Origin of the sequence: Algoriphagus marinus (genome assembly GCF_001936475.1) — a bacterium.
Lineage (GTDB): Bacteria > Bacteroidota > Bacteroidia > Cytophagales > Cyclobacteriaceae > Algoriphagus > Algoriphagus marinus.
On record NZ_MSPQ01000001.1, the window covers coordinates 57672 to 173014 of the forward strand.

Annotated in this window: 92 protein-coding genes and 1 pseudogene (2 of these 93 cut by a window edge); 41 read left to right on the forward strand and 52 right to left on the reverse strand. The window is 40.1% G+C overall.

Annotation, left to right across the window (positions count from 1 at the left end; genetic code table 11):
- Positions 1 to 187, forward strand: partial view of an asparagine synthase (glutamine-hydrolyzing) gene (asnB, locus tag BVC88_RS00235; protein WP_075348638.1) — the final stretch only. It extends 1589 nt beyond the left edge of the window; 187 of the gene's 1776 nt are visible here — the last part of the coding sequence; its start codon lies beyond the left edge, outside the window; its stop codon occupies positions 185 to 187.
- The gene (locus BVC88_RS00240; RefSeq protein WP_075348639.1) at positions 184 to 1407 is read left to right on the forward strand and encodes a glycosyltransferase family 4 protein; all 1224 of its coding nucleotides are present in this window, start codon (positions 184 to 186) and stop codon (positions 1405 to 1407) included. The genes asnB and BVC88_RS00240 overlap by 4 nt, the downstream gene beginning before the upstream one ends.
- Here BVC88_RS00240 and gldB read toward each other — a convergent pair.
- The 7 genes from gldB to BVC88_RS00275 all read right to left on the reverse strand — a co-directional run bounded on the left by gldB (position 1367) and on the right by BVC88_RS00275 (position 9138).
- A complete protein-coding gene (gldB, locus tag BVC88_RS00245) occupies positions 1367 to 2374 on the reverse strand; it encodes a gliding motility lipoprotein GldB (protein WP_075348640.1) in 1008 nt (335 codons plus the stop codon). The two genes, BVC88_RS00240 and gldB, sit on opposite strands and share 41 nt — an antisense overlap.
- Positions 2375 to 2574: 200 nt before the next feature.
- Positions 2575 to 3936, reverse strand: coding sequence for an alkaline phosphatase family protein (locus BVC88_RS00250; protein WP_075348641.1), 1362 nt, complete (start codon positions 3934 to 3936; stop codon positions 2575 to 2577).
- A gap of 1 nt (position 3937) precedes the next feature.
- Positions 3938 to 5149 (reverse strand): metabolite traffic protein EboE, encoded by a 1212-nt coding sequence (gene eboE, locus BVC88_RS00255; RefSeq protein WP_075349403.1) that lies wholly within the window; start codon positions 5147 to 5149, stop codon positions 3938 to 3940.
- A gap of 11 nt (positions 5150 to 5160) precedes the next feature.
- Positions 5161 to 6312: a 3-dehydroquinate synthase gene (locus BVC88_RS00260; protein ID WP_075348642.1), complete on the reverse strand. Its 1152-nt coding sequence runs from the start codon at positions 6310 to 6312 to the stop codon at positions 5161 to 5163.
- A 69-nt stretch (positions 6313 to 6381) separates the two neighbouring features.
- Positions 6382 to 7299: a UbiA-like protein EboC gene (eboC, locus tag BVC88_RS00265; RefSeq protein ID WP_075348643.1), complete on the reverse strand. Its 918-nt coding sequence runs from the start codon at positions 7297 to 7299 to the stop codon at positions 6382 to 6384.
- Positions 7300 to 7302: 3 nt separating this feature from the next.
- Positions 7303 to 8208 carry a TatD family hydrolase gene (locus BVC88_RS00270; RefSeq protein ID WP_175574356.1) on the reverse strand — a complete coding sequence of 302 codons (906 nt, stop codon included), beginning with the start codon at positions 8206 to 8208 and terminating at the stop codon, positions 7303 to 7305.
- A 42-nt stretch (positions 8209 to 8250) separates the two neighbouring features.
- The gene (locus BVC88_RS00275) at positions 8251 to 9138 is read right to left on the reverse strand and encodes an EboA domain-containing protein (RefSeq protein ID WP_075348645.1); all 888 of its coding nucleotides are present in this window, start codon (positions 9136 to 9138) and stop codon (positions 8251 to 8253) included.
- Positions 9139 to 9426: 288 nt separating this feature from the next.
- Between BVC88_RS00275 and BVC88_RS00280 the strand changes: the two genes are divergently transcribed.
- Both BVC88_RS00280 and BVC88_RS00285 read left to right on the forward strand, forming a co-directional pair.
- Positions 9427 to 10320 (forward strand): YitT family protein, encoded by an 894-nt coding sequence (locus tag BVC88_RS00280; protein WP_075348646.1) that lies wholly within the window; start codon positions 9427 to 9429, stop codon positions 10318 to 10320.
- 104 nt (positions 10321 to 10424) lie between these two features.
- Positions 10425 to 11966: a M20/M25/M40 family metallo-hydrolase gene (locus tag BVC88_RS00285; RefSeq protein WP_075348647.1), complete on the forward strand. Its 1542-nt coding sequence runs from the start codon at positions 10425 to 10427 to the stop codon at positions 11964 to 11966.
- A gap of 115 nt (positions 11967 to 12081) precedes the next feature.
- Here the strand turns inward: BVC88_RS00285 and BVC88_RS00290 are convergent, their stop codons facing one another.
- Positions 12082 to 13320: an alkaline phosphatase family protein gene (locus tag BVC88_RS00290; protein WP_075348648.1), complete on the reverse strand. Its 1239-nt coding sequence runs from the start codon at positions 13318 to 13320 to the stop codon at positions 12082 to 12084.
- A 69-nt stretch (positions 13321 to 13389) separates the two neighbouring features.
- Here BVC88_RS00290 and BVC88_RS00295 point away from each other — a divergent pair, with 69 nt between their 5' ends.
- Entirely contained in the window at positions 13390 to 14481 is a 1092-nt protein-coding gene (locus BVC88_RS00295; RefSeq protein ID WP_075348649.1) for a serine hydrolase domain-containing protein, read from the forward strand.
- 24 nt (positions 14482 to 14505) lie between these two features.
- Here BVC88_RS00295 and BVC88_RS00300 read toward each other — a convergent pair whose 3' ends face one another.
- The 6 genes from BVC88_RS00300 to BVC88_RS00325 form a co-directional block, all read right to left on the reverse strand.
- Positions 14506 to 16035, reverse strand: a complete 1530-nt coding sequence (locus BVC88_RS00300) for an arylsulfatase (RefSeq protein WP_075348650.1) — start codon at positions 16033 to 16035, stop codon at positions 14506 to 14508.
- 4 nt (positions 16036 to 16039) lie between these two features.
- On the reverse strand, positions 16040 to 16567 hold the full coding sequence (locus BVC88_RS00305; RefSeq protein ID WP_075348651.1) for an AAA family ATPase: 528 nt from the start codon (positions 16565 to 16567) through the stop codon (positions 16040 to 16042).
- Positions 16557 to 17171: a nicotinamide riboside transporter PnuC gene (gene pnuC, locus BVC88_RS00310; protein WP_075348652.1), complete on the reverse strand. Its 615-nt coding sequence runs from the start codon at positions 17169 to 17171 to the stop codon at positions 16557 to 16559. Before pnuC ends, BVC88_RS00305 begins: the two co-directional genes overlap by 11 nt.
- A gap of 92 nt (positions 17172 to 17263) precedes the next feature.
- The gene (locus BVC88_RS00315) at positions 17264 to 18811 is read right to left on the reverse strand and encodes a hypothetical protein (RefSeq protein WP_139316495.1); all 1548 of its coding nucleotides are present in this window, start codon (positions 18809 to 18811) and stop codon (positions 17264 to 17266) included.
- Positions 18808 to 20622, reverse strand: a complete 1815-nt coding sequence (locus BVC88_RS00320) for a hypothetical protein (protein WP_075348654.1) — start codon at positions 20620 to 20622, stop codon at positions 18808 to 18810. Before BVC88_RS00320 ends, BVC88_RS00315 begins: the two co-directional genes overlap by 4 nt.
- 63 nt (positions 20623 to 20685) lie before the next feature.
- The gene (locus BVC88_RS00325) at positions 20686 to 25797 is read right to left on the reverse strand and encodes an adenylate/guanylate cyclase domain-containing protein (RefSeq protein WP_075348655.1); all 5112 of its coding nucleotides are present in this window, start codon (positions 25795 to 25797) and stop codon (positions 20686 to 20688) included.
- Between the two features lie 246 nt (positions 25798 to 26043).
- Here BVC88_RS00325 and uvrA point away from each other — a divergent pair, with 246 nt between their 5' ends.
- Positions 26044 to 28860 (forward strand): excinuclease ABC subunit UvrA, encoded by a 2817-nt coding sequence (gene uvrA, locus BVC88_RS00330; RefSeq protein WP_075348656.1) that lies wholly within the window; start codon positions 26044 to 26046, stop codon positions 28858 to 28860.
- 548 nt (positions 28861 to 29408) lie between these two features.
- On the forward strand, positions 29409 to 30572 hold the full coding sequence (locus BVC88_RS00340) for a 6-bladed beta-propeller (RefSeq protein ID WP_075348658.1): 1164 nt from the start codon (positions 29409 to 29411) through the stop codon (positions 30570 to 30572).
- A 120-nt stretch (positions 30573 to 30692) separates the two neighbouring features.
- Here BVC88_RS00340 and BVC88_RS00345 read toward each other — a convergent pair whose 3' ends face one another.
- Entirely contained in the window at positions 30693 to 31835 is a 1143-nt protein-coding gene (locus BVC88_RS00345) for an ATP-binding protein (protein ID WP_075348659.1), read from the reverse strand.
- Between the two features lie 495 nt (positions 31836 to 32330).
- Here BVC88_RS00345 and BVC88_RS21100 point away from each other — a divergent pair, with 495 nt between their 5' ends.
- Positions 32331 to 32534, forward strand: coding sequence for a hypothetical protein (locus tag BVC88_RS21100; RefSeq protein ID WP_175574357.1), 204 nt, complete (start codon positions 32331 to 32333; stop codon positions 32532 to 32534).
- A gap of 119 nt (positions 32535 to 32653) precedes the next feature.
- On the opposite strand, the gene BVC88_RS00355 is transcribed toward BVC88_RS21100, so the two are convergent.
- On the reverse strand, positions 32654 to 33655 hold the full coding sequence (locus BVC88_RS00355) for an IS110 family RNA-guided transposase (RefSeq protein WP_075348661.1): 1002 nt from the start codon (positions 33653 to 33655) through the stop codon (positions 32654 to 32656).
- A 334-nt stretch (positions 33656 to 33989) separates the two neighbouring features.
- On the opposite strand from BVC88_RS00355, the gene BVC88_RS00360 reads away from it, so the two are divergent.
- The 4 genes and pseudogenes from BVC88_RS00360 to BVC88_RS00375 all read left to right on the forward strand — a co-directional run bounded on the left by BVC88_RS00360 (position 33990) and on the right by BVC88_RS00375 (position 38136).
- The gene (locus tag BVC88_RS00360; RefSeq protein ID WP_075348662.1) at positions 33990 to 35132 is read left to right on the forward strand and encodes a 6-bladed beta-propeller; all 1143 of its coding nucleotides are present in this window, start codon (positions 33990 to 33992) and stop codon (positions 35130 to 35132) included.
- Between the two features lie 30 nt (positions 35133 to 35162).
- Positions 35163 to 35374: pseudogene (locus tag BVC88_RS21720) on the forward strand (hypothetical protein); the annotation flags it as partial.
- Positions 35375 to 35491: 117 nt separating this feature from the next.
- Positions 35492 to 36688 carry a hypothetical protein gene (locus tag BVC88_RS00370; protein ID WP_075348663.1) on the forward strand — a complete coding sequence of 399 codons (1197 nt, stop codon included), beginning with the start codon at positions 35492 to 35494 and terminating at the stop codon, positions 36686 to 36688.
- On the forward strand, positions 36685 to 38136 hold the full coding sequence (locus BVC88_RS00375) for a hypothetical protein (RefSeq protein ID WP_075348664.1): 1452 nt from the start codon (positions 36685 to 36687) through the stop codon (positions 38134 to 38136). The genes BVC88_RS00370 and BVC88_RS00375 overlap by 4 nt, the downstream gene beginning before the upstream one ends.
- A gap of 73 nt (positions 38137 to 38209) precedes the next feature.
- Here the strand turns inward: BVC88_RS00375 and BVC88_RS00380 are convergent, their stop codons facing one another.
- Genes BVC88_RS00380 through BVC88_RS00390 form a run of 3 tightly spaced genes read right to left on the reverse strand, consistent with a single transcriptional unit; the run spans position 38210 to position 40596 of the window.
- Entirely contained in the window at positions 38210 to 38821 is a 612-nt protein-coding gene (locus tag BVC88_RS00380; RefSeq protein WP_083638968.1) for a class I SAM-dependent methyltransferase, read from the reverse strand.
- Between the two features lie 57 nt (positions 38822 to 38878).
- Positions 38879 to 39190 carry a rhodanese-like domain-containing protein gene (locus BVC88_RS00385; protein WP_075348666.1) on the reverse strand — a complete coding sequence of 104 codons (312 nt, stop codon included), beginning with the start codon at positions 39188 to 39190 and terminating at the stop codon, positions 38879 to 38881.
- Between the two features lie 8 nt (positions 39191 to 39198).
- A complete protein-coding gene (locus BVC88_RS00390; protein WP_075348667.1) occupies positions 39199 to 40596 on the reverse strand; it encodes an MBL fold metallo-hydrolase in 1398 nt (465 codons plus the stop codon).
- A 197-nt stretch (positions 40597 to 40793) separates the two neighbouring features.
- Here BVC88_RS00390 and BVC88_RS00395 point away from each other — a divergent pair, with 197 nt between their 5' ends.
- From BVC88_RS00395 to BVC88_RS00440, 10 genes are all read left to right on the forward strand, one after another.
- Positions 40794 to 43325, forward strand: coding sequence for a M14 family metallopeptidase (locus BVC88_RS00395; RefSeq protein WP_075348668.1), 2532 nt, complete (start codon positions 40794 to 40796; stop codon positions 43323 to 43325).
- Positions 43326 to 43569: 244 nt separating this feature from the next.
- Positions 43570 to 45231 carry a carboxylesterase/lipase family protein gene (locus BVC88_RS00400; RefSeq protein WP_075349404.1) on the forward strand — a complete coding sequence of 554 codons (1662 nt, stop codon included), beginning with the start codon at positions 43570 to 43572 and terminating at the stop codon, positions 45229 to 45231.
- Positions 45232 to 45339: 108 nt separating this feature from the next.
- Positions 45340 to 45762 (forward strand): cupin domain-containing protein, encoded by a 423-nt coding sequence (locus tag BVC88_RS00405; RefSeq protein ID WP_075348669.1) that lies wholly within the window; start codon positions 45340 to 45342, stop codon positions 45760 to 45762.
- On the forward strand, positions 45759 to 46451 hold the full coding sequence (locus BVC88_RS00410) for an SH3 domain-containing protein (RefSeq protein ID WP_075348670.1): 693 nt from the start codon (positions 45759 to 45761) through the stop codon (positions 46449 to 46451). The genes BVC88_RS00405 and BVC88_RS00410 overlap by 4 nt, the downstream gene beginning before the upstream one ends.
- A 52-nt stretch (positions 46452 to 46503) precedes the next feature.
- Positions 46504 to 48102, forward strand: a complete 1599-nt coding sequence (locus BVC88_RS00415) for a GMC family oxidoreductase (protein WP_075348671.1) — start codon at positions 46504 to 46506, stop codon at positions 48100 to 48102.
- Between the two features lie 72 nt (positions 48103 to 48174).
- The gene (locus BVC88_RS00420; RefSeq protein WP_089153056.1) at positions 48175 to 49509 is read left to right on the forward strand and encodes a glucuronyl esterase domain-containing protein; all 1335 of its coding nucleotides are present in this window, start codon (positions 48175 to 48177) and stop codon (positions 49507 to 49509) included.
- Positions 49510 to 49529: 20 nt separating this feature from the next.
- Positions 49530 to 50906: a sulfatase gene (locus tag BVC88_RS00425; protein ID WP_075348673.1), complete on the forward strand. Its 1377-nt coding sequence runs from the start codon at positions 49530 to 49532 to the stop codon at positions 50904 to 50906.
- A gap of 183 nt (positions 50907 to 51089) precedes the next feature.
- Positions 51090 to 52748 (forward strand): alpha-glucan family phosphorylase, encoded by a 1659-nt coding sequence (glgP, locus tag BVC88_RS00430; protein ID WP_075348674.1) that lies wholly within the window; start codon positions 51090 to 51092, stop codon positions 52746 to 52748.
- Between the two features lie 87 nt (positions 52749 to 52835).
- Positions 52836 to 53534, forward strand: coding sequence for a DUF1003 domain-containing protein (locus BVC88_RS00435; protein ID WP_075348675.1), 699 nt, complete (start codon positions 52836 to 52838; stop codon positions 53532 to 53534).
- 51 nt (positions 53535 to 53585) lie between these two features.
- Positions 53586 to 55385: a M14 family metallopeptidase gene (locus BVC88_RS00440; RefSeq protein ID WP_075348676.1), complete on the forward strand. Its 1800-nt coding sequence runs from the start codon at positions 53586 to 53588 to the stop codon at positions 55383 to 55385.
- 47 nt (positions 55386 to 55432) lie between these two features.
- Here the strand turns inward: BVC88_RS00440 and BVC88_RS00445 are convergent, their stop codons facing one another.
- The 3 genes from BVC88_RS00445 to BVC88_RS00455 are packed head-to-tail and all read right to left on the reverse strand — an operon-like array spanning position 55433 to position 61135.
- A complete protein-coding gene (locus BVC88_RS00445; protein WP_075348677.1) occupies positions 55433 to 56827 on the reverse strand; it encodes an efflux transporter outer membrane subunit in 1395 nt (464 codons plus the stop codon).
- Positions 56824 to 59991, reverse strand: coding sequence for an efflux RND transporter permease subunit (locus BVC88_RS00450; protein ID WP_075348678.1), 3168 nt, complete (start codon positions 59989 to 59991; stop codon positions 56824 to 56826). Before BVC88_RS00450 ends, BVC88_RS00445 begins: the two co-directional genes overlap by 4 nt.
- Before the next feature lie 4 nt (positions 59992 to 59995).
- The gene (locus BVC88_RS00455; protein ID WP_075348679.1) at positions 59996 to 61135 is read right to left on the reverse strand and encodes an efflux RND transporter periplasmic adaptor subunit; all 1140 of its coding nucleotides are present in this window, start codon (positions 61133 to 61135) and stop codon (positions 59996 to 59998) included.
- A gap of 226 nt (positions 61136 to 61361) precedes the next feature.
- Between BVC88_RS00455 and BVC88_RS00460 the strand changes: the two genes are divergently transcribed.
- The 5 genes from BVC88_RS00460 to BVC88_RS00480 all read left to right on the forward strand — a co-directional run bounded on the left by BVC88_RS00460 (position 61362) and on the right by BVC88_RS00480 (position 67347).
- Positions 61362 to 63521 (forward strand): TonB-dependent receptor, encoded by a 2160-nt coding sequence (locus BVC88_RS00460; protein ID WP_075349405.1) that lies wholly within the window; start codon positions 61362 to 61364, stop codon positions 63519 to 63521.
- A gap of 11 nt (positions 63522 to 63532) precedes the next feature.
- Complete coding sequence (locus BVC88_RS00465) at positions 63533 to 64177, forward strand: hypothetical protein (protein WP_075348680.1); 645 nt, start codon at positions 63533 to 63535, stop codon at positions 64175 to 64177.
- A 95-nt stretch (positions 64178 to 64272) separates the two neighbouring features.
- Positions 64273 to 65349, forward strand: a complete 1077-nt coding sequence (locus BVC88_RS00470) for a sensor histidine kinase (protein ID WP_075349406.1) — start codon at positions 64273 to 64275, stop codon at positions 65347 to 65349.
- On the forward strand, positions 65346 to 66098 hold the full coding sequence (locus BVC88_RS00475) for a LytR/AlgR family response regulator transcription factor (protein WP_075348681.1): 753 nt from the start codon (positions 65346 to 65348) through the stop codon (positions 66096 to 66098). The genes BVC88_RS00470 and BVC88_RS00475 overlap by 4 nt, the downstream gene beginning before the upstream one ends.
- Positions 66099 to 66234: 136 nt before the next feature.
- Positions 66235 to 67347 (forward strand): DUF4221 family protein, encoded by a 1113-nt coding sequence (locus BVC88_RS00480; RefSeq protein ID WP_075348682.1) that lies wholly within the window; start codon positions 66235 to 66237, stop codon positions 67345 to 67347.
- A 116-nt stretch (positions 67348 to 67463) separates the two neighbouring features.
- On the opposite strand, the gene BVC88_RS00485 is transcribed toward BVC88_RS00480, so the two are convergent.
- From BVC88_RS00485 to BVC88_RS00495, 3 genes are all read right to left on the reverse strand, one after another.
- Positions 67464 to 69035 (reverse strand): Rne/Rng family ribonuclease, encoded by a 1572-nt coding sequence (locus BVC88_RS00485; RefSeq protein ID WP_075348683.1) that lies wholly within the window; start codon positions 69033 to 69035, stop codon positions 67464 to 67466.
- 179 nt (positions 69036 to 69214) lie between these two features.
- Positions 69215 to 70042: a tetratricopeptide repeat protein gene (locus tag BVC88_RS00490; protein WP_075348684.1), complete on the reverse strand. Its 828-nt coding sequence runs from the start codon at positions 70040 to 70042 to the stop codon at positions 69215 to 69217.
- Positions 70043 to 70059: 17 nt separating this feature from the next.
- Positions 70060 to 70368, reverse strand: coding sequence for an HU family DNA-binding protein (locus tag BVC88_RS00495; RefSeq protein WP_075348685.1), 309 nt, complete (start codon positions 70366 to 70368; stop codon positions 70060 to 70062).
- A 144-nt stretch (positions 70369 to 70512) separates the two neighbouring features.
- Here BVC88_RS00495 and mutY point away from each other — a divergent pair, with 144 nt between their 5' ends.
- The 5 genes from mutY (at position 70513) to BVC88_RS00520 (ending at position 79866) form a co-directional block, all read left to right on the forward strand.
- Positions 70513 to 71580: an A/G-specific adenine glycosylase gene (mutY, locus tag BVC88_RS00500; RefSeq protein WP_075348686.1), complete on the forward strand. Its 1068-nt coding sequence runs from the start codon at positions 70513 to 70515 to the stop codon at positions 71578 to 71580.
- A 46-nt stretch (positions 71581 to 71626) separates the two neighbouring features.
- Positions 71627 to 72094 (forward strand): single-stranded DNA-binding protein, encoded by a 468-nt coding sequence (locus BVC88_RS00505; RefSeq protein ID WP_075348687.1) that lies wholly within the window; start codon positions 71627 to 71629, stop codon positions 72092 to 72094.
- Between the two features lie 68 nt (positions 72095 to 72162).
- Entirely contained in the window at positions 72163 to 73512 is a 1350-nt protein-coding gene (gene gldE, locus BVC88_RS00510; RefSeq protein ID WP_075348688.1) for a gliding motility-associated protein GldE, read from the forward strand.
- A 383-nt stretch (positions 73513 to 73895) separates the two neighbouring features.
- Positions 73896 to 78386 carry a glutamate synthase large subunit gene (gltB, locus tag BVC88_RS00515; protein ID WP_075348689.1) on the forward strand — a complete coding sequence of 1497 codons (4491 nt, stop codon included), beginning with the start codon at positions 73896 to 73898 and terminating at the stop codon, positions 78384 to 78386.
- A 1-nt stretch (position 78387) separates the two neighbouring features.
- The gene (locus BVC88_RS00520) at positions 78388 to 79866 is read left to right on the forward strand and encodes a glutamate synthase subunit beta (RefSeq protein ID WP_075348690.1); all 1479 of its coding nucleotides are present in this window, start codon (positions 78388 to 78390) and stop codon (positions 79864 to 79866) included.
- A gap of 82 nt (positions 79867 to 79948) precedes the next feature.
- On the opposite strand, the gene BVC88_RS00525 is transcribed toward BVC88_RS00520, so the two are convergent.
- Both BVC88_RS00525 and BVC88_RS00530 read right to left on the reverse strand, forming a co-directional pair.
- Complete coding sequence (locus tag BVC88_RS00525) at positions 79949 to 80377, reverse strand: DUF4890 domain-containing protein (RefSeq protein WP_075348691.1); 429 nt, start codon at positions 80375 to 80377, stop codon at positions 79949 to 79951.
- Positions 80378 to 80536: 159 nt separating this feature from the next.
- Complete coding sequence (locus BVC88_RS00530; protein ID WP_075348692.1) at positions 80537 to 81868, reverse strand: NAD(P)/FAD-dependent oxidoreductase; 1332 nt, start codon at positions 81866 to 81868, stop codon at positions 80537 to 80539.
- A gap of 198 nt (positions 81869 to 82066) precedes the next feature.
- Between BVC88_RS00530 and BVC88_RS00535 the strand changes: the two genes are divergently transcribed.
- Positions 82067 to 82774, forward strand: coding sequence for a YebC/PmpR family DNA-binding transcriptional regulator (locus BVC88_RS00535; RefSeq protein WP_075348693.1), 708 nt, complete (start codon positions 82067 to 82069; stop codon positions 82772 to 82774).
- A 21-nt stretch (positions 82775 to 82795) separates the two neighbouring features.
- Positions 82796 to 83362 carry an inosine/xanthosine triphosphatase gene (gene yjjX / locus BVC88_RS00540; protein WP_075348694.1) on the forward strand — a complete coding sequence of 189 codons (567 nt, stop codon included), beginning with the start codon at positions 82796 to 82798 and terminating at the stop codon, positions 83360 to 83362.
- A gap of 194 nt (positions 83363 to 83556) precedes the next feature.
- On the opposite strand, the gene BVC88_RS00545 is transcribed toward yjjX, so the two are convergent.
- A complete protein-coding gene (locus BVC88_RS00545; protein WP_075348695.1) occupies positions 83557 to 84543 on the reverse strand; it encodes an NTPase in 987 nt (328 codons plus the stop codon).
- Between the two features lie 69 nt (positions 84544 to 84612).
- Between BVC88_RS00545 and BVC88_RS00550 the strand changes: the two genes are divergently transcribed.
- Positions 84613 to 85542 carry a M28 family peptidase gene (locus BVC88_RS00550; RefSeq protein ID WP_075348696.1) on the forward strand — a complete coding sequence of 310 codons (930 nt, stop codon included), beginning with the start codon at positions 84613 to 84615 and terminating at the stop codon, positions 85540 to 85542.
- A 121-nt stretch (positions 85543 to 85663) separates the two neighbouring features.
- A complete protein-coding gene (locus BVC88_RS00555) occupies positions 85664 to 87391 on the forward strand; it encodes a chloride channel protein (protein ID WP_245803565.1) in 1728 nt (575 codons plus the stop codon).
- Positions 87392 to 87834: 443 nt separating this feature from the next.
- On the opposite strand, the gene mtgA is transcribed toward BVC88_RS00555, so the two are convergent.
- The 4 genes from mtgA to BVC88_RS00575 form a co-directional block, all read right to left on the reverse strand.
- A complete protein-coding gene (mtgA, locus tag BVC88_RS00560) occupies positions 87835 to 88530 on the reverse strand; it encodes a monofunctional biosynthetic peptidoglycan transglycosylase (RefSeq protein WP_075348698.1) in 696 nt (231 codons plus the stop codon).
- 9 nt (positions 88531 to 88539) lie between these two features.
- The gene (locus BVC88_RS00565; RefSeq protein WP_075348699.1) at positions 88540 to 89337 is read right to left on the reverse strand and encodes a class I SAM-dependent methyltransferase; all 798 of its coding nucleotides are present in this window, start codon (positions 89335 to 89337) and stop codon (positions 88540 to 88542) included.
- A 160-nt stretch (positions 89338 to 89497) separates the two neighbouring features.
- On the reverse strand, positions 89498 to 91417 hold the full coding sequence (locus BVC88_RS00570) for a DUF3857 domain-containing protein (RefSeq protein WP_075348700.1): 1920 nt from the start codon (positions 91415 to 91417) through the stop codon (positions 89498 to 89500).
- Positions 91410 to 93272: a DUF3857 domain-containing protein gene (locus tag BVC88_RS00575; protein WP_075348701.1), complete on the reverse strand. Its 1863-nt coding sequence runs from the start codon at positions 93270 to 93272 to the stop codon at positions 91410 to 91412. Before BVC88_RS00575 ends, BVC88_RS00570 begins: the two co-directional genes overlap by 8 nt.
- A 190-nt stretch (positions 93273 to 93462) precedes the next feature.
- Between BVC88_RS00575 and BVC88_RS00580 the strand changes: the two genes are divergently transcribed.
- Positions 93463 to 93930 carry a MaoC family dehydratase gene (locus tag BVC88_RS00580; protein ID WP_075348702.1) on the forward strand — a complete coding sequence of 156 codons (468 nt, stop codon included), beginning with the start codon at positions 93463 to 93465 and terminating at the stop codon, positions 93928 to 93930.
- Between the two features lie 65 nt (positions 93931 to 93995).
- Here BVC88_RS00580 and BVC88_RS00585 read toward each other — a convergent pair whose 3' ends face one another.
- The 4 genes from BVC88_RS00585 to BVC88_RS00605 form a co-directional block, all read right to left on the reverse strand.
- Entirely contained in the window at positions 93996 to 96428 is a 2433-nt protein-coding gene (locus BVC88_RS00585) for a TonB-dependent receptor domain-containing protein (RefSeq protein ID WP_075349407.1), read from the reverse strand.
- 205 nt (positions 96429 to 96633) lie between these two features.
- A complete protein-coding gene (locus BVC88_RS00595) occupies positions 96634 to 97239 on the reverse strand; it encodes a superoxide dismutase (protein WP_075348704.1) in 606 nt (201 codons plus the stop codon).
- Between the two features lie 102 nt (positions 97240 to 97341).
- The gene (locus BVC88_RS00600) at positions 97342 to 97758 is read right to left on the reverse strand and encodes a nucleoside deaminase (RefSeq protein WP_245803566.1); all 417 of its coding nucleotides are present in this window, start codon (positions 97756 to 97758) and stop codon (positions 97342 to 97344) included.
- Between the two features lie 30 nt (positions 97759 to 97788).
- Complete coding sequence (locus BVC88_RS00605) at positions 97789 to 98925, reverse strand: hypothetical protein (protein ID WP_075348706.1); 1137 nt, start codon at positions 98923 to 98925, stop codon at positions 97789 to 97791.
- A gap of 244 nt (positions 98926 to 99169) precedes the next feature.
- Here BVC88_RS00605 and BVC88_RS00610 point away from each other — a divergent pair, with 244 nt between their 5' ends.
- On the forward strand, positions 99170 to 100279 hold the full coding sequence (locus tag BVC88_RS00610; RefSeq protein WP_075348707.1) for a Na/Pi symporter: 1110 nt from the start codon (positions 99170 to 99172) through the stop codon (positions 100277 to 100279).
- A 6-nt stretch (positions 100280 to 100285) separates the two neighbouring features.
- On the opposite strand, the gene BVC88_RS00615 is transcribed toward BVC88_RS00610, so the two are convergent.
- The gene (locus tag BVC88_RS00615; RefSeq protein WP_075348708.1) at positions 100286 to 101500 is read right to left on the reverse strand and encodes an NAD(P)-dependent oxidoreductase; all 1215 of its coding nucleotides are present in this window, start codon (positions 101498 to 101500) and stop codon (positions 100286 to 100288) included.
- Positions 101501 to 101532: 32 nt separating this feature from the next.
- On the opposite strand from BVC88_RS00615, the gene BVC88_RS00620 reads away from it, so the two are divergent.
- Positions 101533 to 102108: a methyltransferase family protein gene (locus tag BVC88_RS00620; protein WP_075348709.1), complete on the forward strand. Its 576-nt coding sequence runs from the start codon at positions 101533 to 101535 to the stop codon at positions 102106 to 102108.
- Between the two features lie 25 nt (positions 102109 to 102133).
- Here BVC88_RS00620 and BVC88_RS00625 read toward each other — a convergent pair whose 3' ends face one another.
- The 4 genes from BVC88_RS00625 to BVC88_RS00640 are packed head-to-tail and all read right to left on the reverse strand — an operon-like array spanning position 102134 to position 105284.
- Complete coding sequence (locus BVC88_RS00625) at positions 102134 to 102691, reverse strand: FKBP-type peptidyl-prolyl cis-trans isomerase (protein ID WP_317044955.1); 558 nt, start codon at positions 102689 to 102691, stop codon at positions 102134 to 102136.
- Positions 102688 to 103254: an FKBP-type peptidyl-prolyl cis-trans isomerase gene (locus BVC88_RS00630; protein WP_075348710.1), complete on the reverse strand. Its 567-nt coding sequence runs from the start codon at positions 103252 to 103254 to the stop codon at positions 102688 to 102690. The genes BVC88_RS00625 and BVC88_RS00630 overlap by 4 nt, the downstream gene beginning before the upstream one ends.
- Before the next feature lie 27 nt (positions 103255 to 103281).
- Entirely contained in the window at positions 103282 to 104208 is a 927-nt protein-coding gene (locus tag BVC88_RS00635; RefSeq protein ID WP_075348711.1) for an FKBP-type peptidyl-prolyl cis-trans isomerase, read from the reverse strand.
- A 41-nt stretch (positions 104209 to 104249) separates the two neighbouring features.
- Positions 104250 to 105284: a DHH family phosphoesterase gene (locus BVC88_RS00640; protein ID WP_075348712.1), complete on the reverse strand. Its 1035-nt coding sequence runs from the start codon at positions 105282 to 105284 to the stop codon at positions 104250 to 104252.
- 183 nt (positions 105285 to 105467) lie between these two features.
- Here BVC88_RS00640 and BVC88_RS00645 point away from each other — a divergent pair, with 183 nt between their 5' ends.
- On the forward strand, positions 105468 to 105890 hold the full coding sequence (locus BVC88_RS00645; RefSeq protein ID WP_075348713.1) for a nucleoside-diphosphate kinase: 423 nt from the start codon (positions 105468 to 105470) through the stop codon (positions 105888 to 105890).
- 77 nt (positions 105891 to 105967) lie between these two features.
- Here BVC88_RS00645 and moaA read toward each other — a convergent pair whose 3' ends face one another.
- The 10 genes from moaA to BVC88_RS00695 all read right to left on the reverse strand — a co-directional run bounded on the left by moaA (position 105968) and on the right by BVC88_RS00695 (position 114347).
- Complete coding sequence (moaA, locus tag BVC88_RS00650) at positions 105968 to 106975, reverse strand: GTP 3',8-cyclase MoaA (protein WP_075348714.1); 1008 nt, start codon at positions 106973 to 106975, stop codon at positions 105968 to 105970.
- Positions 106968 to 107885: a bifunctional molybdenum cofactor biosynthesis protein MoaC/MoaB gene (moaCB, locus tag BVC88_RS00655; RefSeq protein WP_075348715.1), complete on the reverse strand. Its 918-nt coding sequence runs from the start codon at positions 107883 to 107885 to the stop codon at positions 106968 to 106970. Before moaCB ends, moaA begins: the two co-directional genes overlap by 8 nt.
- A 3-nt stretch (positions 107886 to 107888) precedes the next feature.
- Positions 107889 to 108317, reverse strand: a complete 429-nt coding sequence (locus BVC88_RS00660) for a molybdenum cofactor biosynthesis protein MoaE (RefSeq protein WP_075348716.1) — start codon at positions 108315 to 108317, stop codon at positions 107889 to 107891.
- A gap of 91 nt (positions 108318 to 108408) precedes the next feature.
- Positions 108409 to 109416: a HesA/MoeB/ThiF family protein gene (locus tag BVC88_RS00665; protein ID WP_075348717.1), complete on the reverse strand. Its 1008-nt coding sequence runs from the start codon at positions 109414 to 109416 to the stop codon at positions 108409 to 108411.
- Between the two features lie 3 nt (positions 109417 to 109419).
- Positions 109420 to 109656: a MoaD/ThiS family protein gene (locus BVC88_RS00670; RefSeq protein ID WP_075348718.1), complete on the reverse strand. Its 237-nt coding sequence runs from the start codon at positions 109654 to 109656 to the stop codon at positions 109420 to 109422.
- Between the two features lie 195 nt (positions 109657 to 109851).
- Positions 109852 to 111024, reverse strand: a complete 1173-nt coding sequence (locus BVC88_RS00675; RefSeq protein ID WP_075348719.1) for a molybdopterin molybdotransferase MoeA — start codon at positions 111022 to 111024, stop codon at positions 109852 to 109854.
- A gap of 125 nt (positions 111025 to 111149) precedes the next feature.
- Positions 111150 to 111968 (reverse strand): TPM domain-containing protein, encoded by an 819-nt coding sequence (locus BVC88_RS00680; RefSeq protein ID WP_075348720.1) that lies wholly within the window; start codon positions 111966 to 111968, stop codon positions 111150 to 111152.
- On the reverse strand, positions 111949 to 112383 hold the full coding sequence (locus tag BVC88_RS00685) for a TPM domain-containing protein (protein ID WP_075348721.1): 435 nt from the start codon (positions 112381 to 112383) through the stop codon (positions 111949 to 111951). Before BVC88_RS00685 ends, BVC88_RS00680 begins: the two co-directional genes overlap by 20 nt.
- Positions 112384 to 112394: 11 nt before the next feature.
- Entirely contained in the window at positions 112395 to 112985 is a 591-nt protein-coding gene (locus tag BVC88_RS00690) for a LemA family protein (protein ID WP_075348722.1), read from the reverse strand.
- Positions 112986 to 113093: 108 nt separating this feature from the next.
- Positions 113094 to 114347 carry a retropepsin-like aspartic protease gene (locus BVC88_RS00695; RefSeq protein ID WP_075348723.1) on the reverse strand — a complete coding sequence of 418 codons (1254 nt, stop codon included), beginning with the start codon at positions 114345 to 114347 and terminating at the stop codon, positions 113094 to 113096.
- A gap of 213 nt (positions 114348 to 114560) precedes the next feature.
- On the opposite strand from BVC88_RS00695, the gene BVC88_RS00700 reads away from it, so the two are divergent.
- Positions 114561 to 115031 carry a Fur family transcriptional regulator gene (locus BVC88_RS00700; RefSeq protein ID WP_075348724.1) on the forward strand — a complete coding sequence of 157 codons (471 nt, stop codon included), beginning with the start codon at positions 114561 to 114563 and terminating at the stop codon, positions 115029 to 115031.
- On the opposite strand, the gene BVC88_RS00705 is transcribed toward BVC88_RS00700, so the two are convergent.
- A protein-coding gene (locus BVC88_RS00705) for an SRPBCC family protein (protein ID WP_075348725.1) crosses the window boundary here: on the reverse strand, positions 115028 to 115343 show its 3' portion. Its footprint extends 119 nt past the window's final position; the window shows 316 of its 435 coding nt (coding positions 120-435); its start codon lies beyond the right edge, outside the window; its stop codon occupies positions 115028 to 115030. The two genes, BVC88_RS00700 and BVC88_RS00705, sit on opposite strands and share 4 nt — an antisense overlap.

Consider the following 115343-nt stretch of genomic DNA (forward strand, 5'->3'; position numbering starts at 1 on the left):
TGAGGATGGCCCCTTTTCCCAACGTGCATTTCAAAGCATCAAGGCTTTTGAGAAAACACAAGGCCAGGATTTTCCAAAGGAAATGAGAGATCTAGCAAGGAACCCCGAATCGGGAGTAAAAAACCACTTTTTGATTTTATATAATCTGTTTTTACTTGCAGACTGGTTGAAATTACAAGAATCATGAAGCTGATCTACGTCCACCAGTATTTCAAAACCCCAGAGGAAGGTGGAGCTGTACGCTCATTTCATCTTGCCAAGGGTTTGGTGGAAGCAGGTATCCAAGTAGAATTAATCACTTCAGGAAATCAAAAATCCTACGATCAGCGCTGGATCTCAGGGATCAAAGTCCATTATCTACCAGTAGCTTACGATCAGAAATTTGGTTTTTTCAAAAGAATCAAGGCCTTTTTAAGCTTTGTGAATCAGGCCAAAAAACTAATCCTAAAACTGGAGCGACCGGATTTACTTTACATCACCTCTACTCCGCTCACGACCGGCCTTCTTGGCCTTTGGGCAAAAAAGAGGCTTGCAATTCCCTATATTTTTGAGGTTAGAGATCTTTGGCCAAAAGCCCCAATCGAAGTAGGAGCAATCAAAAATCCACTTTTGATTCAATGGTTGAAAAAATTGGAAAAGCGGATCTACGATCAGGCAATGAGTTTGGTCGCACTTTCTCCAGGGATTGGAAGTTACTTAAGAGATGTCGCGCCTAGTCAAAAAATAGCGCTAATCCCCAATTTTTCTGATTTGGATCGTTTTTACCCCCAGAGAAAAAGGGAAGAAACTCTTCAAAAATATAAAATTCAAAATGAGTTGACTATAGCCTATACTGGGGCTTTGGGAAAAGTGAATGCTGTGGAGGAATTGTTGGATTTAGCAAAACTGGCTCAAACTCGTTCTAAGCGCTGGCAGTTTCTCATCATGGGTGAAGGCAGTCACCGGGAAATACTTCTTAAAAAAGCCGAGCAATTGAAACTTTCAAATGTCATTTTTATCCCCTTTGGAAATAAGGATAAGGTAAATGAAGTTCTATCAATCTCCGATTTTGCTTGGATCTCTTTTGCACATCTACCAGTATTGAAGACGAATAGTCCTAATAAATTTTTCGATGCGATTGCGTCAGGCAAGGCAATCTTGGTGAACCACAAGGGCTGGGTTTATGATTTGGTCAAAGAAAATAAATTAGGGATTTCATGCCTTCCCCAAAAACTTGAATCCGCTTTTGTCGAACTCGAAATTCTCGAGAATCATCCAGAAAAGATTGTCCAAATGAGCAGAAACAGCAGACAATTGGCAGAAAAATACTTTTCGAAAGAGATTGCGGTTGCCAGATTAAACCAAGTGATCCAACCTTCTGACAGTCCTACTCAGCTGGGGGACGAGGTCTATATCCTGATTGCCTGAAGATCTTTTCAGCATCGGCTTCTTCCATTAATTGAGCCAAACTAACATCATTATTAATAACGTAATCATCAACAATATTCCAACCTAACCAGCGTCCCAATCTTCCCGGAGCTTTAGTGCTGATTGCGTCCGTAAAGGGAGCTTCACCAACATATTTTCGAAGCTCGAACGGGTTGGTCTCATAGAGCAATTCATTTTCCACAAAATGAGCCCAGATGTATTCCTCGTTGTCAAAAGATTCTGCAATCTGCTCAGGAGTGTAACCGATAATGTATTGATCCGAAGTGCAGGGTAAAATCGCCTTAGTGAAATGATAGGATTTCCCATAATAAATCATCTCAGCAAGCAGAGTATTATCCGAAGGGTCAGTTTTGTTGAATCGAGAAGAAATAACGGTGACCAGCATAGGCACGATGTAAGGAGCTTCATATCGATCGGCCAAATAGCGAGGCTGATCTGGCTGGAAGGTATGGGTTGCCGGTAAAAAGTAATCCAAGCCGATTACAATTAGCTCTTCCGTGACAATCAAATCGGAATTAAAGCCCGAAACAAAGGTGTAAACTTTTGGAATCTGGAATTCAGGAAAGTTGTATTTGATAGCTTTAAAGGCATTTTCAAGATCCTTTTCGATTTTGCTAAAGTCCTGAAATTCCAACTTCACTGAATCATACAATACCCGCATGGTCGAATCCTGATGGACATTCAATAGCTCAGAAATCAATGAGTCTTGATTTGGGTAAAGATCCAACTGCAGGTATTCCTTGACAAATTCGGGATGCTTCTCCATCAAAAATTTGAAGTCCTCCGCAGTCTTTGCTCCAAAGAATTCATCCTCCAACCGGGTAATTTGGAGATTGATGTCCTGGTTTAAAATAGCATCGTCCAATTTACATTCCTCCTCTTTTTTGCCACAAGCGAAAGCCAGTAGCGAAATCAAGAAAAAAAATAGCGGCTTGAAATTTCTCATGGATTGTTTTTTGCAAAAATAAGGAATGGTTTTCATCTCCCGCAGTGGTAGGGCCTTTTCTCTCGCAGCGACGCGGCGGCGCAGTGTTAAAGGCAATTCGAAATGTGTTTTAGGTACTTTGAGTCTATACAATATCTCCGAATCTCAGTGTTCTCGTTAATTAAATTGCTGCGCCGTTGCGCCGTCGCGAGCAATGAAATTTACCGAATCACCTTCAAAATCTCTCCAAAAACCGCTGTGGGTTCAATTGTTGACCCAGAGGATTTTGAGCTTACAAAAATGGGTTTGTCCAGATCGCTTTCCGGAATTCTACCATGGGCTCCTTTTACTAATTTGGCATCCAAGGGAATCACATCCATCAAGTAGCGGAACCCAAGTTTTTTCTTCAGAACCTTCGCTCCGACTGTCAGCAATGGGATCTTGATCGCAGGGTCAAGGATTAATTCCACAGGATCATATCCTGGCTTGCGATGGATATCCACACATCGGGCATAGTCGGGAGCCTTTGCATCATCCAGCCAGAAATAATAGGTAAACCAAGAATCCGAATCTGCCACCGCCACTAGCTCCCCAGCTCGCTCATGAGCTAGACCGTGATCAGTTTTCCCCTGTTCATCCAATACCAATTGAATGCCTGAAGTTGATTCCAAAAGTGCCTTCACTTCGGCAAACAAACTCGAATCATTTACATGAATATGTGCTACCTGATGATCTGCGATGGCAAAAACCCTGGAAGTGCCAGCATCTAAGGTTTCCTTTCCCAATTCATCTTTTACCTGAATCCAGCCCTTTTCTCTAAAAATCCGATTGAGATGGATAGGGTGGTTCACATTGGTAATTCCATATTCAGAAAGCAAAATTACTTCTGTTCCTTGTGCCTCAAAATAGCCGATCAGATCCTCGCACACCGAATCAATCTCTTTCAATAAGGGCCCGATCTTTTCAAAATCTATCCCATATTTCTGCAATCCATAGTCGAGATGAGGGAGGTAAATCAAGTTGAGTGTTGGATTATACCACTCATCGACTTTCTTTGAAGCATTCGCAATCCATCTTGTGGATTCAATATTTGCTTTTGGACCCCAAAAAGAAAAGAGTGGAAAAGTGCCGAGTTCCTTTTGAAGACGATCTCGAAGTTCCATAGGCTGGGAATGACAATCTGGCATTTTCCGTCCATCCTGAAGATATAGCGGTCTTGGAGTCACTGCAAAATCCACAGAAGAATACATGTTGTACCACCAGAACATATTGGCAACAGTAAAGCTCGGATCTTCTTTTCGAAGCAAATCCCAAATTTTCTCAGCCTGTACCAGATGGTTGGATTGCCGCCAAAATTTAATTTCGCACTCATCCCTAAAATACCAGCCATTTCCTACTACTCCAGTTTCGGAAGGCATTTTCCCTGTGAGATAAGTGGATTGAGCAGAGCAAGTTACTGCAGGAAGTACCGGTTCGACAATGGATTTTTTACCCTTTTCTATCCATTTTTTTAAAAATGGAGTATGCTCCCCAATCACTCGGGAAGAAAGCGCAACCACATTTATTACTACCGTTTTCTTCATGCTAGGACATATTTTCGATCACCCAGGCCAATTCTCTACTTATGGATTCCCCCAAGGTCAGTTTCGTATCTTCTGGTAAAACTTCCCAGGTGTAGGTTTCCACTTCTAAGTGATTGGTGATATGTGAATTTTCTAAAATTTGATTGAGTACAACCTTAATTGAAGATTGAGTAGAAGCTAATGCTCCATAATCTTCAAGAAAAATGGGCACATGAAAATGAATTCTCCATTCTTCATCTTTCGTTTCAGGCAGCTTTTCAATTGCTTCTGGCAAATCTGAATAGGAAGTCAATGCTTGATTTTGGTCTCTTCCTACCACTTGATGAAGGTAGGTGGACTCAGCAAAAGGTTGGAGTTTTTGAATGATTTCCAGCTTAGCTTCCAAGCTTTCTGGTATCAAAACCTTCAAAGCCGCTGAAATCTGGATTTTTCCAACTTGAATTCCAACAGTATGAAACTTAGAAAAGGTCTCTTCCGGATCTTCATACACAATCGCAAAATGGCAGACATCATAGCAGACTTGAATATGACGCTTGATCATTTCCTCAGCTGCCATCACAGAGATTCCAAATCGATCACAAAGAAAAGGAATACCCCTAGGAATCAACCAATCAGTAAAAAGCCAGATCATTTCATCTGAATTTTCAAGAATTCCATCTGGCTCTGGCTCAATATCTAAATGCAATAGCTTTCCCTTTTCTTTCTCAAGAGTGGCAAGTTCAACGACTACGTCCAATAGATTTTGGGTAGCAGTTTCCATGGCCTGCTCTAACTCTTTTTGAGTTTTGAACCAATGCCGATAGGAAATTGGAGATGTAGAAATGCCCCCATCGATATCTTCGGGGAGCAACTCAGCAAGAATCTGAAAAGATCGAATGGTATAATCTTTACGATCATCAGTAGTCCAATCCGGAAAATGGACCTTTTCCTTGACAACTTGCCGATGAAAATCTCCATAAGGAAAACCATTCAATGTGAAGACGTAGGCATTTTCGGAATTCAGCCAAGCTTTAAACTCTTTCAGTTTCTCTGGCTCCTTCAAAATTAAACTAGCTTCATTTGAAAGTCTTAGTCCGATTCCAAAAGCTTCAGTGACCTTAAGTCGTTTGCGAACTTCGGGAATATAGGTTTTGAGATTTTTAAAGGTAGCGTCCCAACTTTCACCAGGGTGGATATTACTGCAATAGCTTAAATGGAAGTTATTTAACTTCATTTTCAATTCTTTTAGTTACCAGACTGTTGCTGATGGTGAAATTCTGAAAGGATGTCGACTGCTTGATGTATCAGTTGCTCGTCCATTTCATGAACTTCAATGCCTTTACCTAGAGCCTCCAAAAGCATGATCGTTAATTGTCCTCCAAGGTGTTCTTGAAATTCTTTTAAGCCTTTTACCAGATTGGCACCTTCTAATTCCGGAGCAAAAAGCTGGAAGCCCAAGGTATGCATCAATTGGAAAATACGGTCTAAATCAGATTTTGAAATTCTTTCCTGAAGAAAAGAATATGCTGAATCCAATGCTATTCCAATGGCCACAGCTTCTCCGTGACGAATTCTAAAATCACTTAAATGCTCCAATTTATGAGCCGCCCAATGTCCAAAATCAAGTGGTCTGGAAGAGCCAAACTCAAAAGGATCTTTCCCTGCAATGTGATCCAAATGCATCTGAGCCGATCGGATGATTTGAGTTTTCATTGGCTCCATCTCCCTTCTGGCCATGGCTTCTGCATTTTCTTCTAGCCAAGTGAAAAAACTTAAATCTTTGATCAAAGCCACTTTTATAGCCTCCGCAACCCCAGCTCTCCAATCACGATCATCCAAGGTTTTGAGAAAATTGAAATCATTTAATACAGCCACCGGCGGAGTAAATGTCCCGAGGTAATTCTTTTTCCCAAATGCATTAATACTATTCTTGACACCAACTGCTGAATCGTTTTGAGAAAGTACTGTAGTGGGAATTCGAATAAGACGGATGCCACGATGGGATATTGCGGCTGCAAAACCTGCCATATCCAAAACCGCTCCCCCACCAATCACAGCGATGTAAGAATGTCGATCTATGCCATATAAATGAGTCGCTTCTACAACTTTTTGATAGATCGAAGGGTCGTTTTTACATTCCTCGCCTCCCGGAACAATCAATGGCTCAGCTGCTAGAATAAAGTTACCAGAATAGTTATTTGAATAGTTCTTAATGGCAGTCACCAAATCAGGATGACTATCCGAAACTCCAGAATCGATTACAAAAAACACTTTAGGTTTCTTGCCCTTTTCAAGAGCCTCTAGGAAAAGGTGATTTTCAATACTGAACAGATTCTCTGTAAAGCAAACTTGGTAGCGAAAGGGTACTGAAAAATTCTGTTCAATGATGGTATTCATTACTAAAATCCGGTCTAATGGGCTTAATAAGGCTAAGACAATTTGTTCACACTTTGGTTTGAAATCAGGTTATGTCACTGCAAATTTCTTTGCCAACCAGAGTGAAACAGGAAGCAACAATAACACAATTACCCCAATCTTCCATCCTGAAAATGCAGCAGAAAGGGAAGCATTGAGGATAATCAAGGAAATAACGGCAGCTTTTACCGATTTGCCAATCAATTTAGGGTCCTGCGTTCGAATTGCTTTGATCAAAGGAGGAAAGATCATGAAAGCTAAGCCAATGAGGAAAGGAATGGTCTGCCAATAATCTGGACTCCATAAATAACTAGCGGCTAAAATGAACAGAATAATAAAAGAGTACATCGTTCCCCCTAAATAAAGCGCTTTCCGATTTTCACCATGCACTTCACCTCGGCTAATCATGGTGATAGCGGCTACATAAATCAAGGGTATAAAACCAATCAAACTCAGAGGAGAATGGATTAACTCTGGTGCTACACTGATTCCAAGGAGTAAATTACCAGCCCGACACATACCCATATTGACCGGCCCAAAATAAAACTGGTGCTTCCCCCAATAGTCGTAAATGACGGCAAGAATGGCAACGATCAAAGCAAGACCTGCTGCCACAATATTCACTTGACTTGCCGCTAATACTCCTAAAATCAGGAGAATTGTGGACATCCAGGCAGCAGCTCCTTTACTCACTCTCCCACTTGGAATTGGGCGCTCTGGGCGCTCTAGGGCATCTAATTCAGCATCAAAGACATCATTAAAGGCAACACCGCCCGCATACAATCCAATTGTACTCAATGAAAGCCATGCTAATTTTTGCCAAAAAACTCCCGGTCCAAGCGTCCAGTCACTTACCATAAACCACCATCCTCCAGCGATGGCAAATCCTGCCCAAACGTCTGCAATCGCAGTAACTACATTTGCGGGACGTGTGAGCTGTAAGAAGGCAAAAAGCTTAGAATCCTTCATGGATCAATTTTCCACGAAATCTGAGCTTCCCTCAACCCGTGGAATTTGCCCACCACGAAGCACTGAGTTGCCACTCATTTTTTTGGTTTGATCCAAAGGGGGTGCATTTAGCCAATCTTGCTCATCCATCTGTCCACTTTGACCAAAGGCAGTTAACGCATTCTGATAGGTAGTAAGACGGACATGCTCCTCCGGAATCCCTGATTTTCGCATTAGATCGGCAGTTTTTGGTACGGCCAAAGGATCTGAAATTCCCCAATCCGCGGCAGAATTGACAATAATTCGCTCAGGACCATATTGCTTGACGATTTCAACCATCCGCTCGGAGCCCATTTTGGTATGTGGATAAATAGTAAATCCTGCATAGTAACCACGATCCAAAACCTCTTTTACAGTCTCTTCATTATTGTGATCTACGATGACCATTTTAGGGTCTAAGCCATGCTCTTCGGCCACATCCATACTTCGAATTGTCCCCTTTCGCTTGTCCCGATGTGGTGTATGAATCAAAACGGGAAGATCTACTTCCTTTGCCAATTCCAACTGAAGTCTATAAAATCGATCTTCAGCTTCCGTCTGATCATCATATCCAATCTCTCCGATCGCAACAACTCCCTCTTTTCCCACATAAAGAGGCAAAAGTTCCATCACCTGCTCAGCTAAAGGAATATTGTTGGCTTCCTTGGAGTTCAATCCCATGGTACAATAATGTAAAATCCCAAACTGGCTTGCCCGAAACCGCTCCCATCCAACCAAAGTGCTGAAGTAATCTTTGAAACTTCCGACTTCTGTCCGAGGCTGACCCAGCCAAAAAGCAGGTTCGATGATAGCGACGATGCCAGCTTTTCGCATCGCTTCGTAGTCATCAGTAGTCCGGGAGACTACGTGAATATGTGGATCTATATACATGGACAAGTTTTTAAATTTGAGAATTTGAAATTAGCTATTTTTTTAAACTCGAGTACGTTGAAATTCCAAACCGATCGATTCCCATTTAATCTCACCTTTTTGAATTCCTTTGATAATTTCAGGATATTTTTCAAGGAGTATTTTGGACGGGGCAAAATCTGACTCTTGAACTGCTAAAACCGCTGCTTTCACTTGAAGCAGGTCATCGGTGGCAAGTACCTTTTCCAGATCTTTTTGAAAGGATTCATTGACAAAAGGAACAATCAATCTCCAAAGCTCCGGCATCACATCTCTCCCTGCTGCCCAACGCTCATGTGCAAAATCTCTTGCTATATCTGCCAAAGCCAGATTTCTTCGAGATTCAAGTTCTTGAATCTGATAAAGAGGACGCTGCATAAAAATTGCTTTCAAGACCATTTGATTCCAGTTGGCCTCAGGAAAATACTTTGCTGGATACGGGTTATTCAGAGCAATTGCATCAAAAACCAATGAGATATTTGTCCGTAAACCATCGATCGCTCTAGGGATCAATTCTTCCTGAAAAGGCAATACAGGCAACGCCGCAAATAAAGCTTGCTGCTCATATAAATCACCTGTTTCAAAAAGTTGGTTGATCGTTTTAAACCATTTTTCTTTTCCAAAAGGAAGCTTCAAAATCAAATACGTTCGAGCAATTTGAAGAAGGGTCCAATAACTCACTTCAAGATTAGCGTATTGGCTCTGCAGCTTTGCTTGCAAACTAGGAGAAGGTGTGCAGCTTACTTTTTTGAAATAGCGTGATGCTTGGCTAAATGCCAAAAACAAAGCGTTTGGTTCGGTAGAGTTCTCAATTTTCTCAGCTTGAACCTGAATCCATTTAAGTGACTTTTCCTCGCAGGATTCAGCAAGTAGTTGATAGAACATATTTGAATTTTCTATTCCTTTATCCATGATCAATTCTTGATGTGGCGGATCTTATTTATTGTAATTAAGCCCAAAATGTGGAAAAACTCAATCGAAAAGTATGTTTTCCTAAAAATAGAATGTGCAATGGCGAACAGGGATTTTAGGAGGTAATTTCATTTTTCATTCCAAGGTAAAAAATCGAGTTCTTTGGAAGAGTGAATTCTATTTCAGAATAAAATATCTATTTTAACCATTCAAATAATTAGCCTTAGAGTTAATAAGACTTTTATCACGCTTAAATGGCGTTGCCATTTAATTTAAATACTAATCTGAATGAATATTTCTGATGAAAAAATTGACTGGAAACAGATTTTTTCACCTACTCCAATTGTGTATAACCTGATTGGAGTTGCCTTTGCAGCGATTGCGTTAGAAGCTTTCATGCTTCCGAACAAGTTTCTAGATGGAGGAGTAACTGGCATTGCAATCTTGATTAACCTGCAATTTGGCATCAATCTTAATCTGCTCCTTTTCGTTTTAAACATTCCATTTTTATATATCGGGTTCAAAAAAATAGGCAAGACCTTTGCCGTTCAAGCAACCATTTCAGTTTTCTTATTAATTGGCGTTTTGGAAGTGTTGCAGATGGAGCCAGTCACAAATGACAAGGTTCTAATTGCAGTTTTTGGAGGAATGCTAATGGGAACTGGCATAGGATTCATCATTCGTGGCGGTGGATTGATAGATGGTTTTGAAGTAATTACTGATTTCACGCAAAAGAACTCCGCTTTTTCAGGTAGTGAGATTACACTTTTCCTTAATTCCTTGATAATGCTTGCGGCGGCTTTCTTCTTCGGAATCGAACCAGCAATGTATTCTCTACTCACCTATTTTACGGCCATCAAAGTAACTGATTATGTGGTAGAAGGCTTTGAAGAATACACTGCTCTCACTGTAATTTCCAAGGAGCATGAGCTTGTGAAAGAATTGATTGTGAAAAAATTCGGGAAAGCTATTTCTGTATATAAAGGAGAGCGAGGCTATCTACCCGAGACTTTCCATATTCATCATGAATGTGATATTATCATGGCGGTGGTCACTAGACTGGAAGTACACCGGATAAAAAAGGCAATTACTGAGATAGACCCAAAGGCCTTTTTCTACGTGCAGACCATCAAAGAAGTCAAAGGAGGAATAGTAAAGCAAGTTGGTAAAAAACACCTTTAATTGTTTAATTCAATCGCTTCAGATCAATCATTCCCAATCAAATCCACCAACGGTTGAAAAAAGCTGTGGTGAAATCCTATTTTTAGAATCTAAATGAAAATCTTATGAAAAAACGTTACCTCTTAGGCTTCGGGCTATTGCTACTTTTCAATGTAAAAGTGCAAGCGCAGGATCAAGTCATCAATGACATCATCAAAGAAGCCCGTGAAAATTCACAATTAAAGGTTCTTGGTCACGAATTAATGGATGGAATCGGCCCACGATTGGTTGGTTCTCCACAAATGCAAAAAGCACACGACTGGGCAGTTGAAAAGTATAAAGGCTGGGGAATAGAGGCCCGAAACGAACAATGGGGCGAGTGGAGAGGCTGGGAGCGTGGCATTACTCATATCGATATGACTGCTCCTTGGACCAAATCACTTGCAGGAACCCAACTCGCGTGGAGTCCAGCTTCTCCAAAAGGTGGAGCTGCTGGTGAGGTAGTAATTCTTCCAATGCTTGAGGATGCCGCAGCTTTTGAAAAATGGCTTCCATCGGTCAAAGGAAAGTATGTAATGATCTCTGCACCTCAAATCACAGGTCGCCCAGATTACAATTGGGAGGAATTCGCAACAGAGGAATCCTTCGCAAAAATGAAAGAAGATCGCTCTGCAATGAATGATGCTTGGAACGAGCGACTTCGAAATACAGGTCAAGGCAGAAGAGAACTTCCTACTGCTTTGGAAGATGCGGGCGCTTTAGGAATCATCACTTCTTATTGGTCACAGGGTTTCGGAGCAAATAAGATCTTCTCTGCCTCTACCAAAAAAGTCCCAACGGTTGATTTATCGCTGGAAGATTATGGACTACTGTTCAGATTGGCTGAAAGTGGCCAAAAACCGATGATTAACCTAAATGCTCAATCAAAAGAGACTGGTGTTACTCCAACTTTCAACACCATCGCTGAGATCAAGGGTACGGAAAAGCCTGATGAGTATGTCATGCTATCAGCCCACTTTGATTCCTGGGATGGTGGCACCGGCGCTACAGACAACGGTACTGGAACCATCATGATGATGGAAGTGATGCGAGTTTTGAAGGAAATTTATCCTAACCCAAAGCGAACCATCTTGGTGGGACATTGGGGTTCTGAGGAGCAAGGCCTAAATGGATCAAGAGCTTTTGTAGAAGATCATCCTGAGATGATGGGCAAAATTCAAGCACTTTTCAATCAGGATAATGGTACCGGCCGGGTAGCTAATGTTTCAGGACAAGGATTTGTTGACAGCTATGAATACCTAGGTAGATGGATGAGTAAAGTGCCACGTAGCATTACCAGAGATGTGGAAACGACCTTTCCTGGAAACCCAGGTGGTGGCGGATCTGACTATGCTTCTTTTGTAGCAGCTGGCGTTCCGGCATTTTCGCTTAGCTCATTGAACTGGTCTTATTTCAATTATACTTGGCATACCAATTTGGACACTTATGATAAGATTGTTTTTGACGATGTTCAGAACAATGTAATCATGGCTGCGATCATGGTCTATATGGCTAGTGAAGAGCCTGAGATGGTTTCGAGAGAAATCCGAATTCCACTCGACCGAAATGGAAATCCAACCTCATGGCCGGCGGTTCGCTCTCCTACCAGAAAAGGTGGAATGGATTAATATTTAATTCAAAGAATACTTAAAGGCCGGCGAAAGTCGGCTTTTTTGTTTATAGATCTAGAGCCAAAGCATCCAAAGATTTCTTTTTGTTGATAGTCTTGGTCGACTTCAATCTTTATCGAATCAACCAAACCCCAATACCATTACGCTCCCCTTGAATCCAAAACTTCAATTTTCCGGGAGGCAATTCAGCGATCGGAAATCGAAATTCTGCAGCAGAAAGGTCTATTTCGGCAATTTTCGAATAGTTATCCACATTACCAGTTTCCCCAAAATTATCCGTTGAAGCATAGCTAATCGTAACCTTTCCAGATTTTTGAATCGGCACCCAAGTCAACTTTATCTGTTCATTTTCGATTTCTGTATTTGCGTTTACCAAGGAAATATCACCAATCAGTGAGACACCATCTATTTCTTTCAAAGCATTTTCAGGTAAATCAATTTCCAAAAACCTGGCAATTGTGGGTAAAATATCCACCATCGCTGGGATAAAATTTTCAAAATAAGGATTGAGCTCTTTTGCATTTGTGACCATCCATATTTCCCGCTCTCGATCTGATTGGCCTCCATGATCTTTTCCATCCTCAGCTTTACGGCCATGATCAGTGGTAATAAGAATTAGCCATTCCTCTCCAAATTTCTCTTCCCGATAGCGAATCGACTCATAGATTCTACCCACTTGCTCATCAGCTAGCGCTACTGCTTCTGCCAATTCAGGACTGTCCCCAAAGCGATGCCCCATATCATCGGTATATTCCAAATAAACCCATGAAAGATCTGGAGCGATGGTTTTAAGTTGATAAGCTGCTTCATAGGAGACCAGATTATCAATTTTCTGAATGTATTTCTTATCTGAGTCATGTGGATAAGTTAAAGTATCTACTTCAAACCCATCAAAAGAAAAGTCCATTTTAAAAAATCCTGTTTCTGCAAGACCTTCCCCAATCAATTTGGTTCGATTATCCTCCCAAGTAGAATAAATACCAAGTTTAGCAGAAGGACTGGACTTTCTCAGGAATCGAAAAATACTCCAATAGCTATAATTTGGGGCTTTAATGTCATTTCCCCAGACATTATGTTTATTCGCCCAGGTCCCTGTCAATAAAGAATTATAACCAACGGCAGAAATGGTTGGTGTCTCAGAATAACCACCAACTTCACCTCCAGTGTAAGCCCTTGTATAGCCTCCTACTTTAGCAATTTTATCGAGGTTGGGAGTAGGGGTTTTCTCCAAAACATCAGCGGGAATCCCGTCCAAAATGATGAATACCGCTTTCTTTTGAGCAAAAGCCTGATTTGAGAAAAACATCAAACTTACCATTAGGCAAAGAATCAAAGCCGACTTAAATGACATAGTTACAATTTGAAATCTAACCCTCAATTAGCTGTTTTTTTGTATCTTTTTCAACCTAATGACTCAACCATGAAAAACCTATTCAACCTTGTCCTCTACTTTTTGGGATTTTTGATTTTAAATCTTCCCCTTTTTGCTCAGGAGAAAATTTTGGAAGATGCCTTTCTTCGCGCTAGTCAGGAGGGTTTTTCGGGAGTCGTTTTAGTAGCTGAAGATGGGAAAATCCTATTCGAAAAAGCGACGGGATATCGAAGTTTTGAGGATAAAACACCCCTAAAAACTGATGATATTTTTGAGCTTGCCTCAGTCTCCAAGCAATTTACCGCTATGCTGGTGATGATGTGCCAAGAAAAAGGCTTACTGGGTTTTGATGATCCTGTGGATAAGTATTTGGAGATTCCTTATCAGGGAATCACCATTCGAAATCTCCTGACACATACCAGCGGTTTGCCAGACTATCAAGACATCATGGATAAGCACTGGGACAAAAGCAAAGTGGCCGGCAACCCCGAAATCCTGACTTACTTGAGAAAGTATGCGCCGCCAATCCTATTTTCGCCAGGCGAAAAATATGAATACAGCAATACAGGCTATGTTTTGCTGGCAAGTATTGTGGAAAAAGCAAGTGGAAAAGATTTCGTGGCACTAGCCAAAGAATGGATTTTCCAACCGCTGGGAATGAAAAGCACGGCGATTCGCTCCCCTGAAGAGAAATCCAAAGTGAATAACTTTGCCGCCGGTCATCTTCAGGATGAAGCGGGAAACTATGTCAATGCGAATAAATTTCACTCCTCGGATTACACCGTTTGGCTGGGAAATCGGAAAGGGCCAGGAAGGGTCAGCAGCACGGCAGCGGACTTGTTAAAATGGGACCAAGCGCTTTATACAGAAACACTCGTAAGCCAAAAAACAATCGAAGAGGCTTTTACGGCTTTTCGTTTAAATGATGGAATCAGAAGTTATTATGGTTTTGGTTGGGAATTGGAGCCTAAGAGCCCATTCGGAAAGATGGTTTCACATACGGGGGACAACCCCGGATATCGAACTATTATTGTCAGATACATTGAAGAAAATAAAACTATAATCATCCTGAACAATAATGCTCACAAAGACATGATCAAGCTCGTCGAGGCAGCGACCCTTTCCTTATACAAATGGTAATCAATTCAATTGTATCAAATATATTTAATCGCCTAAAGCTGGCATATGGAAGCGTTCTAATTCAGATTTTGAATGCTCTTTTTTGAAAATAGCTTCCATTTTTGAGATAAGATCTGGATTGGTAGCGGCCAGATTTATTTGTTCTTGAGGATCGTTTTCTAAATCATACAATTCGATTTCAAGTGAATTCTCGGCAATTATATTTTGTCGAATCGCTTTCCACTTTCCCATTCGGATTGCCTGTTGCCCACCATATTCTGGATATTCCCAGAAAATGTACTCGTGTGGTTTCTGAGCCTTTCCGTAGATCGCTGCCATGAAACTTTCCCCATCCGTGTCATCTGGAATAGGAATCCCTATCAATTCACAGATCGTAGGTAGCCAATCGTAAAAGATGGAGATATGATCACTTGAGGTACCTGCCTCTACTTTTCCTGGCCAATTCACCAACATTGGAACTCGAATTCCACCTTCATAGACAAAGCCTTTGGTTCGGCCATACCCATTGGTAAAGGGTTTTGAACTTTCAAAAAAATTAAAATCCACCCCACCGGTATAAGTAGGGCCATTATCTGAAGTGATTACAATGATGGTGTTTTCTGCTAAACCCAACTCATCCAATTTCTGTTTGATTTCACCGATTTGTTGATCGAGCTTAGCAATCATCGCCGCATAAGCTGCTCTTGGGTTTTGATTGGGGAAATATCCTTGAGAACCATCATAGGGAATTTCCTCTCCCAAAGCTTTCACATAATCAGCGCGGTCCTTAGCAGGAATTTGCAAAGGAACATGCGGAAGTGGAGAAGCATAATAAAGAAAGAATGGCTTATCCTGATTTGACTCAATAAAATCCAGGGCTTTTTCGTGCATCAGATCAGGTGCATAATCCTCTTGCTCATAACGGGCATAACTTTTCTGATCATTTGGATCGGCAAGCGAGTCTAGCAAGGTTCGCGGAACAACGATTTCATTATTTAATTTGATCTTGGTCTCATTTTCCCAAAGATGAGGCGGATAGAGATTATGGGCTTGCCTTTGGCAGTTGTATCCATAAAAATAATCAAAGCCAAGATTGGTAGGAATGCCTTCACTTAATGGTGCACCCAATCCCCATTTACCCACAATCCCGGTTTTGTAACCTGCAGCTTGAAGCAAATTTGCCAAAGTTTGAGTATCGGCAGGAAGTGGGCGCTGCCCTTCCAGGTTAGGATCTTCAGCGGCTTTTGCATAATCCCAAACTTCACCCCGCTCGCGCCATTCGTCATTGCCTCGGATGTAGGCATGACCTCCATGCTTTCCCGTCAATAGCATACATCGAGCCGGAGCACATACTGGGGCTGCGGTATAATGATTGGTGAAGATTTTTCCTGATGCTGCTAGCGCATCAATATTCGGTGTTTTGATCTTTTCCTGTCCCTGATAACCAACTTCTCCGTAGCCCAAATCATCTGCGAGGATAAAGACGATATTTGGCTTGATGGCCTGTTCTACTTCTTTTTCATCACAAGAAATCAAAGTTATCCACAGGATTGAAAAAAGAAAGATTGATCTCATCCGATTAAATTTTAGTATGAATCTGAACTGCGGAAATTGCTTTTTGAAGCCGCTCTTCACGAGAACCGGAAATAATTTCAAAAGGGAACCCACTTGATTTGGCTAATTCAAGATACTTTTTGAAAAAGTAAAGTCGCATTTCCGGTTCGGGGTGTTCACGCAAAGGATCCGGCTCCCAACCCAAATCAATATCGGTCAACAATATCAAATCATAGATACGAGTTTCGATTTCCTCTAAAATCCAGGAATCAGTTTTTCCAAATCGGTGTGCCGACCAAATGTGGATAACTCTCAAATCGGTATCGCAAAAGAGAATGTCTTTAGCTAGCTTCTCTTCTTTTTCCTCCACCTCCAATTGGCCCTTAGCCATTGTGGATAAGTCTTCAAAATCATAGTCTCGAGTCAAATTTTCAAGATACATTCGAGAGTATTCCGGAACCCAAGGTTCCTCAAAATAATTGGCTAAGTCTTTAGCGAGAGTACTTTTACCAGTTGACTCGGGGCCTAAGATTAAGACTTTTTTAAGCTGCATGGTGTTTGGCGGATTTGATCCAAGCTATCAAACCTAAGGTAGCCAGAATGGTGAAAAAGAGAAATTGAAATGAAGTTAGGATTAAGCCTTTATGAAAATAAAGTGGAACAGAGACCAAATCGGTAATGATCCAGGCTATCCAGTTTTCCACTTTCTTTTTGGCCATCAGCCACATCCCTACGAAAGCAGATGCGGTAGTAAAAGAATCCCAATAAGGAACATCTGAATCTGTAAATCGAGAAAGCACCAGATATAAGATTAAATACGAGATTAGAAATATTCCAATGGAAATAAGCCATCCAGAAGGTTTCAGCCAAGTCACCGGCAATACTTTTTGCCCTTCTTTTGGATGTGTCCAAACATACCAACCGAAAATTGACATGCTGAAGTAATAGGCATTGATCCCCATATCGGCATACAACTTATACTGAAGGCAAATCCAAACGTAAATCAGCGTGGAAACTATTCCTGTCGGGTAAACCCAAATGTGCTCCCGCATTGAATAAAAAACCGATGCAATCCCGAAAACCACAGCCACAGCCTCAAGCCAAGTCATTTGCTGGAGTCCTTCTGTAAAACCATCAATCAAAAACTGGAAATCCATTTCCGAAATAAAGAAATAATACTTGAATAGCCTCAAATAAAAAAAGCGAGATCGAGTCTCGCTTTTTCAAAACTGTTAAAATACTGAGCAGGTCATTGTGTATTAGGATCTGCTTTGATTCCAAAACTGGAAGGAATCGCCCCAGAAGGTGTCTTGGTTACATATACGGCAAATAAGGAATTACTAGCACATGTCCCTTTATTTGGAGTCTCAGGCAGTGGAGCAGCAGCTTCAATCCCTCCAAGAATATATCCAGCCAGAACTTTTTCTCCAGCGGCCAACCCACTCAACTTTAATACACCATTTGCGGTCGCCTTCCCATTACTGATCAAAGCTCTATTCCCTATAAAGGTGATGCTTGCACCTAATAATCTATTATCTTGGATAGGCTTGGCATTAATGTATTCAGAGTATGTACCATCAGCCCCTTCTATGAAAGTACTGATGTCCGCCACGAATGGAATGCCATCATTCCTACCTTGCTTTGTTGCTAAATTATAAATTGCCTTTTGGGTCGAGTCTTGAGAATAATAATAAAGCCCGATTCCACCGAACATGGTAGAATAAATTGATTTATTGGGAGATTCATCATCATAGATAGAGATTACCGGACATTCGTACTGGCTAAATTTTTGATGGATATCTTTCTTAACTACCGGATTTTGGGGTCCCGTGATATAAATAGGATAATCATATCCTCCTATAATTCCTGGAGGGAAAACTCCTCCTAAAGCAGTAATCCGTTCTGTTCCAGTTCCTGGATCAACATCTTCGATAATATTTCCATCCCTCCGATGGAAAGGTCTATCAGGATCTGAACTTGTGCTAGCACCATAGCTCAAAATATCCAAAGAACCAGGTTTTAATGTAAACACTCTGATTTCTTCAGTATATTCTTGAGTAAAATCCGTACCTCCAAAGGCACGATATTGGCCATCGAATCGCTGTCCAAAAACAAGATAAAATCTGCCATTTAGCTTGGCTAGCTCGCCACCTGTGACTGCAAATCGATCGTCTTTCCCATACTCCATCAACCCCTCTATCTCACTAGCGGAGGCTCCATTCTTAATCGCTTGGGTCAGGGCCTCAACTTTAAATCGGATGATGCTCCCGAAGGTTTTCATATCCAAACCATCCGCTTTCCAGCCATAACCACCGACTACATACATTTCATCTGTTTCCAAATCATGGTAGCCCTGCAAATTATTGGACTGTAATTGCTCAGACAGTTCACTCTTCAACCCATTCACATCAAACTTCCAAAAATCCCCAGAACTTGGATCCAAAATATAAAGGAAGTTATTTGCACTGTCAGGAATGAAATTTTTCTCCGGTGCAGGCATAAAAGTGTGTAAACCTTGCCTTCTTCCTCCGACTACGAGGATTTCTCCAGCTTTATTGACTGCGCTCGTATAAGACTGTAAGCCGGGTAATGCAGGCTTATTGGTGAAATTCTGCTCTTCAAACTCAATGGTATATGGCAATACATTTGGTTGAATATTTGGATCTGCAACGGGTTCTTGCATTAACATTTGTACGGAACTATCAGCAGATTCTGAAGTACTTGAACCATTACAAGATGCTAACGCAAAACAAGCCGCTCCAAATAATAAGAAATGATTTAAAATTAGCTTTTTCATGATGATTGCGTGTTTGGTCCAGTGGCTGTGCCATCCTGAAGATTTTTAATAAAGTGCAGAACGGTCATGCTTTTCTCAGGAGACATGTCTCTGGTCACAGGCATATACCGCGTATCATTGAAATCTCTAGTCATAAAAAACCCGATCGCCCCTGACTTAATCCCCAGTGGTCCTGGCTCACTCGTGCCGTACATATGATCCCAAGGCGGATTTTTTGCAAAAACCTCGAATGATTTGAAATCAATCAGGTTAATTTTTTCTGTCATACCTGGAAACAGCTTGACGTATCCTGCAAAAATCTCCTGAATTTCTGGCCAACTTGGATTCTCATTTACAATATAATTAGACCAAACTAGGCAAGAAATCATCGCACTTTGCGAGACACTCACTGGGGCTGTTACTTCTGAATCATAGAGATTTATGAAATATAACTGGCCGTCCAACTGTGGTGTACGATAACCAGGATCTTTTAAAACCACGATTGTGACAGTCGCAAACCCATTCGCATCAGTGGCTGAAACCGAAGCTTCAATTGCTCCAAATGCTTGAGGAGTATTTCCTGGATTACTCGGCGGAACCGTTGCCCCTGGTGTATTTCCATGGACACTGACAATATCCACCTTTAGCTGCTTCCCAACTAAAGGGCTAGCCATTTTGCTCACATAAACCTTAGTAGTGGCAATATTTCCCGGTCTTCCAGTAAGTCGAATCGGTCTCTCCTCCACTTCGATAATTGTTTGCGAGATATCCTCATTGAAGATTTCTACAGGCCCTATATCTGTTCTAGACATTTCTAGGCTAAGTGCAGATGACTTAAGAACATTGATCTGGTCATCTGTCAGGGGAATCTGCACAATATGCGAGTAGGAATTAAAACAGAACTCTGAATAATCCACATTCCCCAGAGAAATTGGAGCGCCATTGGCTGGCTTAATCCAAGCTGTCAAATCTCCAAGCTGTACAGGAGGGCCGCCGGCTGTCTGTCTACAAATCCCATTTGCCAAGTCAATAATTAGGAGCTTTCTTTCCGGATCCACTGTAAATGGACAGGTATTAAACATTGGCCAATTCCATGGGTCGCTTTTATCCTGAGCTCTTCCATTCAGCATTCTCACCCCAGGACTAGAAAGAGGTTCATTTGCATAAACTGGTCCTAATGAACCGGTGATTCTACCAGTTTGATAATTTTTATCCTCAGGTACATTTCTATATCCATCCACTACAAATCGGATGGAAACTAGATAATTCCCATTTTCCTCTAAGGTTTTGCTTTTCAATTCTGCTAAAACCGGAGAAACGTCATCGCTTGGCCAAGAAGCAACCGGTACCCTAATAATGGATTGATAAACTCCAGAGGCATTCATATCGCCACCAAAACTATCCATTTGATAGTCAGAATCCTCCCAACTTCTTGTAGCCAAAACAGCTACCCACCATAATTGGTTGAGCACAGCGGGATCAATCAATCCCGTCAAGCTTACTCCTTCAGAAATAGGAATACTCACTTGCATCCCATAAATAGTGGGCACTCCCTGTTGATAAACGTCTATGTCTGCAATTTTTGCAGCAGAAGGCTTATCTGTAGTGATAAAAGGCTGCCCTACAATTGGGTCTTGCACCTCTCCATCTTTTCCAATAGCGGAAACCACACTGGATTCCTGAAGTTGAAATCGGTGCAAACCTTTGGGGTTCTGCCAAGGTGAAGGAACGGTATTACTTACTTCGTAATGGGTAGGATCATTATTTACTGTAGATGGATCGGTAAAAAAACGTCCGTAAAAATTAATCCTCGGATAGGATAAATAACTCATTTTAAATAGGTTTTAAAGTGAATAAAATAACTATAAATAAAAACTACCATTTAAGGTAGTGGGTTAAATTTCTGAATCTATAAAGTACATTTCTACAAAACCTTTATTCTTGACTTTAATCTTGCCTCTTGGGGTACACTTAAACCTATCTTTGATCAACTCATAGGTTTGCCCACTAATATTGATTTTGCCTGGTTCGCCGGCAGTCTCCATTCTGGATGCGACATTGACAGTATCTCCCCAGATGTCGTAAGCAAACTTTTTAAGACCTACAATTCCCGCAATTACTGGCCCTGTATGAATTCCTATTCGCATACTGATAACAGGCTTTCCCTCAGAAGTTGTTGATTTCATGTGTTCACCTATAAACTCATTGATCTCAAAGGCCGCTAAAACCATATTTGAAGCATCAAATTCTTTAGTCAAATTCAAGCCTCCCGCACACAAATAGCTATCGCCCACTGTTTTTATTTTTTCGATTCCATATTTTTCAACGATACGGTCAAACTCACAGTAGAAATAATTCAATTCGGAAACCAGATCCTCTGCGGATAGAATCTCACATAATCCTGAAAAATTTACAATGTCAGTAAACATTACACTAACATTTTTAAAATGACGGGCTTTAGAAAGTCCGTTATTTTTCAGTTCACTGGCTATCTCAGGAGGTAGAATATTTAAGATTAATTGCTCGGACTTTTCTTTTTCTTCATTCAACTGCCTCGTCCTAAGTCTAATCTTTTCCTCCATATTCTGATACAAAAGCGCATTTTCTAAGGAAATAGCCATTTGGCTTGATAAAATATTTATCAAATTCAAACGCTCAATCGTGAATGCTCCTTCAATCAAATTATTCTCCAGATAAATGATCCCGGTTACCTCGCTTTGTTTCATTAAAGGCACAACCATAATGGACTTCATTTTCTCGCTGAGGATGTAAGGATCTTTTCCAAACCCGGCATCTTGGAAAGCATTTTCCAAAATCACACTTTCCTTGTTTTTTGCTGAAAAGAGGATTACCTCTTTTGCAATCGCATCAAAGCTCTTGAGCGGAAGATTTTCAAATAGATTGGGTTCGATATTTTTGGTACAGGATTCTGACTGAACCAAAAATTCATTATCGCTTTTCAACAAGAGAACCATCCGCTGAGCTCCGGCATTTTCAATGATTATTTTCATCAAAGTTGTGAGCAGGTCTTTCAGCTTGATTTCTTTAGAAATTGCTTCGGATGATTTCATTACTGATTTCAAATCCAAATCTTGATTTGAGAACTTTTGAGAGGCTTTGTTATCATCTGCTCTTTCTACAAACCTGAATTCCATTTGGGAAAAATTGCTCGAGCTACTCTTGGAGACCAATAGCTCGACAATGCCTTTAGCCCCAAGCAAGTCATAGAGATATACTGCATCACTCAAATGAATTGCTGCAATTTTCTTTTTGCCATCTTTCAAATGCAACTCAAATAGCCGTCGATTGACAAGTGCTTGTATTTGGAGGTATTCATATTTCTCCGATGAGTCCAAAGCTGAATAAAATTCCGATTGTGCTTTTTCAAAATCGCCTGAAACCAAGGCTAACTCTGCAGAAAGAAGGAGGTATTTATGCTCGAAATTAGATGGACTGTTTTGGCTGTATTTTTTAAATTTCTTAACTATACTTGATAGTTCTCTTTTCCTTTTCAAATTATTTATCCCACCGCTATTCGGAATCAAAGCGGCCAAAATCATTCCCTTGTAGAAATAATGCTCCGCAGTATGAAGCATCCCTGGAGAATCTTTTAGATAAATATCCGAGGTAATAGAAACCTCAAAAGCTTGATCAAATTCTTCCCAGAGATAGAGGGACTGCATTTTATTGATGTAATAGAAATGCGCAAAATGCCTTGAATTAAAGCTTTCCAGTTTTTTTACAAACACATTTTCGTCAAAACCTTCGTCAGAAAAGGAATCCGATGAATTGGTTTTACCCTGAAGATTTTTAATAGATTGAGTTACTGCACTCATGGTCAGCACTGCTTCTTCAATCTGGAACCTTCGCAAAAAGTCTAAATGGGAATTGCTGGATTCGAGAATCCCTTCAAACTGAACGCCCCGCATGAAATAACTCTGAACAATCGCGCAACTGGCACAACTCGCATGAAAAAGGTCACCAACTTCCAATCCTGACTCATAAGCATTCAACCAATATTCTTCCATGACTTTAGCTGGCTGCCTCCAGGGAATAGCAAAATATCCAGTCACAAAATTTGCTTCAGCCCTGGCTCCATGATTTTGGTACTTTTCTAGTAAGCCTAAAGTAAGTTGTCCTATTTTATAACCCGTTGATCTGTAACCAAGAATTCCACTGTGAAAAACTGGCCCAAAACCAAGAAATCCTATAAATCCCCCATCTGTATTTCCGTGCTTAAGGCATAAGTTTACCATGATGGCGCAAACCAATACACAAAGCTCGGGCTTGATTTGAAAAGCCGATTGACCTGCCGCAGCCATCAAAAGAATCGCTGTTTTGAGCTTTTCATCCGTCATTTCAGGAAGATCAATCAATTCTTCAACGTCCCTTTTACCCATCATGGCTTTATATTTCAAAAACTCAATGGCTAAACTTGGAGGAGAAAAACCCGCTGGAATCTTGACTCCCAACTCGGAGGTTACTTCCCGACAAGCCTTGTATGCTGCTTCAAAATTTCTAATGTTATTATAGTACTGTATTTTTCGAATGGTAACTTTTGCTTTATCAATTACATCTTCTGTGTTTTTTAGAGCCTCGTCAAAAAAGTGAACTACCATACTATTATTTCCGGCAAGATGCTCCAGTTCTGCCCGCTGTAGGTTCAAATTTCGATGGATCTCTTTCGTGACTACCAACTTTTTTTCCTGAACCAATTCCATCGCATTCCTGATATAAATCAGTCCAGACTCATAGGCGTTTGCATGCTTAGCCCTAATACTCGCAGAGATGTTCAGTTCAATTAGTTTTTGCAGAAGGGCTTCATTATCAATTAACCTTTGGGCAAAATTTAAATGGTCTGTCAGAATATAGATTGAGTCAGAATGCTCGATATTGGAAATCTTTGAGATTATACTTTTCCCTATTTCCAGCCGAATCTTCTGCTTCTCAATCTCAGAAAGTAGTCCTAAGGCTGCCTGTTGGATTTTATCATGTTGAAAACCATAATCATCATCACCCGAGCGTTCTTTTGTATTTAGGTTCTCGATGATGCAAAGTTTTTCGGCGAGCTTGAGCTGCATATCCAGCTCTCCCTCAGTTATATCCACCAAGCCACTTAAAACCTCTATAGAAAATGTATTTCCAATGCAAGAAGCGTATTTCAACGTAGTCTGAACTTCTTCAGGAAGTCTGAAAAAAAGCTCCGACATCAGGTCAATGACATTGTCACTGATACTGACACGATGGGCCTTTTCGGCGCTATAGGTCCAATGAAGTGTGTTTTGTGAAAGATGTATTACCCCGCTTTCATAAAGCGTAAGAAGACATTGCCTGATAAAAAATGGATTCCCCAGCGTTTTTCTAAAAACTATTTTTGCCAGTTCCTCTCCACTTTTCTTAGGGATAGAAAGGGAGTCAGCAATGATTTCTTCGACAGAATCCTGACCCAAAGGTTCTAAAGCAAAAAGAGTACTTCCCACTCCCTGAGATTGTAACCTGTCTAACATCATCATCAGTGGATGCGACGGAGAAACCTCATTTTCCCGATAGGCACAAATGATCAGCAAATGCTTCAAACTTGAATCCAGAAGCGTATTCTCCAGCCATCTTCTGGTCGTAGTATCTAACCACTGCAGATCATCCAAGAAAATACACAGCGGATGATCTTCGCTTGCAAAAGATCGAATGAAACTGCTGAATACCTGATCAAATCGGTTTTTGGACTCATTCATGGGAAGACTTGGCACTTCCTGCTGAGGTCCGATCAGCAATTCTAAATCGGGCATTATATCAATAATCAGTTGCCCGGAATTACCAACAGCTTTCAAAATGGAGTTTTTCCAATATTCCTGCTGTTCTTCACTTCGAATTAGAACCTGATTAATCAAATCATTCAGCGCAAGCAATAAAGAACTTAATGGAGGGTTCTTTTTATATTGTTCAAACTTCCCTGAAATGAAAAAACCTCCTCCTAAATCAATGTATTTCTGAAATTCCCGTACAAAACTAGATTTACCAACTCCGGAATAGCCGCTAACTAGCGCAAGTTCAGCTCTCTCATTTTTTATCCTTTGAAAAAGCTCATTCATCTGACCTATCTCCTCGTCTCTACCATAGATTTTTGAGGAAATCTGAAATTGATCTAAGCGATCATGAGTACCTAAGGCAAAATCGTTGATCTCATTGATATCCAGAAGTCGATCCAAACACTGTTGCAAGTCATTCAGCAATCCTGAACAACTTTGATATCTTTCAGAGGTATTTTTCTTTAACAGTTTTAAGACAATTTTGCTGATAACCTCTGGAATTTCATCCCGAAACTTATGTGGTGATTCCGGGACTAATGCCAAATGAGCGTGCATTAACTCCATCGGATCGGAAAAATGAAAGAGTGTTTTACCAGTTAACATCTCATACAAAACAGCTCCTACAGAATATAAATCCGTTCGATGATCTATAGGCCTGTTCATCCGGCCCGTTTGTTCTGGAGAAATGTAATGAAGACCTAATTCCAGCGCCTCACTTACATTGGAATAATTTAAATCCCTCCCTCGCTCTATCGCATAATCAAAACCCCAGACTTTGACCCCGCCAGTCTTATCAACAATAATATTTGAAGGGTTGATATTTTTATGAATGATGTTTTTGCTATGGAGATAGTTCACTGCTTTAGTGATCTCCATGGCAATCTTCAAGAAGATAATTAAGTCAAGCTTTCCCCTTTTCAGATAATCTGATAGAGGCTCCCCTGAAATATCCTCATTGACTAGAATGGGCAAATTTTCCAGATTTTCTAACCCAATAGGTTGAACAATATTTGGATGGGAAAGCTTAGATAATATGGAATATTCCTGCTTTAAATGGTTTAAGTCTCGGAATGTAGGGTATGCCGATCTAAAGGTCTGAATAGTAACCGCTTTAGAATCTTGGATACGATTTGCCTTATAGACTATATACCTTGAGTTCTCCCGAACTTTATCTAATATGTTAAATCTTAAATCAGGCATTTAAAAAGTAGAGGATCAACCAATTGAAATTAAGTTTAAAGTTAAAAAACATCTGCGATGAGTTTTTGTGAGAGAATCAACTTTTCAAAGTACAAAGAAAATTAATTTTAATTAAATCAATTACTCAAATAATCATGCAGATTAAGGAATAATAATGTTTATAAGATTAGTTGATCTTTCCTCTTTCACCAGAAACTCTCCAGTTCCCAAGACAGAATCTACTTTGCCTTTGTATCTTTGCCAGCTATGACCTTGAGTACCAAATCCGCAAAAATCGATATCGACGACCTCGATCCCAAAAAATACATCATTATCAAAAATGCCCGGGTGAATAACCTGAAAAGTTTGAGCGTTGCCATTCCAAGAAACAAGTTTGTAGTGGTCACGGGTCTATCGGGTTCGGGTAAATCCTCCTTGGCATTCGATACACTTTTTGCCGAAGGGCAACGAATGTATGTGGAAAGCTTAAGCTCCTATGCACGCCAATTCCTCGGAAGAATGGAAAAACCGGATGTGGAATACATCAAAGGTGTGGCGCCAGCGATCGCTATCCAACAAAAGGTCAATACAAAAAACCCTAGATCCACAGTTGGAACAACGACTGAGATCTACGACTATTTAAAATTACTTTTCTCACGAGTTGGAAAGACTTTCTCACCTGTTTCGGGAAAAGAGGTCAAGCACCATACCGTTACGGATATCGTCAATTACATTCAAGATTTTCCAGATGGGTCCAAAGTGATGATTTCTTGTCCATTGCAAATGGAACGCGGGCGTAAAATCGAGCAGGAACTAGAATTGCTTTTGCAAAAAGGCTATACCCGGATTTTGATTGATGGGGAAGTTTATTTTGTGGAAGACCTGATCGGAGAAAAAAAAGTACCCAAAGGCAAATATGAAATCCTGATCGATCGGGCGAGTGTAAAAAAAGACGATGAGGACAATCAATTCAGAATTGCTGATTCCGTGCAGACGGCACTTTTCGAAGGTCATGGAGATGTGAAAATCACGGTTCCTGACCAGGAAACGAAGACTTTTTCTGACCGATTCGAATTGGATGGAATGAGCTTCGAACTTCCTTCTGTCAATTTCTTTTCCTTCAACAATCCCTTCGGCGCATGCAAAACCTGTGAAGGATTCGGTAATGTACTCGGCATCGATCCTGATCTGGTGATTCCGGATAAGGATCTTTCTGTTTATGAAGGAGCCATCGCACCTTGGAGAGGAGAGTCTTCCAAATCTTGGCTGGATCCGCTTCTCAAAAAAGGAATCGAATTCGATTTCCCCATTCACCGTGCCTATAATGAGCTCAGTGAAAAAGAAAAGACTTTACTCTGGACTGGAAATAAATACTTCAAAGGCTTGAATGCCTTTTTCGAAGATCTGGAAACCAAAACCTACAAGATTCAATATCGCGTGATGCTCTCTCGATTCAGAGGTCGGACGACTTGTCCGGATTGCCGAGGAACACGCTTGCGCAAAGATGCCTCTTATGTGAAAGTTGGGGGGAAATCCATTCAGGATATTGTACTGATGCCCATTGATGAGGCATTGCCATTTTTTGAGCAGATTGAACTTGCTCCACATCAAGCCAAAATTGCCAATCGATTGCTGAAGGAAATCGTCAGTCGATTGGAATTTATGGATCAGGTGGGCTTGGGGTATTTGACTTTGAACAGATTGACTTCTTCGCTTTCCGGGGGAGAATTTCAGCGAATCAAACTAGCGACATCGCTCGGATCAGCCTTGGTTGGTTCCATGTATATTCTGGACGAACCAAGCATCGGTCTTCATCCTAGGGATACTGATCGACTGGTGGGCGTGCTGAAGTCACTTCGGGACATGGGAAATACCGTGATTGTAGTAGAACATGAGGAAAAAGTCATGAAAGCTGCAGACCAGATTATTGACATCGGACCTGACGCCGGGGTGAATGGCGGGGAATTACTTTTCCAAGGACCAATTGAAGAATTGATGACTTCAGCGCAAACCTACACCGCAAAATACCTCCGTGGGGAAGAACAGATTTTCAAAAAAGAAGGCAATCGAAAGTGGAAAGATAGCATCATCGTAAAAGGCGCTCGGGAAAACAACCTGAAAAACTTAACTGTCAAATTTCCTCTGAATGTACTTACTACCGTGACAGGAGTTTCAGGTTCGGGAAAATCCACGCTTATTAAGAAAGTGCTTTATCCTGCCTTGGGAAAAATGCTTGGAACGGTCATCGACGAAAGTGGGAAATATGATCGCATCGAGGGGGATTACAAGCAAATCACCCAAGTGGAATTTGTAGATCAAAACCCAATCGGCAAGTCTTCCCGATCCAATCCAGTGACTTATGTCAAGGCTTACGATGCGATTCGAGCGCTCTTTTCTGAGCAGCCGGTATCCAAGCAGCGAGGGTACAAACCCGCTTTTTTCTCATTTAACGTAGATGGTGGTCGCTGCGAAAACTGCTCCGGAGAGGGAATCACTACAGTGGAGATGCAGTTTATGGCTGATATTCATTTGACTTGTGAGGCCTGCAAAGGAAAGCGATTTAAAAATGAAATATTGGATGTCAAGTACAGAGACAAAGATATATCTGAAGTCCTTCATATGACTATAGATGAAGCTTTAGAGTTTTTCAAAGGCAAAACTCAAATCATCAACAAACTCCAACCGCTTCAGGAAGTGGGACTCGGCTATATCGGGATGGGACAGAGCTCCAATACCCTATCAGGAGGTGAGGCTCAGCGGGTGAAACTGGCTTCTTTCCTTGGAAAAGGTGGAACAAAAGCCGGAGATCATATCCTATTTATCTTTGACGAACCGACGACAGGACTACATTTTCACGACATCAAAAAACTCCTCCACTCCATCAATGCCTTAATTGATCAGGGTCATTCGGTCATCATTATCGAGCATAATACCGAAGTAATCAAGTCCTCAGACTGGGTAATTGACCTAGGTCCCGAAGGTGGAAACAAAGGTGGAAATCTGACTTTTGCCGGAACTCCAGAGGATATGATGAAAGAAGAAGGGAATTATACTGCGAAGTATTTGCGGGAGGCGTTTGTATAAGGTCTCCAGCGAAGTCCCTACTCCATTACGAGCAAAGCGAAGCAATCTTTAACTTAATTCCTCAATCTAGTGCTAGACTTTGGATTTTTTTATAATCATCCACCATGAATCAAACTAAATTTTTATACTGATTACCAACAGATTATAACTTTACCTGCTTTTTTATCTTTAAAAAACTTGACAATTAGGTCTGTTTTTTTTTTTCTTAGCGTAGAATTAAGTTTCAGGCCTAAACTTTTTGAACAAAACAAAATAATTTCTAATCTTTAAATTCTAAACAAATGAAAAAATCAATTGGAATAATCCTTGGACTCGGTATGATGTTCATAATTTCAATATCCTCAAATTCTCATGCCCAAGTCGTAGCGTATGGTTATTATATGAAAACCGAACAATGTCCTGATACTGAAGGGGCACAAAAAAGATGTCGCGAGGGCGGGTCAGACTGGTGCCAAGTCAGTCAGCAAACTTCTTGTCCTGAATTTCAGGGCTTAGGATAATTAACCTCTAATTTAACCTCTAGGATAAACTCCTAGAGGTCTTTTCTTATGAAAACTAATTTAATCGCTTTTATTCTTGTGGTTCTGGGTGCTTGCGCCACCCCAAAAAATGAATCTGAAGATAATATCTTTATCAATTTGGATGGATCGGTAGCTGGCAAAACCTCTGACATTGTGGATTCTTTTGACTATTTATTGATTGATTATTCAGAAGATTTTCCCATCGTCCAACCTTATAGAATTCTTTTTTACGAGAACTTGATATTTATTGAGGACAATACCCAAAATCATATATTCATAATAGATCAAAACGGGAAGGTCTTAAATGTCATAAAAAGTCAGGGAAATGGACCAAGGCAGTTTAGTTATATTGATGATTTTCAAGTTGAAAAAAACAAAATCCTCATTAAGGACACCCTTTTGGACAAATTCATCGCTTTTGATTTTCAGGGAAACTTTCTCTACGAAGAAAAAGCCAGCAATAAAGCGATAGATTTCTATGCAGCAAAAGATTTTAAACTACACTTCTTTAGCAATAGACTTAATCAAGGAGAATTCAACTTGGTGAAAGAAAATATCGAAGGAAAAATAATAGAACAAAATTATCCACCGAAGGAAGGATACGCAGGTAGAAAAATTTTTTCTTTGGAACAGGATTTTATTGAAGATAAAACAAAGAAACAAATAGTTTTAAAAATTCCTTTCTCATACGACATCGCTTTTTTTGATTTGAATGGAGACTTACAAAAAATAAAGACGTTTGATTTTGGCCCGTATAACTTATCAGATTCAGATCGACTATTTTTTTCAAATGGCCGATTTGATGATGCTCCAGAAGATGAATATTCAAATCTTGTAGAGTATATTAATCAGTTTTTTGCTGTAGGAAACAAGTATTACATGTTCCTTACAAAGGGAAGAAAAGAAAGCCATTTGATTTTATTGGATCGAGGATTGAATCCACAAAATCAATATCTTAAAATAGAAAACGATCTTGATGGGTTGCCTATTATAAATTTTCCAAGATGGCAGCGGGAAGGTCAGCTCGTACAAAGACTTTCTTCAACCACTTTTTTAAATAATTATCTTAGAAATGAGGACTTATTAAAATCGAAGTTTCCAGAGGCAAAAATTCACGATTTTGTTGAAAAAAATCGTTACAAATTAGAGCGGGATTGGTTGGTTTTGATTTTTTGGAATCTTAAGGAATAAAATAACATCTGATCTAGCGCAAGTCTTCGGACTTGTGCTTATCATGTTGAAGTCTTCAGTTGATTTAAGTACAAGTCTGAATACTTGAACCAGTTTAGCCTAGGTGATTTTGTCCTCTGGTTACTTTCCCAAAAACTCAGGCAACCCCATCGCCCTTACTTTATCAGAAAGCGGATATCCCTCTCCAATTCTACAGATCACAATACCTTTTTCGGCTCCGGTATCTTCCATGGAGATTTGAAGGCCTTTGGTGAGTTTTGGTGAGAGCGTATTCTTGATTTCGATGGCAGTTTTCACTATGCCATTTTTCACCAAAAGCAGATCACATTCCGCTCCTTGATGGGTGCGGTAGAAATAGTATTCGTATTGATCTCCGAAAGTGGCCGTAATCTGTTCGATCACAAACCCCTCCCATGAAGCACCAATCTGCACGAGATTCTGCAAAGCTTCCATCGAGTTTATCCCAGTCAGCGCATGTAGCAAGCCCGAGTCTCGGATAAAGACTTTGGGAGATTTTACAAGACGTTTCTTGATATTGTGATGATAGGGCTGCAGCACACGAACCATAAAGGAACCTTCCAGAAATTCGAGGTAACGATTTACCGTCGGACGTGTAATCCCCAATGCTCTGGCAAAACTTTCTCCATTCCAGATTCCTCCTTGGGCATTTGCCAGCATAATCCAGAACCGCTCCACCAGCCTTGGATCTGTACTCAAGCCTATTTGGGCCAGATCCCTTTCCAGATAGGTCTTGATAAAATTCTGCCTCCAAATCTGACTTTCGCGATCCGTTTTCGCCAAAAAGGATAAAGGAAAACCACCTCGAATCCAGAGCTTTTCGAATTCTGAATCCTCGATTTCTCCCAAGAAAAAAGGCTTCAATTCCAAATAGCCAATCCGCCCAGCCAAGGAATCCGCAGAACTTCTGATCAAATCCGGTGAAGCAGACCCCAGCAAAATGAATCTTCCTGGTTCGCGTTGCTCATCGATCAGGCTACGGAGTTCTGCAAACAATTCCGGCATCAATTGAATCTCATCGAGAATCACCGTTTTATCCGCCTGTCCTTTCAGAAAAAGTTCTGCATCCACCAATTTAGCACGATCAGAGGCTTTTTCCAGGTCTATATAAATACTGTCCTTTTCGAGTTTCAGGTTCTTGACAAGCGTAGTTTTCCCCAGCTGCCTTGGCCCAAGGAGTCCAACAGCTGGAAAAATAGAAAGGTATTCCTTAAGTAATGGAAAAATTAAGCGGTCTTTTACCATGAAAATCGAAAGTATGATTTACGGATTTCATGGTAAAATTGTAAATATTAATTTAGAATAACAAAGATTTTACCATGAAAATCGAAAGTACGATTTACGATTTTCATGGTAAATTACATTTTCAATTGAGATGAATGGTTTTGATAAAAATTCCTCCATTTGAAACCCAATTGAGCGTTGAATTTCTTATTCGACCAGGACAGTTTCTTTGGCTGTAACTATTTCCTATCGACTGAGACAAAGTCAATTCATTATTTTATATTATTGATTTATAGCGGTTTAATAAATTCACCTATTTTTTATTTTAATAAAAACTTGACGATTAGGTCTGTTTTTTTTTCTTAGCGTGGAATTAAGTTTCAGGACTAAACTTTTTCGGACAAATTATTTCAAACTCTAACTTTCTTTGTTATGAAAAAAATTCTCTTTGTATCAGTTTTATCTCTGGCAATGCTTGGTTTTTGTGAGCAAGCAAAGGCTGATTGGTGCGGAAACATGAGGTCTTCCGATGTGTGGTATAGTTCAAGTGGAACAGTTTCGATAGGGCGTGAGCCAATATTTTCTATGGGATACACCAAAGTGACTTGTTGTGTCAACGGTTCCGATATGGATGCATGTAATAATGGTTTGGAGGCACCAGAATGTTCCCAAAAAGTGGTAAGAACAGCGTGTACTCCACCTAGTTTTGCAGGTGCATAATCATCTTTATTAAAAATATTGAGGGGGAGATTCCTCCTCAATATTTATTTAAAACTAAACATATGAAACCGAGCATAACGAGAACGTCACACACTAAGATGTCCCAATATTCTTATGGATCAGGCAAGGTTTGGTTGATAATTTTTTTCGTGTTTTCTATTATCACGGATTAAGGCAAAAATCCGGTTGATTAGTTTAGCTCTTACCGCGTTGATCACAGTCATTTTATTTTTGCCTTCTGCTACTTTTCTATCAAAATATTCTTTGAATTCGCCTTTCATTTTTATCGCCGAGAGTGCAGCCATATGGAATAGTTTCTTGAGTTCCATATTTGCCCTGAATGAAACTTTTCGTCTGGATCGCTGGCTGGTTCCTGATTCAAAAGCAAAAGGGGCAACTCCTGCATGGCATGCGAATTTCCTCCCAGAATTGAATTTGGTAAAGGCACTGGTGGCTAGAATGGTATGGATGGCGACTTGGTCCCCGATACCGTCTATTGAAGTGAGTATGGCTTTTTGGTTTGTCAGCTTTTCGCTGGATTCCAATAACGATTTGATCTGCTGATCGACTTCCTTAATCAGCTTGGTCAAAGAGTCTACTTGCTTTGTTAAACGCTTGCTTCTGGCCTTGTAAAGTGCTTCATCCATGAATCCCTTCAGGTCTTTGATTTGGACTTTATACTTTGCTCTTTCTTTGATAAATAGCTCTCGTTCAGCAGATAGTGCTCTGACTGACTCTAGCGTGTAATCCTCTATTTTTTGAACTTTCGCTTTGTCCTGATGTCTTCTTGCATAATCAGCAATCCTGATGGCATCCACCTTATCATTCTTGTACCTGGTTACTCCCGATCGTTGCTTGATTTCGGCACCACTTTCCAGCCATAGCGAATAGCCTTCTTCAAGACATACCTTACGTAAAGGATAACAGTAATGCCCTATGAATTCTGCGCAGACTAAGGAATGCTCCAGGTTTAACTTCTTGGATATCTTCTTGAAGAACCGCTTAATCGATACTGGTTTGTTTTCGATTTTGAAGCTTTCCACTTCTGCGTCCTGGCTTAGAAAGGCAATATCCAAGGTTAATTTACTTACATCAATTCCAATAAATAATTCAAATTGCATACTTTCGTTGTTAGATAATTGAAGTAAAGAACCGTTACCTAATAACCTTAACAGGTTTGACTGATATCTTATACAGGTCTTGGTTCTTGAAACCTGTCAGTCCCAAATATCGGGTTAGATCTCTGACATCTAAAGCTATCGCTGGGTCGCTGACAGGGCTTCAATTATACTTTAAAACCTTACATTTTTCAACCTATCAAACCTAAGGTAGCTTTCGGAATGACAATTGAAAAGAAATTATAATCACATGAAATGCCCATGAGAAAAGTTCTCACACAGGGGAAGGATTATTCAGGGCATTCCATATGACCGCTAAAAATCAAAATATAATCATATGAAATACTCCATATTCACAATTTTCCCAATTGCATTTTTATGGTTTTTATTTGCGTGCAGTGAAAAATCTTCCTCCGGATCAATTCAGATTGTATCTGATCCAAGCGAAGAACTGTTGGATATTAAAAGTCTATTTGAGGGAAGTGAGCTTATTACTATCAGACTACCTGACAGTGTATTGATAGGGAATATTTTCTCCTCTAAGGCTGTTGGTGATTTGATTTACATTCATGACAATTTTAACAATTGTCTATTTATCATTGATAGCGAAAAACAAAAATTAGAGGGAATCATCAACGCACATGGGCAAGGTCCAAAAGAATATTCCCAAATAAATTCTTTCGATTTAGATAATAAAGGGAATAGTTACATATATGATTTTGGGAGGAAGATTCTAAGTTTTTCCGGTGAAACATTTAACTATGAATTGAAGGATATTAATTTACAGATAAGGGATTTCAGTAAATCTAAAAATGGGTACATCCTTGTCAACCCTCATGAATCTTACCTAAAAAATCAAAGTACAACCATTGAGATTGACAGTACTGGATTGGTTTTGAAGCAAATAGGGGATGAACCTGATTCTAAGACTTTTATTCCAAATACCTTCTTTCAAAAGTTTTCAAGTAAAATCTATATCAACGATAATTCCAGTCAAAGTATTAAGATATATGATCAAATAGACAGCAGCATAAAATCTATCGATTTTAAAGTTTCAGGAGAAGATCGAGCCAATTTGGTAGATTTCTGGGTTGCCAATGAAGAGAGTATTTTTACTATTTTTCCTGCAAGAAATGATTCAATAATCCTTTTTTCTCAAATCCAAGATTTTAAGTTTTTAAAAAATTTAAAAGGAGTATTTAGTTCTTTTGATTTTTTACCAGTAAATAAGTTTCCTTTTCAAGAAATTGAAAACAAATATAACTATCTAATATATAATTCCGAAGAAGTTGAAAGCCTTTTAAAATACTACCAATCGTTCTCAGAAGCTGAATCTTTTGAAGAAGAAAATGGAAATTACTATCTGAAAGAGGACAAAAAGTTCTTAATTCCAAGAGAAAAGATTCAAAGACTAATTTCCCAACTCGAGGCAGCAAAGAACTCAAACAGTATTTTAGTTCGGAAATTTATTAGACAATAATCTAATTCTTATTGTGAAAATTAGGGTTGCCTCTTTTTTATCAGTGCCTTGACTGATCAGGGCCATTCGGTCATCATCATCGAGCACAATACCGAAGTAATCAAGTCCTCGGACTGGGTATTAGACCTTGGTCCTGAAGGTGGAATAAAGATGGACATCTGACTTTTGCAGGAACTCCGGAGGATATGATGAAAGAAGAAGGGAATTATACTGCGAAGTATTTGAGGGAAGCTTTTGTTTAAAGTAAAATTAAATTGAACTAGATATTATTACCTAGTTTTTTGGGAATAGAAAATTAATTTTAGATTTTTGCAAAGTCTCAATTTTTTCTAGGTTTTAGTCTATTCAATATTAAAAGCATGAAATACCCCGATTATCATTTCTTACTCGACCTATTGTTCGTGAGGCAGTTTCTGATCGGGGCTTTTTTTCCCATTTTTTTGCTTTCATGTCTTTCTCCTGAAAAGGTGGAGTTTGGAGGAGAAGAAATCCCTTATTATAGGGCTTCTGGTACAAGCGACTTATCCCTAGAAATTGATTCCTTGGAGAATAGGGACGTAATTTTTTCCGGGATTGGGATTTGGAAGATTTTCAATGATCAAATCATCCTAACGGATAAGCGTACCGGGGTTATTCATATTTTTTCAGACGGTCTAAGCCTAAAAGAGACGCAAATAGGAATTGGTGATGGCCCAAATCAAATCAATGGAGGCATTATTGCCATAGCTTCTGGAAATGAGGGGCTATTTCTTTTAGGTGGAAGTTATGATTACTACTTGGTTGATAAGGATTGGACTATTTTCAAGAGAGGCACCTTGGATTTTTACCATGAAGAGACCTCTTACGATGAATTGTTGAGGAATCCAAAGCCAGAATATGCAGGCATTTATGAACTTCATTATGAGTATCAGGAGCCTAAGTGGCATCAGAATGGAAATGTTATTCTTCAGATATCCTCCACTCATCCAGAGTATAACTATATTTTGAATCAGGATTATTTTAAAGAAGCAAGAAACTTAGGGACGCTGGATCTAAATACCGGTAAGGTGCAAATCACAGGTAGCTATCCCCCCATTTATTCAGTGAGTAATTTTATACCCTATTTAATGGGTACGGCTATAGAAACCTTTCAGGATAATTCTTTCATTCAGAGCTTTGAAGCGGACAGTCTCCTTTACAAGTTTTCATCCGAGGGAATGATTCAATATGCTTTTGGTCAAGCTGGCCAAAATATGATAATTGATTATCCTACACTTCAGGCTATTGATGTGACCGAATATGATTTGGGCCGAGAAGGGATCAGACCAAAAGTCAACCATTATACCACATTAGACTTTATTGAAGAGCGAGATTTATTGGTTCGGGGCTACACAAAAAACAGTCAAACTTCAGACGGAATTCAACTTTATAGAAATGACACCTTAATAATGGATCAAGCTGTTCCCAAAGGGTTTGAATACTTCGGATACAAAGAGCCATATCTGTACGGATCCTATAACAAACAATTTGAAAAAGAGGAGAAAATAGTTATTTATCGAATTAAACTACCCGAATGAATAAGCTTAAATTGGTCATACAAGTTGCTGCAATTTTCACAGTAGCATTTTTTAATTCATTCCGTACGTTTAGTCAGGAGGTCAGTGAGACGAAGCGTGAGTTTTCTTTTAAAGAAAGCAACAAAAAGGGAAAGCCCAGTTCCATCCCATTTCTTCCAATTTTCTCAGAAAATGGGACTGTTTATGGAATCACAGATAGCTTAGGCCACATTTCTCTTGAAGAAGAGACCAGTTATTTTATAAAAAGCTACTTTTTTAAAGACAGTTCATTCGTCCTTAATTCCAAATCCAAATCAACTATTTATTTGGAACGCGAGGAAATCGCTTTGGAGGAAATTGAAATAAAGTCATTTCGTAATCCTGAAGATCACCTCAAGCATCTGAATAAAAACATAACTCCTGCCCTGGAAAAAGAGGCATATCTTTCAAATTTCAGCGGATATTTCGCAGTCAAACAGAGCGAAAAATACATCGATTTTATTCAAGGTACGGGTCTTTCCTTAACATCTAAAAGTCAAAAATGGAAGCCTTATGATTTTGTTCAAGCAGGTTGGGCAGGTGGTGATTCCTATCAATTTTTTGTCCCTTTAGAGCTAAGAAGAAGTCATCACTGGGATTGGTCCATAGGTGATACTATCGCATCAGGTCAGACTTCACAGGCTATGGATCGGTCTGATCAGTACCTTATAAAACCTTTTTATTCAAGAGAATTACTTCAAGCTTTTGAGTATTCCTGGCCCTTATCGACTTCTAATCTAAAGTATTATGACTTTCGGTATGATTTAGAAGATGGAAAAGAAATTATTTTGTTTACCTCAAAAGATGAGGAGCGTACCAAAACCAATTCAGACTTATTCCTCATAGGAGAGGGAAAAGTCGTTTTGAATGATTCAGGAGAGTCTGTAGAAAGTATCTCAATCAACTTTTCTAAGTACAACTATATCGCCTTCCCTAAAGATCGAAGGGGCCGCGAGCGACAAATGGGTGGGAGTCTTTCAGCCATTTTTGAAAAATCTAATGACAAAATTTTTGTTCGTGAGGTTCAATTGGAGTCGAAACTCTTCGGGCCAGTTAATATTGGAAACCCCAGGCCATATCGGAAAGGAAGCGAGGTTACAATAATTGAAAAAGTCAATTTTGAGAATTTCCAGTTTGTCAAGTCCAAAGAAGATTTAGAATCGCTTGAACGGGGGATGGAATACATAGGCTTTGAAAGCATGGTCCCTTACAACCAAGAATATTGGAGTTCCAATACTTTGTTAGATCCTGATTTATATAATAAGATCAAGAAAGATTTAGGGTCAAAAATTCCACTTAGCGATCAGTTTAAGGTCAATTCTGGAAAAAGGTTAATTCCTGAAGAGAAAGATTTAGCATCTTACCAGAATTATGTTTCAAAAGTTATCCCTCAGCTAAACTCGATTAGTAAAGGCTTATCGAATAAATAACCACTTGTTGACCAATCGATTTGGGTCCTGACAGTAGAAACAAAAGGAAGAAACAAGACCTATTGCTAAGTCTCTAGGCCTTCTTGACCCCAAAAAGACGAATTACGGAAACCTTCCCTACATGATAAAGTCCTTCGGTTAATTCTGTTTCTGTTTCATAAGCTTCCAAAAAATCAAAGCCTTTAAAATCCTCCTTTAGCTCTTCCAAATCAAAAAGCATTGACTCATCCTTTGGTCCTCCTGCATTCGGATTTTCTTTTTGATAATCAAGGTGCTTTTTACTAAAGCACTCTAAAATAAGAATCCCCCCATTTTTTAGATAGGCACTTAATTTTTGATGAAAAATCCTTCTTTTCACTTCGGGGAAATGAGTATAGGACAATGCAATCGCATCAAAATAATTAGCTGGATAATCTGCTTCTTCCAAGTCTTCAACCTGATAGTCAATCGCAACTCCATTTTCCAATGCAAGCTTTTCTGCTTTCTTTTTACCTTCTATACTACTATCAAAAGCAAAAACATCCCAACCTAACTGGGCAGCAAAAACAGCATTTCTTCCTTCTCCTTCCGCAGGAAATAAAATCCGTCCAGGAGGCAGATCCAAAAGCTTAGATTTTAAATACTCATTAGGCTCTTTGCCATAAGCAAAGTCTTCTTGACTGTATCGCTGATCCCAAAAATTCATATCAAAATTCCTTATAATAAAAATGGAGAGTCAATTGACTCTCCACTGATCACAAATCTAGTTAACACATTGGTTGACATTACTCCATGTGCCTCCGTTAATGACATTTTGAAAACCATTCTGTTCTAAAATGCTTTTCGCCTGTCCACTTCGGTTGCCACTTCTGCAGAAAACGACAATGTTTTTCTTGCCTTTGAATTTTGCCAACTGGCTTCCGATTTTATCCAGAGGAATATTTACTGCCCCTTTGACAGAACCTGAAGCAAATTCTCCGGCAGATCTTACATCCACCAAAAATGCCCCTTCTTTGATTGCTTCGGTGAGCTTTGAATTATCTGTGCCACCGAAAAGTGCTGAGAAAAAACCCATATCTATTCTTATTTATTAGTTACAACAGTATTTCCCTTCTCTTTCCATTCTTTCATTCCACCTGAATAATTTTTAATCTGATTAAAACCATTTTTCCTCAATAAAGAATACGCAATCGCGGCACGATCTCCACTTTGACAGTGAATTACTACCTGCTTGTCTTTACTGATTTTATCCAAATTATTCTCAATCGTTCCGACGAATACATGGTCCGCTCCTTTCACATGGCCAGCATTAAATTCTGTAGTATTTCTTACGTCAACTACCTGAACCTCGTCTTTTTCTGCCAAAACCTTAAACTCTTCAATATCAATTACATCTGCGGTTTGCAAGTCCAGTCCCAAATCAGCGATATCCTCAACAAATCCATAAATATTGTCCAAGCCAATTCGCATCAATTTTCGGGTTAAATCATCCATCTGACTTTGATTTGCGACAAGGATAAATTGCTCCTGATAGTTTAGGAACCATCCTGCCCAAGTTGAAAAGGAGTTATTACCTTGAATGTTGATGCTTCCTGGCAAAAACCCTTTCGCAAAATCTACCTTGTCTCTGGTATCTATGACTTTCAATCCATCCTTATACGCTTTTAGGAATTGCTCTTTTGTCAATTTAGCGTGCTTAGGTACTTCCACAAGCAAAGGTCTATCTACCTTATTCAGGTGCTTCATTGTTGCGAAATATTTGGGTGGTTCTGGTTGTCCATCCAAAAGATAATCCACAAAAGCCTTTTCGTCAGTTGCTAACTTAAATGCCCAGTTTCGGATTTTTTCATACCCGATTGTAGAGCTAGGTACGGAGCCTAGAGCTTTTCCACAGGCTGAACCTGCACCATGCCCCGGCCAAACCTGTACAAACTCAGGAAGCTTTGAGAATCGCTGAATAGAATCAAACATTTGCTTAGCACCTTTCTCCTGCGTTCCCACAATTCCAGCTGCTTTTTCCAATAAATCAGGTCTGCCTACATCTCCCACGAAGACAAAGTCTCCTGTAAATACCATCACTGGTTGATCAGTCGCTGGATGATCTGTCAATAAGAAACTAATACTCTCCGGTGTATGCCCAGGGGTATGCAATACTTCCAGGGTCAAGTTCCCTACGGTTATTTTGTCCCCATGCTGCAATACTTCATGATCAAATTCATATTGCCATTCTGCAGGACCTTCATTGGATAGATACATTTTGGCACCAGTCACTGTTGCCAATTCTCTCGAACCACACAAAAAGTCGGCGTGAATATGAGTTTCTGTGATATGAGTGATCTTCATATTGTTCCGCTTAGCGATATCCAGATAAACATCTATATCTCGTTGAGCATCTATTACAATTGCCTCATTCTTAGCTTGGCAACCAATGAAATAACTTGCTTGCGCAAGGGTTTTGTCATATACGTGTTGAAAATACATTTCTATCTTTTGTTTTAAATTAGGCTACAAAATTCAGGATAAGTTTGTTCCTATTCAGGAACTTTTGTCACATTTGGAAAAAGTGACTCCGTTTTATAAAAACACAAGATAACGGAAATCAAAAGCTTTTTTTTAATCGGTGTGAATGCTAAAGCCAAATCCTTTTAAATTCAAGCCGTCAATCTTTACCCCCTCCTATGAAAAAACATTTCCTACTGACTTTAATCCTTTTTACGATAACCATTTGCACCTGGGCACAAATCCAGACTCCAGAGCAATTCCTAGGATATAAACCTGGAGATCGATTTACTCCACACCATCGCATGGTGGATTATTTTGAGCATGTTGCTGCCAATAACCCTAATGTCAAACTCATCCAATACGGCGAGACGAATGAAAAGCGTCCATTGATCATTGCGATTTTCTCGAGTGCAGAAAATATGGCGAAGCTTGAAGAAATCCGTACCGACAATTTGAAACGGGCAGGATTGATGGATGGCAGCCCTGTTCATTCAATTCCAGTCAATTGGATGTCTTTCAATGTACATGGAAATGAATCTGTGGGAATGGAAGCTGCGATTTCAGCATTTTATACGCTAGCCAATCCGGCAAATGCCAAGTCTCAGGAATGGCTCAAAAACCAAGTGATCATCATGGATCCTGCGATCAATCCTGATGGAAGAGATCGCTATTCGAACTGGTACAATCAGAAAATGAATACTACGCTTCAGCCGGATCTTCAGTCTATGGAGCATAGCGAGCCTTGGCCGGGAGGTCGTGCGAATCACTATTTATTTGATTTGAACCGAGATTGGGCTTGGCAAGTACAAGTAGAATCCCAAGCAAGATTGAAAATGTATCAGCAGTGGATGCCACAGCTTCACTTGGATTTTCATGAGCAGGGAATCAATAATCCATTTTACATGGCGCCAGCAGCTGAGCCTTTGCATGAGCAGTTGAGCCCTTTCCAGCATGAATTTCAGGATATTTTTGGAAAAAATACTGCGAAGTATTTCGACGAGATGGGCAGATTCTATTTCACCAAAGAGCGATTCGATTTACTTTATCCTTCCTATGGGGATTCCTATCCGATGTTTAATGGTGCGATTGGAATGACCATCGAGCAAGGTGGCGGAGGCCAGGCCGGAAGAGGTGGTTTTAATTCTGTCGGCGATACGGTGACGTTGAGCTACCGAATTGAAGGACATTACACTGCGGCACTTTCTGCAGCAGAAGTCACCAGCAAAAATGCGGAGCGTCTACTTTCAGAGTTTACCAAATTCTACAAAGACAACTCAACTAGCCCTAAAGGGAAATACAAAAGCTTTGTAATCAAAGGCGAGAGCAATCCAGCCCAGGTAGCCAAGTTGCTCGAATTACTCGATAAGAATGGCATTCGTTATGGAAAAGCAGGCTCCAAGTCAGGCTTGAAGGGCTTTGAGTACCAAAGCGGAAAATCAAATTCCTTTTCTACTTCGGATCAAGACATCGTGATCTCGGCCTATCAGCCGAAGTCTGTTTTGGCTCAGGTTTTCTTCGAACCAAATCCACAACTCAACGATAGCATCACTTACGATATCACGAGTTGGTCCATGCCTTATGCTTACAATGTTGAAGCCTATGCTTTGGAAACTCGATTAGATCCGGCTGGAGCTTACGAAATACCAGCATTCACCGCTAACGTCGCGGGCAAAACTCCTGTAGCCTATATTGCCGGCTGGCATGGTACTCGGGATGTGGCATTCTTAGCTGCACTTTTGAATCAAGGAATTCGGGTGAAATATCCTGAATATTCATTCAAGACGGAAGGTAAAAGCTTTCCAGCCGGAACGCTTTTGATCACAAAAGGAGGTAATGAATACGTAGTAGATTTTGACAAAAAAGTCACCGAAACCGCTAATAAGTTTGGAATCACTTTAGCCACTACTATGACTGGCTATGTGGAGGAAGGAAAGGATTTTGGTTCGCCAAATATTCGTGTCATTCAAGCTCCAAAAGTTGCTCTCGTTGGCGGTCAAGGAACAAATTCACTTGGATTCGGTGAACTTTGGCACTTTTTCGAAAAGGAACTCAACTATCCCTTAAGCACTTTGGAACTGGAAGATTTAGCACGCTATGACCTCAGCAAATACGATGTGATCATTATGCCATCAACTCGAGGTGGTGGATTGAGCAAAGCAGCTCAAGATAAGATCGTAGATTGGGTTCGTGCCGGGGGTAAAATGATCGCCATTGATAATGCTTTGAATCTATTTGCGAATAAAGAAGGATTTGCATTGAAGACTTTTGATACGGATGAGGAGAAAAAAGCAGCTGAAAAAGCAGCAGATTCGCTTGCAAAATCAGAGCGTTTAGCCCCTTATACAGAGGGTGAGCGATTAGCTATTTCAGGCGGAGCAGCAGGTGCGATATATAAAGTGGATATGGATCAAACGCATCCACTTGGCTATGGTACCGGTGGAAAATTCTATACCCTGAAAAACAACTCCAGCAAATATGCCTATTTGACTGATGGCGTGAATGCAGGAAAAATCCTGTCCAATGATTCTTACCGAACAGGATACATCGGCTATAAAATCAAATCTTCCATGGGCGCTTCTTTAGCAATAGGAGCTGAGAATCTCGGTCGTGGTGAGATCGTCTACTTTGTGGATAACCCAATCTTCCGAGGATTCTGGGAATCAGGAAAATTGGTTTTGAGCAATGCCATGTTTATGGTAGGACAGTAAAAAGATAGATGATTTAAGACATTAGATTTAAGATTTACCGGCTGCTGAAAAGTGGCTGGTTTTTTTGTGTCTATAATAAAGCCAACTCAAAATTCCGGGTCAGTCAAGCCTATTTTGTCAATTCGAAACAATAATACTCCATTCAAATAATGTTTGCTTGAAAAATGGGTTCAAAATCATTTTGGCTAAAGGAGAATCCTTATATTTTCTTAGCAATCAATATTTTACCCATAAAACCAAAATTATGAAGAACAATAGAAGAGACTTTTTCAAAAAGGTCGGGGTCGGCACAGCTGGTCTTGGACTTGCATCTACGATTCCATTTACCTCCTATGCCTCAGGTTCAAAAGAGATTCAAAGCTCAGATGAGCAGTTTCTACAGATCGGCGACGACATCGCTATCGCAAATACAGACTCAGGGAAAGTAAGAGGATATATTTTAAATGGTGTTTACACCTATTTGGGAATTCCTTATGGTGCTGATACATCTGGTAAAAACAGATTTATGCCTCCACAAAAGCCAGAAAAATGGGATGGTGCTAAACCAACAATCTGGTGGGGAAATACTGCTCCACAAATTATGGATAATCGATATGCAAGTCCTGATTATTCTTTTGCTGATCATTGGAATTATGATGATGTCAGTGAGGATTGCTTAAAATTGAATGTTTGGACTCCTGCATTGGACTCCAAAAAAAGACCAGTACTGGTTTGGCTTCATGGTGGAGGTTTCACTAATGGAAATGGAATCGAACAAGATGGTTACCATGGAGAAAATATCAGTAAGAACGGAGATATCGTATTTGTTTCCATTAATCATCGATTAGGACCAATTGGATTTACAGATCTTTCAGGAGTAGGTGGTTCTAAATATGCTAACTCCGGAAATGTCAGTCAACTTGATATCATCGCTTCTTTAAAATGGGTAAGAGATAATATATCCAATTTCGGAGGAGATCCGGGCAATGTTACCATCATGGGACAATCCGGTGGTGGAGCAAAAGTTACCGCTACTATGGCCATGCCGGCTGCTAAAGGATTGGTGCACAAAGGTGTTCCATTAAGTGGTTCCATGCTAGTAGCAAATGATCAGGATTATTCCCGCAAACTGGGTGAATATGTAATGAAAGAGGCTGGATTAACTCCAGATAATGTGGATAAACTTCAGGAATTGAGTTGGAGAGAATACATCGACATTGCGAATAAGGCTCTAGAAAAGATGCGGAAAGACAATCCAACTCCAGGTTTCCGAGGAGGTTTTGGTCCTGTAGCTGATGGAGTGAATATCCCAAAAGGCGAATTCTTTTCTGATCCAAATGGATTGTCTACCGACATTCCTATGATGATTTGCACTACTTTTCATGAATGGAATCCTACCCGAACTTCCCCTGAACTCGAAAAAATCGATTGGGCAGGTGTGGTAGAAAAAATTCAACCAAGATTTGGAGCGGATTCCGAAAAAATTGTCAAAGCCTACCGACAGGATTTCCCTGAAGCATCGGCAGCGGATATTTGGGCCATGGTTCTCTCAAATCGTCAAGGGGCAATAAATACAGCCAATGCGAAATCTAAACAAAATGCTCCTGTGTATTTAGCTTGGTTTGGCTGGGAACCAAACCTTTATTCCGGTAGAATGAAAGCTTTCCATTGCATTGATATTTGTTTTTGGTTTGATAACACGGATCGTATGTACACGCATACAGGAGGAGGAAACCGGCCGAGATCTCTTTCAAAAGCCATGTCAACTGCCTTAATTTCATTTATGAAAAACGGTGATCCAAATGGAAGCAAACTTCCCTCTTGGCCAAAGTATTCCGCTGAGAATGGAGAAACGATGATCTTGAATGATCAAAGCCAAGTGAAGAATAAACCCGACGGAAAAGGACTGGCGAGCTTGCCAGCTTAACACTACTTAAAAAGGGACTTTAACTGGTCCCTTTATTTTTCTTACTAAGTCCTCTTAAGTGTTAACGTTTTTATTCTTACTTTAAAAGAAATTCATCGTTTAAAGCTTATGAAGCACATCAACCTAGTAATCATTTTCACTTTCCTGGCGCTATTTTCCTGTGAAAAGAAGGAGAGTAACACAGCGATTTTGATGGAAAAACTGGCTGAAAGCACCCAAAGCTGGAACGGTGATACTCTTCCGAGCTATCCCGAAGGCCAACCCAAAGTCACCATCCTCAAGGCTAGTATTCCTCCGAAGGCCAAACTGGAAATGCACGAACACCTCGTAATCAATGCGGGGCTTTTGCTAAAAGGGGAATTAACAGTAATCGATGAATTTGGAAACCGATTGGAATTAAAAGCGGGGGATACCATCATCGAACTGGTAAATACTTTTCATTATGGGATCAATGAAGGAACAGAGACGGCAGAGATTGTAGTGTTTTATGCGGGAGATGATAAAACCCCGATTACCAAAATCAAAGAATGAAAATTTACCTCACCATCTTCTTTTCGATCATTAGCCTTTCTCTTTTTGCTCAGAAAAAAGAAAACTATCATGTGATTAACATTCTTGGAGCAACGACCTACTCTGCTCCAGACTTCAATGCACAAATTGTTGGAAGAATTGATTTAGGCAAAGTCGTTCATTTCGAAAAAGTCCTTGACGAGAAGTCGAAAAAGCAAATATCACCTGAATTGGAGGTGGAAGGTAATTGGATTGAAATTATGCTTGACTTTAGTTATGGCTACATTTTCAGCTCAGACTTATCCACAAAACCTACTGAATTAATCATTGAGCACTATGATTTGCAAACAGTAAAGCTATTTGGAAAAGAACTTGAGAAAAAGGAATATACCGAACAGACAGTTATTGATGGAGAATATTATCCCATGGAAAAGAAAGTTACGGCTTATGAATTTGCTGTAATCAATGAATCATTTTTCGACGGCTGCCATGATACGGAATACCTGCTAGAAGGCTTTACGCTTTCAGAAGCTTATCATCAATTGATCAACCTGCACTCCAGAAAAAACAATAATCAAATCGAAATTCCCGCAATCATCTCTCGTGAAGGGAATGTTTGGGATTTTTCGGACCTCGATGCGATCCAAGAATTGCAATTGCATGATTTAGGTGGAGGAAAGTTTAAAATCACTTTATATTCCTGCACCTGAGAAAACCTCCTACTTTTTTCTAATTTGAAGATCATTTCACCCCAATCACTTCATGTCTGAATTTGATTACATTATCGTCGGTGCAGGTTCGGCTGGATGCGTCTTAGCGAACCGTCTTTCAGAAGATCCCGCTAACCAAGTGTTGCTATTGGAAGCTGGAGCCCCTGACCGAAAACTGGAAATCAAAATTCCTGGCGCTTATACCAAGCTCCATCGCTCGAAAGTGGATTGGGGTTTTTGGTCGGAACCACAAGAACAATTAGACGGCAGAAAACTCTTTCTTCCAAGAGGAAAGACACTCGGTGGAAGTTCCTCCACCAATGCCATGGCTTATGTGCGTGGTAATCGAGCAGATTATGAGGAATGGGCTGCACTGGGAAATACAGGCTGGGACTACGAATCAGTTTTACCCTACTTCAAAAAATCCGAACACAATGAAGATATCCACAATGAATTTCATGGGACGTCCGGACCTTTAAATGTGACTTTCGCAAAAGCTTTTAAAACCCCTTTCGCGGATGCATTTGTAGAAGCCTGTGCAGAAAATGGAATTCCGAAAAACTCAGATTACAATGGGGCGGAGCAAATGGGAGCAAGTCTGATGCAGTTTACGATCAAAGATGGTTTTCGCCACTCTTGCGCCACAGCCTTCCTCAAGCCAATTCTGAAGCGACCTAATTTGACCATTCTTACCCAAGCTCAAGCCAAGCGGATAATGATCAAAAATGACCGTGCCAGTGGAGTTGAGTTCTTAACCAAAAACGGAAGCACTTCAGAAGTTTTCGCAAGAAAAGAGGTGATTCTTAGCGCAGGGGCATTCCAATCTCCACAGTTGCTGATGCTTTCGGGAATTGGCGATGCGGAGGAATTAAAACGATTTGGAATCGAATCCAGAATTAATCTCCCTGGAGTAGGTAAAAATCTTCAGGATCATCTTTTCTTCAATTGCGCAGCACTGAGCAAAACTCAGGAGGGATTCAATCATCACATAGCGCCATTATATCAATTAAAAGGGTTTGCTCAACTTTTTCTCTCCGGTAAAGGCGCATTGACATGCAGTCCGCTGGAAGCAGTAGCCTTTTTTAATACCAAAGGAGAATCAGGTGTTGATTTTCAATTTCACTTTGCTCCCATGCATCTTGGATCGGATTACAAAACAGATTTTCATGACATATCCACATTTCCAAGAGTCGATGGGTTTTCAATTCTTCCAAGTTTGATCAAACCAAAAAGTAAGGGACATGTCAATCTTAAATCTGCTGATCCGAAAGCAGCACCAAGAATTCATCCCAATTTTCTAACTGAAAAAGTCGATTGGGAGACCTTAATTCGCGGAACTCGGAAGGCCATTGAAGTGCTACAGTCTGCAGCATTTGATCCTTATCGCAAATCGATCATTACTCCTCCCGATCAATCAGAGGATGGAATCATCACACATATCAAAAAGTCTGTTGAAACCATTTACCATCCAGTTGGGACATGCAAGATGGGCAATGATGAATTAGCCGTTGTGAATGAAAAGCTCCAAGTTTATAGAATTCGAAATTTACGAATTGCAGATGCCTCCATCATGCCGACGATTGTTTCTGGAAATACAAATGCGGCCTGTATCATGATTGGTGAGAAAGCTTCAGATCTAATCTTAAATTAAGGATCTCAATGAGCAAGCTTGGATAAAAGAACAAGAAGCTCTTTTAAAATTTACTAGTCAGCTACAATGAAGATGAGCAAACGATTCTTTCTATTCCTCCCAATTTTAGTGATAGGCCATTTATCCACATTTGCCCAATTATCTCAGCAAAGTCGTGATTCCATTGCAAAGCTCAGTCAGGCAGATCATCGATTGATGATGGAAAAACTTGGTTTGGAATCCCTAAGGCCGGGTCCATCAGGCAATCCAGCCGCTCCAAATGCAGCTAACTCAGATGAATCCAAAGCCACTCCTTATACTAATTTACCCGACCCGCTAGTTTTTGATAATGGAAGTATTGTGAAAACTGCTACCGATTGGGAGAAAAGAAGAGAAGAACTCAAGGAGCATTTCGACCGGGAAATCTATGGCCGAATTCCAGAAAATCTACCGAACGTAACCTGGGAAATCGTTGAGGAAAAAGACAGCCTATTTGGAGAAGTAAAGGCAAGGTTCAAGAAATTAAACGGGTATGTGGATAACTCTTCCTATCCAGAAATTCAGGTGAATATAGAGCTGATGATGGCAACTCCGCTTGAAGCAAGAACAGCCGTTCCTTTAATCATGCAATTCAGTTGGGTTTGGCCAGCTGGAATGAACCGACCAAAACCTGAAGGACCAACCTGGCAGGAACAAATGTTGAAGGAAGGCTGGGGATTTGCGATGCTGATTCCTACCAGTTTCCAGGCAGATAATGGAGCAGGACTCCGTTCAGGAATTATAGGATTGGTCAACAAAGGCGAACCTAGAAAACTCGATGACTGGGGTACACTCCGCGCTTGGGGATGGGGCGCAAGTCGTGCGCTGGACTATTTGGAAACAGACCCTTTGGTAGATGCTAAAAAGGTTGGAATTGAAGGTTTATCCAGGTATGGAAAAGCTGCCTTGGTAGCGATGGTAGATGAACCCCGATTTGCAATCGCCATGATCGCTTCATCAGGAGCCGGAGGAACAAAAATCTTTCGTAGAATTTATGGAGAGCAAGTGGAAAACCTTGCCTCATCTGGCGAATATCATTGGTTTACACCAAATTTCATCAAATACGCCGGCACTTTAACCCCAATGGATCTTCCAGTGGATGCGCATGAGATGTTAGCGCTTTGTGCACCTCGGCCTGTCTTTATTTCCAGTGGAGACCCAGAAGTAGAAGGCCATTGGATTGATGCAGTCGGAATGTTCAAGACTTCGGTAGCAGCAAGTCAAGCTTATGAGTTCTTAGGGAAAAAGGGAATTTCAACAGAAAGCTATCCAGGAACCAATGTCGGGCTATTGGAAGGAGATTTAGTATTTCGCCAACACGATGGAGGTCATACCGAAGGACGTAACTGGAGATATTTCATTGACTTTGCAAAGCGTTATTTTAAGTAAAACCTAAAATTATTGCCCCAATGAAGAAGCTCCTTATTACAATCATTTCTTTCCTCGCATTTTTTCAAAGCTATTCTCAGGAAATGAAACCCAACATTATCCTAATCAATGTAGATGACATGGGTTGGAAAGATCTGGGCTTTATGGGGAGTGATTACTACGAAACTCCATTTCTAGATAGCTTGGCAGGAAAAGGGATGATTTTTGACAATGGGTATTCCGGCGCATCTAATTGTGCACCTAGTCGCGCAAGTTTACTCACTGGACTTTGGTCTTCCAGACACCACATTATTACAGTTGCTTCATCTGAAAGAGGTAAGTCCATCAACCGGAAGATAATTCCTATTCAAAATACTATGGTTTTGAGCAAAGCATTTGTGACTTTTCCACAAGTCCTTCAGAAAAATGGATATCAGACTCTTCACGCTGGAAAATGGCATATCAGTGAATCTCCAAACGATTTTGGATTCGATGAAAGCATAGGAGGTGGATCAAATGGGGCTCCCAAAAGTTATTATCCGCCTTATGGAAATGTGAATTGGGATGGGCCAGAAACGGTCTATTTATCTGACGCCATTATTGGAAAAATGATCACTAAAATCAACCAACTTCGAAGCCCTTATCTGCTCTACTATTCTCCCTATACTGTTCATACTCCCATTCAAGGCAAAGCGGAACTTGCTAAAAAGTATGTGGATAAGTCCTCGGGATTGGGTCAAAACAATTCTGAATACGCATCAATGGTCGAAAATCTAGATAGCAATTTGAAGTTACTTTTTTCAGCTTTGAAGCAACAAAAACTATTAGAAAATATCCTGATAGTCTTCACTTCAGATAACGGGGGATTAAAAGGAATCACCAGTCAGCCCCCACTTCGTTCGGGAAAAGGAAGTTATTACGAAGGAGGAATCAGGGTTCCAATGCTCTTTGTTTGGAATGGTAAAATCCAGTCTGGAATCAATTCAACTCCGATTACTCAGTTAGATTTATTTCCAACGATATTGGCTGCCGCTGGAATCCAATCAGAAATGAATACTGATGGAATAAACTTACTTCCACTTTTAGAAGCAGAGGAACAATTGGATCCACGTCCACTTTTTTGGCATTTCCCTATTTATCTCGAAGCTTACAGTTTGCCTGATCCTGGGATTAGAGATTCGCTATTCCGTACTCGACCAGGTTCTGTCATACGACAAGGTAAGTGGAAGCTTCACTACTATTTTGAGACTAAAGAGATTGAGCTTTTTGATTTGGAGGCAGATATTTCTGAAAAAACAGATCTCTCCAAATCGAATCCTGAGGTCGCTTCTAAATTACTTGACATGATGAAAAAATGGTGGCAAGAAACTAATGCTCCAATTCCTACTCAAGCCAATCCAGAATATATTGGGAATTGAAAGCCCAAGAAACGCACCAGTTTAGAAGTTTAGCCTAAGCAGTTTTTAACTTAGGGAAAAGCGGCGTCTTTTCATTTGTGTCGATTTCAACCGATTTCCAAAAAAATTACCATCATTTTTTGAATTCTGGAGTCTGATTGCCCAATCAATTCCTATAAATTGCGCCCTTTCAAACCCAATTTTATGACCGATTTTAAAAATTACAGCGTCCCTTATCAGACTGCTGATTCATATTCCAAGCGCGTGGCTTACTTCTCGATGGAATTTGCCGTCCATCAACCCTTAAAAATTTACTCTGGAGGCTTAGGTTTCCTTTCCGGGTCTCATCTCCGAAGTGCTTTTGAATTGAAGCAAAATCTTATTGGAATCGGGATTCTTTGGAAGTATGGCTACTACGACCAAAGTCGAAATCAGGATCAGACTTTAAAGCCAGAATGGTATGAAAAGACTTATTCTTTTATCCAAGACACCGGAATCAAGTTTCAGATCAAAGTCCATGGTGCCCCTGTTTGGGTAAAAGCCTGGTATCTGGCTCCGGAAACGTTTAATTCTGCTCCACTTTTCTTATTGAGTACTGATCTTCCTGAAAATGATTACCTCAGCCAAACTATTACACATCGACTTTATGATTCTGATACTGCTGCCAAAGTAGCCCAGTTTATGCTCTTAGGATTAGGCGGAGCAAAATTGATCGATGAGTTGAATTTCAACCCTGAGGTATATCATTTGAATGAAGCCCATGGAGTCAGTGCTGTTTTTCACCTTATGAAAAAATTTGGCAGCAAAGAAGAAGTGACCAAGCGAGTGGTATTCACTACGCATACGCCTGAAGAAGCTGGAAACGAGAAGCATGATATTTTCCTTTGCGAGCGCATGGGTTATTTTAATGGCTATTCGATCCCTGATGTAAAGAAACTTACAGGTATGCGAGGCGAACTTTTCAACCATAGTTTGGCTGCACTGAGATTTGCCAGAAAGGCAAACGGAGTGAGTAAACTGCATGGCGAAGTGAGTCGGGAAATGTGGAAAGACTACGAAAACATTCCTGAAATCAGCCATGTGACAAATTCTCAAAACTTCAACTATTGGGCAGACAAGCAACTTTATCGCTACATGGATGCAGGAGATGTGGAAAAGTTTGAAGACCGAAAACGCTATTTGAAAAAAAGAGCCTTCGAAATTGTAGCTGATCAAACGGGAAAACTTTTAGATCCAGACGTTTTGACGATCGTCTGGGCAAGAAGATTTGCAAGCTATAAACGCCCTGATTTACTAACTCGTGATTTTGAGCGATTCGAAAAATTAATGCGAAATACTGAGCGCCCTGTACAAATTATTTGGGCGGGTAAGCCTTATCCGATGGATTATGGAGCGATCTCAGTTTTCAACCAACTCGTTCATCTAAGCAAAAATTATTCAAATATCGCAGTATGTGTCGGTTACGAATTGACGCTAAGTAAACGACTAAAACAAGCATCAGATATTTGGTTAAATAATCCACGAGTTCCTAGGGAAGCTTCAGGAACTTCAGGAATGACTGCTTCAATGAATGGTTCAGTGAATTTTTCCACATTTGATGGTTGGATTTGTGAGTTTGCGGATCATGGTAAAAATAGCTTTATCGTGCCTGCAGCGGATTACAAAACCATGAGCGTGCCGGACCAAGATGAATTTGATTTGAATAATCTTTATGATGTTTTAGAAAATGAAATCCTTCCAACCTATTATGGAAACAAAGAGGCCTGGAGAGGCATCGTTCATCAGGGGATGAAAGAAGTGGTTGAGTTTTTTGAAAGTAATCGAATGGCTCGAGAGTATTACGAGATCATGTACAAGGATTAATTTACCTAGATAAATGAGTAAATGAAGGCCCGAGCTTGATTAACAAGCTTGGGCTTTTTTTGTAGATTGACTTATTAATTTCCAGCTATGTTTTCATCTGCTATTTCTAATCAAAAAATTACCTCCGGAGAAGAAGTAAGTGTTAAAGATATTCGGGAGGGGATTAGGTCAATGATCCTGAAGGAATATCCTGACTTTCCTTCCGAAGGCTACATTAGCTTGACAGAACTCAACCAGTATCGAAGAAAATATCTTGCTTTTCTGATTGTACAGGAAAAAGGAGAGCTTGCCAAAATCGATCAGGATGTGATGGATGCGATCCAGAACAATTCAATTCTTTCGGAAAATATCAAAGATGAACTGGAAGAGACTCCTAATTTTGGAGATCGATTAGCCGATCAAATTGCCACTTTTGGCGGTAGCTGGACCTTTATTATTGTATTTTTCAGTTTCATTTTGATCTGGATCGGTACTAATATTTTTATTTTGGTCACCAAGTCTTTTGACCCTTATCCCTTTATCTTACTGAATTTGATTCTGTCCTGCTTGGCTGCGATCCAAGCTCCCATCATCATGATGAGCCAAAATCGACAAGAATCGAAAGATCGTCAAAGGAGCGAACACGATTACAAAATCAATCTAAAAGCCGAATTGGAGATCAAACTACTCAGTGAAAAAATCGATCATTTGCTCGTGCATCAAAACAAGAAGTTATTAGAAATTCAGGAAATTCAAACCGATTACTTAGAAGACTTAATGAAGGCAGTCAGAAAAGAAGAGAAATAAGTCCCTCGCTTAAAATTCTTAAACTACCTTCGTTTTATTAAAATCAAGCCCATGAATATTCGATCCATTTTAGTCTCAGTTCTATTTTTCAATCTTTTTGCTCCTTCTATTTTGGCACAAGACATCATGCCTCCTCTACTTCCTTGGGATGGCAAAAGCAAAGAACTGATTGTGGATAAGTCAAATCCTTGGATCACTCCATTCGAAAAATCGGAAGGTTTGGAATCTCCCACTTATAAAGAGACTATGGCTTGGCTGGAGAAATTAGCAAATGAATCTGCCTACCTCACCATGACCAATGCAGGGATATCAGAACAAGGTAGAGTCATCCATATGGTAATTGCATCGCTTGACAGAGACTTTTCAGCAGCTGAGTTATCCACATCAAGAAAGCCTTTGATTTTGATTCAGGCGGGGATTCATGCTGGAGAGATTGATGGAAAAGATGCCGGAATGATGCTGCTTCGGGATATTGCCGTAGGGGACAAAAAAGAGCTTTTGACCAAAGCGAATATTCTCTTTATCCCGATCCTAAATGTGGATGGCCATGAGCGAAGAAGCCAATTTGGGCGAGTGAATCAACGGGGTCCGGTAGAAATGGGATGGCGTACCAATGCCCAAAATTTGAACCTCAACCGGGATTATACAAAATTGGAAACTGCTGGTATCAAAACTATAGCTACTATCATCAACAAATACGATCCGGATCTTTACATCGATATACACGTCACCGATGGCGCCGATTATCAGTATGACATCACTTATGGCTACGTAGCAACCGGAGGTTATTCCCCAGAAATATCTTCTTGGTTATCCACATCCTTTCAGCCTGAAGTAGATCAGGCTTTAAAAGATATGGGACATATTCCTGGCCCGCTTTTGTTTGCTGCAAATGGAAATGACTTTTCAGCCGGGAATATCGCTTTCTCCTTTAGTCCTCGCTTTTCTCATACCTATGGAGACATTCGCCACATGGCTTCGATTTTGATCGAAAATCATTCTTTGAAACCATTTGAGCAGCGGGTTTTAGGCACTTATGTATTTTTGGAACAAGCCATAAATTCCCTTGGAGCTCATTTTGAGTCCTTACAATCCGCGGTCAAATCTGATTCGGAACAACCAAAAGAATCTATACCTGTCAAATTCAAATTCAGGGAAACCCTTGCCGACTCCATGCAATTTCTTGGAATAGCTTCTTCAAAAGTCAAATCTGAAATAACCGGAGCAGAATACGTCAAATGGGAAGGTAAACCAATTACGCAAGTGGTTCCAAGTCTCTTGATGGATGTACCTGAGCTTTCTGTTCCTGTTCCAAAAGCCTATTGGATTCCAGCAGAATGGGGGAATGTCATAGAAAAGATGAGACAGCATGGGATCGAACTCGAAACATTGACAGAATCCAAAGAATTGAAACTTGAGTTTTCCACCGTAGAAAACTATAAAATGGGAACCCAGCCTTATGAAGGTCTGATGCGGGTTCAATCCTTTGACTTGGATCGAAAATATAAAACACTATCACTAAATCCAGGTTCGGTTCGTGTGAAAACAGACCAGCCTTTAGGGGAATTAGCTGTTATTTTACTCGAACCAGAATCTGTGGATAGCTTTTTTCAATGGGGTTATTTCAACACGATTTTTACGCAGACCGAATACATGGAAACCTATATCATGGAGCCATTGATTGCAAAGATGTTGGCGGAAGATTCAGAATTGAAAAAACGATTTGATGAAAAAAAGGCAACAGAGCCTGATTTTGCAAAATCTCCAAGAGCGATTTACCAGTGGTTCTATGCGCAGACCCCTTATTTTGACCAAAACTGGAAAGTGATCCCGGTGGGAAGGGAATGGTAAGGGATTGAGAAATTTGAAGTTAAAATTTAAACTCATACAATTTCATATCACCATCCTCCCCCTAAGGCCTTATACAATTGTGCATAACTACTGAGCAGTTCCTGCTTGGTTCCAGCAAAATTCAACTGAGAATCAAATGCCTGCCGCTGAGACTCAAGATACTCCAAGTAGCTCGTTACGCCCTGATTGTAGCGCTCTTGAGATAAAAACATCGCGCGCAGCGCAGCTTTGACATGAGCTTCTCTCGCAATCAATTCCTTTTTGAGAGAGGTAATATTTACCAGCGTATTTTCTACTTCCCGAAAGGCTTCCAAAACAGTCCGCTCATAGTTTAGCACAGCTTGCCGAGTTCGGCTTTCCTCGATATCCACTTGTCGCTGCAAAGCCCCCCAATTAAAAATTGGGCCTAAGATCGATCCTCCTAGATTCCAGGCCGAACCCATACTGCTCAATTCACTTCCTGCCGCTCCAAGTAATCCCGTCAAGGAAATATTTGGAAGTCGATTAGCCTTTGCTGCACCAACTAAGGCATTTGATGCGATAAGCTCTTGCTCCGCAAAAAGCAGATCCGGCCTTCTTGCCAATAATTGGCTAGGCAAACCTTCAGGAATAGTAATATCAAGAGATTGATCAATCAAAGCAGTCCCAAGTTCAATTTCCTGCGGAAGCTCCCCAACCAAAACACTGATTTGATTTTCAGTTTGGGCAATCAATCGCTCCCAAATCGGAATACTTCCTGCGGCGATCGCACTCTGGATTTGTGCCTGATTAAGGTCTATCTCAGCTATAATTCCTTTTGCAAAACGCTCCTCGATAATAGTTTCCATACTATCTCGAAGCGCTAAGGTTTGATTGGAGATTTCAAGGCGAAGCTTGTATTCCAATAATTGAAAAAAGGATGCCGCTACTGTACTCATCAGACTCAGTTGAGTTGCCCTAAAACCTTGTTCAGAAGCTAAAATATTAGCTTTTGCAGCTTCATTGAGTCTTCGGTATTTCCCCCAAAAATCAATTTCCCAATTCACCGATCCAAACCCGGTAAATACATTTTGGGTATTCGGAAGAACCAGGCCGGCATAATTTCCTCTGGATGCTCCTGCTGAATAGCCGATTGAAGGTAACATTTGGGAGCGTTGAATCACCAAAGCGCTTTGCGCTTGTTGGATATTTTCTGCTGCAATGGCTAAATCCTGATTATTCTCCAGCGCCTTTTGAATCAATGCCTCCAAAGCAGGATCCCTGAAAATATTAAACCATTCGATGTTTACCAGCGAATCCACTTTCAAAGTGTCAACATTTACCATAGCAAACTGCTGCTGATAAGTCGTGTCCGAAAACCGGTATTGGTCGGGAATCGTGACTTCAGCTCCCTGATAATTTTGTCCGGATTTACAGGACCAAAGGGATAACAATCCCAAACTGATGAGTAGTAATTTTCTCATGATTTTTGGGTGTTTAAAAGAGCCTCTCGTTTTTCTTCATATTTGCCAAGCTTTCCTACCAAGACAAATAACATTGGATAAAGGAACAAGCCCAATAATGTGGCAACTCCAATCCCACCTAGCAATGCCATTCCCATTACTTTTCTAGCCTCAGCGCCAGATCCAGAGGCCAGAATTAATGGCAATACTCCCAGAATAAAGGAGAAAACTGTCATCAAGATCGGTCTAAACCGAAGTTTAGCTGCCTCCACTGCCGCATCAAAAAGGCTGAGTCCTTCATCAAATTTGATCTTGGCAAACTCTACAATCAGGATGGCATTCTTAGCTGCCATCGCAATCAGCATGACCAAAGAGATTTGAGCAAAAATATTATTCAAATACGCTTCGTCCATCAGCCTTGCCAGATATAGGAATAAGAAGGCTCCAAAAAGGGCGAATGGAGTTCCTAACAAAATCGCAAATGGTAGCGACCAACTTTCATATTGTGCTGCTAAAATCAAAAACACAAAGAAAAGAGAAAAAGCAAATATCACTCCTATCTGGCCTGAAGAGGCTTTTTCTTGGTAACTCATAGCGTTCCAACTATAGGTCATGTCATCTGGGAGAACCTCTGCTGCCACTTCCTCCAAAGCATCCAGCGCTTGTAAAGAGGAATATCCAGGCGCTGGAGAACCAGTCACTTCAGCAGACCGGAAAAGATTAAATCGATTGGTATAATCCGGTCCGGAGATTCGCTTGACGTCCACAAAGCTTGAAACAGTAACAGACTCCCCTAGATTATTTTTGACATAGAACAGATCAAGGCCATCTTCGCTCTGACGATATTCTGGTTCAGCTTGCACATAGGCTTTATATAGTCTACCAAAACGGTTGAAATCATTAATATATGCACCTCCTAGATAAGCAGCGAAGGTGTTATATACATCACTCAGACGAACTCCAGTTTTCAGAATCTTATCCTGATTGATCTCCATAAACCGCTGCGGAACACTCGCTTGATAAGTCGTAAAGGCTGAGGCAATCTCTGGTCTTTCTTGGACAGCTTTGATGAATGCATAGGTGTTTTGTGCCAAATAAGCTGGATCCTGACCCTTTTTATCTTGGATCATAATGCTAAATCCAGACCCATTCCCAAGGCCAGGAATAGCCGGAGGACCAAAACTAAAGGCCTGCGCTTCTTGGATCTCTTTTGCAAAAATCACATTCAAACGCTGCATCACCTCTTTGGCGGTGGCATCTCGCTCATCCCAATCCTTTAAAGTGATGAACATGAATCCTGTATTTGGGATAAAAGATCCTGCGAGTAAACTAAAACCGGAAAGTGCGGTGGCATATTCGGTTTCAGGTTGAGCCATTACGATCTCCTCAATTTTCTTCATCACCACATCCGTACGCTGCATCGAAGCTGCATTTGGCAACTGCAAATTGACGTAGATATAGCCTTGGTCTTCTTCAGGCAAAAACCCTCCGGGAACCATTGATCCGAATATGCCAGCTGCCACTAGCGTTATCAAGATATAAATCGAGCCACGCTTGAGCTTCCCAGCCATGACTTTAGCCAAACCATAATAGCTTTCGGTACTCTTATCAAACCCTGTATTGAATTTGGTGAAGAATCGACCCAAAAGTCCTTTGCTTGGACCCGATGAACTTTTCAACAAAAGCGAGCAAAGTGCTGGACTCAGAGTCAAAGCATTGATGGAGGAGAACAAAACCGATACGGCGATTGTAATCGCAAACTGCTGGTAGAGCTTACCCGTGATTCCAGCCATCGCGGCCACAGGGACGAATACCGCGACCATGACCAGCGTAGTAGCAATTACCGGAGCAGTTACTTCTCTCATGGCTTCCGAGGTAGCTGTTTTTGGATCCATCCCTTTTTGCATATTCACTTGCACAGCTTCTACCACGACAATCGCATCATCCACCACGATTCCAATCGCCAAAACCAATCCTAATAGCGAAAGTGTATTAATGGAAAAGCCCAGCATTGGGAAAACCATAAATGCGGCAATTAGAGAAACGGGTATCGCAAGCGTTGGAATCAAAGTAGCTCTCCAATCTTGGATGAAAAGGAAAACTACCAGTACAACAAGCAAAAGAGCAATAATAAGTGTTTCGATAATCTCCGAAATACCGGCTTTTATCGGCGCTGTAGAATCCAATGAAACCTTGTATTCGATTCCTTCAGGAAAACCCTCAGCTAGTTCATCCATCGTCTGACGAACAGTTTCGGACAGCTCAACAGCGTTAGAACCTGGCGCTTGATACAGTGCAATAATTGCACAGGAGTTTTTATTAAGTCGCGTGAAGGCGTTATAGGATTCCACTCCCAACTCTACTCTAGCTACATCTTTAATAAAAATCTGACTACCATCCTCTTCCGATCGAATAACTACATTCCCAAACTCCTCCTCCGAAACCAATCGATCAGGAAGTCGAACCGTATAAGTAAACTCTGTTCCTGGAGGTGCTGGTTCGGAACCGAACTTTCCTCCTGGAGCAATGACATTTTGCTGACGGACTGCATCAACTATTTCTGGAATTGTGATTCCAAGTTTTGCCAGTCGATCCGGCTTTACCCAGATTCGCATAGAATAATCACTTGCACCCAGAACCTGAACTCTCCCTATTCCTTTGGTTCGCGCAAGCTGATCTTTGATATTGATAATTCCATAATTTCCTAGAAATTCCTGATCGTAAGCTCCATCAGAAGTGAGAGTTACCAGCATCAGAATATTTGGCATCGACTTTTCGGTCTTTACTCCCAGGCGTTTTACTTCTTCGGGCAGCTTTGGCGTAGCTGCTGCAGCCCTAGTTTGGGTAAATACCGTATTCATATCCGGATCCGTGCCCAAATCAAAAGTCACATCAAGCGCTAAAGTCCCGTCATTAGCATTGGTAGATTTCATGTAAAGCATGTTTTCTACACCATTGACTTCCTGCTCAAGCGGGGAAGCAACGGACTGTTCCACACTGATAGCATTCGCTCCAGTAAACGCAGTGCTCACTCTCACTACAGGCGGCGTGATGTCAGGATACTGCTCTACGGCTAGCCCAAGAATGGAAACCCCTCCGATAATCACCATAAAAAGGGCGATCACTATCGCTACAATTGGCCTCTTAACAAAGAATATATGCTTTGAATCGTCTAGTTCGCTCATGCGTTTAGTCTTTGTATTGAGATTGGAATACAACTTCTTTAGGCAAAATTTCCTGCCCTACTGCTACCTTTTGTATAGCTTCCCAGACAACAAGATCGTTGGCTTCTAAACCAGATTTCACTAAAAAATAATCGCGGTAATTTCCGGCTACTTCTATTCCTTGTTGGACGATTTTATTTTCCTCACCAACTTTAAACACAAAGAATTTTCCCTGAAATTCGCTTACGGCTCTTTGGGGGACAAGAACCCCATTTTCCACATTTTGAATAGGGACTCTTACCCGAGCAAATTGCCCTGGCCGAATCAGTCTATCTGGATTTGGAAAAGTCGATTGAATTAAAATAGTACCTGAACTCGCATCGATTTGTCGGTTGATAAAATCTACTTTCCCGGTTTGGTCAAAAAGTGAACCGTCAGCCAGGATCAGTTTGACATTGGATGGGTTATCCTGAAGTTTCCGATGCTCTTCTTGATATTCTTTAAAAATAGATAAGTAATCATTTTCGGAAAGGAAAAACTCGACTCGAATTGAATCGATTAATGAAACCACATTGAGAATTACTGGATTTGGATCACGCCCTACAAATTCCCCAATTTTAGCGTTGGTTTTCCCAATCAATCCATCAATGGGCGATTTGATTTGGGTGTAGCTCAATTGGATTCCCTGATACCTTACCTTAGCTTCAGCAGCACTGACCATTGCCTTGGCAGCATCTCGATTTGCGATTGCTGCATCCAAGTCCTTTTCTGAGATAGCATTTATTTCTGCAAGAGGTCTATATCTGTTAAGATCATTTTCAGCTTGTGTCAACTTTACTTTGGCTGAGGCAAGTTCGCTATTGGCAGTGTTGACTCCCTCTTGAAAAGGATCTGAATTTATTGTGTAAAGTAGTTCTCCTTTTCTGACCATTCTTCCTTCCTGAAAATGTATTCCCTCCAGATAGCCTTCAGCCCTTGCCCGGATGGGGATATCCACTTTCCCATAGATTTGAGCCACAAAATCCTTTTCCAATTGGATTGACTCTGTTTTCAATTTAACTACCTCAACTTCCAACGGAGGTTTTTCAATCACTTCAGGGGGGGAAGAACAGGAACAGGCTATTAAAATCACTCCTAAGAGAAATTGCTGAGGGGAAATGCTCATAATAAATAAATAATTAATTACTCAACCTATAAGGTTAAAGATATGAAAATCAAATAAAATCTTGATTAGATCAACTTTAGGGAAAATATAATTTGCTATTTCTTATTGATCCCACATTTTTTCATTCAGTGGATTTTACACTTCAGTCCCAAAAAACTACGCTTCAGTCAGGTTTAATTTTAAAATGAAGTGGCCTTTTGCAGATTTGATTCAAATACGAATCGAAATGAAAGCGAAATTTATTCTTCTGATTTACTTTTTCCTCTTCCAGACACTTGCCTTTGGTCAAACCATCATAAGTGGATTTGTCTTGGACGAAAAAGGAATTGCACTTCCGGGTGTAAACGTTTTTATAAAAGGAGGATACGATGGAGCGACCTCCAAAATAGATGGCAGTTACCGCTTTGAAACTGAATTAGAAGGATACCAGATTTTAGTATTCCAATTTATGGGATTCAAATCCAACCAACTCAGTATCGAGTGCAAAGCCGAACTTTTAGAAATCGAGACCATTATCCTAACAGAAGAAATCACCGAAATGAACTCCGTGACTATCTCAGCAGGAGCGATGGAAGCTTCCGATGAAGGGAAATCAGTAATTCTTAGACCCCTCGATATTGTCACTACACCAAGTGCTATGGGCGATATCATGGGTGCCTTCCAAACCCTTCCTGGCACAAGTACTGTTGGGAATGACGGTAGACTTTTCGTAAGAGGTGGAGATGCCAGCGAAGTAGGAATCTATATCGACGGGATGCGTGTCGGTAATGCTTATGGCACCACAGCAGGAAATGTCCCAACACGCACCCGTTTTAACCCAAACTTATTCAAAGGAACGTTCTTTAGCACGGGTGGGTATTCCGCAGAATACGGCCAAGCGCTTTCCTCAGCTTTGGCACTGAATACAAAAGACCTTTCGATCCGAAGTCAAGGCGATCTGAGCATTATGACGGTTGGTGGGGGTTATTCACATACCCTGGCAAATGAAAAACATAGTATTACCGCCAGTGCCAACTACTTCAACCTAGGACCTTACCAAGGTCTGATCAAACAAGAAATTGATTTTGAAGCCGCTCCAAATGCTTGGGATGTGGAACTAGCCGCCCAGAAGAAAACAGGCAAAAATGGACTGCTCAAAGTAATGGCTAGAACTGAATCAGGGGGAATGAGTCTTTGGCAGCTACTACCAGGAACAGATCGCAAGGTTTTGGTTGATCTGAAAAATGATTACAGCTATGCACAAGCAAACTGGAGAACTATTCTGAAGAATGAATGGACAATTTTTACAGGAATTTCATACTCCAAGAACCTAGACCTGATCGGTTATGACAGCCTTCAGATTGAACGAAGCAATGAACTTATCCACATCAAAGGAACGGCTATTAAAGATTTTTCAGATCGGCTTTCTGCAAAATTTGGGGTAGAGCACTTCATTCATCCTTACTCAGAAAAACTGGTCCGAGAAGGTTGGGTAAGGGATTTTGACGATCGCGAAACGTATTTGTTTACCGAATGGGATTTTTACCTAAACAAGGATTTGGTTTTCCGTGGTGGGCTTAGAGGCGGGGCCAGCAAAGTTTCGGAAGAAAAATGGTTGGACCCCAGATTCTCTGTAGCCTATCAGTTGAAGGAAAAAGGTCAATTGTCATTTGCCGCCGGTAGCTTTCATCAATTGCCTGTGGATAACTTTCGGGTTTTGAATACTGATCTTCAAAATTCGGAATCCAATCACCTGATTTTAAACTACCTATTTTCAAAAGATGGGTTTACTTTCCGAGCAGAAACCTTTTACAAATCTTATGATAATCTGGTTACTTTTGAAGGACTTCCTGACAATCCAGAATTATTGAAAAACGGAGGATCTGGATATGCTAAAGGAATTGATTTTTTCTTCAGAGATCGTCAGACCTTCCGAAATACAGACTATTGGGTCACTTATAGCTTTGTGGACAGCAAGAGAAGTTTTAACCAATTTCAAACTGAAGTACAACCAAGTTTTGCTCCAAAGCATAACCTTTCAGTAGTGGTTAAGCATTTTATAGTTCCTTTCAAATCTCAACTCGGAGCTTCTTTTGCCTACAACGATGGCTATTCTTATACAAATCCCAATGTGGATAACTCAGAAATGAATGCTAAAACTAAGAGCTTTCAAAATTTGAGTTTATCCTGGAGTTACCTCCCAAAACCTAACCTAATCATTCATTTAGCCTGTACCAATGTATTAGGTAGAGATAATGTGTTTGGCTTCACTTTCAGTCCAAAAGCAAATACTGAGGGAATATTTGAATCCATTCCTCAAGGTCAGGTTGCACCAAGATTTCTATTTCTTGGAATTTTCTTAACCCTATCAAAAGACAAAACTGCAAACAATTTAAATAACCTCTAAATCAATAAATTATGAAAAAGTACATTTTAACAACCGCTCTTTCCCTTTTGTGGATAACTCTAAGTTTCGCTTCAGAATCTGCGTTTGAAGAAGCAATGATCAAACAATTAAAATCCAAAAACATGATTCAGACAGCTGAAGTGGCACAGGATGTCATCAATGGATTCATGAGAATTGCCGAAGCAAATGAAGGTGAATGGCTTCCACTATATTATGCTGCTTTAACCCAAACTGAAACTGCATTTAGATTTGATGTAAACAAAGATCAATACTTCGATCAAGCACTGGAAATCACAAAACAAGCTGCTCAAATCTCGCCAACTAATTCAGAGATTACTGCACTTCATGGCTATATCCTCATGGGAAAGATCAGTCTTGACCCAGGAAGCCGAGGTCAAAGCCTAAGTCCACAAGTGATGGAGCTATTTGGAAAAGCCATCGCTCAAGACAGAAGTAATCCTAGAGCTGTGAATTTGATGTCTCAAATGGAATTGGGAATGTCAAAATTCTTTGGGTCAGGCCCAGAAAAGGCTTGTGGAATGGCTAGAATGAGTCTGGAGCTTTATCAAAAAGAAGAAGAAAAGATTAGCGAGAAATATATTCTTCCTACTTGGGGGAAGGATCAAATGATGGAATTAATGAAGAATTGTAATTGATTTTAATTTAATTGTTTACAATATATATCATTCAGCAAATCCTTTCATAAATTACTTTTGAAAGGATTTGCATGTTTTTATTTAACTTCAATCCGATGCCAACAGAAATACAGCAAAAGAAGATTCAAGAAATAAATGGGCTTTGGACGAGCATCCCAAAATTCATCGGGATCAATTTCTTGATCGCCGTCATTTTAATCCCTGTATATTGCCCCTCTTGTCTCTTATCCTGGGATGGTTTGATTTCAGCAAGGGAAGATTTCTTGTTTGCCTTCTTATTTTCCTCGGTATTAAGCTTTGGAGGAAGTCGGGTAGATGATTATTACGAGGCAAGAATTTCTTGGATCAGTCAGCCAATCAAGCGTTTAATCCTGACTGTTATCACCTACTTAATCTATTGTTTCGTCGCTACATTCCTTATCGCATTTTTCATTTCTTGGTTTTACGGGCATTTTACTTTAGACGATGTTAAATGGAGTTATTTGGTACAATTTACCAAACTACCAATGATTATTGCATTCGTATTTATGTCCTTGTTTACCACCCGATCTTGGCTTTTGGAATGGAAAAAATCAGCCACTGAAGCAGAAAAACTTCGAACAGAAATGATGGCAAGCCAATACCAAAGTTTAAAAGACCAGCTTAATCCCCATTTCCTCTTTAATTCCTTGAATGTACTTTCCAATCTAGTCTATGAGGATGCGGATCGCTCGGCCGCTTTTATTCTTAAGCTTTCAAAAATCTACCGATATGTTCTTGAAGTACAGCAGGAGGAATTGGTCGCTTTGGAAAAAGAGTTGGATTTTGCCAAAAATTACCTGGAGTTGCAAAAGATCCGATTTGAAGAAAACCTAATTTACAACATCAAAGCTGCGGGTACTGAACCCCTTTTTCTTCCTCCACTTTCCTTGCAACTTTTACTTGAAAATGCAATCAAACACAATGAGGCTAGTCAAGAGAACCCCCTCTTTATTCAAATCATTCGAGAAGGAAACGAATTGTGGATAACTAACACCTTTCAACCGAAAAAGAAGTTGAACGAGCCCTCAACTGGAATAGGATTATCCAATATTAGAAAGCGATATGAGCTACTTAGTAATCAAGAAATTCAAGTGATTCAAACAACTGATGAGTTTATAGTAAAGCTTCCTCTTTTAAAGTTATACACATGATCATAGTGATTATAGAAGATGAACGACCTGCCGCAAATCGATTGATACGGCTCTTAGAACAGTATTTTGTAGGAGAAAAGTTTATTCAGGGATTAGATTCAGTAAAGAAATCTATTCAGTGGTTTTCAGAAAATCCAGCTCCGGATTTAATCTTTTGCGACATTCAACTGGCTGATGGAATCAGCTTTGAAATCTTCGAACAGGTAAAGTTATCCACACCAATTATTTTTACAACAGCATACGATCAATATGCCATAAAAGCATTTAAAGTCAACGCGATTGACTACCTACTGAAACCAATAGATCCGGATGAGTTGGCCAGATCAATTTCAAAATTCAAGGCAAACCAACTGAAGCCCAACTTAGACTTTGAAGCAATAAAAGCTATGCTCGCTCCCAAAGTCGCAAGTTTCAAAACACGATTTTTAGTAAAATATGGAGAGAAGATTCAAAGTATCGCGGTTGAGGAGATTGCATTTTTCTATAGTGAGTCTAGAGTGACTTTTTTACAAACCAATGAAGGGAAGCAATATGTACTGGATCAGACATTGGAGCAATTAGAGAGTCAAATTGATCCAGCTACCTTTTTCAGATTAAATCGAAAATACCTTTGTTCCTTCCCTTCGATTTCCGAAATTTTCACCTATTCAAATAGCCGATTAAAAGTAAAGTTGGTCAATTGTTCAGATGAAGATATCTTGGTCAGTAGAGAAAAAACAGCAGATTTCAAGACTTGGCTAGATGGATAAAGAGAAAACTGTCGAAGAAACAAATCAAGATATTGAACGATGTGAAACAGCTTTTCGTGAAAGGCTGGTCAGTTTTCACCTTTGTGAAGAAATAATTTTTTTATTTTATTACATTAGTTGAGTTAATTCTTAAGCTATGAAACAATTCCAACTATTCCTCTTGTCCTTTATTTGGGTCCTTTTTGCATGTCAATCTACTGAAGTTAAAAAAATCCCCGTCTTTCAACTGGAGGACTTGATTGTCGATACACTGTATTTGGAAAAGGATACGGTAACAAAAGATCTGGGCACAAATTTTAATTATATTAAAAGAGGAGATAAAGAATTTCTTGTAACCACACGAAAAAATCGGTTTCTTGAATACAGCTATCCAGAAGGAAAACTGATTCGGGACCAACTCTATTTTACTGAAGGACCAGATGGGATTGGCAGCTTTATTCAAGTTGATTTTACAGATGATTCTTCCGCTTGGTTTGTATCCTCCACGAAGCTTGTAAGAGCGGATCACTTCGGGAAAGTAAAGTCTCGTTATAATCTCCCACAAGGTCCGCCTGAAAGATTGGCAATCAATTATAATACTCTGATGGGAACAAAAGCTATAAATATCAATGGAAAGATAATTATTCCAGATGTTCCATTTGTGCTAAAGGAGTCCTTGTTGGATTATGAAAACTGGCTGCTCGAATTTGAAACGAAAGACAGCTCAATCAATTATGTGAAATTTAAGTATCCAAGTAAATACCGTGATTTTCTGGATGATCCCACGTTCGCTACTTATCAGAACGAGTATAATGAAAAAGAAAATCTACACTTGATTTCCTTCCCTGCAGACGACTCCCTTCTGGTTATTTCCCAGAATTCGAAGAAATGGATATATGCAGGAGTGGATGAGAAAATGGAATTTTTGGCGGGTAAAACTGAGGAACGAGGTGAATTCACAGCTTTTCTTCCGAACAGCAATACCAGTAAATACAGTTGGGTGGATTATGATCCTACCGCTCTGGTTTATCTACGTGGGGCAATTATAAGACCTGACACAGAGGCAAACCGAGATCAGGGTAAATCTCCACTTTCCAAACTAGTGATTTTGGATAAAGACTTTAAAAAAATAACAGAAGTCGTTTTACCTTTTAATACCCGTGGTTTTTCGACACCGGACGGTTACTACTTATACATCGGATACCCTCACTCCGAAGATGAAGTCGGATTTGTCAGATTAGATTTCTCAAAAATAAACACTAGGAAATAATACTAAAGAATTCGGAGGGTTTTAAAGTGCAAAAGAAAATCCAGTTTCTAGACGCGCTCATTGCACTTCCTTTGTGTCCTTAGCGATTAAAAAAATACTCAAAAAAAAAAGCGAGACTAATCAGTCTCGCTTTTTACAATTAGTTCGATTTCCTCTCCAGATTCATCTAGGAATCTGTATTCCGTCACCGGCAGGGAAGAATCTTTGATCAGTTTAATCCATTTGTAATACTTGAAAAACCACTTTACTCGCTGGCTAATCATGCCACTGGTAAAGTATGCGTGCAGATAGGGATGCAGCCCGATTTGGATTTTGTCCACGTTTTGGATAGTAGCCATATGCTCCAGATCTTTTTCCAGCTTATCCGCCACCAAAATAGAGGCTTGGATTTTACCGGTACCATTACAAGCCGGGCAAGTTTCTTTGGTCACAATATTGACCTCCGGCCTTACACGCTGTCTGGTGATTTGCATCAGTCCAAACTTGCTCAATGGCAATACTGTATGCTTAGATCTGTCAGACTTCATTTCTGAATTCATCGCATCGAAGATTACCTTTTTGTTCTCGGCACGCTTCATGTCGATAAAATCGACTACGATGATTCCCCCCATATCTCGGAGGCGAAGTTGTCTGGCAATTTCTTTCACAGCGACCAGGTTTGTTTTTAATGCTGTTGATTCTTGGTCGCTTTCCTGATTGGACTTATTTCCACTATTCACGTCGATGACGTGAAGGGCTTCGGTATGCTCGATGATCACATATCCTCCCTGCGGGAGGCTGACCGTCTGTCCAAAGAGGCTTTTGATCTGCTTTTCTATTCCAAAACTTTCAAATAACTTAGCTTTACCGTTGTGAAGCTTGACAATTTTTTCTTTTTCAGGGGCTATAGTCCTGATGTAGGATCTGATCTGATCGTAAGTTGATTCTTCTTCTACAGTGATTGCGTCGAATGATTCATTGAGTAGATCTCTCACTAGTGAGGAGGCCATACTCATCTCTCCAATGATCTTATCGCGACTCTTTGCTTTCAGCAATTTTTTCATTCCCTCTTCCCAATTGGTGAGAAGATTTCGAAGGTCTTTATCCAATTCCGTTACGGATTGGCCTTCAGCAACTGTCCGGATAATTACTCCGAAGTTGGCAGGTTTGATAGAATTGATGAGTCTCAGAAGACGCTTTCTTTCCTCACTGCTCCTAATCTTTTTAGACACATTGACTGAGTCTGAAAAGGGTACAAGCACAAGGTAACGACCAGGTAGAGAGAGCTCACAGGATAGTCGGGGGCCTTTCGTAGATATAGGTTCTTTGACGACCTGAACCAGTATTTGCTGGTTTTTGGATAGAGGGCTGGAAATTTTTCCAATCTTATCTATCTCAGATTCGTTTTCAAAGCCTTTCAGCATGTAATTGCTGTAATTGTTGTTGCGAACTTGCTTGGTGAACTTAGTCAAGCTGTTGAAATTTGGCCCCAGGTCTTGGTAGTGAAGGAATGCATCCTTCTCGTATCCTACGTCAATGAATGCGGCATTAAGCCCATTGACTATTTTTCTGACCGTACCGAGGTAAATATCTCCAACTTTGAACTGGTTGTCCATCCCTTCGGAATGCAACTCAATCAAACTTTTATCTTCGAGAAGAGCAATACGACTCCCGTTTTGAGCAGAATCGATTAACAATTCCGTACTCAAAGTCTCTAATTAATAATGTAAATGAACGTTGTACTAAAATGAGAATAAGAAGAAGTGTATTACTTCTTCTTATGTCTGTTTTTTCTTAGTCTTTTCTTACGCTTGTGCGTAGCGATCTTATGTCTCTTTCTTTTCTTTCCGCAAGGCATAGTCTTTGGATTTAGTTGTGATACAATAATTTACAGCTTGTCAAGATAGCTTTGGATACTTCCCAAGATCATTTCATCCTGCGTCATTTCCTTCACTTTCTCGAACTGAGCTTTTGCTTTATTCTTTTGATTCGCTTCAAAATAGCTCACTGCAAGATAAAACTGTCCCTGAAGATTATTTGGATGATATTGAATCAATTCCTCAAATCGTTCAGTGGCTCGTTTGTACTGGCCAGATTGCATAGATAGGATTCCCATATTGAATAGTCCATCCTCATTAGTTGGATCTTGTGCCAAAACTTCTCTCAGCATCGTAATCCCCTGCATTGGGTTGGACGAAGACACATAGGTCATCGCTATTTTTGTTTTCAAATCTAATCGTGCTGGATCTTTATCTAGCACCTGTGTTAAATACTTTCGAGTTTGATCGGCTGTGAAAGACACCTTATCAGCATCCAGAGCAAAGCCAAAAGCCTCATAATAGGCATTTCCCGCTTTTTCGGATAGTTCACCGGATGGATACTTATCAGCCGCTAGGCTTAAAAAATATCCAGCACTGTCATACATTCCGAGCTCTCGATAAATTGAAGCCAATCCATCTGCTGAAGATAAGTAATCTTCTTGACTGGAGTTAGCAGCAATCTGAAGCTTTAAAGCATTAATTTTTTCAGCTTGATCAAGAGAGATCTCAGCATCATGCATCGCCATTGGATTGGCTGACTCTGAAGTTTCGGGCTGGTTTTCTTGAGAAATTCCATCTGCCTCCCCTTCATTATCCACCACTACTTTAGGTAGTGCATACAGTCCTACGACTGCAATGACCCCAATAAGCAATAAAATGAGCTGAGATCTTTTCATGTCAATTCTCTCCAGGCTTAGTCCTGAGGAGCAAGGTCCTTGATTTTTTTACTCGATTTGATCTTCTCGATAAACACCTTCGATGGCTTGAAAGCCGGAATGTAATGCTCATCAATTACGATCGCTGTGTTTTTTGAAATGTTACGGGCGATTTTCTTAGCTCTCTTCTTGTTAATGAAGCTGCCAAATCCTCTCACATAGATGTTATCACCTTCGGCCATTGAATCCTTCACTACTTTGAAGAATGCCTCAACTGTCTGTGTTACATCGTCTTTCTGGATTCCAGTTTTATCTGCAATCTTGCTAATTACTTCTGCTTTTGTCACTGTTAAATTATTTAGAAATTATGAAATAAGCTTAACAACCTATTAACCAAGTGTTTTTGGGACTGCAAATGTACAAGAACCTACGCAATTAAAAAACATATTCAGAAAAATTAGCTTGGTTTGTATAACTGATTTTATTTACCTATGACTCCTAATCCTACTGACTATCAGGCCTTTTCTTATCAAATAATTCGTTGGTACCGTGAAAATCCAAGAGATTTACCTTGGAGAAATACCTTAGATCCTTATAAAATATGGCTATCTGAGATCATTTTACAGCAAACTAGAGTAGCACAAGGCTTACCTTATTATGAAGCTTTTGTAAAGGCTTATCCAAAAATCAAGGATTTGGCCTTAGCACCAGAAGAAGATGTATTGAGGCTCTGGCAAGGATTGGGCTATTACAGTCGAGCGAGAAACCTTCATTTCTGCGCAAAATCGATTTGGTTTGACTTGAACGGAAAATTTCCAGCTAGTTATGCGGAACTTCTAAAGTTAAAAGGTGTAGGTAGCTACACGGCAGCTGCAATTTCAAGTTTTGCATTTGGTGAAAAAAAAGCAGTGGTAGACGGGAATGTATTCCGGGTACTGGCAAGGTATTTTGGAATAGCGACTGATATTGCGAGTGGAGCGGGTAAAAAAGAATTTGAATCTCTTGCCAATTTAATTATTCCAACAGAAAATCCTGCCGAATTCAATCAAGCAATAATGGATTTCGGGGCAAGAATGTGTGTTCCTAAAAATCCAGCTTGTGATTCTTGTCCCTTAGCAAATTCATGCTTTGCTTTCCAAAAGGATCTGGTAAGTTCACTTCCTTTGAAAATCAACAAAACCAAAGTGAAGGAGCGAGAGCTACATTATTATGTGATCAAATGCGGAAATCAATCGGTCTGGAATAAAAGAACCTCTGGAGACATTTGGGAAGGGTTACATGACTTTCCTCAAGAAGGGATATTCTCAATAAACGAGAATGAAGACAAAGGCTTTCCCAAACCTGAAAGCATAAAAGTTTATCCGAAAAAATACAGACACATTTTGTCACATCAGAAATTGAATGCTCAGTTCTCCGAAGTCAAAATTCCAGATGAAAAGACTGCAGAATTAGCTCAATGGTGTGTTAACCAAGGTCTTTTACTCGTAGAAGAAGAAAGAGTTGACTATCTGGCAAAGCCAAAGTTAATAGTCAACTTTTTGAACGATACTAAGATTTGAGTACCTTCATCAAGTAGAATTTCGAAAATAAAACAAAGAAAAAAATATGGCAGGAGTTAACAAAGTAATATTAGTGGGGAATCTTGGCGCAGACCCAGAAGTAAAATATTTGGAAGGAGACAATGTGGTAGCAAATCTTAGCCTTGCAACTACTGAGGCCTATAAAGATAGAAGTGGAAACCGAGTAGAACAAACAGAGTGGCATGATCTTGAACTATGGGGTCAGCAGGCAAAAATAGCTGAACAATACCTCAAAAAAGGAAGTCAAATCTATGTGGAAGGAAAGATCAAATCCGACAAGTGGACTGATGAACAAGGTCAAAATAGAAAACGGATGAAGATAAGGGTGCTGAGTTTCACTATGCTTGGAGCAAAACCCGAAGGAAGTGGATCTGGAATGGGTAATCAAGCTCCTGCAGCTCAAAACTACCAACCTAAAGCTACTGCATCAGCTCCTTCACCAAACCCACCGATGATGGAAGCTGATTCAGCAGATGATGATCTTCCATTTTAATATCTGAGTCCTCTGGATTAGTTTTCAGGGGATTTTTTTAATTTTGCACCAACCACTTTGGTTTATACATGGACGATCCCTACCCGAGTCTAGAATTATTAGGACAGATAAATGCCCCCTCTGCAAGCTATCTGATATTAAATAGCTTGATTTTTATTTTACTTCTCATTTGCTCAGCCCTTGTTTCAGGATCAGAGGTTGCGTTTTTTTCACTTTCGAATGAAGACTTAGAAGAGATTGGAGAATCCAACAGCCCAAATGGGAAAAAAGTATTAGAACTTATTGAATCCCCAAAAAAGCTTCTTAGTACGATCCTGATTCTGAATAACCTCATCAATATTGGAATAGTCACGTTAACGACTTTTGTGGCCTGGTCTATTTTTGGCACCAATGCAACAGGAATTGTGGTTATTTTAATACAGACCGTAGGAGTTACGTTTGCGATTGTTTTCTTCGGTGAGATTGTTCCAAAAGTCTACGCAAACAAGGCGAAAAAGGAATTCAGTCTTATAATGTCCCCTTCTATCGCTTTTTTCTCGACTATTCTAAAGCCAATCTCTGTCTTCCTGATGGCATTTAGCGATGTATTAGAAAAACGGATCAAGAAAAAAGGCTATTCCCTATCGGTCAATGAACTGAATCAAGCACTAGAGCTTACCACTGAAGATACCCCTTCCGAAGAAAAAGATATTTTGAGAGGTATTGTAAACTTTGGAACCTTGACAGTGAAGCAAGTCATGCGGAGCAGAATGGATATCACCGCGGTAGACGTAGATATAGATTTTCATGAACTCATGGATCGTATCAATAAAAGTGGGTACTCTAGGATCCCAGTCTACGAAGAGACAATTGATAACATACTCGGGATCTTATATATCAAAGACCTCCTACCTCATATCGAACAGGAAGAGGACTTTGCTTGGAGGGAGTTGATCCGAAAAAGCTTCTACGTCCCCGAAAACAAAAAAGTAGATACCCTATTAAAAGATTTCCAACAGAAAAGAGTGCACATGGCCATAGTCGTAGATGAATATGGTGGCACCTCTGGATTGGTCACATTGGAAGATCTCATTGAGGAGATAATAGGAGAAATCAATGATGAATTTGATGATAGAGATGAATTCCTTTTCCAGGAAATTGATTCCTCCACCTTTATTTTTGAGGGAAAAGTATCCTTGAATGACTTTTGTAAAAAGCTTGAGCTTGACTCTCAAATTTTTGATGAGGTCAAAGGAGAAAGCGAATCCCTTGGCGGTTTGCTTCTTGAACTCAATTCCAAATTCCCTAAAAATGGGACAAAGATCCAATTCGAAGATTTCGAGTTTACCATTTTGGCTATGGATTCTAGAAAAATCAAAAAAGTCAAAGTTCATCTCAAGTCTGGGGAAAAAGATTCTCTTAACCCTTTTACGGACTGATTTTTTTATTCTGAAAAATTCTAAAAATTCAGAATATAATTTTGGGAACAAAATTAATAATCTCCTATTCTATTTATAAAAAGCCTACATAAAGAATTAAATGAAAATATTTTTCATTTTTTTTCAAAGAAACTTAAATTTCAAAATAATGACCATTTTTTAATTTAAAAGCGATTTTTTTCACCCTTATTTCTTGCAAAAGCATGCCTAATTTCGCCTTAAGCTGTAAAAATTATTGCGAAATCGTTTTTGCTAAAAAATCAATAAAGTTAAATTTCATAAATAATACTGCATCAAACTACCTGATTTTTTACGTTTATTTTAATAGGATAAAATTTTTCTGTAATTTTTGGAAATTTTAAACCTATTAAATTCTAATACTAATGCAAGAAGGTTTGTATCGATCGGAGTTTGAGCATGACTCCTGCGGTATTGGTGCAGTTGTTGATTTGAGCGGAGTGCCCTCACATGAGACGATCAGCGATGCGCTATACATGCTGAGCAATATGGAGCATCGAGGTGGCCGTGGTTCCGATCCTAAAACAGGAGACGGTGCTGGGATCTTAATTCAAATCCCCCATCAATTTCTAAAAGATATTACTATCCGGACAGAGATCAATCTACCAGAGGCAGACTCTTATGGGGTAGGTATGACTTTTTTCCCAAAGAATAAACAGCTCTTCAAGAAATCGAAGGAACTTTTAAATCAAATCATTGAGCAGCTGGATTTTGAGCTGATTGGTTACCGCTCTGTCCCAGTAGATGTAACAGTTCCAGGATCGGGTGCATTGGAAGTGATGCCCAATATTGAGCAGCTTTTTGTCAAACATAAAAAGGGACTGACAGGAATTGAATTGGAGCGAAAACTTTATGTTTTACGAAATTTTGCGACTTCCGAAATCAATGATAAAATACCGGGAGTAAACCATGCATTTTATTTTGCCAGTTTAAGTAGCCGAACCATAATCTACAAAGGTCAGCTACGAACAGATCAAGTTTTAGCCTTCTTCAAAGACCTCCAAAACTCTCGAATCGAATCGGCTTTCGCCATTGTTCACTCGAGATTTTCTACCAATACTTTCCCAAACTGGAGACTAGCGCAGCCTTTCCGTTGCCTTTCTCACAATGGAGAAATCAATACCATCCGAGGCAATTTGAATAAAATGAAATCGAAGGAAAACTTGATGAAATCGAAGTTTTTCTCCGACGAGGAATTGGCAATGCTCATGCCGATTACAAACAAAATGAACTCGGATTCGGCTAATCTGGATGCGATGGCTGAATTGCTTTCACTTAGTGGAAGAAGTCTTCCACATGCCATGATGATGCTGGTTCCGGAAGCCTGGCAGGATAATGAGGTCATGGATCGAGACCGTAAAGCCTTTTATAAATTTCACGCTTCCTTGGTAGAACCTTGGGACGGACCTGCTGCTTTGTTGTTTACAGATGGCAAATCCGTAGGAGCAACTTTGGATCGAAACGGCTTACGTCCGCTTCGTTACTTTATCACTAAAGACAAGCGCTTAATTCTTTCCTCTGAAGCCGGTGCACTGCCCATCAGAGAAGCCACTATTGAACAAAAAGGAAGAATCAGTCCAGGAAGAATGCTTTGGGCGGATCTTGAAAAAGGAAAAGTATTGTTTGACGAAGAGGTAAAAAGCGAGATCTGTAAAAAGCAACCTTACGAACAGTGGGTAAATGATCAGCGAATCAAGCTTCGCTTGGAAGATGACCCTGAGACATTGAGCCATCCATACTCGACGGAAAACATCAAAAAATGTCAAACTGTGTTTGGCTACACTGCCGAAGAACTTAAAGTTGTCCTTGCTCCTATGGGGAGCACTGGTTATGAAGCAATTGGATCAATGGGTGCAGATACTCCTTTGGCTGTACTCTCCAAACAAAGTCAACATATTGCAAACTATTTCAAGCAATTATTTGCTCAGGTAAGTAATCCACCGATCGACCCGATAAGGGAGCGAATGGTGATGTCCTTATTTACCCGACTCGGAAATGGGCAAAATATCTTGGAGGAAAGTCCAAAACACACGCGTCAGATTCATATTTCTCAGCCTGTATTACTTAATGAAAGCCTAGAGAAAATAAAAAATATGGAAGGTCAAGGCTATCGTTGCAAAACTTTAGCAAGTCTTTTCAAAGCTGATCATCAACCAGGAAGATTGTTAGAAGCACTGGACAGCCTTTGTGATGAAGCGGAAAAAGCTATTACTGAAGGAAAAAACATCTTGATCATTTCTGATCGAAATAGTAATGAAGAATATGCCCCTATTCCATCCTTATTGGCAATTGGAGCGGTACACCATCATTTAGTAAAGAAAAAAATAAGAACCAGTGCAGGCTTGGTTTTGGAATCAGGCGACATACGAGAGACACATCACTTTGCCACTGTCATAGGATACGGAGTCTCCGCCGTTAACCCTTATCTTGCTTTGGAGTCTTTACTCGAAATGTGGGAAAAAGGTAAATTCCCGTCTATCAAGGACAGAAAAACTCTTTTCTCAAATTATCAAACTGCGATTGGAAAAGGGCTCTTGAAAGTCCTTTCAAAAATGGGGATTAGTACGCTCCAGTCTTACCAAGGAGCACAGATTTTTGAGGCAATAGGTCTTGGACCTGAGGTGATTGACCGATGCTTTAAAGGAACCATTTCCAGAATTAGCGGGATTTCATTTGACGAACTCGCCGAAGAAGTTCTTATTCGACACCGAGCGGCTTATCAAACCAACTCTCCAATATTGGAAACTGGGGGCGTTTACCAATGGAAAAGAAAGGGTGAAAAACACCTTTTCAATCCGGAAACGATTCATTTACTCCAAAAATCAACTCGTCTCAATGACTTTGAGATGTACAAGAAATTTGCAGCAAAAATCAATGAACAAAGCAAAGATGCATTGACATTGAGAGGGTTATTTGAATTCAAAAAACGCATTTCTGTCCCAATAGATGAGGTTGAACCTGCTTCTTCAATCATAAGGAGGTTTGCTACTGGAGCCATGTCTTTTGGTTCGATTTCCCATGAAGCACATTCCACGCTTGCCATTGCCATGAACCGTATCGGCGCAAAAAGCAATTCTGGCGAAGGTGGGGAGGACGAGATCCGCTTTGCCAGAAAAGAAAACGGGGATTGGGAGCGGTCTGCAATCAAGCAAGTTGCTTCTGGTCGATTTGGTGTGACCAGCAACTACCTCACCAATGCTGCGGAATTACAAATTAAAATGGCCCAAGGTGCTAAACCGGGTGAAGGAGGCCAGCTTCCTGGACATAAAGTAGATGATTGGATCGGAAGAGTACGTCATTCCACTCCTGGGGTGGGATTGATTTCACCTCCTCCCCATCATGATATTTATTCCATCGAAGATCTGGCACAGCTGATTTTTGATTTGAAAAATGCCAATCGAAAAGCAAGAATCAATGTCAAGTTAGTTTCTCAGGCAGGTGTAGGTACAGTTGCTGCCGGCGTGGCAAAAGCGATGGCAGATGTAATCCTGATTTCTGGAGCAGATGGAGGAACAGGAGCTTCACCGCTCAGTTCGATTCGTCATGCTGGATTACCTTGGGAGCTTGGCCTTTCAGAAGCACACCAAACTCTGGTAAAAAATAACCTTCGAAGTAGAGTGACACTTCAGACAGATGGGCAGCTTCGAACCGGTCGCGACCTTGCCATAGCAACTTTGCTAGGAGCAGAAGAATGGGGGATTTCTACTGCTGCATTAGTAGTAGAAGGCTGTATTATGATGCGAAAATGCCATCTGAATACTTGTCCGGTAGGAATTGCAACCCAAAATGAGGATCTGCGAAAACTCTTTACGGGTGATCCGGATCACGTGGTAAATTACTTTTATTTCTTAGTGCAGGACCTTAGAGAAATCATGTCTTCACTTGGGTTCAAAACGATCGATGAAATGGTAGGCCAAAGCAACGTGCTTCAATCTACTGGCCATCTGAATCATTGGAAATGGGATAAAGTGGATCTAAGCCCTATTTTCCACAAAGTGGAAGTTCCTGATCACGTGGGGATTTTCAAGCAAATCGATCAAGAGTTTGAACTTAAGGAGGTATTGGATCGACAGCTAATTAAAGCAGCCCATCCATCCTTGGAGCAGGCCATGACCTCAGAAGGTAATTTCCCGATTAAAAATACAGATCGCTCTGTGGGTGCAATGCTTTCAAACGAAATATCTAAAATCTATGGAAGTGTCGGCTTACCCGAGGATACTGTTCATTTCAAATTCAATGGGTCGGCAGGTCAGACATTTGGAGGATTTCTTGCCAAGGGAGTAAACTTCGAACTGGAGGGTGAGGCGAATGACTACTTCGGAAAGGGACTTTCTGGCGGAAAATTGATCATTTACCCAAGTAGAAATGCACGTTTTGTCCCGGAAGAAAATATCATTATCGGAAATGTGGCATTTTATGGAGCTACCTCTGGTGAAGCCTATATCAATGGAAAAGGAGGCGAGCGTTTCTGTGTGAGAAATTCCGGAGTAAAAGCAGTTATCGAAGGGATCGGAGATCATGGATGTGAATACATGACAGGTGGGCTAGTCATCAATCTGGGAGAAATAGGCCGAAACTTTGCCGCTGGAATGAGTGGTGGAATCGCCTATATTCTAAAGGATTACATTACTGAAATCAATCCAGAGTTAGTAGATATAGATCTTTTGGAAGAAGAGGATTTCCAAACCATCAAATCCCATATTAAGCGACACGTCAGACTTACTCATTCAGGGTTGGGTCAAAAATTCCTGGACAATTGGGAAGAAACCAAACAGCAGTTTATCAAAGTAATCCCTAGAGATTACAAAGCTGTATTACAAAAAAGAGCATTAGAACAATCAAAATCATTGGTGTAAGATGGGAGCGAAAGAAGGATTTATTCAGTTTAAAAGAGAAACACCTGTAGCTAGAGACCCAAAAGAACGGGTGGGTGACTACAAGGAGATATATAAGCCATTTTCCGGCGAGCAATTAAACCATCAGGCAGCGCGATGTATGGATTGTGGAGTTCCATTTTGCCATAACGGCTGTCCATTGGGAAATGTAATCCCCGATTTCAATGATGCGGTTTACAATCAAGAATGGGAAGAGGCAATCACGATTTTAAGAAGTACAAATAATTTCCCAGAGTTTACCGGCAGAATTTGCCCAGCTCCCTGTGAGGCAAGCTGTGTGTTAGGAATTAATAAGGATCCGGTGGCTATCGAATTAATAGAGAAAAATATAGCAGAAAAAGCCTACGAACTCGGTCTAATCAAAGCGAACCCACCAAAAACCAGGACAGGAAAATCTGTTGCAGTAATAGGCTCAGGTCCTGCTGGACTGGCTGCTGCAGATCAATTGAATCAGGCTGGCCATGAGGTTACAGTTTTTGAAAAAGATTCTAAGCCAGGAGGACTCCTTCGGTATGGAATTCCGGATTTCAAATTAGAGAAATGGGTGATCGACCGAAGAATCGATTTTATGAAGCAAGAAGGGGTGATCTTTTCCTGTGATACAGAGGTTGGCTTCAATATCAAGGCAGATAACATTCTGAGAAATTTTGATGCAGTTGTCTTGGCCACAGGAGCTGCCCAACCCAGAGCCCTAAACATCAAAGGAGATGATTTAAAGGGAGTTCATTTTGCGATGGAGTTTCTAGGAAAACAAAATCAGGTGATCGGTGGAGAAATTGATGAAAACCCAATTTCTGCTAAAGGAAAGCATGTCATAGTAATTGGCGGAGGAGATACGGGAAGTGACTGTATAGGTACTTCAAATCGTCATGGCGCTGCTTCGATCACTCAATTAGAGCTTTTGCCAAAACCTCCACAAAAAAGAAAGACCTTGAATCCTTGGCCAGAATGGCCTATGACTTTGAAAACTTCCAGCTCACATGAAGAGGGGGCAGAGCGCGTATTTTCCATTCTCACTAAAGAGTTTATTGGAAATGAAGCCGGCGAGGTTGTTGGACTTAAGCTCGTAGATTTGGAGTGGAAAGATCTTGGTGGAAGAATGGGGTTTGAGGAAATTCCTGGAACAGAACGGGAAGTGCCCTGTGATTTGGCATTTTTAGCGATTGGCTATACTGGTCCAGCTCAGAATGGTTTACTCGAGGCATTCCAAGTAGATACCATGGAAAACACATTGCCAAAATCAAAAAATTACAAAAGCAGTAACGGAAAAGTATTCTTAGCTGGAGATATGCGCAGGGGTCAGTCTCTTGTGGTTTGGGCGATTTCAGAAGGAAGAGAAGCTGCTGTAAATGTCGATGAATACCTGATGGGAAGCTCCATGCTTCCACAGAAAGACGAATCCTTTTTCCATGTGGAGGATGAAATAGCAAATGCTGGATAAAGGATGATCCCAAAGGTTTGAAAATACAAATGCCCCCAGAATTTCAAAATCTGGGGGCATTTTTACTTTTAAAGGCTTTGATTTAATTTCCTCCACCTCTTCGTTTTCGAAACTCTTCCCGATCTTCAATCTGACCTCCCGGTCTTCTACCTCGATCTTTTTGACTTAGCTTTATTTCTTCCCATTTTCCAAGCTGCTCTTCAGTAAGTACTGACTTGATTTTTTCATCCTGCCTTTTCATCTCTTCTCTTCGAGCATCCATTTCGGCTTTTCTAGCTTCGGTTTCTTTCATCCGCTCAGCTCGATCCTGATCCATTTTTTTGGCTCGTTCGAGATTTATTTCAAGAATTTGCTTTTTCTGATCAGCAGAAAGGCTTAATTCTTCAGCCATTTTCTCGGTCATTTTCGTTGCCCGTTGTTCTGGGCTTGGTCGCTCGCCACCTCGCTGTTGTGCCATTGCACTTAAGCCGATGAATGCCATCAGACCTAAGGTTAAAATTATTTTTTTCATCTTTTTTGTGGGTTAGTTACAAGGTTTAGACCTGTGATGCCTATCTAGGTTTAACAAGAACTACCAAAATGATTGTTAAGAAAACTTAATTACCTATTTGCACCATCAAGACAAATAATTCTCTTAATCCCATCGCCTGAGTTATTTACTACTTAAAAATTATCTTTCCTCAATCAATTCTTTTCGCTCACTTTCCTTGACATATTTTGGCTTGATCAAGAGACGCAAACTCGGATCAAAACTGAGGTAATTCCAAGACCAGTTTAGAAATACAAACAGTCTGTTTTTCACTCCGAGAATAGCCATAAGATGAACAAACAACCAAGTTAACCAGGCAAACAAGCCCTGGAATTTGATAAAAGGAAGATCAACTACCGCGAGCGTTCTTCCGACTGTCGCCATAGATCCAAGATCTTTGTATCGAAAAGGCTTTAGATCATGATCTTTTGTAATTTGAAATAAATTTTTTGCAAGATTCTCTGCCTGTTGAAGTGCAACCTGAGCAACTTGAGGATGTCCTTTGGGATGATCATCACTCAGCATAAGACTGATATCGCCTATTGCAAAAACATTTGGAAATCCCTTGACCTCGGAATATTCATTGACGATTAATCGGCCATTTGGGGCATAGGATTCTTTGGGAAATCCTTCTATGAGATTTGGTTTGATTCCCGCAGCCCATAGCAAAGTCTGAGTCTCCAAAAAAACATCTCCTTCCAAAGTCACAATCTGCCCATCATAATCTTTGACTAGTGTCTTAAGCATCACTTCTACGCCAAGTTTCTGCAAATATTTCAGTGCATGCTCCTGGGATTCCTTAGACATGGGCGCTAATAATACAGGCCCTGCTTCAATCAGGACCACTTTCATGTTGTGAAAATTGAGTTGGGGATAGTCTTTTGGAAGGACATTATTTCGTAGCTCGGCTATGGCTCCTGCAAGTTCTACACCGGTAGGTCCACCACCAACGATGACTACATTCATCAGATGCTTCCGATGCTCTACTTTCTCAATATTGATCGCCCGCTCATAGTTGGAGATAATTTTATTTCGGATATATAAAGCCTCCGAGACAGTCTTCATCGGCGTGGCGTAGTATTCAATACTTTTATTTCCAAAGTAATTGGTATCCGCTCCCATAGCCAAGACCAGGTAATCATAATCTACAAAGCCTTCATTGGTGTACAATCTTTTCTTTTCTGAATCAAAACGACTCACCTCGGCCATCCGAAAGGTTACATTGCGGGCATGATGGAAGATTTTGCGAAGCGGAAAAGAAATTGCGCTTGGCTCCAAACCTGCTGTTGCTACTTGATAGAAAAGAGGTTGAAACTGATGGTAATTATTCTTGTCGAGAAGAATCACCTGAAAATTCTTCTTCATTAATTTTCTGGCAAGTTTCAGCCCTGCAAAACCAGCTCCGACGATAACTACTTTAGGAAAATTCGAGGAGGGTATATTTGGGATATGATGGGAGTCGGAAGAATTCATAGGAAGATATGTTTAAAAAAGTTAACGGTAAATCCTTCAACTAGGGTCTAAGAAAAGTAAGTAATTTCAGGCTGAGCCCTAAAACCCGGACCATTTGAGGTTTAGAGGAATATTTTGATGAAAAGTCATCATTGAAAAGAAGCATTTCTGCCTAAATGAAAAGATTTGCTATTTTTACCCACCAAATAAAAGAGATCCATGGGAAGAGCATTTGAGTTCAGAAAAGAACGAAAATTCAAAAGATGGGACAAAATGTCCAAGGTATTTACCCGATTGGGTAAAGAAATCGTGATGGCGGTCAAATCTGGAGGCCCAGATCCTGCTTCCAATCCAAGACTTCGGACCATCATGCAAAATGCCAAAGGTGCTCAAATGCCTAAGGATAGGATCGAAGCTGCAATCAAACGTGCCTCAAACAAAGATGAGAAAGACTTTGAAGAAATGGTGTACGAAGGCTATGGCCCCTTTGGGATCGCAGTCATTGTAGAGACCTCCACTGATAATATCAACCGAACTGTAGCCAATGTTCGAAGTTATTTTTCCAAAGCTGGTGGATCCCTTGGCACTTCAGGATCAGTAAGTTTTATGTTTGACCGCAAAGCAGTATTCAGATTTGCGAAAGGTGATTTTGATTTGGAAGAATTAGAATTCGAATTAATTGATTTCGGATTGGTGGATATCGACGAAAATGAAGGGGAAATCTTCGTTTACACCGAATTTGAAGATTTTGGAACCATGCAAAAAGCATTGGAAGAAAAAAATATAGAAATCATCAGTGCAGATTTTCAGCGTTTCCCAACTACCCTAACGGAATTGACCGAAGAGCAGGAGGAGATCATCCATAAAATGATCGAGAAAATGGAAGAGGATGATGATGTCAATCAAATATTTACCAACATGGCCTAGGCGCTAGCCAGGCCTTTTTCTATGATATTCCCAAAAAGACAAAATTTTCAGGCATCCGAAAAAGCATTAATCATTGTAGGAAGCAAAAATCCTGTCAAAATTTCCTGTACCGAATTAGCTTTTACAGAAGCCTTCAATCAAGGTTTTATTTTAAATGGAGTGAATGTCTCTTCTTTGGTATCTGATCAGCCAAGAGGAGATGAGGAAACTTTTTTAGGTGCAAAAAACAGGGCTTTAAATTCAAAATCAATCTTCCCTGAAGCAGATTATTGGGTGGGAATAGAAGGAGGAATTGCAGAAGACGCCTTAGGAATGAACGCCTTTGCTTGGGTCTATATCGAAAATAAATCTGGAAAAGCAGGCTACTCCAAAACCGGTATCTTTTACCTTCCAAAAGCAATTGCTGATTTGGTGAATTCCGGAATGGAATTGGGAGCTGCAGATGACCAGTTTTTTTCGAAAGAAAACTCCAAGCATTCCGGAGGGTCTGTTGGAATTTTAACTAACGGAGTTTTAAATCGGGAAGCATATTATCAACAAGCAATTATTTTAGCTTTGATTCCTTTTGTAAAGGAAAATTTGTATTAAGATGGCCATTTATGTAAAAAAAATTAATGAATAATAAATTATTAAAATAAAATTCTGAATTGTTTGTAAATTCTTAAATAATTATCTTCTTTAAGAAAAGATTAAAAGATAGCCTTGAAATTATAAATCTTACCTCAGTAATAGTTGCTTAAATCACCCTACCCTTAAGTAGCAGTAGACCTCCTTCCGGAGGTCTATTTTTTTAGGTTCACTAGAAAATTTTTCAAAGCTTGCCTCCAATCAGGATCAGCATCCCATTCAGGGCCTATATATAATTCATCTCTTACGAGAAGTTTGATATAGTATTTCACCACCGTTCGAGAATTAGTTTCGGAAGGTACTACTTCCAACCCCATGCTTTCCATGAGATCTGCCTCGCGCCCTTCTACTTTTACTAATAGGAATTGGACCCTATCTCTAACCAACTCTTCGTTCGTTTTAGCTTCTGTCAGCCACTCCACGGGATAAGGATATTCTTGCTTAAGGATTTCCTCAATTCCTGATTTTTGTGCGGCTTGCTCAGCTAGAATAGTTTCTTGGGATTTGCCATAATTATCATACTTGAAATAACTCAGCAGACCTGTTTGTGCAGATGCTCCTTCGATTGGAATCCCTAGTTTGAACACATCCAAATTGAGCGGATTCCGAGGGATAAACCTCTGCGTGAAAACTGCCTCTTGCGAACTTATAGATAAAAACTCAGGCACGTCAAGTACCAGTAGATTTTTAGATTTTTGTCCTTGCCCTATAGCGGCGAAATTCGCTCCAGCTTGACCATAATCATTACCAACGGCACCATAGAGATTTGTAGAAGTAATAATCGTTCCATCTCCGGAAAATTCCCCCGCATGTATACTGGTTTGTGATTTTTGCCTAGTTACCAGAATTATATTTTTGATAAGTCGAGTCTGGAATGCTTTAGCATAATCAGCTTGAATCTCCTCTGAAAGTGTGACTTGCTCCAACTCAAAATACGCTACCGGATCCGCTCCTGCCTCGACCAAACTAGTATGAACACTATCCGCCAATTGTTTCCAAGACATTGCTGGTCTGGCCCCAGGATCTGCAGATACTAAAACCACTGATTTACCGTCAAAAAAAGACTGCGGAATCGTCCCTTGTGCAAAGAGTGCTTTTGGCAAGAAGAAAGCGATTATCAATAGTAAACTCGTGAATTTCATCAATGGAAATCGTAGATTCGTTTTGGTAATTAATTTTACGAATATACATAACGCAAAATACTTCCTTAGATGGTATCACCAACCAAAGCAGTTTTAAGTTTTTTATTTGTATTTATCATCGGCTTTTCCTCGGGTCAATCGATCGATGAGCAAAAACTTCTTCAAACTATAGAATACCTCTCATCAGATAAACTTGAGGGAAGAAAAACCTTAAGCGAAGGAAATAAAGAAGCACAAGAATTTATACGTGAGGAATTTAGGTCTTTGAATCTAAGCACTCATTATGCTAAATATTTTCAGAAGTTCTCTTTTGAAAATCGGAGAGAGCGGCAAAAATATGAGGATGCCACGAATGTGGTAGCGTTTATCCCTGGCAAAGATTCCCGTAAAATTATAGTCATCACTGCTCACTATGATCATGTGGGAATCGGGCGTAAAAACTCTTCCGGAGACTCGATTTATAATGGAGCAGATGATAATGCATCAGGCACGGCTGCTTTATTAGCATTTGCCACCTATTTCAAAAAGAACCAACCTGAGCACCCGATTATTTTTGCTGCTTTGGATGGAGAGGAGATGGGCTTGCAAGGTGCAAAAGCCCTGCTGAATGACTTCCCTTTTCCCCTTGAGGATATTTTGGTAAATATCAATATGGACATGATCTCCCGAAACGAAAATGGAGAACTATATGCGTCTGGAACTTACCATAATCCTAATCTGAAACCTATTTTAGAAAACGCTTCTAAAGGATCAAACCCTGTTTTAAAGTTTGGACATGACGAACCAAATACTGGAAGGGATGATTGGACCCAATCATCAGACCATGGTCCTTTTTTCGATCAAAAGATCCCACATATTTATTTTGGAGTCGAAGATCACAAAGACTATCACAAGCCTAGCGATGAGTTTAAAAATATAGATCAGGCATTCTATGTCAATGCTACCAACTTGATTCTGAAATGTATTCTAGCTTTAGATGCCGAATTACCTAAAGAATAGCCCAAATATTTCTAATTGGGTATCATCTTGAGTACTTTAGTCAATTGTAGTTTTTAACCGGCAAAAACCTTTGGCTAAATCAGATTTCATTACTAAGCTTTTGATCTGGCGGCTCAGACACATGAGCAACCAGTCGTTTATCCTTATCCTTAGCGGGATTATTGGGATAATTTCTGGCTTAGCGGCTGTGATTTTGAAAGAATCTGTACATGCTATACAACACTTTCTCACGGAGGATTTTTATACAGAGTATGCCAATTTCCTTTATATTCTTTACCCAATTATCGGGATCACTGCAGCCTATATTGTAGGAAAATACATTTTTAAAGATGTGGGAGGCCATGGAATAGCTGATGTGCTATTTACGATTTCAAAGAAGCAGAGTATAATTCCTGCAGTAAAAACTTACAGCAGGGTATTCACCTCTGCGTTGACAGTTGGCTTTGGGGGGTCAGTTGGACTAGAGGCTCCCATGCTAGTAACAGGCTCAGCAATTGGCTCAAATGTAGGCTTGCTTGTTCATTTAAATGCCAAAAAAAGAACATTACTTATAGGTTGTGGAGCTGCAGGGGCAATTTCTGCCATCTTTGGTGCTCCAATTGGTGCGGTGATTTTTGCAATTGAGGTTATTTTGATGGAAATCAGCACAGCCTCATTTATACCTTTGTTGATAGCATCTGTGACAGGATCTCTGACTTCTATGGTGCTAATCGGAAATGACCCTGTTTTCACTTTTGATTTAGAAGGAACATTTACTGCAGGGCATATGCCTTATTATTTGCTTTTGGGAATTCTATGTGGTGTTATTTCACTTTATTTCAGCAGAGTGGTGCGGACCACTGAGCGTCTGATGGAAGGACTGGAAACCCAAGTATTAAGATTACTTTATGGAGGAGCTTTGCTAGGGTTCATGGTTTTTTTCTTTCCTCCGATTTATGGAGAGGGCTATGACACTCTAAATCTTTTGATCAACGGAAACTCAGATCAGCTCTTGGATAAAAGCCCCTTTTTCTCTTCCTCAGAAAATCCTTACTTGATCATTATTTTCCTATCATTAATTATTTTGGTTAAGCCTATTGCTTCTGCATTGACTTTGAGTGGAGGAGGAAGCGGGGGAATTTTTGCTCCTTCACTATATGTAGGAGGTATTGTGGGTTTTGTCTTCGCCTATTCAAAGAATCAGCTTGGTTTTCATATTCCTTTGCCTTTAGCCCACTTTACCTTGGTGGCTATGTGTGGTGTGATGGCAGGAGTGCAACATGCACCTTTGTCTGCGATATTTTTGATTGCTGAGATTACCGGTGGCTATGAGCTATTTGTACCTTTGATGTTTGTTTCGGCTATTTCTTACATCACCACTACCTATTTTGAAAAAGATAGTCTATATGTGATTCAATTGAAAGAAAAGGGCAGGCAGCTTCCTGAATCCAAGGATGAAGAATTGCTAGACTTAATCAGCATCACCAATGTAATCGAGCGAGATTTGCTTCCGGTTCATCCTGATTCCAAACTTGGTGACTTGATTGACTTAGTGAAAATATCCAAACGAAATATTTTCCCGGTGGTCGATGAATATGGGATTCTCCGAGGAATCATTACTCTAGATGATATCCGCGACATAATGTTTGATCGAGAAAAACAAGAAACCATTTCCATCAAGGAATTGATGCATAGTCCTCCAGAAATTCTATTGGCTACTGAAAATATGCAAAAAGCAATGGGTAAATTTGAGCTATCTGGAGCTTGGAATCTTCCTGTAATTGAAGATGGTAAATATTTAGGCTTTGTTTCAAAGTCAAGAATCTTTAATGCCTACCGGAAAAAACTCATCCGACAAAAGGAAGATTAATCGGTTTTAGAAGGAAATTTGGTCTGGGAAATTATCTACATTTTAAAACTCTTTTCATTGTTACTTTTTTGAAGTTAGCTTCCTTTATCCACAAAATCGACATTCAACCTTAGTGTTTATTTAACTGATTATTAGACACTTATTGTAGCCGTGAAGAAAAGTGTGGATAAATTATTGATTTTGTGGATAAAATTTTCTTGCTTTTTTTAATGTGCTTAATCTCGCTCTGAGAGGCGATTTTTCAATAATTTTTTCTTCATTTTGATTTATTAATTCTAGCCTAATTTCAATAGTTGTCAACTCTGAAATCAAAATAATATTTGGCTTTCTAATTTTTCATTTAAAAGAACTCCAAATCCTTTTTCAGAAATATCCTGACACAGTTTGAAAAAGTTGATGTCTAAGAATTATTCAATTTTAACACCAAAAATTAAAATTTGGGTTTATATCCCAAATCCTATTGCTGGGAGATTGTTCATTTGGCGAAGTATCCAAGCTTGTCTTCCTATGATATAAGGAGTAGGTTTGGTCGGGTTCCATCTTCGTGGATTTGGAAGAACTGCTGCGATCATGGCCGCTTGATTTCTGTTAAGTTTAGCTGCTGGCTTTTTATAATATGCCTGTGAGGCAGCCTCAATTCCATAGATTCCGTCTCCCATTTCGATTACATTGAGATATACCTCCATGATTCGTTCCTTGGACCAAATTAATTCCACCAATACCGTAAAATAGGCTTCAAGCCCCTTTCTGAGGTAGCTTCGACTTGGCCAAAGAAAAACATTTTTCACAGTCTGTTGGGTAATCGTACTTGCTCCCTTTACTCGCTTTCCCTTTTTATTATTCTCCCAAGCTTTCTCCATAGCCTCAAAATCAAATCCATTATGATCTAAGAATTTTTGATCTTCTGAAGCATAAACCGCTTGGGGAGCATTTTTCGAGATTTCTGAAAAAGGAACCCAATCTTTTTTAAGTCTAATCTCTTTCTTTTCGTCAAACGCTTGCTCAAACAATCGAATGACCATCAAAGGAGTAATGGGGACCGGCACAAAGCGGTATAGAATCGTGAAACCGATCGAGAGCAGAAAAAAATAAAGAGCCGATTTCCAAATCAATCGCCAAATCCATTTGAATAATTTCATTCCTAAAGGTTAGTTAGTCGCAAATGCCTGTACAAATTGATAGAAAAAAACAGCATTTTCATCCTTAAGCACAGAAATAAGATCACTTTCCATTTCTTCAATCTCCTTTGCGGTGATCAATCCTGCTTCAAGTAATCCTGGTGCACCACTTTTTAATAATATGGTCCAAAAATGTAACATCTTTTGAAGCTCATCAGGTTTGGACTGATCCAAATGAAAGCCACCATGGTGAATCTCAATGGATCCGAATCCTGCTTTTTTGAAAAGATTCCCTAATTGAGCTCCTACATCCGGATCTCCTCCCAAAGAGATTTGGAGCTGATTATAAGCTTCATAATATTTCCTTTGATTAGGGAGGTCTGGATATAAGTAGAAACTTGAATTAAAAACCTCCGTTGCCCAAATTTTTGCTCCTTTGGTTAAATATTTCTTTGCAGACTCGAGCACCCTGACTGGTTCTGGCATATGTTCCAATGCCCAGCAGATAAATAGGGAATCAAATTGCTCTTCCAGCTTTAAGTCTCTTGCATCCTGACAGTAAAAAGAAACTCGGTCTTCAGCAAAAGCAAGATTTTTTTTGGCTTGAGCAAGCTGTGCTTCCGAATAATCTACGCAAGTAATTCTCAATTCCGGCCAAAGTCTGAGTAGCTCCCTTGTCTGAGCCCCCACGCCTGATCCTATTTCCAACAGATTCGTGCAACCGGAGAAATCGATTCTAGAATAAATTTTCGGCGCCAGATAATTGCCTTGATCTAGGAGACGTTGCTGCTCTTCTGGGATAAATCCGTGTAAATATGCCTCTTCCATTCAGTTTTATTTTGACTAAAAATATTAAAAATAGCCTGATAAAAGAGTCTTTACTCTCCTCTATTTCTTTTTCAGGATAATCGGCTGAGAATATTTATCAGAAATACTTTCCATGATGAATTCTAAAAAGAATTATTAAGAATACCGTAAATCTTCACTTTTAAGGATTCGCTATCTTTTTTAATACTACTGGTGCTGTAAGCTTGGAAGCAACCGACTCCATGAAAAACTTCAAATCTCCATAGCTAGCTACCGGAATCAACGGTTTTCTTACTTCCAATCTAGCGGTGATTTTTAGCATGCCATCCACTTTAGTTGGGGCATAAGTGAAGGTAACATAGCCTCCTTTTATGCTTATTTGCTCCGCAAGTGGATAATCCTCTACTTCGTAGCCTTCCGGGATTATTACATTTGTATTGTATGTCTCATTGAAAGCAAACTGAAAATCTACTGGAAAAATCCGATAAGCAGCAGTGAACGGGTTTTTAGCAAAAGTGGAAAATCTCAGAGGGTTGAAAATTATCAAATCAAGATTTTCTGAATTAGGTAATACCGTTTCAAAATTAACAGTGACAAAATTCTTTTCTCTCAGGTTATTCTCAACAGTCACATTTTGAATTATCATTTCATCAGATTCATCCTTATCAAAGAATGATTCAAGAGATTCATTTCTTGACTGAAGTCTTTCAATTTGGTGAGCAGTTTGAAGGCCCAAATAGAAATTTTCACGAATAGAATTTTTTATGCTAAGTCCCTCGTTAGGATTATACTCCGTCTGAGCAAAATAAATCGTGTTTGAATTATGATTGATCATCACCGGAACAATCTTGCTTGTTTCTTTTTGCAGATGCAAACCTTCTTTGACATGCTTGTCCAGATCGACATATCCAAAAGGAGCCAGTCGGTCACTCAAATCCAAGTATTGATATTTGCCATCCAATTTTGCCAGTAAAAGAATCTCATCAAACTGGTTGAGGAAAGGAAAGTCCACCAAATCAGTCCGGCCGTAGCCTTTACTCCCAATCAGGACAGGGTCACATTCGATGCCTGCAGAGTTAAGGATTCCCATATAGGTCAGCATGAGTTCGGCTGGTGTTCCTTTTTTACTCTTCAGAAGCTGATTCATCACTTGTTCAGGATAGATCCAATCGTCTCCATCTATCACAAAATTATCTCTGAGGTAGTAATATACTTTTTGAGCTATCTCGGTTTGATTATTTCCGGTAAGCTCGATAGCTAGTGACTCTTTCTCCAAAGGATTAGATCGGTAGTATCCCTTTTCTCGATAATATCCTATCAATTCATCACCAAGAGCTGGCCAAGTTCCAAGCACATCTTCCCATTCAGAACCTTGAGCATATTTAGACAATTGGAATTCCACACGATCAAAATAGTCCCGATAGTTTTTCATATAGGGCTCTTCCTGAAAAGCATATAGGTTTCGAAGTGTCCAGCCATAAGTCCCATTACTTTCTGTTTTCTCACCTTTATTCAGCAGGTTTTCACCTTGGCTAAGCATCCTATATTGAAGACCTGCGGTCATAGTAATCTGATAATGTGAATACAGGGTAGGAATATTATTCTGGAAAGTCCAGCCATCAATGAACGTGATTGACTTATCTGTTTCTTTATAAGTATACTCTAATATAGAACCCACCTGCACCTTGGGAAAAGTAATCCGCATCTCTCGGTACCCATTATCCAGGCTAACGTCAAAGATTGACTCCTTGGGAACTTCAGTGACCTCTGCTTTTCCATCTACATAGTTAATAGTTTGAGCTTTGATACCACTGATTTCTTCGATTCGCTTTTCTCCTGAATAATAACGGATCCGAAGATCTGCGTATGACTTCCCCTCTTCAGCCAGAATTTTCATTCTTCCGAAATGCGTAGTCTCGAAGACATTTCCAAAAAATCTGGACTCTCCATTTTTGAGCAAAAAAACTGCATTTGCGTCTGGCTCGTAAGAGACACTTATTAAATCAATCTCATTAGAATTGGCTTTACCAAACTTTGGTGTTTGGCCAAGGGCCGCAAATGAAATAATACTTAAGAAACAAAGGATAATCCGCTTATTCATTATAACTGCTGGTAGTGGGTTTAGTAAAGAAATAGGTCTTGGAAGTAACTGAATTGATCTTTTTCAGCAGTTCACTCTTGACTTCTTCGTCGGTATTTTCAGGAATCTGAATAGCAATAGTTCTGGATATTTTTAATGTTTTTCCATCAAGCGAGTGTTTCACACTTATGGTTCCAAAATCATCTTGGTAGTTCAAATCATCCAGCAAATCATCCGATTTGAAAACCTCAGGCAGCTCTATCAAATATTCATCATCTTGGTACAGACTATTATTGGTAAGCTGATCTTCTGAGATTTTTTTGATAAAAGACTTAAGGATAACTCGCTTTGCAGTCGTTTGGACAAATTTCTGCACAATTCCATCATACCTTAACTCCGCCATGGGCAGAGAGTCCAATCGATCTGTTTCCAAAGAATAATTCTGAATGATCAACCCTGAGACTGGAGAATTCTGATTGAAATAGTCCCGCTGTTGGCGCGTATCAAGTGCAGATTTAATACTCAGCATTTTCTCGGCAATATTTCCTTCCATTTTAACCTTCGAACTGAGTTCAGCATTTCCCTGTGCGTCAATTTTGAATTCGTAAAACCCAGATATCCGATTCCATTCAGGATTATTATACATCGGGGTTTTGGTCAAATATCCCCCGGTGGGAGTCGTGACCAGTACATGTCGGTTTTTGGTGAAATCTCCCAAATAGCCTGCAGGAAGTAATGAAGAAGTACATTCAAGCCATACCGGATTTGGAGAATTCGGCATTGGGACTTGAAGAATCACATGATTAAACTGCTGAGAAGGTAGGTCAATGACAATATCTTCAGCATCCACTCCTGCACGGACTAGCGCTGGATAAGAGCTGATTCCAACAGCTTCAAGCATAGCTTTCATTAAATTTGTCAGGCCCTTACAGTCACCATACGAAGAGCTGATCACCTCTTTGGCAGTCATAGTCTGCCAACCTCCAATTCCTAGTTGTATACTTACATACCGGAAGTTTTTTTGCAGGTAGTCATATAAGATTTTTGTCTTTTCGTAGGGATCATCGGTGTGCGCCACCATCTGAATCACTTTTGATTCAAAATCTGACGGCAAAGCTCCCCTTCCCTTATTGAGTTCATATTGCCAAGCTGCAAGACCGGACCAATCATCCATTTTTCCCACATAGTTTTCCAGGGCGAAAGAGACTGGGGCCAAGAGAACTCGATGATCAAGCTTATTATCAAAATCCGGGGCTTGCACTGGCAGATCCTTTTCTTTCCAAATGATAACTCTTTCATCTCCGGATTGAAATTCCTCTTTGGTCCCCAAGAGATTCAATTCTTTGTATCGAATTCCCAAATGCTCGGGATAAACCACAGTTAAACTTGATTCCTTAAGTTTTTGATTAGCTCTAGAAACAGGAATCCAAGTAGGTATGAAAAAATTAGACTTAGATTTTGTGACTGTTTTGATTGTTACCTCAATTGGAAATTTGGCAGTTTTAAGCTCATAATATTTTCTTCGATCATCATCAAATATGGATGAATAGGAATAAACAGCGGCATCCTCCATATCTCGAAGCTTTGCTTTTTCCAACGTTTTTTTGGTCGCAGGATCAATTACTTCCAGTTCAAATGATTCTATTTGGTTCAGCTTGTCATAAAATAGGGAGGTCCTTGCATGCGCTAGTCCTTCTGATGAATGTATTATCAGTTTTCGCTCAACCTGATGAATAACCTCAAAAGAAGCTGTAATATTAATCCATTGGTTTTCATACAGATCTGAATACACTGGTAGTTCTTTTACTACAGGTAGACTATCAATTGGGCTATAAGAAAATAGGAATAGGGTAACCCCAATCGATAGCAAATTCATTTTCAAGGTATTGGTCTAGATTCGAAAATTAAACGAAAGATTTGAAAAACTAAGAGGGTGGGTTAAAATTATTTTTGCCTTTCTTAAATTGTAATTTGGTGTAAGAAATTTGAATCCTATTACTAATTTTTTGACTTGTAAATTCGAAATAATCTTGCCTAATTTGGTTTTTTACCAAATAAAATATTAGATGCCGCCAGTTATCATAGGAAGCTTTTCCGATTTCGAAAAATTCAATGGCCAGGAACTAGGAGCCTCAGATTATTTCCAAATTACCCAATCACAAATCAATCTCTTTGCAGAAGCCACTCACGATCACCAGTGGATTCACACTGACCCGGAGCGCGCTAAAGCAGAAGGTGCTTTTGGAAATACTATTGCGCATGGATATTTGACATTAAGTATCGTGCCTTTCCTCTGGGAGCAAATTGTGGATGTCCGAAATCTGAAAATGATGATCAACTACGGCATCGAATCTCTTCGGTTCGCAAATCCGGTATTGGTAGATAGTGAGGTTCGATTGGTTGCCAAACTCAAGTCTATAGTAAATCTCCGAGGAACCGTAAAAGCAGAAGTTGAAGTCAAACTCGAAATTAAGGGTGAAAAGAAACCAGCCTTCTCTGGTGTGCTGATTTTTCTTTACCACTTCAATTCATAAAAATGCAACTAGAATAAGAAAGGCGAAGTGTTCACTTCGCCTTTCTTTTTTCCTGATATTCTGGTTTAGTTTAATCGATTTCGCTCTTCTGTACTTCCAGAGTTGCTATTTACCCGGAAGCTATCACCTTTTGCGAAGCGGTATCGTAGTGTAAATCGAATTCCCTGATTACTTCGGTATTGTCTGAATGAAGTATCGATATCAGCAAAGTCAACCTTAGCTTTGATTACTTGGGTTCGGAAAAGATCAGTTCCATTCACTGCAATGGTTAACTTATCTTTCATGATGGTTTTGGTCACTCCCGCATCCACCCAGCCGAAGCCTTCGATTGAACCTTGTCCCCAGATTTGCGGTCCAAGATACATTCCCATTAATTCTACTTTGAACCCTTTAGGCAAAGTGAAATTATGCTGGGATCTCACCATAAAAGAAGTCTGAGCATTATCCAGGTAATCATCTCCAATCTGAGACTTGAATCGGTTGTAATTTACCTGAACCATATTTGAGGTTCCCCACCATTCTTTAATCTGTACAGGTACGATCGCCCGGAAATTTGCATTCCTTGTTTTGTCAAAATTATCCGTAAATGTGGTCGTGGTACGGTCTTCCTGATCTTGAATGAAGACTTGCATAAATGCATCCTGAGTCTCCGAATAGCCGACTGTGAATTGATACATTCCTTTTACCACATGATTCATTTCAAAGTTGTTTGAATACTGCGGCTTCAGATTTGGGTTACCACGCTCAGAAGTCAAAGGGTCTATGTAATAGACAAATGGATTTAGCAATCTGTAATTTGGCCTGGTGATCCGCCGATTTGCAGTGTATACAATCTGGTAGTTTTCACTGACTTGATGCTGAATAAATGCACTTGGAAAGAGATTGAAATAATTTTGCGTATTCAGCTGATTTAGTGTCACAGAATTTCCTTCTATATCAGAGTATTCGCCTCTTAGGCCTGCCTGAAATGAAACTTTCTCCGAAAACTTTCCTTTATACGAAGCATAGGCAGCAAGAACATTTTCATGGTAGATAAATTGATTGCTGCTTGGATCCGGCTCAAAAGGCCCATCTTCATTTGACCTGCTGAGGTCTAGATTATTATCTGATTTCACCCAAGATCCTTTCAATCCTGTTTCAAAAGTGCTTCCATTTTTCAAAGGTTTTACAAAGTCCACTTTGGCAGTGAATATATTGTAGTACATATCATTCAGTGTCAAAATTCGATCTTGGATTCCCCCATTCTGGTCTTGACCCATCCAAGTTAAATTGGTCAAAAGTGACTCGCTATCGGAATTCATTCGCGTAAAATCAACATCGGAAGTAATCTTTGTACCCAAAGTATCCAGCTTTCCTTCATAATGGATATTTCCAAAAATCCGGTCGCTATGACCATTGGCATTATTATCTGAATCCAAATAGCTGTTTTCAGTCATTGCTGGACTCGTGATTTCCGTGGATGATCTATTCGTGTTAAGATCATTGGAATTTGATACTTGCACATTCAAACCCAAGTTGTGATTTTCATTGATTTCATAATTCGCCGCTCCGCTGAAAAACAGGTTCTTGTCTCTTTGCTTGATTCTTGATTCCTGGCTGAAATTGGATATGCCTTCAGGAAGAGTAAAATTTCGCTCGATTTCCAAATCGTTGTAGATCGCGTATTCATTATAGTTCAGATTGGCATTTGTAGTCCACTTTCCCTGTTTTACGTTGAGTGCTATTCCTCCGATCGGAGCCCATAGGCCATTGTACTGTCCTCCAGCTTGGATGTTCCCAAAAACTCCATCCACCGAATTCTTTTTCAAAATAATATTAATCACTCCTGCAGAACCCTCCGCATCAAATCGGGCTGAGGGATTGTTGATCACTTCCAGGCTTTTGATATTATCAGCTGGCATCGCTCTAAGGAAATTGGCAAGATCTGTGGCGCTCATGTAGGTTTGACGATCATTGATCATCACCACTACTCCAGAACGCCCATTAAGATTGATAATTCCATCCTGATCTACATAGATTCCAGGAGATCTACCGATCACATCGAGGACATTTGATCCTTCTGCCATTACGGTACCCTCCACATTCACGATAGTTTTATCAGGTTCTATGATGATTTCAGGCCTTGTGGATTGAACAGTCACCTCGCTCAGACCTGTCATTTCATCCTCGATAGAGATAGTTCCCATTTCTTTGATCAAGCCAGAGACCAATTCAAATGAATCAGACTCAAATGACTTAAAGCCAATCGAAGAAATTACAAGTTTGACGTTTCCGGTTTTTATAGTTTCGATTAGAAACTCCCCCGCTTCGTTGGAGACGGTTCCATCTACTAATCCCCCTGCACTTACATTGATCAAGGCAATATTAGCAAAGGGAACGGCTACCCCTTTTTGATCTAATACTTTTCCGGAGATTTTACTTACTTCTTTTGCAGCTAGAGTGCTTATCCCTAGCATGTAGATTAAGAAGGTGAAAAAAATAATGTTGGTAGTTTTCATTTTAATGCTGGTTGGTTTTGTTTTCAGTCCAACCAATGAAAAGAAAATGCCAAGGAATAAAATCTGCTCAAAATCACCAAAAACGAGGTTTTATTAATTCTTTGAAAAAAAACTGTCCCGATAGCGTACACTTTTTGCGTTCGGTTTTAAAACAAAAAATCCCCAGACCTTTCGGAATGGGGATCTTATCAGTAATGATTAAGTATTACTTCGCTGCTGCGTAGTTTTTACTCACCTCATCCCAATTAACAATATTCCAGAATGAAGCAATGTAATCTGGGCGTCTATTTTGGTAATGAAGGTAGTATGCATGCTCCCATACGTCTAATCCCATGATTGGAGTACCAGGGCACTCAGCAATGTCCATAAGAGGATTATCTTGATTTGGAGAAGAACATACACAAAGTTCTTTTTTAGTATCTACACAAAGCCAAGCCCATCCAGAACCAAATCTGGTTGCAGCAGCTTTGTTAAAAGTCTCTTTGAAAGCATCAAATGATCCGAATTTTGCATCAATAGCTGCTGCTAACTCTCCAGTGGGAGCTCCTCCTCCATTTGGAGATAGAATAGTCCAGAATAGGCTGTGATTGTAATGTCCACCACCGTTATTTCTTACTGCGGTATTTGAACCTGCAACTTTTAAAAGTTCGATAAGGGATTTTCCTTCGAGATCAGTTCCCGCAATAGCATTATTCAAATTGGTCACATAACCATTATGATGCTTGCCATGGTGGATCTCCATTGTTCTAGTATCAATATTTGGTTCTAATGCATTTGTTGCATAAGGAAGAGCTGGTAATTCAAAAGCCATTTTCTTAAAATTTAAAGGTTATACAATGAGTTAAAATGATTCAAATAATCTGTTTCAAAACCCCCTTCGCATTAAAAAGGTTCTGTAAGAAAGAAATTCCTTTTATTCTCTAAGCTTTTTAAAAAAATTATTCAACAGCAACTCCGCTTCTTGAGCAAGGGTTCCGGCAAATATTTTAGTCTTTGGATGTAAGATTGAAGGCTCAGCTTTCATGCATCCTCTTTTCGGATCGGATGTAGCATAGTGGATTTCTCCAATTTGGGACCAAAACAATGCTCCTCCACACATCATACAGGGTTCCAAAGTGACATAAAGCTTGCAATCAATCAGATATTTAGCTCCCAGGAAATTTGCAGCCGAAGTAATAGCAATCATTTCTGCATGCGCAGTTACATCATTCAATCGCTCTGTCTGATTATAGCCTTTGGCGATAATTCGATTTTTGGATACAATCACTGCACCTACGGGGATTTCGCCCTCATCAAAAGCATACTGAGCCTGCTTTAAGGCCTCATTCATGAAATATTCATGGCTGAAAAGCTCCAATGATTAAAAATTTAGCATTTCGATAATCTCATTTCTCACGCCTTCATTGATCACTACTGCTAGGATCAAAGACACCAAAAGACCTATAAATGCTTTTACCACATCATTCTTAGCTAGTCGATACGCTCGAGTCACCAATTCTTTTCGCTTTTTCTCTTTCCCAACTTTCCCTAATGCAATCGCCAACTCTCTACCTCCAAGCAATCCAATAAAGACCCAGGTAGTACTCATTGGTACATTGCTGTAGATCTTGAAATAAAACAAAATAATAGCGTAGACAAAGTCCACAATAGTAGCTGCTCGTACGTCCGTTACATTGGATTTCTCATTGACAATCCCCTGGATTTTATCTCCTTTCACATAAAAGAGGAAACCAATCCCAACAAATACAAAACCTGCATAGACAATGAATTCCACCACGGACAATTGCCTAGGGAGAAATACTGCAATGTTAGCGGCATCCTGCATGATCCAAACTGCCCAGAGTGTACCAGAAGTGATCCATTGGAGGACTGTCCAATAAGGCTTAGCCTCACCTTTGAGGTAATCTTTCACCAAGCGCTCGATCGCATACCAGACGATAATGGCTACAAAAAAAGCTAGGAGGTACCCCAAAAAGCTTTTCTTCATTACCTCTAAGATTGTCCCAGCTTTATAGGTGAATACATTCAAAAGCAGGAAAGTCGTCGATACAGGCATTCTAAGCCTGGTCATAATCAATAACACAATCGGAGCTGCAAGCTGAAGAAATACAAAACTCTCCGGTGCTTTCTCCAATCCGGGAACGCTAAGACGCTGATAACTCACATCTCCATTAAAGGCAAACCAGCTGTAAGTCACTGTCCCAACGAAGATCAAACCCATAAATAACCAAAGCCAGTACCATTTCCTGTTTTGATTAGATGCGATGAAAGTACCAATCGTTTGAATACTGTCATTAGCAATGGCAGAATAGGCTGCTAAAGCAAACCCAAACCACATGGCAGCATAGGTATAGGATGTAATGAGGCCAGCGATGGATACCAGAATACAAATCACTATCAGGAATGGCTTTTCCTTCTTAGTGAAATCAAAAAGTGAATAAGCACTTTTGGAGAGCTTATCTTGATTAATGTTTTGGTCTATTGTTTTTTTGGCCATTGGGTGGCTATTGTTCGGTGGTCAAAATTAAAGAAGATAATCTGGCCTGCCATATTAACAAATTGTTAAGGAACCGCAATTTCAGACTAAATGGTTTGTGTAATCTTGTTTTCCGCAAAAAAATTTCAACTTTTGCTCAATGTTTTAGTGAAAATTTGGGTTTTCCTTCTAGTTTTTATCAAAAGAGTAAATAAACTCTGAAAATTACCCTTAACCGAAAACAAAAATATATTTATTCCAACGCATGGAAACCATCGAATTGCAAAAGAAAAAGCAAAGTAAGATCAAAAGCTATCTCATTATGCTTTTGGCTTTGCTCCTTTTCATTTTTGCAATCGACCTACTCACAGTAGCCATGAGTCAGCTGAATAATGATGTAGCTGAAAACATTTTATCTGCAACTAGGAATCCCTTCGTCAGTCTATTTATCGGTCTGCTGATGACTGCACTGATCCAAAGCAGCTCTACAGTGACAGCAAGTATAGTAGCAGTAGTGGCAGCCGGAAACCTAACACTGGAACAAGCAGTCCCTATGGTCATGGGTGCCAATATAGGTACTACACTGACCTCTACTTTGGTATCACTTTCCTACATCATGAACCGAAAACAGTTCAAGAGGGCGCTTTCGGCGGGAATTTTACACGATATATTCAACATTTTCACAGTTCTCATTTTATTACCACTGGAGATATCTTTTGGATTTCTGTCCAAAATGGCCTTATCTATAGCTCATATTTTTGCTCCCGATGAAAACTATATGGGTCCGATAGTATACAATAAGGTATTTACAAGACCCTTGACCGAATGGATTACTGAGACGATCAATATTCCATTTCTCACCATGCTGCTTGCCATATTCATGGTATTCGGGGCGATCAAATTACTTTCTACCTCCGTCTATCGAGCATTTGTGGTGGATTCCTTCAAGGAGATCAACAATTTCATTTTCAAAAATCCATATTTGGCATTTATCTATGGTACTTTTTTTACTGCTGCCGTACAATCAAGCACTGTGACCACATCTTTGGTTGTGCCACTGGTTGCCAATAAAAAAGTTTCGCTTCCAAAATCATTTCCTTTTATCATCGGTGCGAATATCGGAACTACGATCACTGCGGCCATTGCGGCTATCTACAAAACTGAAGCAGCAATCGCTTTAGCATTGGTACATTTTCTTTTCAATGTTTTTGGAGCAATGATCTTTTTACCCTTTCCTGTGATTAGAAGGATTCCGGTTAGACTAGCTTCTTGGATGGGCAAAAAGTCTGTAGAAAGCAGATTTATAGGCTTTGCTTACATCTTGCTCACCTTTTTTATCATTCCTTTTTTGCTAATCTATTTAAGCAAAGATTAATGTCGATTAGGACTCATCATCTGATTGGACAAAGTCAGTCAAGTACATAAACTCCAAGGTCAAATCCCCATCTCTTGCAATAGTTGCACGCTCAAGAATAGGCGCATTCTCCTCAAGTAATGCAGGAATGACCCACTTAGTCAATTGCTCTCCAAACTCCCTGCTTGCTTCTCTGGGAAGTTCACATGGCAAATTATCGATCGCCATCACAGAAATACTAGTCTGGCTTCCAAAAGCAGGCAAGGCCTCATGAGAATCTCGATCTACATCAAAAACGGGGTCAGTGATCGTGGAAGACTTGATGGTTGTAGGCACAGATCCATTGATGTCACAGGAGATATCTGCAATGACTGAAATTTGAAAATCATCACTTGCGATTTCATCAAGTTCAAAAAGTCTTGGTGCGGCTGGATCCCAATAGGCAGCAGAAATCAAAATCTCAGCTACTTCAGTGAATTTTTGAAAGTGACTTTCGTATCGCTCCGGATATTTATGAAATTCAGCCCGATCATAGCCACCATCTGATTTCCTTCTGTAATAATCCTCAGATTTCAACATTACAAATACCGGTTCTTCATAATAATGGAACAAGAACTCTTCTTTAGAAATCTGCTTGATATTCAGTTTTTGTAAAATCTCCAAAACTCCTTTTGCAACCCTTCCAGTACCGGTCACCGCGATCTTTATAGGAGGCAATTGTACTTTGGTAAGCTCGGCGTGAAGCTCTTGGAGATCAAAACAGTCCTTGGCTCGTTTCAGATCAAAGAGTGCTGTCTTCTGTCCGTAGGTCCAGAAGGCATTATATGCGCCCACGATTCCTGCCCATCTTCCAAAAGCAACCACACGATTGCCTTCTTCATCTTTCAATACTTCATAATCCAGCAATCGGATATTCTTTTCAAGGATAGCTTTTAATAGCTTTCTATTGTAAGGCTGCTTTTTCATCGTATGAGAAAAGAAAAAATAGGTTTTCTCTGGAATCAACTGATCGATTTTCACCTCTTTCACGCCAAACAATACGTCACATGAAGAAATGTCATCGACTACTTCTATTCCCGCATCAAGATATTCTTGGTCAGTAATTACACGGACATCACTCGATTCCACCTGAATACTTATTTTACCGGCATAATCCCTCTGGATTACTTGAAGCTGGCTAGGGGTAAATGGAACTCGTTTGTCTGGAGGGTTTTTTCCTTCGCGGATTATTCCGATTTTCATAGGTTATTTACACTGGGTAATCAATCATTTAGATGGAATATGTACTTCTCACTCTTTCTTGGACTATATTTTACACACTTCACTCCTTATTGGCAAGTTCGAAGTTAAAAAGAATTTTGCGTGTAAAAATTGGTTCCGGCTTTAAATGGTACCGTCTTTTTTATTCTGCTTTCTCGCTAGTCTTAATTATAGGCATAATGTTCCAATCGGCTTTGATCCCAAAAATGATCTGGATATCAAAAGGTTCGTTTACAATGTACTTGGGATATTTATTTGCCGCTTTCGGAACGATCATTCTAGTAAAATCTGCAAAAAAGATAGCACTCTCAAATTTTATAGGTTTCAATACTTCGGAACAAAAGCCTGAAAAATTGGTAATCTCGGGTATTTATTCAAAAATAAGACACCCTCTTTATGCAGGCCTCATATTGGTGTTTTTAGGTTATCTCTTCTTTTCTGGAAGCGTGACGGCAGCAGTCCATTTGGCCTGCTTGTTAGCCTACTTGCCTTTTGGAATTTATTTTGAAGAAAAAAATCTTATTGATCTATTCGGAGATCAATACAGAGACTATCGATCTAAGGTGCCAGCTATTTTGCCTTGGATATAAAAAAAGAGGGCCTTAGCCCTCTTCATTAATCTATTCCTTTGAAATCGACATCGAATATCAAAATTGAATTCGCTGGGATTCTGCTATTATTTGTTGAATTACGATAACCGTATGGGGATGGAATAACCAGCCTTGCTTTGGAGCCAGGACGCAACCTGCCAAAACCGATATCCCAACCAGTAATAACGCCTCCGGAACTTTTTACAAAACTAAAAGTGACATAGTTTCTGCCCTCTACGAAGATTCCATTCTCAACGGCTATTTGCTCGATGCTGGTATCAAAGACAGAACCATCGCTCATCAATGAACCTATGTAATCAGTGTAAACTACATTTCCACTAGTTGGACGAGTACCGTTTCCTTCCTCCTGCACGATGATGATTACACCGCTTGGATCATGGATTCGGTAAAGACTATCTATGCGTGCTGTATCGAGGTATGCATCAATTTTTTCACGATCTATAGCAAGATTAGCGTCTGAATCATAGACTGGTCCTGTAGCAAAAGGATTGGTCGGCTCGCAACTGCTTATTGCTACCAATAGCACTAATCCAACTAAAATACCTAATTGTCTATTCATCATTGCTGTGGTCCTGCTTTTACTTCAATTAAATCCACTTCAAAGATTAGCGGTGCGTTTTGCGGAATACCCTGCGGAGGATTATTACCATAGGCATACTCTGAAGGAATCAGAATCGTTGCTTTATCTCCTAGTTCCAACTGAAGTAATCCATACTCGAATCCAGATATTACAACTTGTGGAGAACTATTAGAACTAGTTCGGAATCTCAAGGGTACATATCGTCGCTGAGAACTGAAAATGTTATTTTGTACCGCTACCGCTTCTATTGAGGTATCAAAAATTACATCATTTACTAGAAGTCTTCCGATATAATCGGTACTGATGGTATCTCCTCTAGCAACTGTAACTCCGCTATTTGAAAGCTCTTGCCAGATTACCCTGATACCAAGGACAGGATCGTTGAATTCCTTCACATTGACCAAATTACTGGTTGCAACATATTCATCGATGGCCTTAAGATCTTTTTCAAATATCGCCTCAATTGTATTTTCTTGATCGATACAGGAAATAAATCCGATCGAAGCGAAAACAATAACAAGGAGTCCGACTAATTTAATTTTCATGGTAATCTTTTAGAGTAGGGTTTACTTTTATTTTTGAACGTCAGTGACCTCTACGTCAAAAATCAAAGGAGAGTTGGCTGGAATCATTGCTCCTGCACCAGATTCTCCATACGCCAAAGGAGAAGGGATTAGAAATTTTGCTTTTGACCCTTTTTTCAAAAGAAGCAATCCTTCATCCCAACCTGGAATAACTTGACCCATTCCTACGTTTACTGGAAGTGGAGAATATTCTCTTCCTTCATTAAAGACATTATTTGCTTTGGCAATTTCTGGATAAGAAGTATCGAAGAGTGTTCCATCTAACAGATATCCAGCATAATTTACATACATAGTTGTTCCTGGAGTGACTACATCACCTGATCCTTCCTGCTCAATTACATAATAGAGTCCATTTTCTGTTTTTTGAACATTCAGACCTTTCTCCTTTGCATAGGCTTCGATAGTACTTGCCTCAGCTGCCAATTGAGCCACTGCTCTTTCAGCTCTTTTAGAGTCTTCTCCTGCCATTACTTTTTCAAAATATGCCTGAATGCCAGCTTCGTCCATTTCTTCAAAAGCTCCTAAATTCACTTTTACCGTTTCGTCTTCCTTTAAGAAAGGAGGCACGTTAGCACCGAAAATAGTTTTAGCTGTAGATTGGAAAACTATACTATCACCTTTCTTCAAATTCAAGAAAATCTCATCCATTCCATTATTGGTTGGAAGAGAGTCATTTGCCTGCAGATACCCTGGCATAGGTTGGTCAGCAGTTGAGTAAATCACTGAATCAGAACCATTGGTGATCTGAAGGTTGTAAAGCAAAAAGTTTCCATTTGTTGCTTTTGTAGAACCTTCTTTGATATAAGTGTATTCTATTCCGTCTTTCTCAGTCACTTTTGTTTTCTGACAAGAAGACATTGTAGTTGCTCCCATCAAGAGAACAGCTAGTGCCAAAAGGCTTTTTGATTTTTTCATAAAGTTTATGTGAATTTTCAAGGTAAAACTAGGGAGATTTTTTAGGCTGTAAGAGTCACTTCGGCAAATAATTCGGATTGATGTTTGTCCACCAAGGACTCAAATAATTCAACTGTCTCTTTCAAGCCTAGAGAAGATTTTCCTCCGGCAGCATTTTTATGCCCTCCGCCGTTAAAATAAGCTGCCGCAAATTTGTTTACTGCCACTTCTGTACTTGATCTAAAGGAAATCTTGATACCATCCTCGCGCTCTGAAAATAGTGCGGCAAGTTTAATGCCCTCCAAAGATAAGGCATAATTGACCAATCCTTCGGTGTCACCAGTTCGGCTTTGATATTTTTTAAGATCTTTTTTACTAATTGTAAAATAGGCAAGATGCAAATCCTCCCGGATCACCAATCTCCTCGAGATTGCAAAACCGATAAATTTCAGTCGATTAACCGAATTAGAATCATAGATCCAGTTGGCTATCTGTGAGGTATCTGCTCCTAAATCCAATAATTCAGCTACAACGAGGTGAACGTTTTTGGTTGTGTTTGGATGACGAAATCCTCCCGTATCAGTCATGATGCCTGCGTAGAGGCATTCCGCAATATCTTTGTCTATCAGAGATTTGTCTCCTAGATCCACGATTAACTCATAGACGAGCTCACAGGTAGCTGCAGCTTTTGTGCTCCAAAGCCTGTAATCTGCAAAATCCTCCGGATCCTGATGGTGATCAATATTTACTACATAAGCATCAGAATCTCTAATCAACTCACCAAGTTCATTCACCCGATGCAGCACAGAAAAATCAAGGCAAAAGATCACTTCTGCTTCTTCTAGCTTTTTCTTGGCTTGATTGACATCATTCGGATTGCTGAAATCAAGAACATCTTCATTCCCTTTCATCCAATTGAGAAAACTCGGATAATCGGATGGAGTCACCACTGTCACATCATGACCTTTCTTGATCAGGTAATTAGCAAGACCAAGCGAGGAGCCTAATGCATCAGCATCTGGCTTGACATGGGTAGTGATAAATATTTTTTTTGGGGAGGATATCTCTTTTGCAAATGAGGCTAAAGCTTCCTTCATAGATATTTAGCGGCACTTTGGCTTTAGTGTGGTGCAAAGGTCAATATTTTTTTGGCAATTCCAAAGCAGTGCATTTCCCTGAAAATTAAGTCGCTAAAGTATAAATCAAGAAGTTTTTTCGGAGATTGGCGCGAAAAGCTATACTTTTGCAGCCGATTTAAACCAATTAAAATATAAAAACCCATGGCAACAAACAGAACATTTACCATGATTAAGCCGGACGCTTTCAAAGCGGGCAACTCAGGTGCCATTTTGAAAATGATCGAGGAGGCTGGATTTAAAATCGTAGCCATGAAAGCTACCCAATTGACTCCTGCACTTGCTGGTAAATTCTACGAGGTACATCAGGAAAGACCATTCTACAAGGATCTATGTGCATATATGTCTTCTGGACCTATCATCGCTGCTATCTTAGAAAAAGAGAATGCAGTGGAAGACTTCAGAACTTTGATCGGAGCTACCAACCCTGCAAATGCTGCTGAAGGAACGATCAGAAAGATTTTTGCTACCTCAATCGAAGCAAACGCAGTTCACGGATCAGACTCTGACGAAAACGCTGCCATTGAAGGTGCTTTCTATTTCTCAGAAACAGAGCGAGTAGGTTAATTCTAACTGAAACTAATTTAAAAAAGCACTCTTTCCAGAGTGCTTTTTTTGATTTTGGTCAAAGTGAAAGGATAGTTTTATCCCCCAATCGCAATCATGCTTCGATTCTGACTATGTAGTTCGGGATCAGAAAGCTTTTCCATATTATCCATTCCTGCACGAACAGCTTTCTTATGGTAAATTGAATCCAAAATCAACTCCTCCACATCACCATCCGCTCGCATCACTTTCAAAAGATCGGTTTCCCGATTTGAAAAAAGACAATTTTTTATTCGACCATTTGCAGTAAGTCGAATCCGATTACAAGTCCCGCAAAAAGGATTGGTCACTGAACTTATAATCCCAAATTCCCCCTGAAAGCCCTCAATCTTGAACTTCCGTGCGGTAAGGTTTTTTTCATCAGGAAGTGAAATCAGATTGGCTTTGCCAAATTCTCCTTCGACTTGAGTCAAGATCTCTGCTTCAGACACCAGTTTGGACTTATTCCACTTGTTGCCATCAAATGGCATAAACTCAATAAATCTTACGGAAATCGGCAAGTCTTTCGTCAGCCGGATGAAGTCTATGATCTCATCGTCATTTTCGCCTTTCATCAAAACACAATTGATTTTGAGTTGAAATTGCTCCTCAATGGCTAAATGAAAGTTTTCCATTGTTTTCTGAAAACCAGTTCGTCGAGTCATTTCCAGAAATCTACTTTCTTTCAAGGTATCTAAGCTAAAATTCAGGTGCTTAATCCCAAGATCTTGCAAAAGCACAATATTTCGATCGAGCAGCATGCCGTTTGTAGTAATGGAAATCTCAACCGGAAAAGCAGCCAATAGCCTCGCGATGTCGGCAAAGTCCTTTCGCAGGAACGGCTCTCCTCCAGTCAATCGAATTTTCTTTACCCCGAAACCCACAAAAATCTCTGCAAACTTACCAATCTCCTCAGCTGTCATCAAGGATTTGGCAGGGCTAAGTGGAATACCATGCTCCGGCATGCAATAGGTGCAACGAAGATTGCACTTTTCAATCAAAGAAATCCGCAGGTAATCGTGCTTCCTTCCAAATTGATCGATCAGAGTTTTGTTTTGCTCAGTCATTTGCAGCGTGGGTGGTTCCCTTTAAAACTTTAAATACATGAAGCAAATGTGGGAAAACAGCGTCCATGGATTCCGATGCTCCTTTGGTAGAGCCTGGTAAAGCCAAAATCAGGCAATTCCCGATCGTGCCGACTACCGATCTTGAAAGCATGGCATAAGGCATGATTTGCTGTCCGTAGCTTCGAATTGCTTCCTCAATTCCAGGAATGCGCCGCTCCAATATTGGCTCCAAAGCCTCCGGAGTCACATCTCTTGGAGAAAGGCCCGTCCCTCCTGTAAAAATCAACAGCTGAACCTGATCGCAAAGATCCAGTGCAGTGGCTCTGATTTTGGCGATTTCATCGGGAACGACCGCATAGTTTTTCACTTCTACACCTTGATTTTTTAATTTTTCAATGATTGCTTTTCCTGCTCCATCTTCTTTTTCTCCAGCGGAAATCGAGTCCGAACAAACAATCACTCCTGCCAGAATAGTACTTGGATCTTGCCTTTTAAAGCTGCTTTTTCCGCCCGTTTTCTCTTCCAGCCCTATTTCACGAATTGTAATTCCTTTGTCAATTGGTTTGAGCATATCATACATAGTCAAGGCAATTACCGATGCGCCATGCATAGCTTCAACTTCAACTCCTGTCTTGTAAATTGTTTTGACTGTGATGAAAATATGGATTTCCAAACCTTCTATTTGATACTCTACAGCAGTGTATTCAATCGGAAGCGGATGACAATCCGGAATAGTCAGATGGGTGTTTTTAACAGCAAAAAGGCCCGCCACTTTCGCCATCTCAAAAACATTTCCTTTGGGAACACGATTTTCTGTAACCGCCAAAATCGTTTCTAGGCTGCTTGTATGTACGATTGCTTTCGCTTTTGCCACACGAAGTGTGGTGATTTTATGCGTGATATCCACCATCCCTTAGCTATTTACCTTCCATTGGAAATCCTCATTTTCAAAAATCTCCTTCCCAAAAATAGGGACCTGCTCTTTCACTTGATTCACTAAGTATTCGGTTGCTTCATAGACTTGCATTCTACGCTTAGCCGAAACAAAAACAAAGAAACAAATCTCACCAACCTTCACACGTCCGAGGCTGTGATAAATATGCAGGCAAGTCAGATCGAATTTTTCAAAAGCTGATTCCCTGATTTCATGAAGCTTTTCGTTAGCCATTTCCTCATAAGCACTGTATTCGATTGCAGTCACTTGCTTGCCTTCTATCTCGTCTGAACGAACTTGGCCCAAGAAAATATTATGAGCCCCAATACTGTGCTTGCTTTGGTGCTTTGCAATGGATTCTGCTATAAATTCTGAGGCAATTGCCCCTTCAAGAAAAGTCTTTTTCATCTGTTTATATTTTTTTTATATGCCAAATGGAATCTCGCAGAATATAATCATCCCAGTGTGTGACTTTTTAGTCATGCTCGATTTCATGTGTTTATAATTTTTCTAGAATTTCTTTTGCTCCGCCTTTGATGAGACGAATTTGGGTAAATCCCAGTTGATTAAGTATTTCGGCAGCAGTCTTACTACGTTTACCAGTTTGACAAAAGATGCAAATTTCTTCTCCCTTATCAAATAATTTTACCTTTTCGGCAAGTGTTGAAAGCGGAGTATTTAGAAAGTTTTCTTTTAAAATCTCCGGTTTTTCGTCCTTTTCCCGAACATCCAACACTCTCCCCTTAGATTGGATTACTTCTTCAATGGAAATGTATGGAAAGGAAATTTGTTCCAATCTGGAGTTATTTTCTGGTCTCTTTTCAAATTCAAAAATCTGCTGGCTACAAGAAAGCAAATCGTAAATCAATACTTTTCCCGAAAGTACCTTCCCGAATCCTCCTACTATTTTAATCGCCTCATTGGCCTGCAGCATTCCTATCAATCCTACTGTGGTGCCTATGACACCGGCATCTGAACAGGAAATTGCACCTGCGTCAGCAATCGGAAAAAGGTCTTTGTAATTTGGACCATTCTCAAAATTGAAAACCGATACTTGCCCATGAAACTGATGAATAGAACCATAAACCCAAGGAATACCTAGCTCTTCACAAAAATCATTCAAGAGGTATCTTGCCGAAATCTCATCGGTTGCATCAATGATCAAATCAAAGTTTTGAAGCTGATCCTTTGCATTTGAAACCTCCAAAAATAAATCAATTGCGTGGACCTCCACTTCTGGAAAATTTGTGTTCAAATACTTTTTTGCCTCTTGGGATTTTAAAAGGCCAATTTGATTTTGGGAATAAAGTAACTGTCGATGAAGGTTGCTAGCGGCAATTCGATCTCCATCCATAATCCCAAGGGTTCCTATTCCTGCAGCCGCCAAATAAGGTAATACTGCACAACCTAGTCCTCCTGCCCCGACGACTAGGATTTTGGAGTCTTTCAGCTTTTTTTGACCTGAAACTCCCAACTGAGGCAATATAATTTGTCGGCTATAGTCCATTGGTTATCCACCTGAAAAGGCTGGTAATAACGCGATTTCGTCTCCGTCCTTTAATTCCAGCCCATCCATTTCCTTGACAATTTTACGATTTACAGCGATTTGAAATTCATAGGAATCAAGCTGATACTTTTCTGTCAAATCCCCAATCAGAGATTTTAAAGTTATGCCTGGGGAGGAAATTGTTTCTCCTTCGCTTTTTGCTGCTTCAGCTATGATTCCAAAATAGTGGACCTTAATCATGATTTTTTTTCTAAGCCTTCAATTTACAAAAGGGCAGCATAACAACTCCAATTTTTGAACATTGATTTACGTCCAAATATGTAATGGAAATTAGATTAAAACCTGAAATCCCTTCGATAAAAGGAATGGCTGAGGGACAAAAAAAGTTTCGCCACCATGTGTCACACCTTCGAAAATAAAGGCCGGTAAATAGAACTATCGATTTATTGGTAGAAAAGAAACTGACTCCCCTTTACCTATTTCTACTTGATCGGAGGGAAAAAAAAGAATTGCATTTGCCATGGCAAAAGAAATCAACATGCTGGAAGCTTGTTTTTGGAGCACTTCAATTTCCCCATTTTCCTCAGTGGACAATAGAAAGAGTGCTTTCCCAAACTTATTTTCTACTGCTTTCTTCAGGATTCCTTTTTGGAAATTCATCTGGATTGGGAGTCCGGAAATCATTTTTCGAAGTGCTGGAGCCACATAAATCAAGAAGCACATCATGGTAGAGGCGGGATTTCCCGGAAGTGCAAAAACTTGCTTTTCCCCTTTCTTACCATACCAAAGAGGTTTACCTGGTTTTTGATTGACCTTGTAGAAAATCTGCTTAACTCCGTTGCTTAGCATAGCCTCTTCTACAAAGTCATAATCCCCAACTGAAATTCCTCCGGAGACGATTAAAACATCCGATTCCAAACCTTTCGAGATCGCCTCATTCGTAGCATTCTGATCGTCTCGGCATTGGATAATTTGATGCACAGGGATTCCCATTGCCTCAATTGCCTGCTGAATCATCAGCGAATTACTCTCATAGATTTTTCCATCGGAAAGGGGTTGATCAAGTGGTTGAATCTCATTTCCCGTGACAATAATGCTGACCGTCGGCTTGGAAATGACAGGAACCAAGGTCAATCCAAAGCCTGCTAAAAATCCGATTAATGGAGCATTGATTTTAATTCCTTCATGAAGTGCCAAGCTCCCTTTTTCGATCTGCTCACCAATCGATCTCACATTGGCAAACTGCTCTGGCATTTTAAGAATGCGGATTCCGTTTTCGGTTTTTTCGACATGTTCCTGCATCACCACCGTGTCGGCTAAGTCCGGAACTCGAGCTCCTGTAAAGATCCGAACTGCTTGATTTTTTGACATGGGGATTTCCAAAGAATCCCCTGCTTTCGATTCGCCTATAACCTCAAGCTCATTAAGTCCGGTATGGATAAATGCGTATCCATCCATTGAGGATTGCCTGAATCGGGGCAGACTGAATGGAGCATAAATATCCGCTCCAAGCGTAGCGCCCATAACTGTTTGTATTGGCTGAGAAATCACCTCCAACTTTGAGGTATTTTGATCAATAAGACTTAGGGCCTCTGTTACAGAAATCATACCGCTAACCTAAGAAAACAAATCAATATTCACCCATTACAAGCTTTTGGAATCGACTCAAAAAAAATCAAGCCTCCAAAGTTGGAAGCTTGACAAATTTTTAAATTCTAAACTATTGATGGAATTTACCAGCTTCCACCAGCTCCGCCACCGCCAAAACTTCCACCACCGAAGCCACCAAAACCGCCTCCGCCACCTCCACCGAATGAACCTCTTCCAGAGGAGAAGTCTCCATATTTTCCACCGCCACCTTTCAGCATATTGGCCAACATAATAGTAGTCCAAAGATCAACTCCTCCACCTTTGCCACCCATATGGTTATTATTGTCATTCTTGTTGCGAAGTAATGGCAAAATCACAAAGAAAAATATAAAGACCAAAAGCATGATCAAAGCACCTCCGCTATTCCCATCAGATTGAACCTCCTCCGCAGTATACTCTCCTGAAGCCAGCTTGATAATCATATCAGTGGCTTGATCGAACCCTTGATAGAATTCGCCTTTTTTGAAATTTGGGATAATCAAATTTTGAACAATTCGCTTGGCTAGCGCATCGGGCACTGCACCTTCCATCCCGTAGCCAGTCGCAATGAATACATCACGATCTTCCATTGCTGCGAGAATCAGAATTCCATTATCATTTAATCCACCTCCAATACCCCATTTTTCTCCCAATTGAAAGGCATAATCCGAAATATCATATTGCCCAACTGACTTCAAGATCACGATCGCAATTTGTGTTGAAGTACTGTCATTGTATGCAACTAGCTTATTTTCCAGTTGGGCTATTTCCGACGGTGAAAGCGTCTGAGTAAAATCATTCACCAATCTGGGAGGATTTGGTTTAGGCGGAAAGTCCTGTGCTAATAGCCCAGAAACATTAGAAAGGAATAAAAGAAATAGGAGGATTGAAGTAGCCTTCATTTTATCCAAAGGAAATTTCATCCGGTAGTTCGTTTTGATCGGAACCCTTGTCATAAGGAAAGAAATGGTAGAGCTCTTCTCCCGCCATTTCTATCCCTGTGATGAGCCCTGTTGTAAATTGGCCGGAGCGAAAATTCTCAGCCATTTTTTCTTTGATTTTTTCCCAAAAATCTGCTTCCACAACTTGGTTGATTCCTGCGTCACCCAAGATGGCAAACTTGTGATCTTCTACTGCCAAATAGAAGAGTACACCATTTCGATCTTTGGTTTGATACATCTTTAAAGTTTCGAAAAGCATTGCAGCACGATCCATCAGGTCGCCCTTGCAATGATTTTCGATATGAACTTGGATTTCTCCTGATGTACGTGTTTCAGCAGCTCGGATTGCGGATACTATTGCCTCCCGATCTGCTGGTGAGAATAATTTCTCAGCCATGATTTTGGTTATTAAAATTGTACGCTTGGTGCATTCTCGGCTCCTTCAGAAGCTGTGAAAGTTCCCTTAGCCTCAAATCCATACCAACCTGCGAATATGTTATTTGGGAATATTCTGATTTCTTTATTATACGCCACCACTGATTCGTTGAAATTACGTCTGGCGACAGCGATTCTATTTTCTGTGCCTTCGAGCTGAGCCTGAAGTTCCAAGAAGTTTTGGTTAGCTTTCAAATCAGGATATCGCTCTACCGTCACCAGTAATCTACTAAGGGCACCTGATAGTTGATCTTGAGCTTGCTGGAATTGCGCAATATTGGATTCATTCAAATTGGTCGGGTCGATAGTCATCGAGGTTGCCTTAGCTCTAGCTTCAATCACTCCGGTCAGGGTTTCCTGCTCAAAGTCAGCATATCCTTTTACTGTATTTACTAAGTTGGGAATCAGATCAGCTCTTCGCTGGTATTGGGTCTCAACTTCTGCCCACTGTCCATTTATAGTTTCTTCTGCTTGCACAAAAGAATTATACGACCCTACAGCCTTACTGTAAATAAAGATTCCAATAACGCCTAGTACTAGAATTGGGATTAATAGTTTTTTCATTTTAGATGGGTTTTCAAAACGTTGATATCACGAATAAAAAGACAAGAAGTTTTCTTCCTGCTTCGAAATTCAAAAATACCGTTTTTAAGTTAAAGGCTAAAGAATTGCTCAAATCTGTTTTTGAAGCCTTACTCTTACACTTAGGCTTTCCCATTTTTTAGAATTTACAGGATCATACCTTCGGAGCTCAAGTTCAATGACCCGGCCTTCTTCAGATCGTAGCAATTTATTGATCTCCACGAGCTCCCAAATGAAGACCGGAACTTTGTTAATTGCAATAATTTCATCAAGCGGAAGCGCTCCAGATCTTGCTCCGGGGGAGTTTTCCCGGACATCGGAAATAAAAAACCGAGTCTGATCCACTGGCAATTTTTTAATTGACAACCCACTCATGTCAAATTCAAAAGGAGAATAAAAATTACTCGCCTTCTTAATAAAAATACGCTCTCTTGGATAGTCAAAAATCACCTTTGTTCTTCCTAAGACCTCAGCTCCGAGGCTTCCCTGTCGACCGGAATCCTTGATCACATAGCTAAAAGCAGTGGTGTCCGGGTAAGAGGTCAGTACCTCTTCCAGTTTGAGGTTCGCAATTTTGAGGTAATCTACTCGTCCAATGAAACCATATAAAAGTCCACCCAAGCTTTGTCCTATTTCCGATTCGATTACCTTGGAAGGCATTTCAATATCATCAGTGGTCTCTCGATTAAGAAGAAGACCATGGTTGGCACCGGTATCAATCAAAAGCTTTGGCTCAATGATTTTTCCGCTTTTTTGCTTCACCTTGGCTTGTACATAAGGCTTATTATCCTCTACCGAAAGCTCCAGTTTTTTGAAAAAAGGGGGCCTCCATTTCAATGCTTTGTTTTTAAAAAAATCCAACTTTCCATCATCATAATTGATTCGAATCGGATTGTATTTGAAGAACTCGTAGCCTAGAATCCCATAAACTGGCACTCCTATGACTGATTCTAATTCGAGAAAATCCTCTTCCAAAACCAAAAGATTTTGAAAATTTCCAACAATTGGGCCTAGATCCAATTGATTGACCGGAGACACAGATGCCATCAAATTGGTCGTTCCATCTGCACCGACCAAACTCAATCTCCTACTGTATTCGAGCCCGAGCTCATCTCCAAGCGTCTTACTGAACAGAATGTTTGCCCGTACTCCTGTATCGATCATAAAATTTACAGGTTGGTTGCCGTTGATAGATACTGGTACGATGATCAGACTATTCGATGAGTAAAAGGGAATGGTCACCTTTCGCTTATCTTCTTTCAAAAAAAATCCCGGCACCTGAGTCCAGCCTTGGAACCAGGAAATAAATAATAAGAAGTACGTTAGCGCAATCTTTTTAGGCATTTGTAATCGAATGAGAATAATTAGATAGAAGTTAAAACATTTAAACTTAATCTTCTGATTTGACCTTTGTAACCAATAGCAAGGGGAAAAAGGTTTCGGTAATCAAACCGAATTAGTATTAATTTAGATTAAACCCAAATTACGATAGATTGGATTTGTGGTTTGTCAAAAAATAAAGAATGATCCATCTTTAATTTTACGACTCAAAAAATTATGGCCGATAAAGCGCTTATTGAAAAGGCGAAAAAAATCTTTGAAAACTTTCTTTTAAAGCAAGGAAGCCGTAAGACTCCGGAGAGATTTTCGGTAATCGATGAACTTTACTCCTTGCCCGAGGATGAGCACATGGATGTTGAGGGCCTTTTTCTTAGTATGAGAAACAAGGGCTATACTATAAGCAGAGCCACTATTTATAATACATTGGATCTTTTGGTAGAGAGTGGTCTTGCCGTAAAGCATCAATTCAAGGATAAGGTCGCTCTTTATGAACAGGCGCTAACTTATAAGCATCATGACCATCATGTATGCAATCAATGCAGGAAAATCCGGGAGTTTTCGGATCCAAAAATCAATGAAATCAAAGAAGCGATCGGGAAGAAATTTGAATCTAATATTCAAAGTCATTCACTTGTGCTCTATGGAGATTGTAAAATCGAAAACTGCGAAAACCTCCAAATTCACTAAGTAAATATTTTCTTGTAAATAGGCTTTCGATAAGCAAACTGAAGAAGCATTGCCGGATAAAGCAGCCATGTAAGCAACAAAAATGGCGCTTGATACTCAATCTCATCTCTAATAATCGAGTTTTCACCATCCTTGATAATTCGATGTTTATGTGTCCACTTTTTTAGAAAAAAAGGAAGTTCAATTCCTTTATCGATAAAGTAAAACTCTTTTTCATCCGTCTGATCTTCAATGATTTTGCTAGTCCATTTTTGCTTGAAAAAAATAAAATTCAACTGAAGAGAAACCAAATCACCCGTGGATGATCCATCA

Coding starts and splice junctions, on each gene's coding strand:
- BVC88_RS00385 (WP_075348666.1), bottom strand. CDS start 39,190: ATGGGTTTTTTCTCAGCACTTTTCGGTGGCACAGATAATTCAAAGCTC.
- BVC88_RS00580 (WP_075348702.1), top strand. CDS start 93,463: ATGCCGCCAGTTATCATAGGAAGCTTTTCCGATTTCGAAAAATTCAAT.
- mtgA (WP_075348698.1), bottom strand. CDS start 88,530: ATGAAATTATTCAAATGGATTTGGCGATTGATTTGGAAATCGGCTCTT.
- moaA (WP_075348714.1), bottom strand. CDS start 106,975: ATGACTGAGCAAAACAAAACTCTGATCGATCAATTTGGAAGGAAGCAC.
- BVC88_RS00700 (WP_075348724.1), top strand. CDS start 114,561: ATGGCCGATAAAGCGCTTATTGAAAAGGCGAAAAAAATCTTTGAAAAC.
- eboE (WP_075349403.1), bottom strand. CDS start 5,149: ATGAAGTTAAATAACTTCCATTTAAGCTATTGCAGTAATATCCACCCT.
- BVC88_RS00470 (WP_075349406.1), top strand. CDS start 64,273: ATGCCAACAGAAATACAGCAAAAGAAGATTCAAGAAATAAATGGGCTT.
- BVC88_RS00615 (WP_075348708.1), bottom strand. CDS start 101,500: ATGAAAATCGGAATAATCCGCGAAGGAAAAAACCCTCCAGACAAACGA.
- BVC88_RS00610 (WP_075348707.1), top strand. CDS start 99,170: ATGGAAACCATCGAATTGCAAAAGAAAAAGCAAAGTAAGATCAAAAGC.
- BVC88_RS00690 (WP_075348722.1), bottom strand. CDS start 112,985: ATGAAAAAACTATTAATCCCAATTCTAGTACTAGGCGTTATTGGAATC.
- BVC88_RS00675 (WP_075348719.1), bottom strand. CDS start 111,024: ATGATTTCTGTAACAGAGGCCCTAAGTCTTATTGATCAAAATACCTCA.
- BVC88_RS00625 (WP_317044955.1), bottom strand. CDS start 102,691: ATGATGAATAGACAATTAGGTATTTTAGTTGGATTAGTGCTATTGGTA.
- BVC88_RS00450 (WP_075348678.1), bottom strand. CDS start 59,991: ATGAGCGAACTAGACGATTCAAAGCATATATTCTTTGTTAAGAGGCCA.
- BVC88_RS00570 (WP_075348700.1), bottom strand. CDS start 91,417: ATGAATAAGCGGATTATCCTTTGTTTCTTAAGTATTATTTCATTTGCG.
- BVC88_RS00410 (WP_075348670.1), top strand. CDS start 45,759: ATGAAAATTTACCTCACCATCTTCTTTTCGATCATTAGCCTTTCTCTT.
- BVC88_RS00660 (WP_075348716.1), bottom strand. CDS start 108,317: ATGAAAAAGACTTTTCTTGAAGGGGCAATTGCCTCAGAATTTATAGCA.
- BVC88_RS21100 (WP_175574357.1), top strand. CDS start 32,331: ATGAGGTCTTCCGATGTGTGGTATAGTTCAAGTGGAACAGTTTCGATA.
- BVC88_RS00545 (WP_075348695.1), bottom strand. CDS start 84,543: ATGAAATTCACGAGTTTACTATTGATAATCGCTTTCTTCTTGCCAAAA.
- BVC88_RS00490 (WP_075348684.1), bottom strand. CDS start 70,042: ATGAAAAGATCTCAGCTCATTTTATTGCTTATTGGGGTCATTGCAGTC.
- BVC88_RS00345 (WP_075348659.1), bottom strand. CDS start 31,835: ATGGTAAAAGACCGCTTAATTTTTCCATTACTTAAGGAATACCTTTCT.
- BVC88_RS00460 (WP_075349405.1), top strand. CDS start 61,362: ATGAAAGCGAAATTTATTCTTCTGATTTACTTTTTCCTCTTCCAGACA.
- BVC88_RS00305 (WP_075348651.1), bottom strand. CDS start 16,567: ATGCAGCTTAAAAAAGTCTTAATCTTAGGCCCCGAGTCAACTGGTAAA.
- BVC88_RS00465 (WP_075348680.1), top strand. CDS start 63,533: ATGAAAAAGTACATTTTAACAACCGCTCTTTCCCTTTTGTGGATAACT.
- BVC88_RS00395 (WP_075348668.1), top strand. CDS start 40,794: ATGAAAAAACATTTCCTACTGACTTTAATCCTTTTTACGATAACCATT.
- BVC88_RS00670 (WP_075348718.1), bottom strand. CDS start 109,656: ATGATTAAGGTCCACTATTTTGGAATCATAGCTGAAGCAGCAAAAAGC.
- gldE (WP_075348688.1), top strand. CDS start 72,163: ATGGACGATCCCTACCCGAGTCTAGAATTATTAGGACAGATAAATGCC.
- BVC88_RS00420 (WP_089153056.1), top strand. CDS start 48,175: ATGAGCAAACGATTCTTTCTATTCCTCCCAATTTTAGTGATAGGCCAT.
- BVC88_RS00425 (WP_075348673.1), top strand. CDS start 49,530: ATGAAGAAGCTCCTTATTACAATCATTTCTTTCCTCGCATTTTTTCAA.
- BVC88_RS00475 (WP_075348681.1), top strand. CDS start 65,346: ATGATCATAGTGATTATAGAAGATGAACGACCTGCCGCAAATCGATTG.
- BVC88_RS00640 (WP_075348712.1), bottom strand. CDS start 105,284: ATGAAGGAAGCTTTAGCCTCATTTGCAAAAGAGATATCCTCCCCAAAA.
- BVC88_RS00575 (WP_075348701.1), bottom strand. CDS start 93,272: ATGAATTTGCTATCGATTGGGGTTACCCTATTCCTATTTTCTTATAGC.
- BVC88_RS00635 (WP_075348711.1), bottom strand. CDS start 104,208: ATGAAAAAATCAAAAAGCCTTTTGGCACTAGCTGTTCTCTTGATGGGA.
- BVC88_RS00390 (WP_075348667.1), bottom strand. CDS start 40,596: ATGTATTTTCAACACGTATATGACAAAACCCTTGCGCAAGCAAGTTAT.
- BVC88_RS00555 (WP_245803565.1), top strand. CDS start 85,664: ATGAGCAACCAGTCGTTTATCCTTATCCTTAGCGGGATTATTGGGATA.
- BVC88_RS00455 (WP_075348679.1), bottom strand. CDS start 61,135: ATGAGCATTTCCCCTCAGCAATTTCTCTTAGGAGTGATTTTAATAGCC.
- BVC88_RS00375 (WP_075348664.1), top strand. CDS start 36,685: ATGAATAAGCTTAAATTGGTCATACAAGTTGCTGCAATTTTCACAGTA.
- BVC88_RS00400 (WP_075349404.1), top strand. CDS start 43,570: ATGAAGAACAATAGAAGAGACTTTTTCAAAAAGGTCGGGGTCGGCACA.
- mutY (WP_075348686.1), top strand. CDS start 70,513: ATGACTCCTAATCCTACTGACTATCAGGCCTTTTCTTATCAAATAATT.
- BVC88_RS00440 (WP_075348676.1), top strand. CDS start 53,586: ATGAATATTCGATCCATTTTAGTCTCAGTTCTATTTTTCAATCTTTTT.
- BVC88_RS00275 (WP_075348645.1), bottom strand. CDS start 9,138: ATGGATAAAGGAATAGAAAATTCAAATATGTTCTATCAACTACTTGCT.
- BVC88_RS00280 (WP_075348646.1), top strand. CDS start 9,427: ATGAATATTTCTGATGAAAAAATTGACTGGAAACAGATTTTTTCACCT.
- BVC88_RS00620 (WP_075348709.1), top strand. CDS start 101,533: ATGGAATATGTACTTCTCACTCTTTCTTGGACTATATTTTACACACTT.
- BVC88_RS00480 (WP_075348682.1), top strand. CDS start 66,235: ATGAAACAATTCCAACTATTCCTCTTGTCCTTTATTTGGGTCCTTTTT.
- BVC88_RS00340 (WP_075348658.1), top strand. CDS start 29,409: ATGAAAACTAATTTAATCGCTTTTATTCTTGTGGTTCTGGGTGCTTGC.
- BVC88_RS00435 (WP_075348675.1), top strand. CDS start 52,836: ATGTTTTCATCTGCTATTTCTAATCAAAAAATTACCTCCGGAGAAGAA.
- BVC88_RS00300 (WP_075348650.1), bottom strand. CDS start 16,035: ATGAGATCAATCTTTCTTTTTTCAATCCTGTGGATAACTTTGATTTCT.
- BVC88_RS00320 (WP_075348654.1), bottom strand. CDS start 20,622: ATGAGTTATTTATCCTATCCGAGGATTAATTTTTACGGACGTTTTTTT.
- BVC88_RS00665 (WP_075348717.1), bottom strand. CDS start 109,416: ATGGACTATAGCCGACAAATTATATTGCCTCAGTTGGGAGTTTCAGGT.
- gldB (WP_075348640.1), bottom strand. CDS start 2,374: ATGAGAAATTTCAAGCCGCTATTTTTTTTCTTGATTTCGCTACTGGCT.
- BVC88_RS00240 (WP_075348639.1), top strand. CDS start 184: ATGAAGCTGATCTACGTCCACCAGTATTTCAAAACCCCAGAGGAAGGT.
- BVC88_RS00680 (WP_075348720.1), bottom strand. CDS start 111,968: ATGAAATTTCCTTTGGATAAAATGAAGGCTACTTCAATCCTCCTATTT.
- BVC88_RS00315 (WP_139316495.1), bottom strand. CDS start 18,811: ATGAAAAAGCTAATTTTAAATCATTTCTTATTATTTGGAGCGGCTTGT.
- BVC88_RS00525 (WP_075348691.1), bottom strand. CDS start 80,377: ATGAAAAAAATAATTTTAACCTTAGGTCTGATGGCATTCATCGGCTTA.
- BVC88_RS00605 (WP_075348706.1), bottom strand. CDS start 98,925: ATGGCCAAAAAAACAATAGACCAAAACATTAATCAAGATAAGCTCTCC.
- BVC88_RS00415 (WP_075348671.1), top strand. CDS start 46,504: ATGTCTGAATTTGATTACATTATCGTCGGTGCAGGTTCGGCTGGATGC.
- BVC88_RS00250 (WP_075348641.1), bottom strand. CDS start 3,936: ATGAAGAAAACGGTAGTAATAAATGTGGTTGCGCTTTCTTCCCGAGTG.
- BVC88_RS00380 (WP_083638968.1), bottom strand. CDS start 38,821: ATGAATTTTTGGGATCAGCGATACAGTCAAGAAGACTTTGCTTATGGC.
- BVC88_RS00260 (WP_075348642.1), bottom strand. CDS start 6,312: ATGAATACCATCATTGAACAGAATTTTTCAGTACCCTTTCGCTACCAA.
- uvrA (WP_075348656.1), top strand. CDS start 26,044: ATGACCTTGAGTACCAAATCCGCAAAAATCGATATCGACGACCTCGAT.
- BVC88_RS00600 (WP_245803566.1), bottom strand. CDS start 97,758: ATGAATGAGGCCTTAAAGCAGGCTCAGTATGCTTTTGATGAGGGCGAA.
- BVC88_RS00630 (WP_075348710.1), bottom strand. CDS start 103,254: ATGAAAATTAAATTAGTCGGACTCCTTGTTATTGTTTTCGCTTCGATC.
- BVC88_RS00520 (WP_075348690.1), top strand. CDS start 78,388: ATGGGAGCGAAAGAAGGATTTATTCAGTTTAAAAGAGAAACACCTGTA.
- BVC88_RS00595 (WP_075348704.1), bottom strand. CDS start 97,239: ATGGCTTTTGAATTACCAGCTCTTCCTTATGCAACAAATGCATTAGAA.
- BVC88_RS00355 (WP_075348661.1), bottom strand. CDS start 33,655: ATGCAATTTGAATTATTTATTGGAATTGATGTAAGTAAATTAACCTTG.
- glgP (WP_075348674.1), top strand. CDS start 51,090: ATGACCGATTTTAAAAATTACAGCGTCCCTTATCAGACTGCTGATTCA.
- eboC (WP_075348643.1), bottom strand. CDS start 7,299: ATGAAGGATTCTAAGCTTTTTGCCTTCTTACAGCTCACACGTCCCGCA.
- BVC88_RS00270 (WP_175574356.1), bottom strand. CDS start 8,208: ATGTATATAGATCCACATATTCACGTAGTCTCCCGGACTACTGATGAC.
- BVC88_RS00445 (WP_075348677.1), bottom strand. CDS start 56,827: ATGAGAAAATTACTACTCATCAGTTTGGGATTGTTATCCCTTTGGTCC.
- BVC88_RS00405 (WP_075348669.1), top strand. CDS start 45,340: ATGAAGCACATCAACCTAGTAATCATTTTCACTTTCCTGGCGCTATTT.
- BVC88_RS00285 (WP_075348647.1), top strand. CDS start 10,425: ATGAAAAAACGTTACCTCTTAGGCTTCGGGCTATTGCTACTTTTCAAT.
- BVC88_RS00325 (WP_075348655.1), bottom strand. CDS start 25,797: ATGCCTGATTTAAGATTTAACATATTAGATAAAGTTCGGGAGAACTCA.
- BVC88_RS00585 (WP_075349407.1), bottom strand. CDS start 96,428: ATGAAAACTACCAACATTATTTTTTTCACCTTCTTAATCTACATGCTA.
- BVC88_RS00685 (WP_075348721.1), bottom strand. CDS start 112,383: ATGGCTGAGAAATTATTCTCACCAGCAGATCGGGAGGCAATAGTATCC.
- gltB (WP_075348689.1), top strand. CDS start 73,896: ATGCAAGAAGGTTTGTATCGATCGGAGTTTGAGCATGACTCCTGCGGT.
- BVC88_RS00645 (WP_075348713.1), top strand. CDS start 105,468: ATGGCAACAAACAGAACATTTACCATGATTAAGCCGGACGCTTTCAAA.
- BVC88_RS00565 (WP_075348699.1), bottom strand. CDS start 89,337: ATGGAAGAGGCATATTTACACGGATTTATCCCAGAAGAGCAGCAACGT.
- BVC88_RS00550 (WP_075348696.1), top strand. CDS start 84,613: ATGGTATCACCAACCAAAGCAGTTTTAAGTTTTTTATTTGTATTTATC.
- moaCB (WP_075348715.1), bottom strand. CDS start 107,885: ATGGTGGATATCACGCATAAAATCACCACACTTCGTGTGGCAAAAGCG.
- BVC88_RS00535 (WP_075348693.1), top strand. CDS start 82,067: ATGGGAAGAGCATTTGAGTTCAGAAAAGAACGAAAATTCAAAAGATGG.
- pnuC (WP_075348652.1), bottom strand. CDS start 17,171: ATGGATTTCCAGTTTTTGATTGATGGTTTTACAGAAGGACTCCAGCAA.
- BVC88_RS00695 (WP_075348723.1), bottom strand. CDS start 114,347: ATGCCTAAAAAGATTGCGCTAACGTACTTCTTATTATTTATTTCCTGG.
- BVC88_RS00295 (WP_075348649.1), top strand. CDS start 13,390: ATGAAAAACCTATTCAACCTTGTCCTCTACTTTTTGGGATTTTTGATT.
- yjjX (WP_075348694.1), top strand. CDS start 82,796: ATGATATTCCCAAAAAGACAAAATTTTCAGGCATCCGAAAAAGCATTA.
- BVC88_RS00290 (WP_075348648.1), bottom strand. CDS start 13,320: ATGTCATTTAAGTCGGCTTTGATTCTTTGCCTAATGGTAAGTTTGATG.
- BVC88_RS00370 (WP_075348663.1), top strand. CDS start 35,492: ATGAAATACCCCGATTATCATTTCTTACTCGACCTATTGTTCGTGAGG.
- BVC88_RS00505 (WP_075348687.1), top strand. CDS start 71,627: ATGGCAGGAGTTAACAAAGTAATATTAGTGGGGAATCTTGGCGCAGAC.
- BVC88_RS00530 (WP_075348692.1), bottom strand. CDS start 81,868: ATGAATTCTTCCGACTCCCATCATATCCCAAATATACCCTCCTCGAAT.
- BVC88_RS00360 (WP_075348662.1), top strand. CDS start 33,990: ATGAAATACTCCATATTCACAATTTTCCCAATTGCATTTTTATGGTTT.